Raw genomic sequence first — 115,343 nt, 5'->3', positions numbered from 1 at the left:
GGAGTTATTGCACTATTTAATAGATTAATTAAGAAATCTAAAAGAACATAATGAAAAATACTATTCAACTAACTGATGCATTAGTTGAAAAATGTTAATTAAAAACAATCAGAGAATTATTAGGTATATTCATATAAAGGGGATGATTTAGAATATCACAGCAATGACGAAGAGTAAAAATGAAATTTTGGAAGATATAAAAAAAACTATCGAATTAAGCCTGTAACTGCTATCATCGTAATAATTTTTACCATTTTCATTTTGATGTCGATTATGGGTGGTCTTAAGGAGTTCGGAAAAATTCTAAACTCAGATCATATAAGGGCTTTTATCAATTTGGTCTTCGCATGGAATTTGGGATTTGGACTATATCAAGGAATTTGGCGTTTATCTAACTCTCGAAAAATTAACAAAGTACTTTTCCAAAAACTTGAGCAGTTTATAAATGAAAGTGATGAGAAAAGTTATGATGAAACTGAAACGGAAGTATACGAAATGGTCAAAGTAGCATATGCGGATTACACAGAGAAATATAATAAACTCAATAAAATTTACTGGACAAGTATTAAATTAAGTTTCGTATTGCCATTTATTGCACTCGTTATTTCGCTTGTTTACCATAAGTTTTAGTGAGGATTAGGTGATACAAATTTCATAACACATTTGGCTATATTTTTGGATCGGATAAATATAATTTAGATATCATTCTAAACAATACAATAGGGAATATCGCAATTTTTATACCACTTGGATTTCTTTTACCGATCTTATTAAAAGGCTCTGTTAATATTNNTCGAGACTAATTGAAATGGAAGGTGCGAAGACTCCTATGGGAAATGCGGGAAACTTGAGACCCCTAAAGGCTTCGCCGAGGAGGCTCAAGTCACGCCCCATGGAAAGCGAAGTACCTGGAATGGAAAATCAACATTCTTTTTTAACAGAGCCTATTAAAAAGATATAGTACGTACACAAACATTTTTATAAAAGGATTTGCAGTGACAGCTACAATTGAGATTCTACAATTCTTCCTACAGATAGGTCAGTTTGACATAGATGATATTATTTTGAACTCAATTGGAATAATACTAGGCTACTCTTTTTTATGGTTGCTTATTAATAATCCATTAATGACAAAATGGAAATTTACTAAAAGAAATTTTAATTAGAAAGTCAATAAGTTGGAGATTTCAATGGGTTTACTTGTTTCAACAGTTGGATGAGTAAAAATAGAAAAAATAAAAGAATGATACGAACGCGTGCTTTAGTTGAATTAGAAAAAGCAAAGACCACAAAAATTTTTGTGGTCTTATTTTTTGTTCAAAAATCAACAATTTACTTTAACAGCCTTTAAATTAAGAATTTATTTCAGCTGTATGTACCTGCTCCTGTAATATTTCACCCTTAACCCTTCTTTCTAACGCAGGAGTAATTCGAACAAATATAAGAATACCGATTACACCTAAACTTGTTAAAAAGAATGATGTTGCAAAATTTGATAAATACGCACTTAATGAAACAGTAATAGAGCAGATAAACATCGCTAAATTAAATGTTAAACCTGCGACTGCCATATATGAACTTCTTGTTTCTTCAGCTGGTAAATTAGCCATATAGTTTTGTTGTACTGGTACTCTTAATACTTCCGCAACGGTTGCTACAAACATCGCGATCAATAAAAGTAAAATAGAATTACTATATGAAATTACCGCATACCCAGCAACAAATGCAATACAGCTCCAGATTAACGTTTTTTGATCATCTAATTTGTTTACTATTTTAGTAGCAAAAAGTGCCATTACAACTACAAGTAACGTATTTTCTGTCCGTAGGAAACCATTCATCTCGATTCCACCAAATGTCCAATTAAATAGATGTCTTGTGTGGAAATCATTCGCTAATCGAATACTTATATAATTAGTTAGTTGAAATTCCATTGAAAGAACAAGTAAGCCTGCTAGTACATAAAGAATAAAGAGTTTATCTTGAAAAACGTCTCGATAATTCGAAATCATTTTATAAGCGTGATGACCAATCGTCTTTGTCTCGGACTTTTCAGTTACCAAACTTTCTTCAACAAAGAACGTAATTAAAACCCATGTAATAAACGAGGCAACTGAAAGTGCTAATAATAATTCAAAGAAATATGATTTAAATAAAAATCCTCCCAATACTCCACCAATCGCGATTGATAGGTTGTTTGACCAATACATGATTGAGTACATAAGTTTTCGTTCCTCTGGCTTACTCACATCTATAAGCATTGCTTGATTTGCCGGACCAGCTAATCCCCAACAAATACTATTTAAAGTCATCATTAAGAACGTAATAATCGGAGACGAAAACCAAGGCGAATTACAAAGCATCATTGTAATAAAAGCGAGTAAACGCAACGTCTCAGCAAACACCATCGTCTTCTTTCGACCAAACTGATCTGAAAAATATCCACCAAAAAAGTTCATAATGATTCCGATAAATACATTTACAAGTAAAAGTAGTCCTGCTTGTTTTACTCCAAAATGCTTAGATAAGTAAATCGCCATAAACGGAAAAATCATGCTTCCAATCGACGAACTTAAGAAAGATTCGAGTAATCGAATTTTTATATTTTTGTGAAACCTAAGTATCCCCATGCTGTTTATTCCTCTCTTTATCTATTGAATCCTTTTCTCCTTAACCAGTTAAAAAATACAATTTTTAGTTCTCAAGTCGGGTAAAACAACAAATATTTGCGTGAAAATTCCCCTTTTTAAAATTTTTCACTCATTTAGCATATCAGTAATTTTCGATTATGCCAATATGGATTAACCATACTTTTATCCTATAAAAATATGAAAAATTGGAATGCTTTAAGCAAACCAATTTTTCTCGTTTGTTTTTGAAAACTGTATGCGTATTTTTTTAAGGCACCTATTTCAAATAAAATAACCACCTATTCGTAACATTCCATTTATCAATACTTATCACCTAGTACAGCCCCTTCAAAATTACTTTTTTACTAGTGCAATAATCAACATTCGTTACAAGCTATTCTTTATCTGATCTAAAACATTAAATAAAAATATTTAGTAGATAATAACTAAATTTAACTTCCTATAATGCTACTTATTGATATTTAACCACAATTAGATTATCATCTAATTAGATGAATATAAAAGTAGGTGTTTAATAAGTGCAATTAAGTAAAATTGTAGATTTTCATAAAGCATTAGGTGATCTTACCCGTGTCCGCATTATCGCTTTACTACAGCAAGGTCATTTAAGTGGGCAAGAAATTGCAAGTAAATTAAATCTTAAGCCCCCAACGATTACTCACCATATGACAAAGCTAAGAGAAGTTGGTCTGATTAAAGAACGCCGTGATAAAAATACAATCTATTTCTCACTAAACACAAAAATCTTAGAAATGAGTGCTAAAGCAATTTTCACTGTAGGATCAGGAGGAGATTCAAATATGGAAATGTCAGTAACTGAAAGCGAACGCTCAAGCATTATTACTAATTTCTTTACTACAGAAGGCAAACTTAAAATTTATCCTGCACAACGAAAGAAAAAGCTTGTTGTTTTAGCGCATATGGTGAAAGGGCTAGAATTCGGAAGAGTTTATCAAGAAAAAGAAATAAATGAATATTTAAAGGAATTTCATGAGGATTATGCTACGTTAAGACGTGAGCTTATTATGTGCCAATATATGTATCGAGAAAATAATCAGTATGAATTAAATCCGGTTGAATTATGGTGGCTAAAATAATTGGCAGAGTATAGGAGTGTTAAATTCGACGAAATGGGCCAATAAAAAATAGAAAAAGAGATATCATTAAAATATCTCTTTTTCTATTTAAATTATTTACTTGGCTTCGTAGAAATATATTTCTTAACTACTTCCATTACATAATCCTGACATGCAGCAGCTGTAGTTGGATCATATTTACCGCCATTTGTTTTGTTGTTTGATAATACACGAATTCCTAAGAAAGCTACATTATATGCTTGAGCGATTTGAGCCGCTGCAGCACCTTCCATTTCTTCTACAGAAGTACCATAAGTATTATGGAACCATTTAATACGATCAACTTCATTATTCCAAACGTCTGCAGAGCCGATTGTACCTTCTACAACTTTACCTTTAGTATATTTGTTTTTTACTGCATTTGCAGCCGCTAATAAATCTTTATTACCTTCGTAAAAACGTGGTTTTTCAGCATTTGGATCTTCACCTGCACTACCTTCAGAAGCCATTAAGTCCATTGGTTTCCAAAGAGTTGCTTCAATTCCCTGGTTTTCATCTCTAGATCCTGTTTTTAATGAACCAATATTTGTTGTTTTTTGACCTAATACAATATCAAAAACATTTAAATTAGCATCGTGTCCACCAGATGTACCTTGGTTAATAATTGCGATCGGTTTGTATTTTTCAATTGCGATTGCTGTAGCAGCCGCTGTATTTTCCATACCCTTACCTGTTTTAGCTACGATAACTGGATATTTATCTAAAGTACCTTTGTAAAATACGAAGCTACCTGATTTTTCAATTTTTACATTTTTTAACTTACTTGCAAATTTTTCAGCTTCTATTGGCATTGGACCTTCAATAATAATTGGTCTTAATTCCTTAGTTTTTGCTTCTGCAGTATTTGATTTAAAGCTATTACCTACAGATACAGAGATTAATAGTGCACTAGCAATTCCTACTAAACCGAACTTTTTTAACATGTCTTTTCCCCCTTGATGTATCACACTCGATGCTTTAGCCCAAAAAAATAGTCTAGAAAATGTAGAACAATCTCTACCTTCTAGACCTACGAAAGTTAAAGTATGGATAAGCAATAAATAAAATTTAAATGCTTGTCCTTAATTATTGGTTACATAAAATGAATACCAATACTACTTTAACTCGTAGTCCAGTTCTTTCATTGGGAACTAGGTAGAAACGCTCAAGACCATATTACTGAGCATATACGAGTAATGTTTATGAATGATTACACTGTTAATATATCAAACTAGAAATATATTTTCAATAGTAAATATGAACTTTTTCATAAATTTTTATTACATCGTTCGTATTTTAGTAAAAAACAAACGGTTAAACTAGATAAATAAAGTAAAAAAAACGTTTTTAATTAATTTCACGAAAATTCTGAAATAAAATTTCATATTATTAAAATTCGAATTTTATTGGTCTTAAAAATAATTCCTCTAACGTTTCTTTAGGATTTTTATGTTCAAAAATAATATCATACAATGCGTTGCAGATCGGTAGATCAACATCATATTGATCAGAAAGTTTTTTTAAGGCATTAATTGTTGAAACTCCTTCTGCTAATTTATCAAACGGTTCTCCTTCAACAAATGATTGTCCAAACTTTCGATTGTGACTATGCGCAGAAAATAGTGTTGCCTCATAATCACCTAGATGACTTAAACCGTAAATTGTTACATCATTTCCTCCCATTGCTCTGATTAAACGAGAGATTTCCCTGGTCCCTCTAGCCATCAACGATCCCTTTAAGCTACTATAGTTTAAACCATCAAGCATGCCTGCTGCTATTCCCATGACATTCTTTGTTGCTGCTCCAATTTCATTCCCAATTAAATCTTGACCAAGATAAAAACGAATTAATTCACTATTAAAATCTTTCGCGATCTTTTTTGTTACCTCAATATTTTCCGAACCAATAACCATGCAATTTGGTATATTATTTACAAAATCCTGTACATGGCCAGGTCCTACCCAAACCACTACTTCTGTATTTTCCCCAACTTCTTCCCTAAAAACTCGAGTGAGTCTTTTTCCACTAGTAGATTCTAATCCCTTCATACATAAGATAAATGTTTTACCAAGTATTTCATTATATTGACTTAATCGCTTTGCAAATGCTCTTAACTCTTGGGCACTAATCGATATAATAATGACTTCTGCAAAAGATAATGCACCTTCTAAAGAACTCGTTAACTCAATTCCATCTGGTAGGCTTAAATAGTTATTTTTTCTTGTATGATTTAATCCACTAAAATTTCTAGAGTTTTCTCTTCCCCATAAAATTACATTGTGGCCAATTCGATTAGCGTACCAAGCCAAAAAGGTTCCCCATCGTCCACAGCCTAATACAGATACATTCATATATTACTCTTCCTTCCAAAATTATGATCTAGTAATGGACTTAACATAAAACTCAAATAAGAAGTCTAATTAAGTAACTTATTAGACTTCTTCAGACTGGTGAAAAATTGAGTTCTTCAAATGATCTTTTGAGTAATGATGGTTGTGACTAAAGCCGGTTATGAGTACGTTATTTTTGTTCATGAACCCCTTATGAGTAACCTATTTCCCTATTCTCAATGAATTACTTACTCATGTCTTAAACTTCTTTTTATTTCTAAAAATTCACTTTTCACAAAGTCCAATTAATTAGTAATCCAGCGTGAGTTAATCCACCGCCGAATCCGTAAAGTAAAACCTTATCACCATATTTAAGCTTTCCTTCCTTCGCTCCCTTAGCTAATGATAAAGGAATTGTAGCAGATGATGTATTTCCACAATCAACTAAGCTATTTAACGTTTTATCGATAGGAAATTCACTTCTTTCACAAATTGATTCAATCATTCTTAAATTTGCACTATGAGGAACAAACCAATCAACTTCATTTATTGAAGTTGAGCCATTTTTAAGTACAGTTTGCATACCTTTTGGTACAGTTGTAACAGCCCATTTATATACTTCTCGTCCGTTTTGAACAATATTACTGTTATGAAGAATTTCTTCTCCAAACATTTGATTCGATAAATTTGAGCAATACAAATGCTTTCCTTTTTCCCCTTCTGAGCCTAAATAAGAGGTAATGAAGCTAGGTTGGTCTTCATCATATTCTACTAGAGCTGCTCCAGCACCATCTCCAAATAAAATACAAGTAGTGCGATCTTCGTAGTCAGTTATTTTGGATAATGTTTCTGCGCCGACAACTAAAATTTTTCGATTTAATCCGGATGTAATTAATCCATTAGCCATGTATAAGCCGTAAGTAAAACCTGCACATGCAGCATTTAAATCAATTGCCCCTGCGTTTTTTATTCCGAGCTTTGCCTGAATTATCGAAGCAACACTTGGCGTTTTGTAGTCTGGCGTTAATGTACATACAATTATCATATCTACATCTTCAACTGACTTATTGTATTTTTCCATCAAGTCTTTTACAGCGTTAAAGCTTAAGTCACTTGTGTATTCATTTTCAGTTGCGATTCTTCTCTCTTTTATGCCAGTTCGCTTTACAATCCATTCATCATTTGTTTCGACTATTTTTTCTAAGTCTTTATTTGTTAATACTTTTTCTGGAACATAAGAACCTATTGCAGTGATACGCGCCTTTGAATTGTGCATTATAGTCACCTCAGTCTCATTTAATATTTTCTTTTTAACATTATATCACCAGATATTAGAACTAGGTACTAATTTTATTCAAAAATTTTTTTATTCTTTTAATTTCAAGAAAGCATCCTGAGTTAAGCTTTGGATGGAAATAAAGGCAATTAATAAAAATTATAATTCTAACGTCATAAAAACACTATTCGGATCATCTTTATAATCAGCAAATGGCTGACAATATTTAAATCCAAAATGTTCATATAGTTTTTTTGCTGGCGTAAATGCTTCCATCGAACCTGTTTCCAAACTTAGTTTCTTGTAACCTCTATTTTTTGCCTCTTCAATAATGTGTTGGAGCATTCGTCTTGCCACACCTCTTCTTAAATGGGCTGACGAAGTTCTCATCGATTTTACTTCTCCATGCAAATGGTCAAGTTCTTTTAGCGCTCCACATCCAGCTAACTCACCATTGTCCCATACACTCCAAAACGTAATTTCGGGCTTATTTAATCCTTCAAGGTTTAAAGCATGTATGCTTTCAGCCGGAGAATGTTGCGTCATACCTTGCAGATGCTCACTAATTAGCTTAGCAACTTCAGTCCCCGTTAAGTCATCTACTTTAATTTCCACGTAATTCCCCCCCCCATACCGTTTAATTCTTTTTTTGTGTTGTTTTTATTATACTAAATTACCACTTCTCGCTGATTTTTTTAGTATTAACTCATATACACTTCATAAAAAAGTATTTTATGGAAAAAATAAACAATCTAGAAGATAAATTAGAAGTCAAAAGAAGGAATTTAAATGAATCGTAAAATAAGTATAACTGGCTTTCAATTTTTCAGTATGATTTTTATTTTTGGGGTTGGTACTTCACCACCTGTTGAAATATATTCAAGAGCTAAGCAAGATGGATGGATTAGTTTATTAATAGGGCTATTTGTCGCTTGTTTATTGTTTTCTGTGTATATTAAGTTACATTCATTCTTTCCTGACATCCCCTTAACAAAATATGTTCAGGTTATTTTAGGTAAATATGTAGGGAAAGTAATTGCATTAGTCTATATCATATATTTTATTTATATCTCAGCACGAGCTTTACGTGATTTTGAGGATTTAGTAACGATCACACTATTTAACGCTTCTTCTTTATTCTCAATTGGGATCATCATGATGTTTTTAATTATGTATGCAATGTTTAAAGGGCTTGAAACATTTGCACGAGCAAATGAATTTATATTTATGATGATCATGATACTTGTTTTTATATTTATTGGATTTGAAATCATATCAAATTTAATCAAAATAGATAATTTAAGACCCGTTTTAGAAAATGGATGGAAACCAATTTTTAAAGGAGCATTTCCAATTTCGGTCACAATACCTTTTGGTGAAGTACTGACATTTACAATGATCATGCCACACCTAAATAAGAAAGATAAAGCCATGAAAGTTGGAATCCCAGCCTTGATATTTTCAGGACTAATCTTAACTTTATTCGGAATGTTAAATACTGCAATATTAGGTCCTTCAGTAATCGAAAGAACAACTTATCCACTTCTAACATCGGTTAGCTATATTAATATTGCTGATTTTGTCCAAAGATTGGATACTTTCATTGTTGTTATTGCAGTATGTAATGCTTTCGTAAAAATTTCAATCTACTTTTATTGCGCATTATCAGGTGCTGCAGATTTATTTAATGTAAAGAAGAGCGATCAATTGGTATATCCTCTTGCTATTATTACGATTTTAAGTTCGTTATGGGCTGCATCAAGTCTTCTTGAACACCATAAAGAAGGGGTTGATTTAGTACCATATTTACTGCACATACCACTTCAAACTATTATTCCGGTTAGTTTATTACTAATCCACTTAATTCAAGGGAAACTTAAAAGTAATAAAAACATGAATTACAATTAACGAAATACAAAAAGGCTACAGTTTTCACTGAGCCTTTTTGTATTATTTTTATTTATTGTGTAACCGTTATCGTTTTAGGTGTTGATGAAATTTTAAATCCGTCTTTCGTCAGAATATCTACTGTAACTGAATATGTTCCATTTGGAAGATCTTTATCTGGTGCCCAACTTGTTCTAAATGTATGCTCATTTTCAAAAGTAGATGAGTCTACAAGTTTCCCAGTAGCATCTTTAATATTAATTGTCCAGTCTACTCTGTTGTAACCATAAAGAGAAATTCTCGCAGGCTTAGATTGGTTTACACCAGTAGATGGAGAAATACCCCAAGTTACCATTGCCATACTTTGTTTATTATAACTTTGATCTCCCCATGTTGTCCAAGACATATTTCCTGCATAATCGATTGATCTTAATACCATACCTTTTGGTTCGGTATTAACTGTTAGAGTTGTTACGCCTGGTGGTAATTCATAAAATGTTCCATTTACATAAATATCGACGTAGTTAAAATCAGTTGCATTATCTGTCGCATTAAATGAAATTACATATTTTCCGTCCTTTGGTGTGACCTTAATATCAGAAATTTTTGGTGCAACTGAATCCACAATCATTGGCATTTTCACAGTTTGCGGCTTAGCGTTCGGATAAGCTAATGTTGTTTTAATGACGTAATAGTAAGTACCATCTGGAACAAAATTGCCTGATGTGTCTTTCATATCCCATTGGTATAAGTTGTATCCATAATTTCCATTAAACATCATGTTTTTATTAAATTTCCATGGTTCTCCAGTACCTGTATATTCACTAAAGTCACCTAAGTATCTAAGTTGTTTTCCTTTTGAATTTTCAATAGATACCTCAGCTTTTTCTAAATTTCGTAAGACGGCCATTCCACCAAAAATTCCCTTATCTAGATAGTTTGGTGAGAAAGCAATATGGTTTAAATCAAAGTTTACTCCATTGAATCCTAATGGTGCTCCCCCTTCTGTAGTATCATTCCAAAGTGCTGTATACCCTGCAAATGCATCTTTTTCCCACGCTGGAGCGTCGATATTTCTTGGTTCATCCCATTTCCCATTGAAACCCATATATGGAATGGATAAAGGTACTGCCTTCGTTGAATCCTTAGGTACAAGGCGGACAAAGCCTTCAACAAATGCATTTTTTCTTAACGTTCTAGGTAAGCGAATTTCTACATTTAGGTTCTTCTCTTGTCCTGGTTTAATTTTGAATGTAGCACCATCTGTACCATTTACCTTTTCACCATTTACATAGATTGAGGCACCTTCAATTTGTTTGCTACTTAACGTTAAATAATCTTTTGAATCTAAAGTTCCATCACCATCTAGGTCAAATTGCTTCGTTTGAGTTGCATCTGTTAATAAGTCTACATTAACTGTGTACTCGTACTCCACTTTCGGTTTCTTTGTTTCAAGTGATTGTACATTTAAGTTAAAAATTGCTCGGTCGTTCTTAATTTCTTTTAATGCTACTGCCCCAGCTTGCTCAAGCGGTGTATCTTTTCTTGTTACAATAACTGGCGTATTAATCGCATTTTGAATTTGCATTAAACCAGAACCTTGAACACGGGGTGAATAAGGAACATCACTATTTGTTCTTGGATCCATTTCGATTTTAGATGTATTCATTAAAGCAACTTTTGCTTTTAAGACTGTATCTTCTGAATGCTGTAATCCTTTTTCATAAAGTGATTGTAATACTAAAGCTGAGCCACCTGCAACATGAGGTGTCGCCATTGATGTACCACTCATTACTTGATATTTATTTCCAGGAATTGTTGAATAAATATTACCGCCAGGCGCAGAAATTTCTGGTTTAAAATCTAACGTAGGTGTTGTACCCATCGATGAAAAATAAGACATCGTGCCTTTATCAGGGTTGTCTACCCAATAATCGCCGATATTTTTCATACTTAAATATTGACCACTAGGCATACTGTTCAATTTATTTAGTAAAGCTTCACCAATTGATTTACTTGTTGAAGCCGTTGGGGTTGCAGCACTCGTTACAGGTAGAGTAACATAATCTGGCCAATTTGATGGTGGAATCATAATAATAGCCTTTGCTCCAGCTGACTTCGCAGTAAATTGAATAGATGAAACAGTACTATATGAATTTAATAATTTAACTACTGCAATATAATTCGTTTTACCTTTTGGATAATTTGCAGCGGTTTTGCCTTCACCTACGTATACTAAATCATAGTCTGTATTTGGTAATAGATTAGTAGATACATTAAAAGCTTGTCCATATTGAGAATGATCTTTGAATGGTATCGCTAGACTTCCATCTGAAATTGCATTCATATGAATTTTAGTATTTTCATAGGAAGCAACTGATAATGCGTATGGGCTCACCCCTGGTGAACCAACTGTTCCAATATCTGGATCTTCTGCATATGGTTGTAATGTTGAAGGAACTAGTAAAGCTCTCGAACTGTACGCTGAATTTCCAGCTGCCACTACTACTAGTGTACCTTGTTCCGTCGCCATACGAATTGCTTTTTGTATCGGATCATAATTTTCGTCTACATAACCTGCATCAGAACCTAAGCTCATATTAATAACATCTGCGCCCATTGTAACTGCATGCTCGATTCCTGCGATAATATCATCTTCGTAAGCTCCACCACCATTATCAGAAAATACCTTTTCTGCTAATAGCTGTACGCCAGGTGCAATTCCTTCAACTCCACCCTTCGTATCGTCTCCATTTGCCCCAATCGTTCCAGATACGTGTGAACCGTGTGAGCTACCCTTTTGACCAGGAATAACATCCGTATCGTTATCTGCCCAGTCATATCCTGTTGGAACTTTATCTGAGTACCAAGTTTCGTTTACACTGGTCTCTTCAAACTTTTTAGTAATACTATCTTTCGTCCATTTTTCTTTCGCTTTTGCAGTGTCAGATAGAGTCATATCTTTATGCGTATAATCAATCCCAGAATCTACGACAGCAACTAATAACCCTTCGCCTTTATAACCATATTGTTCCCATACTTTCTGAGCTTGTACTAACTCTTTACTTGCTGCCATATTTTCCTTAAATATTCTAGCAACTTGAACATGTGTAACGCCTGGAAGAGACTCGATATCCTTCAAGTTTTTAAATTTTGTCTCGATACTAAATCCGTTGAACCCTTTAAAATAACGGTGTTTAAGCTTCATTGTTTCATTTGATTTAGCATTTTTTATTTTTGAGATTTTATCGATTACTTTATCTTGCTTTTCTTTAAATAACGTACGTTTATTTTGTTTTGTGATTTCACTATCACTTGGTTGATCAACTTCTACAATTAAATGAACAAGTTCATCTGGTTTATAGTTATTTAATTGCTCGTTCTTTTTAGCAGCATCATATATAGATTCTTTTTGAGTAGATTCTGTTCTCTTGACTAACATTGGTTTAACTTGTTCCACACTATCATGTGATGAATTAGTTTGGGTTGAAAAATGGTTGTTTTCGGCAAATACCGTAAAGGATGTAAAAAGTAATGATGTTAAAGCTGCAGTTGATAAAACTTTAAATGCTTTCAATTTTCCGTTTTTCATTAACAACTCTCCTAAAAATATTCTAGTATTTACAAATCCACTTTGCTTCCAAAGAGATTAATAGCTAAATATAATGACAATTACAATTTACCCATTACGTGGCTATTAAATAAATACTATTCAAATTTTACATCCCTTATAATTGAACGTATATTGGGGGAATTCCAATTAATTCATCCAACGCATTTTTCATCAATTAGTACTTAGAAATGTCAAATAAACTTGATAAGCATGTGGTTTTCGGGAAGAATATAAAGATTTTTGTCGAATTATTTATTTTTTTAACAAAATACAAAACTGAAAATTGGGAAAATTTAAAAGGAATCACGTTAAAGTTATCAATTTTTCTACAACTTTGACGATAAAACAGGACATAACACCCATATAACAGTTAAAAAAATATCGAAAAACTATTCACATGTAAGAACTTACAATACGAAAAAGGTTACATATTTTTGATTGCATAAAAGTATAGAAGTTTTTAAATTACTGTTGTAAATTAAAAAGACATAGGCACCTAATGTAACTCAGTTCCTATGTCATATTCATGCTAAACCTTTTTCCCCAATGAAAACCCTTCAAACAGTCGGCCCCCATAAGGTTGTAAAATATCATTAGCTAATTCGATTATTCGATGTTTGTTACCAATCGTATAAAATAAGTCAAAAGCTTCTACAAAACGATTTGCAAAATCTTCATCATAATGTCTTAATGAACGTACGATCCATTTTGAAGAACCAACCCATTTTTGATTAGTTCTCAAAACGAATTCGCTTACTAATTCGGCAAGAGTATTAGCGATAAATAATCCTTCAGCTCTATTAGAGGTACCTATAAAATCATTCAGTGCATCCGTAATAAAATAACGCTTTAACTTGATCGTTTCCTCTGACCATTTTTCTGGCCCTTTATCTAAAATAGCATTTGCCTCTTTTTTAATATCATTAATTATCCCTTCATCTTTTAATACGATTCCCTCTGAAACCATCCTCGGTAATGATGGCCTGGCTCTCTCATAATCACTTTCAAAAAATTGTTTATAAGATGTTACGTTATGAACAAAAACTTCAATGTTCCAATCAAATTCAATTAACGATTCCCTATAAGATGAAGTAAGATCTTCAACAAAAATTACGATATCCAGATCAGATGTTTCTGTTGCTTCACCTCGAACTACGCTACCTGCCAATAATGCTCCCTGACAGTTTGGAAAGTACTTATTAATAAAATGGTTTGCTGCTTCAATAGGGTTTAACTTATTAAAATGATTCATTTTCATCTCCCTTAATTTAATACTTTTATTTCAAACTATTTTTAACAAGTTTGCCAGATTGTAAAAATGGAATCAATTGTTTTTTACACTGTTTTTACAATGTTCCAATATTTTGACAATAATTGTTCTTTATACTTAAAAAGTAGTTGAAAAGTAAGTTAGGAGAGGATGAAAGTCTTGTTTAAAAAGTCACTTATTCTTGTATTTATTGTAATACTATCAGTAATAACTATGTTCTCGTTCAACAGTCAACCGATTTTTGCAGAAGAAAAAGCTAGTTTTGAAAGAGGAAAACAGTCTAATATTAAAGTCATGTCTTACAATATTCATCATGGAGAAGGATCAGATACAATTTTAGATTTGAAAAGAATTGGAGATGTCATTAAACAATCCGGTGCTGATATTATTGGTTTACAAGAAGTAGATAATCATTTTTCAGAACGAAGTAATTTCAAAGATCAAGCGAAATGGTTGGCAAAATATGTAGGAATGCATTATACATATGCAGCAAACCTCGACTATGAACCTTTGCAGGTAGACCAACATCGTCGTCAATATGGAACGGCAGTACTAAGCAAATATCCAATCCTTTCTGCCAAAAACCATCTGCTCACTAATATCCCGTATCCAGTGAACCCGACAGAACAGCGCGGTCTTTTAGAAACCGTCATTAATGTTAGGGGAAATCATATCCATTTTTACAATACTCATCTTGATAATAAAAGAGCAGAACAAAGAGATCTTCAAGTCAGAGAAATACTTAAAATAGCAAATCATACGAAAGGTTCAAAAATCCTAGTAGGAGACTTCAATGCCACACCTGAAAGTACAGAAATGTTAAAAATGACATCGCAATATAATGATGCGTTTGACGTTCTTGGTCAAAATGAGGATTATACCTATCCAGTAGAAAATCCTAATCATCGCATTGACTATATTTTTACTTCTGACGATATTAAAATTTCCACGGGGGAAGTTTTAAAAACAATTGCATCTGATCATTTACCAATTACTGCTGAGCTAGCACTTACAAAAATGAAAGATAATACTTAGTCACCAAAAACTAATCATTTCTCAAAATATGTTACAAAAAGACACTCTTTAATGGAGTGTCTCAGTGTGTAGACAAAGTCCCAAAAATTTGATTTTCATACTGATTGCAAGCGCTTGTCTTTCNNAACGGTAATGAGCACCGCTTTAGCAGGCGAAGTAACGAAGAAAGCGAGCGTTTGGCGGGCAGTCTGAGACACTCTATAATGGAGTGTCTTCTAAAAGTTATAGGACTTATAAATTCGGATAAGATATTTTATATTTTCTTGACACCTCTATCAACTTCTCAATTTTCTCAGTAGAAAGATGACCCTTAGGCTTTTGGAATCCACTATGAAATAGCACGGATAATTCTTTTACAAATTCGTCAAAACCTGATGGATATGCTGTAACTATGAACTGAGTATCTTTTGAGCGCACTTTAAATGTATGAGGAATCCCTCGAGGAGCAAAAACATAATCCCCAGCCTTTGCCAAAATTGTTTGATCCCCTATAAAAAAAGTAATCTCACCTTCTAGTACATAAAACGTTTCGTCCTCTAATTCATGCATATGAAGAGGAGGGCCACCATCTTTTTTGCCATTGCAATGTAAAACACAAAAAGCCCCATTTGTGTCTTCCCCACTTACTAATATTGAAGTAAAGTCATTTAAAAAGAAATACGTATTTTCTTCAGTAATACTTCGGTGCATAAAGCCTGTAATACTCTTTTGTTCGAAAGCCATTTTTATCCCCTCTTCTGCTTTTTACATTATTACTTTTAATATGAGCGCGAACTTTGATCTCTAATTTAATGCTATTCATAGAAATTAAGCATATTCTTTTTTTGAGAAAGCGTTAATTATTTTCAAAGCTAATTAATAAAATAGATCGGCATTATTTCACGCTATTAAAGTAAAAGAAATCCATTATAAATTTCCGTATTATACTTTTTACTTCATAGAAACCAGATTTTGTCTCTGAACACGAAAAAAAGGCTAGCATCGCTAACCCCTTTTCATTAGGTAATTGATAAAGTTAATTATTAGGATATAGAATCTCATCAATGATTCCATATTCTTTTGCTTCTTCTGCACTCATAAAATAATCTCGATCTGTATCCTTAGCCACTTTTTCGATTGACTGGCCTGTTCGCCCGGCAATAATTTGATTAATATGCTCACGTAATTTTAAGATTCGTCTTGCAGATATTTCGATTTCTGTTGCCTGACCTTTTGCTCCCCCTAATGGTTGATGGATCATGATTTCGCTATTTGGAAGCGCAAATCGTTTACCTTTCGTTCCCGCCAGTAATAGCATTGCACCAAAAGATGCTGCCATTCCTGTACAAATTGTTCTTACATCGGGCTTGATATATTGCATCGTATCATATATGGCAAACCCAGCTGAAGTCGATCCACCAGGGCTATTTATATAAAGTGAAATTTCTTTATCAGGTGCATCTGCCGCCAAAAATAATAATTGTGCAACTACACTGTTTGCTACATGATCATTAATTTCATCACCGATAATAATAATTCGATCCTTTAACAAACGGGAATAAATATCATATGAACGTTCACCACGATCAGATTGTTCAATTACATAAGGAACTGTAGTCATTTAATAATCCTCCTTAAAAGCATTTATTGGCTATGCTGCCATGCAGAGAGTGCTTGAAGGAGTTTGATTACGAGATGGTTGGAAATTACCGTAAAACATTTTAGGACTTTCAACGATGTTACCTAAGGAAGGAATAGCTTGAATTAAGACTGTAGGGTCCTGCACTTCTAAAGCTATATGAAAAACTTCTTCAAGTTTCTCACGTTCTTCCTCATTCCAAAAGTAATCAACAGAAAGTGATTGCTCTTCTTTGTTAGTTTTTTCTATACGCTTTTTTGCTCGATGTAGGCTAGATTTGATGGCTATTTCTGTTGTTCCTAAGATGTCTGCAATTTCCTTAGATTTATATTGAAATGCTTCTTTTAGAAAAAAGATAATCGCTTGTTTTGGAGTAAAATAATTAAGTAAGAGCTCCACACTATTCATTTTATGATCAACGGAATGATGAGTTGCATATTGAGAAAGTTCAAAATCAGGAGTAGTTGCCTCTTCTTTTCTTTTTCGTAAAGTATCGATCCAATGATTGTAAGCTATTTTATTTAATAAAGCCGAGTTTATTTTTTCTTTATTATAGTATTTTACCGCTTTAAAATAGGATTCCTGAGCAATATCGTCACCGTCCCAATCATTTTGGGCTAAAAAACGACAATATCGTTGCAGTTTAGGATAGTACTCTTTCCAATAGAATTCATCAGACCTTTCATCCAGATTTCCTTTTTCTATGCTGCGGGGGCTAAACTTACTAGACATTCATGTTCACTCCTTTATCAACACTCTCTACCCTATAAACGCAAAAGAACTTTAAAAAGATACGGGGGGAAAAAGTTTTTTTATTTAATTTATGTAATTTAATTAAAAACTCTTCTATATTTATCCTTTGTTATGTAATTTTACCGCATTTTATCATTATTACGAAAATCTCAAACAACAAAAAAGCGTGAATTATTTATCCCCGCTTCTGTCTGTATTTAAATTTGAAAGGTAAATTTTACTTAATCGGCTCCGGCAACTTCTTTTATTGACCCGATCACTGAAATAACAGAACCAATTGCTTGGATCCAGCTTCCCGTCGCTACTAATGTTTCGGATTCCGATTGGCCATTACTTTTTTTAAGATAGTCCTCATAATACCCAACATTCTTTTTCCTATTTTCATCTTCTCTAATTTCAACTAGTGCTTCTGACCAACCAAGTGCTTGGATGGTGTTTCCAATCATTTGGGTAATTCCACCTACAATATTTTCAGATTGACCAGAGAATGGCGTCAGCTCAATCGCTTCTCCAACATTTACGCCTAACCCTAGAGCTTGCAGCAAATTACCTGTAATGAATAATTTATAAGTTGCTTCTTTTCGAATGTCAAAAACAAGTCCTGAAATAACAATAACATTCCCGCTTGCTGAAATTTCTTTTCCAACTGCTCTAATTATAGTCCCAGCTGCCTCAGCATCAATACCATTCCCTGTAGCCTGCAATACATTTCCAATCAGTGTTAGATCATCACGAACACTACTTTTTAAATAGTTGGATGGTGTAGAACCAATTGCAGCTGTAATTGTTCCAATCGATACAATTACAGAACCTACAATTGCTTTCGATTCTCCTGTCATTTCAACCACCAGCCCGATAAAAAAGCCTTTATCGTAGTATTATGAGATAATGGTTGATTGTGTGCCAACTTATAAAAACTATATAGTAAGGCAAGAGTTATTCTATTTGGGCATAAACCAAAAAATCGGTAACGATCATAGATCGTCTCCGATTAAATATCGGTAACTTATATCCTATTACTCTAGACCAAGATGTTAAAACATCCTCTAAAGTTTCACCTTTATATTTCTTAACTGCCTTAGGTGAATTGTCATACCATGGATTTTGCATAAAATAGTTATTAATTACATACTGCATGTCTTTCTCATCAACTACACCATCATAGTTGATATCTGCATCGCGTTTATTCGTTTCCCAATATGTTTGGATGTACAGTGCATCTTTCACTTCAATAACATTATCTTTATTAGTATCTCCACCAGGGATATAGTTATAATCTACTGGTTTAGAACCCGCTGTCACTTTACCGTCTTCTTTCAATCCAACAGTAAAGTCTTTCTTAAATTTGAAATGTCCTGGTACGTCAATTGATAATGTAAATGGCTTATCTGTAACCGGTAATCTAGTTGTAAAACCATATGGAGAAGAACGCCACATTCAATCACTTTAAATTGATTTTATAATACTTTAACCAATCTTTTTAATGACCTTCTCGACTCGTTTACGTTTCGTCTCTTTTTCAATATCATCCAACCTTGAAGTAAGTGTCTCAATAAATAACTGTTTATTTTCTTCATTAATAATAGCCATTGATCTTTCCGCATACATCGGTAGCTGGTTTGTTGGACTTTTAACTAATTGATCAATAAGTAACTTAAATGCCTCTTTATAGTATGTCTTAATAGAACATAGTTTAATAAGGATATTTATAACTTGATCTTTCGTAATAACTGAACCTTTATTACCAGCATCTATGATTTTTTCTATTTTAGAAAATATTATTTCAGGGACATCATTTGTCATACTGTTTATTGCGGTCATTGCCCCCCATTGAAGTCTATTATTTTTACTGTTTAAAAGTGAAAAAAATTCATTCGGATAATCAGTTAATAAAGAAGGTTTACGATCACCGATTTCATATAAAACTTTTATACAATCATTCTGGATGCTTTTATTTTTGTTACTAAGATTTTCGATCAGCTCTTTTACGGCATCTTCATCAAGTTGATCCGCAACTTGAACTGCTAATTCGATATTAGGCTCCTCATCTCTTCGGTCTAAAGAACTTGCTAATTTCTCTATTACTGACATTCAAAAGTTCCACCTTTCAAGTTGAAATCTGTCTTTAATTAGTATGTTAATCAGTATGTGCATTGCCAAAAGCCAGTACACTTCTAAAATACTTATTTAATTCCTATCATTTTTTTATGACCAAATCAATTCTAACCTACATACATAATTTCTTTTTAAGAAACCATCCTATTGTCAGGAGGTGGTAATATGGCGGAACCATTACAACCAGGGAATAAAAAACTTCCTGATTTTAATGAATTAAATGATCGGATAATTGCTGAGCATGGTACAACAGGTCCAACATTGGTGATTAAAACGAATTTAGATCCTAAAGATTCGACTGAAGATAATCCTTACTATCGAAACGAAACTCATACACCTAAAAAACCTTTTAAAAATTATTTCGAAGAGTAATACAAAAATGAGCGCGGTTTTGTGAACCGGCTCTTTTTTATTCTCCAAATCATCGTTTGAATGATTTTAGCTCTTACGTACATACTAAGAAATATATGGGAATTTCTAAAGGAAACATATTAATACTTTCAATGTACTAGGAGGAATAGGATTTTGAGTCCAACAAAAAGTATGCTATCGGTCTTCGCATTAGGCGGTATTAATGAAATCGGAAAAAATATGTATGCCATTCAATACTTAAAAGAAATCATTCTAATCGACTGTGGTTCGAAATTTCCGGACGAGAGCTTATTAGGCGTTGATTTAATTATTCCAGATATTACCTATCTAAAAGAAAATCAAGAAAAGATTAAAGGCTTATTTGTTACGCACGGTCATGAAGATCATATCGGTGGAATTCCCTATCTTTTGAAGCAATTAAATATCCCAATCTATGCCTCGAAATTAACGCTTGGATTAATTGAGCTAAAATTAAAGGAGCATGGACTATTAGGAGAAACTGAACTAATTTTAATAGACTCTGATTCGGTCATTAAATTTGAACATTTTTCGATTTCGTTTTTTAAAACAAATCACAGTATACCCGATTGCTTAGGCATCGTATTTGAAACACCTGAAGGAACTGTAGTACATACTGGGGATTTTAAATTTGATTTAACTCCTGTTAATAATCAATATCCAGATATTCATAAAATGGCTGAAATAGGTAGTAAAGGTGTTTTGCTACTTTTATCTGAGAGTACCAACGCGGAACGGCCAGGCTCTACACCATCTGAACGTATAGTTGGGGAGCATATTGTAGATGCCTTTATGAAAGCTAAACAGCGGATCATTATTTCAACATTTGCTTCTAACGTCCATCGTGTGCAGCAAATCGTTGACGCATCGATTATGACTAATCGAAAGTTAGCCCTACTTGGTCGAAGCATGGTTAATGTTGTTCAAGTTGCGATGGAGCAAGGTTACTTATCAGTTCCAGAAGGTATGCTGATTGATACTGATGAAATTAATAACTTTGCACCGGAGTCCATTACTATTCTATGTACAGGTAGTCAGGGAGAACCTCTTGCAGCGCTTGCTCGATTAGCTAGTTCTAGCTTTAGAGGCGTTGATGTTTATCCTGGAGATACTGTCATTTTAGCTGCTTCACCAATACCAGGTAATGAGAGAAGTGTTTCTCGAATTATCGATAATTTTTACAATCTCGGAGCAAATGTTATCTATGGATCAGGAAGCTCAACTGGAATGCATGTTTCTGGACATGCCTATCAAGAGGAGCTAAAGCTCATGCTTACATTAATGAAGCCAAAATACTTTATTCCAATACACGGTGAGTATAGAATGCTTCATCACCATGGTTCTCTTGCTGAATCTGTTGGGGTAGAAAGAAAAAATATATTTATTATTAAAAACGGAGATGTGGTGGATATACTTCAATCAGAAGCAATTCAAAGCCGAAGAATTCCATCAGGAAATATTTATGTAGATGGAATGGGTATTGGTGATGTCGGCAATATCGTCCTAAGAGATCGAAAACAGCTTGCTGAAGATGGCATGCTTGTAATCGTTATTACCATTAATAAAATGGAAAGAAAGATTATCTCTGGTCCCGATACAATCTCAAGAGGTTTTGTTTACGCTCGAGACTCTGAGAGTCTACTTAAGGAAGTAAATCAAATCGTCACATCATCCATAAATGAATTACTTGATGAAAACAAACTCCAGTGGGGTGTCATGAAGCAAAATATTAAAAAGTCTCTTGGACAATTTTTATTTACGAAAACAAAGAGAAAGCCGATGATCTTACCAATTATTATTGAGATTTAATACAAAAACTCCCTATTCACTATAATTAGGGAGTTTTTACTTTGATTGGCTTTCTTTAATGGTAGAAATTAAATTCACTAAAGAAATATTATCTTGTTCAAAATAGTCATCCATTGGACAAGAACTATTTTCTAACCGATTTAAGACAAATGGGATTGTAAACGTTTCAATTTTTAATTCATCATTTACCTCAGCCCAAATAAGAGGAGTTGCAACTGTTGGTTTCTCCTTTCCCCTTGTTGAATATGGGCATATAATTGTTTTTCCTTTTGCATGCTGTACATAATCAATATAAAGACGATTCCCTCGATTTTTTTTTAACCTTTCTATTGTAAAATCATCTGGAAATTTCTCAATTAAATAATGTGCAATAAATGATGTAAATACTCTTGTATCATCATAGGTTAGCGAATTTTCTTTAATCGGAATATGGATTTGAATCCCCTTACTTCCTGAAACTTTTGGATAGCTTTTTATTTGAAAAGAGTCAAAGATTATTTTCAATTCCAAAGCGGCTTTTATAGCTAATGAAAAAGCTTCTGTATTAGGTGGATCTAAATCAAATACGATTTCAATCGGATTCTCTGCTTCATATGTTTGAAATGGAATATGGTATTCAATGGCCAATTGATTTCCTAACCATAGCAATGTTGATAAATCATTACAAATAATAAAATGGTTCCCTTCTAGTTCTTTTGTTTTAATAAAATTTGGAGCATAATCTGGACAATTTTTTTGAAAAAAAGACTCACCTTCTATTCCATTAGGAAAACGAATCGTTGTTAATAAACGATTTTTGAGAAATGGGAGCATATAAGTAGCTATTTGAGCTAAATAAGATAAATAGCTTTCTTTATTTATATACGGACTTTTCCAAATTACTTTTTCTGGACTTGTAAGTGTTAGTTCTTGCTCTAAAGAAAGATTATTCAACAGCAGTCCATCCCAAGTACATTCTTTCCATACTTGCTGTAGTTGAAAAGATAAAAATTTTACATTTTTTAATTGGGCATTTACAATAATTTGAAACTCCAATTCAATACAAATCCCAGGTTCGACAGTGATTAGATTATCATCCATACTTTTTTTATTAGCTTCTATTGCTTGGATCAAAATGCTCTTTTCATCCTCACTAATTCCTTTTGAGAAAGAACCAATATGGACAATATCATTTCCTTTTATTATCCCTACTAAGAATTTCTCAAGCTTTAAATGAAATCCTAAAATAAAGAAAAGACCTTTATAATTTCGATCTCGTTTCGTAAATAGGTAACTATTCATTTCATGCCCTCTAATCTAAAAAAGTACATTCTTTAGGATCTTTATCAACAAATGCTTGGATACTTGGTTGTCTTAATGAATGACCTTCAGTCCATTCGATGAACTGAACTTTAACAGTTAGCAACGGTTGGATCCACTGAATGTCCTTTATTCTTTTTGGCTGATTGCTAAAAGGATTCTTTTCAATTTTAATTGTTTCAATTACTGCTGTAAGGTCCTTCCAATCTGAGTTCGTTAATTTCCCTGTTCCGACATGTCCAATATAAACGAACTCATTCTTTTCATTATATAGCCCTACTAAAACTGAGTTAACAACACCAGAGCGATACGTTACGCCACCGATGATCGCTATAATATCCTTATAATTCTTCACTTTTTGCCATGCATCGTTTTTGCCATTAATAAAGTATTTACTAGTAAGTTTTTTACATACAATTCCTTCTAAACCATGTTGTTTCGCAACTTCAAATAGTGCAACTCCATCTGTATTGCTTGGAACTACTTGTATGTGCTTGTTTGGTTCAATTGCTTCTGATAATAGCTCCTGTCTTTCTTTTAAAGGCAAATCAGTAACCCATTCACCATTGTAAAAAAGAATATCAAATATCATATAGAAGATTGGTACAGCTTCAATCGCTGAATCAATTCTGTCCATGCGTCGAATTCCATCTCTACGCATCACCTCATGAAAAGATGGATTGCCATTTTGATCTAAAGCAATAACTTCCCCATCTAAAATGATTGACTGAGCAGCAGTATAAGATGTTAGATTAGTTAGTTCTGGAAATATGACTGTACGATCATTTAATTTACGATTAAATAATTTAACTTCTTTCCCATCAAAATATGTTAAGATCCTTACTCCATCCCATTTTATTTGTGATATCCATTTGGGACCTGCTGGAACGGAATTAGAGGCAATTGGTTCAAAAGGAAAAATTGGATTTAGCTCCATTGCTGCCTCCTATTTAACTCGTTGCTTTTTTGGGCGCTTTTGTCTTAGGCTTTTTCGGTGGGGTTGCCTGTCCCTTTGTTCGATCAATACTTGCTTGTAATGCTGACATTAAATCAACAACATTTTTTTGTTCCGCTGGTTGCTCTTGTCCTGTTGCGATATAATCATTTTTATTTACTTTTTCAGCGATTAATTGCTCTAACGCCGTACGATATGTATCAGTATAGTTTTCCGGACTAAAAGTTGTTGTTAATTGTTCAACTAGCATCATTCCCGCCTGTAACTCGCGCTCTGCCAATCCAGCTTTTTCCGGAACACCTCCAGGTAAGCTTTCGATTGACCTAATCTCATCTGGAAAATGTAAAGTTTCAAGTATAATTGCATTTTTATAAGGTCGAATAGCAGCTAAATGCTGTTTGCTTCGAATCGTAATTTTTGCAAGACCGATTTTTTTACTTTTCTTTAAAATTTCTGAAAGCAACGCATATGCCTTTGTCCCACCAGAATCTGGACCAATATAATATGTTTTATCGAAATATACAGGATCAATTTCTGCAAGCTTAACAAAGTCAATTATTGATACAGTTTTCAGTTCAAATTCTTCTTTTAATTTATTAATTTCCTCTTCAGTTATCTCTACTACCCGACCATTCGGTGTTTCAAAAACTTTAATAATTTCTTCCTGGGTTACTTCTTCGTCACAACTTGCCACTTTTTTATAAGAAATCGGTGTTTTACAATCCTTATGATATTGACGAAACTTAATATCCTTATCTTCTACTGCAGAAAATAATTTAACAGGAATTGTTACTAATCCCATACTGATTGTTCCCTTCCAAACTGTATGCATACTTTCACTACCTTTATCATTTTTACAAATAGCTTTTGTTAAAAGAAAGGGATTAATTCAACTAATTCCCTTACCTTCAAATAAGAAACCTCCCTTTTTTAACATAGAAGAGAGGGTTAAAACAAGCTTTAGCTTTCTTTCGGTTTAATAAATTTAATCGTCAAAAAAAGACCTATTACTGCTAGTAGCATTGAAAGATAGAACATATAATTGTCTGGTTTTTTCATTAAAAATGCAAAAGTAGGAGGCCCAGAAGCAACTCCGACAAATCGTAACGAGCTATAGATTGAAGTAATTGTCCCTCTTTCTTCTTTTTCAATCCCTTCTGTTACTAATGCATCTAAACTTGGTAAAGACAACCCGAATCCAATACCACTAATCAATAAACTAGCTATAATCACATAAATATTTTTCATAAAAATTGGCATTACAAATGATAGGCTTACTAATATAAATCCAATAACAATACAATGTTTCATTGCACTTTTTTGATTACCGATTTTTTTACCTGTCTTATAGGATGTGTATGATAATGCAGCAAGCGGAATTGCTAACACGCACCCCTTCCCAATACCGATAATTTGATAACGTTTCTCTAATATGGAAGAGAGATAAAAAAGCATACCAAATAAAATAAACATAATAATGGCACCTAAAATAAAGATTGTATAAAGCCATTTACCATTATTTCGAAATATTTTTCGAATTGATCTAATAAACACTTTTAATTTTTTCTTTTTTTTCTGTGACCTTTGTTGTTGTTTCGGAGGTTTAACAAACAGTAAAATCAATATAATTGAAATCAAGCAAAGTAATGGGATCGTTAAAAATGGCAAAAACCAGATGACCATTGCTAATGCAGAGCCAAGTATGGGACTGAGCACTTTTCCAAAAGTATTCGATGTCTCGACCAAATCTAATCCCTTACTAACAATTTTTTCATCCTTAAACATGTCCCCCACACAAGGAATCACGACAGGCATTGCCCCTGCTGAACCAATCCCCTGAATGGCTCTCCCAATAATCAACCAAATGTATGGATTTTCTGATTTCCAACATACCAAACCTGCAATAGTCCCGCCAATTCCAGCGATTATTAGACTTGGAATAATGACCTTTTTTCGTCCAAATAAATCCGACAAATAACCTGCTATAGGAATTAAAATAATTGCAAAAATAGAATAAACAGTAATAATCATTGAAACTTTAAGGCCTGAAATATTTAGTTGTTGTTCTAGTATTGGTAGTACGGGAATCAACATTGAATTACCTAAAGTCATTACTAGAGGTACGATAGATAGAGCCCATAAACTCCATTTTTGTTTTTTATTCATAATACCTCCGAAATTAAGAAGCTAAATACAATCACAATCTACATTTTTCCCAAAGAAACGTTATTGACTTAAATGTAATTTTTACTAATTACGATTTGATAAGTAATTGTAAGGGCAAAATGAAAAATATACCACTTAGAAAGAGGGAACATATTTTTGACTACTGCAGAAAAGACATTAACATCAGGAATTTACTCTCGCTTGAATTTATGGTCTGGCGTATTATTCGGCCTAGGGTTGGTGGCATTTTTTGACGAGACAGTTTTTCATCAACTTCTTCATTGGCATCATTTTTACGATAAGTCTACTACAAGTATTGGACTTATTTCTGATGGACTATTTCATGCTTTTAGTTGGTTTGCAACGATTGGTTCTTTATTTATGTTTGCGAATATAAGGAGAAAGAAATCACTTTATTTTAAAAGGTGGATCGGGGGATTATTTCTTGGAGCAGGAATTTTTCAACTTTATGATGGTACAGTTCAGCATAAACTGATGAGACTTCATCAAATCAGATACAATGTTGATCAACTTCCTTACGACTTAACATGGAATATAACTGCTTCCATTATGATTTTAATAGGTTACATTCTAATGATTAAGACCCGAAATAGAAGTGATCATATTGATGGATAATTTAATAAAACTATTCATTATTTTGACAATACTATTTTTAATCGTTGGTTATTTATTTGCGGCAGCGAATCACAAGAAAACGTCATGGCCCAAATCACGTTCAGTATTATGGATTTCTGGAATGCTTTGTATATTAATTTCTATTATTGGACCAATTGCAAAATTAAGTCATCATCTATTTGTTTTTCATATGATTATGCATTTGTTACTAGGTATGCTTGCACCTTTATTCATAGCTTTAGCTAGACCAATTTCATTATTACTAATTTCGATAAAAACTCAACATGCTCGGCGTGTATCTAACTTTTTAAGAAGTACTCCCGTTCGACTAGTATCACACCCTATTAGTACATTGTTTTTAAATATTGGTGGACTGTGGCTCCTTTATACAACCGAAGTATTTAACTTGTTTCACGAAAACAAATTATTGTTCATTTTAGTCCATATCCATTTATTTTTAGCAGGATATGTTTTTACGATTTCAATTATTGCAATTGAACCATTCTCCCATAAATACAGTTATTTGTTTCGCTCATTCATTATGATTATTGCAATTGCAGGTCATGATATTTTATCAAAGCTTCTTTTTTCAAATACTTTAGACAATTTTACAATCAGCGATGTACAACAGGGTGCCGTTCTAATGTATTATGGAGGGGACTTCATTGATTTAGTTATTATAACTGTACTTTGCTTTAACTGGTATAATTCAACAGCTTCTAATCGAAGTAGAGCTTTTAATTAGATGGACTTTTTTGCCACAAATAATCCCTCCTAAGATGAACACAATAATGTTTAATAGGAGGAGGTAAAAAATGAACAAAATTTATGTAACTTTATGTGCTTTTTCTTTAACATTAGCCATTTCAACAAACGTAAACGCTGCTACAACAGGCTCTGACTCTACGCAGTTAGAATCAAGCTATGAACATAATAATAAACCGATTAATCGCGATTTTGACAATGATTTTTATGATCCAAATCATGTAATTAATGATACAAAAAACGCGGTTAAAGAAGGCTATTATGACACAAAAAATAATATAAAAAATGCAACAAATGATATGTTAAATAACAATGGGGTAAATAATGATGGAAATTATTATCGCCGAAATGTTAATACTACACCTACACCTGTTACGAATACTTTAAATACAACTGATACTGATGATAATGATTTTAATTATGGATGGCTGGGACTTCTTGGTTTATTAGGATTTGCTGGTCTAAGAAGAAAAGAAAGAGTTGAATAAAACAAACAACCTTATTGGATTTCCAATAAGGTTATTTGTTTTATTCGTTTTACTTGCTGCGAATTATTTCTTTATAAGAACTAATTTTTTGCTCTAACATTTTATTCGTTTCTACTAACGTTCTTATCTGATTTTCAATGGACTGTTTATGTTTAACTAATAGTTCTAATCTAGCTAATGATGTATGCTCACCTTCAGTATATAAATGTGCATACTCCTTAATCTTACCTACTGGCATTTGTGTTTCTTTTAACTTTAGTACAAATCTTAACCACTGAACATGTGAGTCAGAATAGATTCTCTCACCATTTGCATTTCGATCTGGAAGAATGATATTTTCTTTTTCATAATAACGTAAAGTATGAGTGCTAATACCTAGCATGTGAGCGACTTCGCCGATTGAATACATAAGTTCCTCCTGTTTTAGTCAAAGTAAAAAACAGTTTGACTTAGAGTTTACTCTAACCAGTATAATGAATCCGTAACGGTTACACAATTAATATTATTTTAGTATAAACCAAATTTGTAGGAGGAATTTAGATGACAAAATATACTGTTATTACAGGGGCAAGTTCAGGAATTGGTTATGAATCAGCTCTTGCGTTTGCAGCACGTGGAAAAAATTTAATTATCATCGCTCGTAGAACGGAAGAACTTGAGAAATTAAAATCGGAAATCGCAAAATTGAATGCTGATCTTGATGTAGTGATTAAAACTACAGATTTATCTGTCATTAAAAATGCTTATGATTTATATGAAGGGCTTAAAGCATATGAGATTGAAACTTGGATTAATAATGCAGGCTTCGGTAATTTCGCTTCAGTTGGGGAACAAAATTTAACTAAGATTGAAAGTATGCTTAACTTAAATATTGAGGCTTTAACGATTTTAACTTCACTATATGTACGAGACTATTCAACAGTTGAAGGGACACAAGTAATCAACGTTTCCTCTGGCGGAGGATATACAATTATAGGAAATGCGGTAACTTATTGTGCAACTAAATTCTATGTTAGTGCTTTTACAGAAGGTCTTGCTCATGAATTAAAAGAAAAAGGTGCAAAAATGCAAGTCAAAGTATTAGCTCCAGCTGCAACTGAAACAGAATTTGCAAAAGTGTCATATGATTTAGAAGAAAACATCAAATTTGAAGGCGTACTACCAAAATATCATACTGCAAAAGAAATGGCTGGTTTCATGCTTGACCTTTATGACAGCGAAAAGGTTGTAGGTAAAGTTGATGGAATAACTTATGAATTCCAATTATTAGATCCACTTTACCCTTATGCTGTAAGATTAGAAAGAGAGAATTAAGAATAAAGGCATCTTCAAGCTTCTCGTAACGCTCACAATATAGCCTTACTTAAAAGAGCAGGAGTTAATCCTGCCCTATTTGTTCTAATACAACATTTAAATGTGGATACTTAGTAGCCCTATATTCGGTAGGGCTACTTTTTTTGTATTTTTAAAGATTCGACTAAAGTAATTGGAATCATGAAATCCTATTCGGTTGGCAATCTCTTGCATCGTTAAATAGTAACAAATTTGAGTAGCATTTCGATTCATCATAAATTCTCCTTTTTTAACTTTTTTGAGTGTCTTAATTGAGTGATTGTTAGTATATTTGTAAGTTAGAATTTTTTTGTAATTTGGTCATTATTTGATATCTAAAAAAACAAAAAACCCGTCTATGGTCTCTCATAAACGGGCTTTATAAGTTTTTATAGTTTTTCGTAAACTGCTTGGTATTTTTGAATATCCCCAGCACCCATAAAAATTAGTACGCTGTTTTTGTGATTTTGTAAATTGCTGATATTGTCATCAGTTAATAGTTCCGCACCTTCAATTTTGCAAGAAAGGTCTTCAATTGTTAAAGTCCCTTTATCTTCTCTGGCAGAACCAAAAATATCACATAAATAAACTTTATCAGCTTTTTCTAATGTACCAGCAAATTCATCTAAAAACTTACTTGTGCGTGTAAATGTATGTGGTTGGAACACTGCTACGATTTCACGATCAGGATATTTTTGACGAGCTGCTTGGATTGTAGCTTGTATTTCAGTTGGGTGATGAGCATAGTCATCAATTAACACTTGATCTCCGAAGCGTTTTTCACTGAAACGACGTTTAACCCCACCATATGTTAATAATCTTGCTTTAATAATATCAACATCGATTTCTTCGTAATGGCAAAGCGCAATTACTGCTAAAGCATTTAAAATACTATGATCACCATATCCTGTAATATCAAATGTAGCGTAATACGTATTACGGACGAATACATCAAATGTTGTACCATTTGTATGCTTTTCAATATTACGAGCTTGGAAATCATTGTCCTCGTTAAATCCATAATACATTACAGGTACTTTTGCATAAATACGTTGAAGATGTTCATCATCTCCACATGCAATAATACCTTTCTTCACTTGATCAGCCATTTGTTGGAAAGCATCGAATACATCATCTACACTTTTATAATAATCTGGATGATCAAAATCAATATTCGTCATGATGCAATAGTCTGGAAAGTATGAAAGAAAGTGACGACGGTATTCACAAGCTTCAAATACGAAGTACTCACTATCCTTTTCACCTTTACCAGTACCATCTCCAATTAGAAAAGAAGTTGGACGCGCACCAGAAACTACATGGGCAAGTAAACCTGTAGTAGAGGTTTTACCATGTGCTCCAGTGATTGCAACGCTAGTAAATTTATTCATATATTCCCCTAGGAATTTATGATAGCGTGCCATCGGAATTCCTTTTTCAATAGCAGCCGCAATTTCTTCATGTGTATCAGGAAATGCATTACCTGCTATTACAAACTGGCCATCTTTAATATTAGCTTTATCAAATGGTAAAATCGTAATATTTTTTTTTCGTAATTCATTTTCAGTGAAAAAGTGCTTTTCATAATCTGATCCCTGAACGGTCAAACCAGAATCATGTAATATTTGTGCTAAAGCACTCATTCCAGTACCTTTAATTCCTACAAAATGGTAAACTGTCATATTAAAAGAACCTCCAAAATCGATCACTAATACAACGGCCTATCTCTTAGACAGTATATGTGTGAATAAAAGAAATGGCATCAATATTTTATAAATTTGATGCGTTGTTACTTTGCCGAGTCTAGTTATTTTTCAAATGATAACTAACTTAAATTTTTACGCAATTAGTATTATATCACTTTAACACTCATAGGACTATTTATTTTAAGTAGCCCATTGAGGAAATAGATGGAAAACTAAATTTTTATATCATTTGTCTATATTTTAAATACTATCAATCTAAGATTAATTTTTTAATCCACTTATACTCTAGAGCTCATTTCTACTCTTTCTAGTCGGGGATTTTCACGAAGCTTTCTTCCAGCTTTTGCTTGCTGCACACCATTTAACTCAACATTATCACCTGTGAAGCCTACATTAACCTTTAATAAGCTTCCACCTACACCATATAAATCCACAGGAACACCTTGTTTCTCGAATGCCAAGATTCTTTCTACTGTAAATCCACCGCTTACTACAATTTGTACATGATGATACCCTTCTTCATCAAGTGCATGTCGTAAAGCGAAAATTAATGGAGGATTAACACCCCTTGGATCGAAACTTCCTAACAATTCTGGATTACCTATAAAATACTGATCAATCATTGTTTTCGAAGTATCTACACGTACAGCCTTTAATTTACTACCAAACTCACGTGCGACTTTTAAAGCATCATTTATGACATCATTATTATAATCTACTAAGACAATTAAATCATCATGTGGATAGACCTCTGTATAAGCACGCGCAGCTTCCACAATATCACCATTATACATTTGAATTAGCGCATGAGGCATTGTCCCCATACCTTCATTGCCCCACCACTCATTCATTGCATGAGTTGCTTGTGCAGTTGCACCACCAATAAATGCTGCATAACCGTCACCTGCTTGAGTCGTGAAATGATCATCACGATCTCCCATGAAAATAATAGGCTTTTTAATGCCTGCCGATTTTGCAGAATGTTTAACATTATATACATTAGTAGCAACAGATGTACGTCTTGCTAATATCCCATCGATTATTCCCTCTAAGTAACCAAAATCAGCATATTTACCTTTTATCGTTAATACAGTCTCAAATGGTTCAATCATATCGCCATCCTTTAATGAGTGAACAATAAGATTTTCTGGATTATCTGCAAAAGTTTGTAAAATAGCTATTGCTTCATCCGTTCCACATAGTACTGCACTTTCTCTTTGGAAAAATTGCATTGTTACTTCAGTATCTGGTTTCTTTTTTCGAATGATTTCTCTAGTTTTTAAAAAGTATACAGCTGAAAACCAGCCTTCACCGATTCTCTCGTCAAATTTAAATGTTTGGTTCGTTAATCGGCTTATTTTACCTTGTAATTTTAAATCTAATTCTTTTTCCATGAATCTTCACCTGCTGATTATATCGTTCTCTTTTTTTCTAGTATGGGTTAAAAAAACATTAACATTCGTTACTTCATTTTTACCGACTTTCTAATTTATCACTAAAGAACGAAATTCCTCTAATGTAATAAGTACATCTCGTGGTTTACTTCCATTTTGATTTGATACAATACCGTGATCAAACATTAGGTCAACTAATCTAGCTGCACGGTTGTATCCAATTCGAAAACGTCGTTGTAGCATTGAAACTGAAGCACCCTTTTGATCAATAACAAACTCTACTGCTTCTTCAAAAAGTTCATCATCAACATCCTGTGCGTCCGCTTTTGCTACAAGTTCTTCTTGGTTAAATAAGTAATTCGGTTTTTGTTGATCTTTAACAATCTCTACAACATGTTCGATTTCATCATCTGATACATAAACTCCTTGTAATCGAATTGCTTGAGATTTTCCATTATCTAAGAATAACATATCTCCTCGTCCAAGTAACTTCTCAGCTCCGCCAATATCAATTATTGTTCTAGAATCTACTTGTGAAGATACTGTAAACGCAATACGTGTCGGTATATTTGATTTAATAATACCTGTAATGACATCAACTGATGGTCTTTGAGTTGCAACTAATAAATGGATTCCACACGCTCGTGCTTTTTGAGCAATACGACAAATATAAGTTTCAACATCTCCAGGCGATACCATCATTAAATCTGCTAACTCATCGATAATAATGACTAAGTAAGGCAACTCGTCGTTATAAGCACCTTTTTTCTTCGCTAAATCATTGAATCGTTTAATATCTCTTGCCCCAGCGTGAGCAAATAAATCATAACGTCGATCCATTTCATCACAAGCCCACTTCAGCGCAGCAGTTGCAGCCCGAGCGTCCGTAATTACTGGTGAAATAAGATGCGGAATATGATTATAAGGTGCAAGCTCAACCATCTTAGGATCTATTAAAATTAATTTCACTTCATGAGGCTTCGCTTTATATAAAATGCTAACTAAAATTGAATTAATACATACGCTCTTTCCTGATCCTGTTGCACCTGCAATTAGTCCATGTGGCATTTTTGCAATATCTGCATAAACAGGATCTCCACCAATATCTAAACCAAGAGCAACAGTTAAAGGTGACTCACTTTGTAAAAACTTTTCCTGACTAACTAATTCTCTTAAATACACAGGCTTGCTCTCTTTATTCGGCACCTCTATTCCAATTGCACTTCTACCAGGAATTGGTGCTTCAATTCGAATATCTCTAGCTGCTAAACTTAATTTAATATCATCTTGTAAGTTCGTTATTTTATTTACTTTTACCCCTGGATCTGGCTGAACTTCGAAACGAGTTACCGTTGGACCTTGAGTTGCAGCAATTACTCTCGCACCAACATTAAAATTATGCAATGTTTCTTGAAGTAACTGCTTTTGCCCTTCAACCCAGTCGCCGTCACTAAATTCCTCAACAGGAGGCTCAACTAATAAATCTAACTCTGGCAACTCATATAATACTGGTGGAATCGTTACCACTTCATCTACTGTACCTTCATTTACTTCAATCTTTACAGTCGCTTCAGTTATGTTCGTTTCTGTTTCACTTCTTTCAGTTTCGAGAACTGGCTGAACTTGAACTTCTTTTGGAGTAATTTCGATTACCTCAGTTAAGTGAACTTTATTTTCTAAAGATATAACTTCACTTTGTTCTGATGAACCTTCATGCCCTTGATTTACAGATGCACAAGTAATGGTCGTTTTGGCTTCACTTCTTTCAGTTTCATAAACTGGTTGAACCTGAGTCTTTTTAGGTGTATCTTCATCATTAGGTTCGATTACTTCAGTTGATTGAACTTTATTTTCTGAAGATAAAACCTCATTTTGTTCTACTGAACTAGCATTCTCCATAAGCTGCTTATTCGATTTCGAATCAACTTCTTCACTTACCTTTTCAATTGTTGCAGCAGACTCTTTTTGCAATTCACGTAGCTGTCTCATAATATTTGCTTTTCTCGAAGCCTCTACATCACTACGAAGCATCATCACATTAAAAGGAAAATGGCGTTTTTTCTGACGTTTCTCAACCGGCTTATGCTCAACTTCCTCTTTATTAGTTTCATTTTCAGACTTTAATTTATCGTTTGAATTTGTAACAGAATCTTTATTCCGTTCAACAGTTTCCTCTACATTCGATTGTACGGTTAAAGTTTCATGCTGTACCGATTCTTCTTTGTGCTCTTTTAAAACTACTTTTGAGTCTTCATTTATTTCAGATTCAATTGCATGCTCTTTTGTATCTTGAATGATTTCATTAATGTAGTTTCCATTAGTTTCATCATCATCAATTTGGACTACTTCCGATTTGATTTCATCTTCTACCACAATTTGAGTAGTTTCAGGTTGTTCCTCTTCATACTTCACTTCATCTTCTAGTTCATTTTGAGGAGCTTCTGGTTGCTCTTCTTCTGTTTTCACTTCTTCTACTTCTTCAATTTGAGAAGCCTCTGGTTGCTCCTCTTCATTCTTCACTTCATCTTTTACTTCAATTTGAGAAGCTTCAGGTTGCTCCTCTTCATTCTTCACTTCATCTTTCACTTCAATTTGAGAAGCTTCTAGTTGTTCTTCTTCAGCTTTCACTTCATCTTCTAATTCAATTTGAATCTCTTCTTTTTCAACTAGATTTAAAGTTTCTAGTTTTCGATCATGGAAACTTACAATAGATGATTCATCGATTGCATCATACTTATTTAAACTATCAAATACGTTATTTGTTTGAACATTTTCTTCAATAATTGGAGAAGTTTCATTTACAGTATCTTGCTCTTCTTTTGTTTGAGGTTTTTGATAACCATAAATTGGTGAAATATATTCACTCGGTCGAAATGGTGTTTTTCTTTTTGGACGAAATACAATATCGACCTTTTCTTCTTTTTCTACTTTTGTTGTATCTTCCTCATTATTGGTAATTTCATTTTTCTCTAGTCGAGTAGATAAATTACTTCGATCATACTGGTTACTTTGAAACTTACTGGTTTGAAAATTATTACTTTGGATTTTACTGCTTTCTAAATTATTACTTTGAAAATCACTGCTTCGAAAAATATTACTCTGGTTATATGTAGGTTGTTTATATTCTTTATTTATTTTATTTGGTGATTTCCCCCAAAAATCATCATGTTTTACTTGTTGAACAACTGGTTCATCTTTAGTTTCCACGATCGTCTTTGACTTTGGTAATTCTTCATCTAATTCAATTGGAAATCTAAACTTTGGACGCTCAAGAATAGCGTTTCTCTTTTTTTCGATAGAGTGTGATTGATATACTTTCTCTTCAACGGGAGTTTCTTCATACTCTTCTTCAATCTCTTTAAGGCTATTTGCCTTAAAAAGGCTTTTTAACCAATTTTTCATTTTTCTCACTCTCTCTATTTCTATTCGTACATTTTATTTTACCATGTGACATAATGACAAAAAACACATTATTATTACAAATTGCGCTATATCAAACATATTTCGATATCAAACATGTCAGACTGTTGACAAACGCCACAAAAATAAAAAAAGCTAGTACCAATTAATGGCCTAGCATGAATTTGTTCATATTATTTAGTTAAAAAAAGCTTTACCAACTTCAGCATCAGCTTCTAATACTAAGATTCCTTTTTCTTGAGGAGCATCAGGTAAATCAAGCTCACGTGCAGAACAAATCATTCCAAATGAGTCAACTCCACGTAAGTTAGCATCTTTAATGACTAAGCCCGATGGCATTACTGCACCAACTTTTGCAACGACAACTTTTTGTCCTTGCTCAACATTTGGTGCGCCACAAACAATTTGTAATGTTTCCGTTCCAACATCTACTTTACAAATGTTTAACTTATCTGCATTTGGATGTTTTTCTTTTTCGGTAACATATCCAATGACAAATTTAGGTGAAAGGTCTAATACTAATGAATCTTCAAACCCTTCTTTTGCAAGTAATTCATTAATTGTATTAACAATGTGCTCAGTAACCGTAACGACACCATTTTCTTGAACATCTACATATGTAGATGCTTCAAACACGTTAATAGCAACAGTTTCATTTGTCACTACACTATATACACGTGCAATATTCCCTTTTCGTTCAACTTGACGATCTTCTGATGGAATTTGTTTTAATGTAATTAAAAGAGTATCGCCAATTCCTTCTTTGTTATAAAAAATATTCACTGATTTCTTCCTCTCTATTGCTTCTTTTGTTTCCCTAAAATAAATACCGGCATTAGCTTGTCATTTTCATAAGCAAATGACAATGATGTAATCGGTACTTTCCCACTTGCAAAGAAACTCATATTCATTTGCGCCATTATATCATAACCTATGTTATTTCGAATGTCAGCAAGGATTAGTACATCCCCGTGAGGAATTCCTAATAATAGTTCGCCTTTTATTTTTGATTGAATTTCTTTAATAAAAGTACTGTTTAATACCCTACTCGCATCATATCCATCATTTGTACGGACAAAATAAAAAATATTATCTGCAACAACATCTTCTTTAACTTGAACAGTCATCTTTCTTAAGTTAAACATAGCAATAGAATGAAGCTGTTCTTTTGTAAAACCTGATTTAGTTAATAACTTTTCATCGATTAATTGATACGTTTTTTCCGAATCAATAGCATAGTAGATTCTTGTTTCTGCAGTATGCTCATTCGTTACAAATAAGTTTCCTTCTTCCTTTTCAGTTGGGAATGAAGTAGCTCGAATAACAGGGCGAATTTGCTCTTCAAGGAAGACGGATTCAGAGTGCATAGCAGAAAGTGCTTCTTTTATATAATAAATTAATTCATTAAATGCCTCTTCACCGTCTGCTTCATACTTTGCTACGGCACTGTTTAAAGAGACACTCATACCTTTATTACTTTCTATCCCTTCAATTCGAAGGTCTTCTTTTTCACGGTCATAGATAAATCGCCACTCTTTATTTCCAAGGCGATTTTCTATCATTTTTTTTATGTCTAGCGTTGTTTTTTTAGCCAATTGTTTTACCTACCTTATTAACCTCTTAATCCTTCAAGAAATTCTTCTACTTGTTCCTTTGTTTTACGATCTTTATTTACATATCGGCCAATTTCTTCGCCCTTATTGAATGCTACAAAGCTTGGTATTCCAAAAATATCTAGGTTTTGGCATACTTCAATAAATTGATCACGGTCAACATAATAAAACGTAAAATCTTTATTTTCATCGATTATTTCTTGAAAGAACATATCTAAAAATCTACAGTCAGGACACCAATTCGCTGAAAATTGGAAGACTACTTTTTCTCCCTGTTTCGCTTGTTCAAATTGTTCAACAGAAGTTATTTTTTCCATTCTTTTTCCCTCGCTTGATTCGTTTTCTTTTATTTTATCTTATTTTCATCGATATGAAAAATGGACGGCTTTTAATTGTTTTTTCCCCTTAATTTCTTGAATTCAAATTGGCCAAAGAGTAGCTCGCAAATATGTTCAAAAATTTGTGTTCTACTTATTCGGCCGTTAGTGAAAATTCCAACTGCTCCTTCTTTACTACGTATATCTTTTTCATTCGTATATCGTTCCATTAACACCGCAAGCTCAGTTCCATTTTGTAAATCATTAATAAATTCGCTAGGCAATAAAATTTTTGCTCCGCTTGCTAAAATTACTTCATTCTCATATACAAGTGCACCCCAGTTACAGAGGAAAAGAAGATCGTTTTCGATAATGACGCCACCTTCTAATCCAATACCTATTTCGGATTCACCTGCCATTCGAGCGTTATGCGCTCTATTTATTGCACCATGCATTGTTTCTTGATCAGTCAAAGGTTGATTTGAAACATTTGATGGAACATCTAGCCCTAAAACTGAAAAATGTTTAAATACATTCTTCACTGCCCCTACCTTAGTAGGATTTAGAGACCCAATCGTTAAGTTCATTATTACTACTCCGTTCATTTGAAATTCACTCTCTTAATGAGTATCGCCTGATTCATTTTTTGCTAATCGATTATTGCTCAAATAGAAAAAAAGCCCCTTTTTTTCGAGGCTTCCTATCTTAATAATTACGTAATGTTTCAACAGTAGTTTTATCAGTCGCTTTAACTAGCTTTACAAGTAATTCCTTTGCAGCTAAATAATCATCAACATGAATAATTGAAGCTGCTGTGTGAATGTAACGAGAGCAAATACCAATTACTGCAGAAGGTACCCCATCATTTGATACATGTACTCGACCTGCATCTGTTCCACCTTGTGAAACAAAGTATTGGTATGGTATTTTATTCGTTTCAGCAGTATCTAAAATAAACTCACGTATACCTTTATGTGTAACCATCGTACGGTCTAAAATTCGTAATAAAACACCTTTACCTAATTGACCAAACTCGGATTTTGAACCTGACATATCATTTGCAGGACTAGCATCAAGTGCGTAAAAGATATCCGGTTTAATCATGTTTGCAGCTGTTTGTGCCCCTCTTAATCCAACTTCTTCTTGAACAGTAGCACCTGAGTATAAAATATTTGGCAATGTATCGTTTTGAACTTCTTTTAATAATTCAATTGCAAGTCCACAACCGTAACGGTTATCCCAGGCTTTTGCCATAATTTTTTTCTCATTAGCCATAGGCGTGAAAGGACATACAGGTACAATTTGTTGACCTGGACGAATTCCAATCTTTAAAGCGTCTTCTTTGTTATCTGCACCAATATCAATCAACATATTTTTTATATCCATTGGTCTAGCTCTTAACTCATCGCTTAATAAATGCGGTGGAATTGAACCAATTACACCAATAACTGGTCCTTGTTCTGTCATAACTTGTACTCTTTGAGCAAGTAATACTTGGCTCCACCAACCACCTAGTGGTTGAAATCTTAGCATACCGTTTTCTGTAATTTGAGTAACCATGAATCCAACTTCATCCATATGACCTGCTACCATAACAGTAGGGCCATCTTCAGCTCCACGTTTCACTCCAAAAATACTTCCTAAGCGATCTTGCACAATTTCATTCGTATATTTCTCAAGTTCTTTTCTCATAAAGTGACGTACTTCATGTTCAAATCCTGCTGCACCTTGTAATTCTGTTAAAAATTTAAAAAGTTGTAGAGTATCTTGATTCATATTTTCGTTCCTCTCTGTACAAAACATAACTTCTTTTTTTATTTTATCTAAAAAATACAGATAATACCAATGCTAAACGTTGAAATGTTTACCCTATTTGACTAAGATAAGTAGTAGAATATTTTTTAAAAGCGCATAATACATAAATAGAGGTGGTACAAATGAAACTTAAACGCGTCCTAATCGGCTTAGGTTTAGGTGTTGCTGGTGGTCTATATTTACAAAAAAAATTATCTTCACAATATATTCCAGCAGAAAAAGCATTAAAAACAATTAAACCAGTATTTCTTTCATATGGTAATGTAATTGGAACTTGGATTCATTCAGAACCAAAGTGGGCAGACTTACCTGATTATGAAGGTGATGTTTATGAAGGTGGTTTTACAGTTGTAGAATCAGATAATGATACCACAAACTATTCATTCATCATTAATGCTGTAAATGGCGAGCTAATTTCTGCTCAAATTGTTTAGAAACAATCAGTAAATTATTTGGAGCGTTCGATTGACTGTAATACATGTCCATCTGCGCTCCATTTTATTGCTCTATACACATCATCATGGTAAAACGTAAACCAAGAATTTTTTTGCAAACCAAAATTAACCCATTTTTCTTTTGCATAAATAGATGTCATTGGATAATCGTCATATGCCATAACCCATAGAGGTGATTGATGAGCATGTGTAGGCATTAAATCACCCATATGCAATAATAATTCATCTGCAGTTTCAATTTTAATAATGCTGTGTCCATCGCTATGTCCACCAGTATGGATAATCGTTATTTCATCTGTTAGAGAATATTCATTTTCAAATAATATTACTTGATGCCCAATCGCTTCCCAATTTTCTTTCCAATATGTATTACTTGAACGGATATTCGGTTTTCTCATTTCATCCCATTCAATTTGAGAAGTAATGATCTTGGCATTAGAAAAAACCGGTTTAAATTCTCCATTCTCAAACTGCGTTAATCCACTTGCATGATCGAAATGCAAATGTGTCATAATGACATAGTCGATATCGTCTAATTTTAATCCGTGCTTCGCTAATGAATCTTCAATTGTAGAATCCTCAGTTACACCAAAATTTCTTTTTTGTTGCTCATTTAATTTATTAACACCAATACCACTATCAATGATAATATTTAAACCATTTGTTTGAATAAATACTGGATCAGTACGCAATGGAATTTGGTTTTTCTCATTAACAATATATTTTTTTGACCAAAGCGCTTTTGGAACAACTCCAAACATTGCTCCACCATCTAATTGGGTATTTCCTCCAGTAAGCCACTGAATTGTACAAGTACCAATTTTTAATTGTTCCATACGTATCCCCCTTCTTTTTTACTAGACTTAAATATTATACCACTTTTTCAAATATGCAGAATATTTAATGATCAGGTTTTAGGATATGATAGAAAACGCATGATGGCAGGGAATTCATATGTTTCTTTAATAAGAATTGTAAAATCTCTCTTTTTTTCTTACATAAATTTATTCATTTTAACTCATTACTTCTATGCTATTTTGTTTAATGGAAATTCCCACTTACTGGACATATTGGATACTTATATGAAACTTTAAGGGTTACTTCATAGGGCATACATAAACCCGAAATTTTTATGCTTGTAGATCCATGATAAGATTCCTTCTGAGGTTTTATTTAGTAAGGAGTGAGAGACATGAAAATGTTGGAACAATTCCTTTTATATTTTTCATTAGGATTTTTTATTGTGTGGTATTTTGTTCGACCTATATTGGTACTTATTTTGGGACTATTAGATAAAAAAAAAGAAGACCACTTATCGTTTGATCATGGAGAAGGAGTTAGTGTTGTCATTCCATGCCATAATGAAGAGGAGACTATAGAGGAAACAATACGAAGTGTTTTAAATCAAGTGATGTCCTGTGCAGTTCAAATTATCGTAGTAGAAAATAATTCTACGGATCGTACATTTGATGTGGTGCAAAAGTTAGCTGAAAAATTCTATCAAATTAAACCATATTCACTTACCATATCTCGTTTCAAATATGATGGAACACGCGTAAATCCCATTAGTTATGCATTGAATTTCGGGATTGGAAAAGCGACCTTTCCTATCATCCTTCGTTTAGATGCTGATACTCAACTGGGTGAACCTAATGTTTTAAAAAAAATGGTTCTACCTATCATTCAAAAACAAGCCGTTTTATGTGGATGCAATGTAGGATCAGAAAACGACAAAGAAAATATTTTAACACGCCTGCAAACAATTGAATATTTCCTCGCAATGGAAGTAGACCGTAAAGCCCAACAACTTTTACAAACCTTAGTTTGTGCTTCTGGTGCTATGCAGGCTTTTTGTAAAGAAGCATTTCTAGCAGTTGGAGGATATGAAGACAACATTCATGTCAGTGAAGATATGGATCTGACACTGAAGATGCACCGTATCGGATGTGTACAATTCATTAATGATGCAGTTGTCTATACTGATACACCAAATAATGCCAAGCAGCTATTCAAACAGCGAACTTGGTGGACATATATTGGTATGGTTTGCGCATATCAACATAAAAAAGGACTTTTCAACAGGGAATATGGCAAATTTGGATTGATGGGTTTTATTGGATTACCTTTAAAGATCTACTTATCCTTTCAATCTTTTGTCTCATTAATCATAAGGGTTATTGCTTCAGTGGTCTCTGTGCTTTCAGGTATCACAGTAAACCTAACTGAGACTTTTATTACTATAACTTTGATACATGTTTTACTGGATGCTTTTGCTATACTAATCTGTATCCCTGTCGCCAAAAATAAACAAGTGATTTCGAATTTATGGTTAATTCCTATCTTTTCCTTAATATATGGACCGTTATTGAATCTAGTAAAAGTATACGCTGTATTCAGTGGAATTTATAAAGTTAACAAGGAACGAATAGTGAAATCTAAACAAATTGAAAAAACTTCAAGTGTACAAAGAGCATTATAGCTATTGACTGAGAATTGACTTCTAAAGAGACAAAATGGAAGATACTATACTAATTTTGAGGACAATTATTTTCCAATATTCTTTCACTTTAACCAAGCATAATAAAAAAGAAAAAAGCAGGATGAAGGAAAANNTTTTCCTTCATCCTGCTTTTCCTTATCTCTACATTTACATTCTAAAAGCAGCTTCAACGCGGTAAATGCGATTTCCTTTTGAAGAAAACTTTTCTTCGTATTCAGTCATAATATTTCCTTCAAAATCACTATGATGAAGGTCTAAACTTAAGAAATGCATTGTCATTCCATAGTTTGCCATACTCATAATTGAATACTCAAATAAACCTTGATTATCTGTTTTAAAATGAATTTCTCCATCATTTTTTAAAATTTGTTGATACATATTTAAAAAAGTTTTTGATGTTAATCGACGTTTTTCATGACGTACCTTTGGCCATGGATCAGAGAAGTTTAAATATACTCGGTCAATTTCCCCGTCCTCAAAGAAATCCGTTAAATTTTGAGCATCTACATTTAACAGCTTTAAATTAGGAACATCAGCTTCAATTAATTTATCTAACGCATCAGAAATTACACTTGTATATTTCTCGATGCCAATATAGTTAATATGAGGATTAGCTTTCGCCATACCTACCATAAAACGACCTCTACCAGTACCAACTTCAATATGAATAGGTTGGTCATTTTGGAAAACGTCTTTCCAACTTCCTTTTTGTTCAGTTGGATTTGGTATTACGTAATGAGCATTTTCTTTCACTTGATCTGCCGCACCCGGCTTATGTCTTAATCTCATAAGTTTTTTCTCCCTCTCTAGTTTTGCATTTTGTATCGTTCTCAAACAAAAAACCAAGCACTAAAAAGGCACTCGGTTATTTAGGTATAGTATAAAATCATTTCGTGTAACACAGACTATTTCAAGTGTACTAATAAAAAAAGGATGTGAATTTATGCCTTTAAACCATGAGCATCAGTTAACAATTTTACGTGATATTTTAATGAATCATCAATCTGACTGTTGTGGAACCATATCAGAATGTGAACAATTAGAAAGACTTGTTCAATCCTTATTAACAAACGATCAAATAACAGATGATGTAAAAAGCATGTTAAATGATGTTTATTATTACAGTCAGTCTGGAAAGTATTCATCTGATTTAGATCAGCACATAACGAATCACCAAAATCAACTATCTCAATGGGTAACTGATTTCAATACTTATTCTTAATCTATATGACAATTTCCGAGGAAATTTTTATTTAAAATTTAATATCTTCTCAAGCAGGCTCTCCATCTTTTGAGTCTGCTTTTCATTTTCACGTAAAGTATACCATTTTATCCAAATGATTGTTTGAGCGACTACATACCAAGTCATTCTATTCAATAGTTCTTCAGTCAATTTTATCCCATAATTCCGAAGCCATTTTCCCCAATCATTCTGTTCTACATAGGTAAACAAAAACATTCCTAAATCAAATGCTTTATCAGCAATGATTGCCTCATCCCAATCAATTAAATATAAATTATTTGCCTCAGTAAGTAACCAATTATGATGATTTAAATCACTATGACAAACAACTAAATCCTCTGGATCGAAGGATGGCATGTTTTCTTCTAAATATTCAATACCTTTTACAATAATCTGGCTTTGGGTATACTCCTCAGTTAGATTACCTACAATTGTTTGAAGTAAATCCTGAGGTTCTAGCGGATTAATGCCTAGCTTTGTTAACATATATAACAATTCTTTGGAAGAATGGATACGATATAAAAACTGCGCAACCCCTTTCACAGACAGCTCAGCAGGTTCTAAACTTCGTGCGATCACCCACTCTTGAGCAGTAAGTACATCACCATTTTCTAGTCTTCTAGTCCAAACTAATTTTGGAACAAAACCAGCTGCTGATAGCACTGCTAAAAAAGGAGAAGAATTTCTTTTTAGAAATAATCTCTTATCATTATTTTCAGCTATATACGCTTCACCAGTAAAACCACCGGCTGGCGAGATTGTCCATTCTTTTCCCAGTATTTCTTGTATATGATTATCCATTGTTCTTCCGTTCCTTGTTGTTATATATGTTTTATATGTTTGTATTTTAAATATATTTTATTACAAAAAGAAAGATAGCCTATTACAATTAGCTGTAATAAGCCATCTTTTACAAGTTTACATCGTTTAATTAGAATCTGCAAGTAGTTGCTAGTATTTTACTAATACAACAGTCGAAAGTGATGGTATTGGTAATTTATAACACTCGATTTTAATTCCTTTATCAACATAATGATTCTTTCCATCCCATACATATTCCCATTGATCCTCATTTCCGAGATCAATCGTAATATCATTTAGTCCATTATGGAATAACACCATTATTTCTTTAACACGATCTATCTTTTCTAAATCGCTTATTCGATAACCAATTAAATCTCGATGAAGATTGATAGGCTTTACATATCTTTCAATTTCTTCTTTTAAAGAAAAACGCAAACAATTAAAGCGCTTTCGAATCGTAATAAATTCTTTAACAATATTGATTGAGGAAGCTTCACGTTCCGCTCTTGCCCAATCAATACTATTAATTGTGTCCCCCGAATTGTAACTATTTTCTATGCCTTTTTTTGTTCGGTAAAATTCTTGCCCACTATGAAGAAACGGTACTCCAAATGAAAGTAATACGATACTTGTTCCAAGTAAATGCCTCTTCTTCAGTATTTCCTCGTTCTCTTTTTGATTGGAAAGCTTTAATCGATCCCACATAGTGTGATTATCATGTGATTCAACATAATTTATTGATTGATAAGGCTCTTTAAATAAATTTACTTGATTACTAATTCCAACACTACCTAAAAGTAGGTCGGATATATACTCATTATGAATATTATTACCTTGAATAAACCCAATTTCTTGAAATGAAAAAGTACTTCCTTTTATACCATCTCGAAATTTATCATTAAAAAATCCAACCTTTGAAAGTTGATGACTTTGGTTGATTGTTGCTTTTCGAGAAGATGGACTTAATGCCGTATTCAAATCCCAGCCTTCACCAAATATGATTATTTCTGGTTTTATCATTGTCAGTTCAGTCACAATTTGATTCATTGTATCCGTATCCAAAATACCCATTAAATCAAATCTAAACCCATCAATATCGTATTCCTCAGTCCAATATTTGATAGATTGGAGAATAAAACGCCTAGCCATCAATCTTTCAGATGCAAAATCATTCCCTACACCTGTTCCATTGGATGGTAAGCCACGTTCATCTTGTCTAAAGTAATATCCGGGTACAATTTTTTCAAACTGACTAGTTTGCAATTCGTAAACATGATTGTAAACAACATCCATAATAATCCGCAAACCATGTTCATGATAAACAGAAATAAGTTTTTTTAATTCATTTATTCTTGAGATTGGTTCGTCTGGTTTTAAACTATAACTGCCTTCTGGTGCATTAAAGTTCAATGGATTATAACCCCAATTGTAGCTTTGGAAAGGGTTATTTTCATCTATACCTTCAAAATCAAAAAATGGTAATAATTCAACGTGCGTAACGCCCAGTTTGCATAAATAATCCAAGCCTGTTGAAAATCCGTTGTATACCGTATCTTTTTCATGAAACCCTTCAAACGATCCCTTTTTTCGAACCCCACTTAGTGGATGTGAAGTAAAATCTCTAATACTAACTTCATAAATGATGCAATCAGTATACTTTTTTGGTGGTGGGCTATTTACTTTACTAACTTCACTACTCTTTGATAAATCAATCACTACACTATGTTTACCATTTAAAGTAACCGCTTTAGCATAAGGATCCACAGCTTCACGCCAGATCAGATTAACACAAACCAAATAATTATAAACTAAACCATCACAATCTTGATCAATTACCGCTTTCCAAGTGCCATTTCCATCTCGTTCCATATACTTTTCAGTGAATTTTTCTTCTTCACCATATTTATGATAAATTCTTAATTTAACCTTTGAAGCAGTAGGTGCCCATAGTTTAAATTGTGTAGATTTACGTGTATAAATCGCACCTAAATCCTCGCCATCATAAGCATATTTTTGATCAAAGTCCCTCGAACGAATAACTCCGCCTACTTGCAAATCTGTACGAATTCCAAATTCATCTTCAATCTCATACTTTTTTTCTAACAAAAGGACATTAGGTGTTAAAACAGTATATTTAAAAAATCTATCATACTCAATTCGTGAGACGACAAGAAGCTTAGTTCTCCGACCATCTTCTTCGATTAGTTCAAAATATGAATGCATTGTATGTTTGTTCGATTTGGGAATAATCATTGTTATTTCTTGAAATCCATCTATATAAGCTTCAAAAGCCCTTTTAATATGAAACAACGCTATTCACCATCCAGACTGTATATTTAAACCTTTTCCATTAAAGCTTAAGATTTTCGATATTTATGATATCGTTATGATTAGTATATTCACCAAGAGATAAAATGGATTCAAAACACCTAACTGAGGAAGGTAACTGTTGTTTTTTGTTTTTATTCTTCTTCAGAAAAGTATTCATTAATACCTTTAATTATTTCATTTAATAGGTCTAAATCTTCAATTTAATCGATTCAGCAGGCAAGTAACTTGGCTTATTAGAAGGTTGAATCTTATATAAAACGATTTCATTCACTTTAAAATTTAACGCTTCTTCTTCCCAACGAAGTGGTACTTCAAATTTTTTATCGAGCATATTATTATATTTCTTTGCGATTGTAATATGCGGATTATAAGGACGTTTTTCAATTGAAATTCCAATTTCTTCACAAACATTTCGAATCTTAATTTGTAAATTCATTAATTCATTACTATTCTTTAAACCAAACCACCATACACGTGGCTGTAAGTCACTTCCAAAGATTCCTAACTGCTGAATGGACAAATCAAAACTTTTAAAACCATCAAGTTCTTTTTGTAAGTGATCCATAAGCTCTACACATTTTGTATATGTAACTGGACCTAAAAATGATAAAGTAATATGAAAATCATCTTTGTAAGTCCACTTCTTAAATGGTAATTTTGAATACCATTTTTTTGAATAATCATCTAATAATTCTTTTATATGAATTGGCAATGGAACAGCAAGGAAATAATGTTCACTCAACTCACGCAATCTCCTTTTTATCTTTTATGTTAGAGTCCTTTTTTAAGTATTGCATGATTCCAACTGCAACTATACTCAGCGATCCGAATAAAATATAAATTGCTTTAATTGAAAATGCCTCTGATATAAATCCACTTACAAAAGTACAGAACCATTCTCCCAAACCTAAGCCTAAACCAGAATAAATCGTAACGGCTGTTGCCTTTAAAGAATCTGGTGCTTGTTCTCTTACAAATTGGAGAGCTGCGGGAATAAATAATCCAACTGATAATCCTTGTGTAAGACAAGATAAAAATAAGATAGGCATCGGAGGATTTGTAAAATAAAAATACCATCTTAAAGCCGATACTAAAGCGGTTGCAATTAATATATTATATATCCCAAAACGATTAATTAATCTTTTAGCTACTTGTAAAAACGGCGCTTCGCTTCCTGCAGAAATTAGAAAAGCAATACCAACACCTGTTAATGTTCCACCTAAGGATTGAATATATAAACCGAAGTAAGTATTATTTGCACTAATTGGTCCAAAAACTAAAAAGGCACAAATTAAAAATAGCAAAAATCTTTTATTAGATAGCAAAATTGGTACACCTTTTAAGATTGGCTCCCTTTTGCTAATGGTCGTAGCATTTGGAATAAAGATTGAAATGCCAAACCCAACTAAAACACAAAATGCAAATATGAAAAATATAATTGCTAAACCGAAAACTTCAGCTAATCTTCCCGAAACTAATACAGCAAGAGCAAAACCGATTGAGCCATATAATCGAATAGCTCCGTAATTCCCACCAATTTTTTGGACATAATTCAGTGCAATACTATCTGAAAGAGGAATTAAAGCACTTTGTGTCATTGATAACAAAACGACAACAAATAAAAGCATGCCATACGAAGTAATTGTAGAATAGAAAAGTGCAATTATAATTGTGGAGATTTGCGCTATAAGTAACATTTTTCTAGGATTTAGCGTCATGTCACTAACCATTCCCCATAGAGGCTGTGAAAAAATTGCAACGATCGGCGTAAGAGACATTAATATTCCAATTTGTGGAGTTGACAAATCCAACACATTTTTAAAGTAAGAAGAAAGTAACGGTCCTAATGATCCTATTGCAAAAAATAAACAAAAATAATAGCTCTTAAAAATTAGTAAGATGCTATTTTTACGTGCTTGTAATGTGTTCAAAATAATCTTCAACTCCTAAAAACCTACATAAAAAAGGGGAGGAAATTTTCTCCCCTTACTTTTAATATTTTATTTTACTAATTCGGCAATCGCCTGAGCATAAATTGCAATCGCTTTTAATAAATCATCAATTTCAGCATATTCATCTTTTTGATGAGCTACTTCTGGTTTACCTAAGAATAATGGTCCGAAAGCTACGCCTGCACTTAATGAGCGTGCATATGTACCTCCACCGATTGTTAATAATGTCGCTTCTTCACCTGTTTGCTCTTCATATACTTTTTGTAAAGTTTGAATTAAAGGATGATCCTTTGGTACATGGTGAGGCTTCGAATTTTTAATTTCATTATACTCAAAGCTAAACTTATTTCCACGTTCTGTAAGTGTTGAAATAACAAAGTCAATATCAGTTGTCACTGGGTAACGTAAAGTTAAACCAAATGTACCACCTTTATTTTCTTCGTATTGCATAATCCCTAAATTAATTGTTAAATCTCCTGTAATATCATCATTAAACGCAACACCCATGTTTTTACCACGAGAATCACCTTTGAAGTTTTCAACAATAAAGCGTAGGAAACGATCAGCATTACCATTAAATCCAAATTGGCTTAAGAAGCTTGCTAATGCAATCCCAGCATTTTTACCTTTATCTGGCTCCATGCCATGAACTGAAACGCCTTCTACAACTAAAACTTGGTTGCCGTTTTCTTCAGATATTTGAGCTTTACAACCTAATTCACTAATGTGCTTTGTAAAAGCTTCATGATCAAAACTTGGTCCTGAAACGATTGCTTTTGCATGATCAGGTACCATATTTACTCTTCTACCTGAAGAGAATGACACTAATTTATATTCACTCTCATTGTCTTCAGTTAATTGTACTTGTTTGAAGTTAATATCTAATATTCCCTTTTCAGCGTAAATAATTGGGAAATCTGCATCTGGAGCAAAGCCCATTGTTGGCATTTCTTCTTTTTCAAAGTAGTGGTCTACACAACGCCATTGGCTTTCTTCATCTGTTCCAAGAATCATACGAACACGTTTATTAATAGGCAATCCTAGTTCTTTAACAATCTTCATAGCATAATAAGCAGCCATAGTAGGACCCTTATCATCGATTGCGCCTCGTGCGTATATATTTCCGTCTCTAATAATTGCATCAAACGGATCATGAGACCAGCCATCACCAGCAGGTACCACATCTAAGTGACAAAGAATCCCTACAAGTTCTTCACCGCTTCCCATTTCTAAATGGCCAGCATATCCATCAACATTTTTTGGAATAAAACCGTCTTTTTCACCTAAATTTAACATGTATGTAAGTGCTTCATTAATCCCTTTACCCATAGGGGCTTCTTTAGAAATTGTTGATTCATCATAAACGCTTTCAATATTTAAAAGTTCAATCGTTTGCTTTAAATAGTCTTCTTTACGTTTTAAAACTTCTTCCATCCAATTAATCTGTGTCATAGAAATACCTCCTTTAATATAAATAGTTTATCATCTTTTAAAATTTAAACATAATTTATTCATAAATGGAACGAAAAAAGAAGGAATATGACATTCTTTGTAGAATATATTATCTTAAACTTACAAAATGATTACGTTTGCGCAAATTTTCATTAAATTTTTGTATTTTTTTCATAAATTTCGTTATGAAACTACTGAAAAAGAGTAAAATGAAAATATAAGCTTTCTAGTAAAATACTTAACTAACCTGTTATGAAACAATGCGGTAGGTAAAGGAGTGGTTTTTTGAATTCTGGAACTTCTCGAATGCTGACTCGAATTAAAGCCATTTACATGTATATTAGTGAAAATGGCACCGTATCTACAAAAGACCTAGTGGAGGAGTTTGGTATTACACCTAGAACAATCCAACGAGATTTAAACATTTTAGAGTTTAATAATCTAGTTTATAGTCCAAGTAGGGGAAAATGGGCCGTAACAGGGAAAAAAGTAAAAGCTTCTTCTTAAAAAGAAAAACAAAAACCCTNNAGGGTTTTTGTTTTTCTTTTGGCTCTTCGTTAAATTAATTCTTATGCACAAGATCAAGGAAATGCAATAATCAAAGCGCATTCCCTGCACCTATTATTTTTCTTCGTTAACAGACTTTAACAAGTCAATCTCTTCATCAGTTAATTCTCTATACTCACCTAACTCTAAATCCTCATCTAATTTCAAAGGACCCATCTCAAGTCTTTTTAAATAAGTAACATTCTTTCCTACTGCTTCAAACATTCTTTTTACTTGATGAAACTTACCTTCCATAATAACTAATTCTATTTCTGATTCTTCGCCCGATTCAAGAATTGTTAAATATCCAGGTTTCGTTAAATAACCATCTTCTAAAGTTACACCTTTTTCAAATGATTTAATATCTTCTTCCGTTACTTTTCCATCAATCGTTGCGTAATACTTCTTTGGAACGTGTTTTTTGGGAGAAAGTAATTGGTGAGCTAAATGACCATCATTCGTTATTAATAATAATCCTTCTGTATCCTTATCCAAACGTCCAACTGGAAATGGTTCGAAAATGATATCTTCATATTCTAATAAACCGATGACTGTTTCGTGCTCAGAATCTTCAGTAGCAGATATAACACCTGGAGGCTTGTTCATCATTAAATAAACAAATTCTTTATACTCTACTACTTCACCATTCACCGTTACAACTTGTTGTTCAATATCTACATGTTCTTTTGGGCTTTTGACAATATTGTCCCCTACTTTTACAACGCCTTGTTTTAGTAATGCCTTAACTTCTTTCCTACTTCCATATCCCATATTGGCTAAAATTTTATCAATTCTCATAAATAACACCTTTTCTTTTTAATTTAAAAGTTAAAAAAAGGCGAACCACTACGAAAGAAGGTTCACCATATATTTTTATCCTCTTTTTCCAAACTTAAAACGATTCTTTAAACGAGCTCCTAAAATAATTTCAAATAAGTTGAATTTGTAAGCAATACCTAGATAAACAAGTGCTCCGACAATTGCCCCAATAATGACAAGGAACATTGAAATGATTCGCCCATCTTTATATGTCCATTGGAAACCTAATAAATATTCTACAGCATAAACCACACCAGCCATTACGCCAGTCAAGATTATCATAAAGAATATTCTTCTAAACACTTTATCGAAAGAGAACTGCGCATTTTTACGAATATAGTAGAAATTGTATACGATTGAAAATAAATATCCTAATGCGGTCGCTAATACTGCACCATATGTTTTAAATAAATAAATTAATGGTACATTTAATACAATTTTTATGATGACTCCACCGATTAAACCAATAATTGCATATTTTTGTTTATCTAACCCTTGTAAAATGGCCACGTTTACTGTGAATAACGAATACAATAATGCTACTGGCGCATAGAAGCCTAGAATTCTTCCACCTAGTGTACTTTCTTGATAGAAAGCACTATAAATCGGTTCAGCTAATACCGAAATACCAACTACAGCAGGAAGTGTTAGGAAAAATACAACTTGGTAGGTTTGTGTAATCTGGCTTTGTAGTTTTTTATGATTTTTATTTACAAATGCTTCAGTAATAGCAGGTACAAGTGTTAAACCAAATGCCGTTGCTAATGAAACTGGAATCATTACTAGTTTGTGACTGGTGAATGAAAACATTACATAAGTATTCTCTGCTATATCCTTTAATCCAATAGATTCCATCGCTCTATTGTATGTAAACTGATCAACTAACTGATATAACGGGATTGCAAGCCCAACAAATACATATGGAATGGAATAAGAAAATAATTCTTTAAACATTTCTAGTTTAGTAGGATGGATTAAACCTTTTGATTTTGGAATAAGTTCATCCAAATGAGCCTTTCGTTTTCTCCAATACCAAAGTAAGTTTAATATACCACCTACTGCACCAATTGTAGCTGCAAATGTTGACAATCCAACAGCTTGGGTAATTGTTCCACCAAATACTTTTAAAATTAAATAACTACCAACTAAAGTAAATACAATACGAACAATTTGTTCAATTAGCTGTGAAACAGTAGTTGGGCCTGTTGATTGATGCCCCTGGAAAAAACCTCGATATAAACTTTGAGAAGGTACTAATATCAACGCGGTACTAACTATACGCATAACTGCTACTACATCCTCAACAGTATTACCCTTTGCATCCTTTGGTAACATAAGAGGTGCAATATAAGGTGCAATAATATATAGCGTTAAAAACGAAAAAATACCGGTACATATCAAAAGCAGCTGACTTGCATGAAACAGCCTTCTACTTGTTTCATATTCTTCAATCGCATTGTACTTCGAAACGAATTTTGCTACAGCTAACGGAACACCAGCAGTAGCAATACTAATAAATAATGTATATGGAACGTAACCGTAATTATATAATGCAGATCCTTTAGATCCAACTAACGCATAAAAAGGAAATGTATAAATCATTCCTAGAAATTTTATTAAAAACGTACCAGCAGTTAATATGAAGGTACCTCGTAGCAACTTTGAATCTGACATAAACTGCCCCCTACTAATTCTCGATCAAACTAACTAATCTATCTTACCATATCATATAAAAAGAAAAAATTAAAAAATGATAAGAAGTTGGAGCTTACATGAAATAATGGTAAACTTACTAAAAGAAATTTGTAACGAAAGTAGTGAAATAATGGTTTATGACGTGATTGTAATTGGTGGCGGAACTTCCGGTCTAATGGCCGCAATTAGCGCGGCTGAAAACAAAGCTAAAGTACTATTACTTGAAAAAGGAACGAAATTAGGACAAAAATTACTTATATCAGGTGGTGGTCGTTGTAATGTAACGAATCGCTTACCCGTGGAAGAAGTGATTAAACATATTCCAGGGAACGGCCGTTTTTTATATAGCGCATTCTCTATTTATAATAACGAAGACATCATACAGTTTTTTGAAAAAATGGGAGTCGCATTAAAAGAAGAGGATCACGGAAGAATGTTTCCTGTTTCAAATGATTCAAAATCAGTATTAAATGCATTACTTCAAAAACTAAAAAAACATCATGTAGATATTCAAACAAATAGAAGAGTTAAAGATGTACTCTATGAAGATGGTAAAGTAGTAGGAATCGAATTGGATGATCGAACAGTCATTCACTCAAAAAGTGTCGTGCTTGCGGTAGGCGGCAAATCAGTACCTCATACAGGTTCAACTGGTGATGGTTATGCATGGGCAAAAAAGGCTGGTCATACAATTACTGAATTATTTCCGACAGAAGTACCGATTACTTCAAATGAGGAATTTATCCAAAATAAGTCACTACAAGGGCTTGCTTTAAGAGATATTGAATTAAGTGTATTAAATCCAAAAGGTAAAAAAGTAATCACCCATAAAATGGACATGCTCTTTACTCATTTCGGAATTTCTGGACCTGCTGCTTTACGTTGTAGCCAATTTGTCTATAAAGTACAACAAAAGTTTAAAACAAAAAATGTAATGATGGCAATCGATTGTTTCCCAGACCAAAACGAGGAATCACTATTTCAGGATGTGAACAGTATCCTAAAAGAAGAACCAAAAAAAGCCGTTAAGAACGTACTTAAAGGTTACGTTCCTGAAAGATATTTATTATTTCTATTATCAAAATCTGGTATTGAAGAATCAACTCCATGTAATGAAATTGCAACTTTGAAATTAAGAGAGCTTGTCCAATCATTTAAGAGCTTTACTTTTGTAGTAAACGGAACTCTTTCAATTGAAAAAGCGTTTGTTACTGGCGGTGGTGTCTCAACAAAGGAAGTCCATCCAAAAGAAATGTCATCAAAAATAATGAATGGCCTTTATTTTTGTGGGGAAATATTAGATATTCACGGTTATACTGGTGGCTATAACATAACCGCTGCTTTTGTAACTGGTAGATTAGCAGGAGTATCTGCTGCAGACTACTCACAAACTAGTTTCTAAATAAACAAAGGACCGAACGAATTCATGTTTTCGCTAGGTCCTATAATATTTACATATAGAAAAGCATAAGATATTATTCATAGTACTCTTTTTAAATGGAAAACTTTTATTTTTCAAACTGATCGTCATATTTGAATTCGAGGATTTGACAAACTTTTTTTCTAAATTTAACTTATGCTTTTCAATTATTATATTTTTCTTTGGCACAAATCCACCGTCCCTAATTTAAGGTCAAAGGCGAGCATTCGATTGTTCGTGTTGCAAGTTCACTAATAAATAGAATCGTCCATCCTCTTCAACATATCCATCCGCCAATTGGAAAGATTGTTTCAAATCTTTAAAGAAAAACTTACCAATTAAATACTTTGAAGAATACAATTCCATATGCCCATCTTTAAATTTACCAATTACCTTATCGGTAATATCAATTTTTAGTGTTTTAGGCAAATCAACCCCCTCCTTTCTAACAAGCAAGACCTCAATGAAAAAATATATGAGGTTCTACTTTAATATATGTCACAACTCCATGGTTAATATACCTTCCCCTAAAAAACATTAGCCCAATTTAAGCTCGGATAATAAAAAAATCCAACGAAAACGTTGGATTTTAGTGATTAGACAAAATATTGAAAAAAATTGATTTTAATCGAATTATTATTCTATTTCGCCTTCCCAGGCCATCATGCCACCTTCCATATTGATCGCCTTATAACCTTGCTCATTTAAATATTCACAAACATTTTCACTACGTACGCCTGCCTTGCAAATAAAAATGTATTCAAACTCTTTATTAAAAACATCTAATTTGCTAGGAATTTGTCCCATCGGAATATGCACTGCTTCCGGAATTTTACCGTACTCAACCTCATAATCTTCACGCACATCTACTAAAAATAGCGTTTCACCTGCTTCTAAACGCTCTTTAACTTCATTTGCAGAAATCGAATTCATACTTATTCATCCTCCCTATATAGAAACATCTTATCAACTTATTATTTTCTATGCAAAAAGTACGTTTCATTGGATGAAACTGTAAAAAAATACACATCAGGAAGTTCTCCACCATCTTCATCGAAAATAAGGTCTGAGTCACAAATAAATCTTAAATTAATGCAAATAAGGAGTCTATTTGTGCCAAATCATATGAAAAGTATAAAGGTGAAACGTACCTGTTGCAATAAGTACATTCGGATAACGGCTGCTGTTGCATGCGGCTGTCTGTTCTTGAGTATCTGCAATTTGTACTTTAACTTCAATCATTAGTTTCTTTGTTTCTTACATCCCTCTAATTTATTCCATCACAATTTTATCTCTTTATTCTGCACGATCCAATTTCTTGGCCATACCGTTTAATTGGTCTTGAATATCTTTTAATATGTCCGCAAAGCTAGTTAACATAAAGATTCTTAACGGAAGTTGACAAAAAGCCAATCCCTTGTGCGGAAAGGGAGGCTTTTTAGTTTTTTCTCACAATATACAGTTTTTTATACATTGTTGATGTACAAGGCTTTTTGGGAAGGTCTTGTTCACCTAGTATTCTCTTTTTCTGTATAAAATCCTGCATAGTATTTTTCTTCAAGTTTTATTAAAAGAATGACATTAGAGATCTAAAAGTATTTATAAAATATGTATGCTACTATAATGACCTTTTTTAATTTCCTATCTCTTCCACCCCTCTCCCCTGCCTGAAATTAGGTGAACGAGTGAATCATCAGTGTTGTACTTTCAAATATTGAATTTCCTTAGCGAAAGAAAATGCTTTGAAAACACTAAAAGAAAAGGAGGGAGAAAAAAAAAGGAAAATAAGTTCTGAATGAATTTTTTTTTAAAATAATAGTGTACTAGCTTTATAAATTGAATCACTGGTTCACCTGGGAGGAGATAAAATGAGTATAATAAAAAATCGTTCGGAAGTTCAAAAAGAAAAATGCTTAGATGGGAAAAGATGTGTAAGATTCAGTATTTCAATTAATAATGAATATATAATAAACTTTCTATGTTAGCAGCATCTTGTGATATGACTAAATCAGGAATGCCTGATCCCCTCTTAAGAATTGAGCTTGATTCTCCTAGCGTAATTGGTGGATTCAATCCAAAGAATCTCAAATAGAATTAAAAATTCCCCATACCCATTCAGGCATTATGAGCTAAAAATTGTACAAAAGTATATCCTTTCAAACTTACGCTAGTTCATTCATGGTCGAATAAAAATCTGCTAATGATCTTTAAGAAAGAACGATAAAATCAAAAAAACCCTGAAATACCTCATCTATTATGCAATAAAAAAAGGGGAACTCATACGCCAGTTTTTCTGACCTATGAGACAGCCCCTTCTTAAAAAATATTAGTTAGCAACAATATTTACTAATTTACCCGGTACGGCAATAACTTTTCGAACAGTTTTTCCTTCAACTTGTTCCTTAACTGCATCGTCTGATAATGCAATTTGCTCCATTTGCTCACGAGAAGCATCTTTTGCAACAAGTAATTTTGCTTTTACTTTACCATTAATTTGTACTACGATTTCAATTTCATCCTCTACAAGCTTAGCTTCATCGTATGCTGGCCATGTAGCATATGCAATTGAATCATTATGACCTAATTTACTCCAAAGTTCTTCACCGATATGTGGAGCTACTGGTGCTAATAGTTTTGCGAAACCTTCAACCATTTCTTTTGGTAATTGGTCAGCTTTATAAGCTTCATTGATAAACACCATCATTTGAGAAATCGCAGTATTAAAGCGTAGCCCCTCAAAGTCCTCTGTTACTTTCTTCACTGTTTGGTGGTATGTTTTATCAAGACTGCTAGAAGCAACACCTTCAACTATTTTATCTGATAGCTCTTCGTTATCAGTAATAAATAAACGCCATACTCGGTCTAAGAAACGACGAGAACCATCTAATCCATTTTCTGACCAAGCGATTGATGCATCCAATGGACCCATAAACATTTCATATAAACGTAATGTATCTGCACCATGGCTTTCAACGATATCATCAGGGTTTACAACATTCCCTTTTGATTTAGACATTTTTTCATTATTTTCCCCTAGAATCATTCCTTGGTTGAAAAGCTTTTGGAATGGCTCTTTTGTAGGAACTACACCTAAATCGTAAAGGAATTTATGCCAGAAACGAGCGTATAGTAAGTGAAGAACTGCATGCTCTGCTCCACCAATATACACATCAACTGGTAACCAATGCTTTAGTAATTCAGTATCTGCGATTGCTTCGTTATTAGTTGGATCAATATAACGTAAGTAATACCAGCAGCTTCCACCCCATTGTGGCATTGTATTTGTTTCACGTCTTCCTTTTTTACCTGTAACTGGATCAACTACATTAACCCAATCAGCAATATTTGCTAATGGTGACTCACCAGTACCACTTGGACGGATGTCTTCTGTTTTCGGAAGAATTAAAGGCAACTCCTCATCAGGGACAACTGTCATAGTACCGTCTTCCCAGAAAATTACTGGAATTGGTTCTCCCCAATATCTTTGACGAGAGAATAACCAATCACGTAGACGATACGTAACTTTTTTCTCTCCTGCTTTTGAAGACTCTAACCATTCGATCACTTTTGTTAGTGCTTCTTCTTTATTTAACCCATTTAAGAAATCGGAGTTAACATGTTTGCCATCACCAGCGTAAGCTTCTTTTTGAACGTCTCCACCTTCAACAACTTCAAAGATAGGTAATTTAAATTTTACTGCGAATTCGTGATCGCGCTCGTCATGTGCAGGTACTGCCATAACTGCACCAGTTCCATAGCTTGCAAGTACATAATCAGCAATCCAAATAGGAAGCTTTTCGTTATTTATAGGATTAACTGCATAAGCTCCTGTGAAAACACCTGATTTATCTTTCGCTAAATCAGTTCTTTCTAAATCACTTTTCGATTTAACTGAATCGATATATGCTTCAACAGCTTCTTTTTGCTCTGCTGTAGTAATTTTACTTACTAAATCATGTTCTGGAGCCAATACAACATAAGTTGCACCGAATAATGTATCAGGACGTGTAGTAAATACAGTTACTTTTTCATCGAAACCATCAACATTAAAGTAAACTTCAGCACCTTCTGAACGTCCAATCCAGTTACGTTGCATTTCTTTTAAGCTTTCAGGCCAATCTAACTCTTCTAGATCTTCTAATAAACGATCAGCATATGCTGTGATTTTTAAGATCCATTGTTTCATCGGACGACGCTCAACCGGATGTCCTCCACGCTCACTTTTACCATTGATTACTTCTTCGTTAGCTAAAACTGTACCTAGTGCTGGGCACCAGTTAACTGGAATTTCATCAACGTAAGCTAAACCTTTTTCAACCATTCTTAGGAAAATCCATTGAGTCCATTTGTAATAGTTTGGATCAGTTGTATTAATTTCACGATCCCAATCATATGAGAATCCTAGTGCCTGAATTTGGTTACGGAAAGTATTAATATTCTTTTCAGTAAACTCAGCTGGATCATTACCTGTATCTAAAGCGTATTGTTCTGCAGGTAGACCAAACGCATCCCAACCCATTGGATGAAGTACATTATAGCCTTGCATTCTTTTCATTCTTGAAAGAATATCTGTAGCTGTATATCCTTCAGGGTGACCAACATGTAATCCCGCTCCAGATGGATAAGGGAACATATCAAGTGCATAAAATTTCGGCTTGCTTGTATCGTCAGTTGTTTTAAACGTTTTATTTTCTAACCAATACGATTGCCATTTTTGTTCAATAGAACGATGATTAAAACTCATAATATAGCCTCCTTAATTCATGTATAAATGGCTCGGCTGTGGCTTTTCGCTTTTCAAATAAAAAAATCCCCCCATCCCAAAAGGGACGAGAGGATTTCCCGCGGTACCACCCAAATTAATGTAAAATTACATTCACTTGTTTCCGTAACGTGGAACACGACATTTATTACTTGGTAATAACCGTTCACAAATGTGGCTTATGGGTGAGTTCATGAATAGAATGGATTGACTTTCACCAGCCGTCAACTCTCTAAACCTCTTCACATTCACTACTATTCCCAATCATTGCCGATCATTTAGATTTAATTTATACCATTTTATTATAACCAAAGAAAAAGGTCAATTATACATTGCCTATTTTTAAGAAGCAAAAGTTTGATTTTCAGTTTTTACTACTTTTTTTGCTAATCTTTCATATAACACTGAGAAGAGCATGCTTATTACTAAAAAGACAACTAAAACAATAAATAATACTCTCATATTAAATGTATCTACAACTGCTCCTCCAATAACAGGTCCAAGCATTCTACCTACAGTTGCTGCACTATTCACGATTCCTTGATACATTCCTATACGATCTTTTGGCGCAAGCATATTTGCAATAGTTGGTACTGCAGGCCATACGAACATTTCGCCAATTGTTAATATAATCATACCTGTCATAAACATTGAAAATTGCTCAGCAGTGCTAACAAAAATTGTGGAAGCAATAAAGAATCCAATTCCAAATAACATTTGCTTTCTCATGCTTAAAGCATATTTACGAATAGCAGATGAGACAATTGGTTGAGCCAATACAATAAGTGCACCATTTATCGTCCATAATAGACTATATTTTTTCAATCCTATGTGAAGATTTTGCATTTCTGAAGCAATTGTAGTTTGCCATTGAACATATACTAACCAACATAAAACGTACGCACAGCAAACAATCATCAGAGCCTTCATTGAAGGAGTAAATGAAAATTTTTGTTTTCCGGACTTTTCGACTTGAGTTTCATTTACTACTTTAGGCACTCCAATATCTCTAAATCCTAATAAAGCTACTAGGAAGAAAATAATATATAATAGCAAATTAGCGGAGAAAATATAATTAATATTGAAATCAGCAACAATTCCACCTAAAGCCGTTCCAATTGCAACACCTAGATTTTGCGCTACATAGATTGCATTAAAAGCTTTACGACCACCCTCAGGCCAAGCCGCTCCAACCATCGCATACATTGATGGAAATACAATACCAACTCCAAACCCTAATATTACAAAAAAACAACTGTAAAATGCCCAAGAATGATTAATAACCAAACCTAAGATCGACAAAAATGTAATACTAATACCAGTTAGGATTGACTTATATCCCCCAAATTTATCAAAAAGCCAGCCACCGAGCATATTCCCAAATACACCAGCCAATGAATTAAACATTAAAATAAGCCCTGCAACAGACAAGGACTTTCCTAAATAAGTATGAATATATACCGTATTGAATGGCCATAAAAAAGAATTACCTGTTACATTTAAAATCATACCGATTAACAAAAACCATAGTTTTTTTGGCATCCCGTACTCCCCTCAAAGCTGTCCCTTTTTATCTATTTTTATCTCTTTAACTCATTAATTGTAGAGGAGAATCTTCCTATATTCAAGAGGTTTGCATCAAGTACAGAGCATTGGAAAAGCAAGAAAACCAGGAATGGAAAAGAAATGCACCTTAAAAATCCTTAAATTACCAAGTAGAATAGATAAAAAGGAAGGCAAATGCCTTCCTTTTATTGCTCTTCCTATTCCCTTTCCCTGCGATAAAAATTACTTCCCTTGTTTTGATCTCTGTGGTTGGCCATTTTTAGCGTTGTTTATTTTCACTTGGTCTACAGCTGAAAGTTCACCTGAGAACTCTGTAATTGTTTTATTTTTCGTTTTTTGTTCAGGGTTATTACTTTTTGATTTCTTTTTTACCACTTGTGGTTTCCTCCCTAGAAGAGTATATTCTTGAACGAATTCTTGCATTTTTTTGATCTCCTTTAGTGCGGAGTGATGATCATTTGATGTTGTAGTTGTGTTAATTGTCTACGTAAACGATAGAACTCATCCTTATTTTCCGCATTTGCAAGGTTTGCAACTTTTTCTAGCTCAATTAGCGCTGCTTCAACCCCTGCCTGTGCTTGTGAGTATTCAATATCATTGTAGTGCTCTTGTCTCATACCAATTTCTAATTGTTCTACTGCGTAATCATATGCTTCTTTTGCTTTTTTTACTTGTTCTTGTCCGAATGCGCGATCTGTTATTCCCAAGAAAATACCTCCTTCAGACTTTAATGAAGTATCCGTTATGTAGGTTACCTCAAGGATAGTATTTCCGAACCTTTCAAACAGACTACAATTATTTCTTTACAAATAAGAAAGGTTTTTCCATTTGGTTTTCTTTATAGAGCATGATAAAATCGACAATAGTGACTTAAATTAAGGGAGGGATGAGGAATGACGAAAAACAATCCTTTTCCATATACGATAGATCATAAAAGATATCATTCATGGAATTATCATTTAAGACAACAATTTGGCGGAAAAGTTTTTAAAGTATCCATTGACGCTGGATTTGATTGTCCAAATAGAGATGGCACAGTTGCATTTGGAGGTTGTACTTTTTGCAGCGCATCTGGCTCAGGTGACTTTGCAGGAGATCGAGCTGAAGATGTTGTAACTCAATTCCATAAAATAAAAGATAAAATGCATGAGAAATGGCAAAACGGTAAATATTTAGGATATTTCCAGGCCTATACAAATACTCACGCACCAGTAGAAGTATTAAAACAAAAGTTCGAACCTATTTTAGAGCAAGAAGGTGTTGTAGGTTTATCAATTGCAACAAGACCTGATTGTTTACCAGATGATGTTGTCGAATATCTGGCAGATTTAAATAAACGAACTTACTTATGGGTTGAATTAGGATTACAAACTGTTCATGAAAAAACGGCAAATATCATTAATCGTGCTCATGATTATAAAACTTACGTAGAAGGCGTAGAAAAATTAAGAAAGCACAATATTCGTATTTGTTCACATATTATTAACGGTCTACCACTTGAAACACCGGAAATGATGATGGAAACGGCACAAGAAGTTGCAAAGCTTGATATTCAGGGAATTAAAATTCACTTACTTCACCTTTTAAAAGGTACAGCAATGATGAAGCAATATGAAAAAGGGCTAGTTGAATTTATGGATTTCGACGCTTATATTAACTTAGTCGTTGATCAACTTGAAATCATTCCAAGTGATGTAATCGTACATCGTATCACTGGAGACGGTCCCCCAGACTTATTAATCGGACCGATGTGGAGCTTAAAAAAATGGGAAGTATTGAATGCAATTGACCGTGAATTCGAGCGTAGAAATAGCTGGCAAGGTAAATTCGCAAAAAACCGAGTACAATTAACATGATTCTAGATCGTATTTTACCGTACGCTAGAAAGCTCCTTCAATCAACTGTTAATGAAGGAGATATCACCATCGATGCAACTGTTGGCAATGGTCATGATACAGCTTTTTTAGCAAAATTAGTTGGTGAAACTGGCCAAGTATATGGATTCGATATTCAAGATTTAGCTATTCAAAAAACGACCGAAAAAATAAAGAATGAAAACTTAAGCAAGCAAGTTACACTTTTACAAAAAAGTCATGCCAAAGTAAAAGAAGCAATCCCATCTTCATTACACGGTAAAATAAAAGGAGCCATTTTTAATCTAGGTTATTTACCAGGTAGTGATAAAGAAATCGTAACAGTACCTGAATCAACAATTTCTGCGATTGAACAAATAATCGACATGATGGCTCCTGAAGGAATAATCGTTGTTGTTATTTATCACGGTCACGAAGGCGGAGAAATTGAAAAAGATGCACTACTGAACTATGCTCAAAATCTCCCTCAAGACCTAGCACATGTTTTAACTTACCGTTTTATAAACCAAGCTAATAATCCCCCTTTCATTTTGGCAATTGAAAAAAGGGGTTGAGAAAAAAAGCTGTCTCAAAAGGTTGTTGAATCGCGACATTTTGAGGCAGTTTTTTTGTACTTTTTAAAAATGAGTTAGATATTCTCTTCTTCTTACCTTTTTTCTTACTCATGAACCCTCTATGAGTTAGATAATTATTTCTTATCGCTATTTTTCTAACTCATGGACCAACCATGAGTAAAGAATTATCAATTTCTTGCATTTTGACTTACTCGTGAACCTTTCTTGGTATGTAATCATAATAAATCTATCCATTTTTCAATTTTGACTATGTTATTTTTCATCTACAAACCGAAAAAACTCAGACTGCCCGCCAAACGCTCACTTTCTTCGTTGCTTCACCTGTCTGCGGTGCTCATTACCGTTTAGGGTAACTTCGCGCCTCGAAAGCCTATCCCTTGCAATCAGTCTGAAAAATCAAATTTTCGGGACTTTGTCTATACACACTGAAACCGTCTTTCTTTAGACGTTTTTTTGTGCTCCTGACAATTATTTTTTTGATCTTATAACCATTTTAAACCTTAAAAATTCATTAAAAATTCATTGATGGTAAATTTTTCTTAGAGAATTGGTAAAAATAAGAAAATCAAAAAGAAAAGGAGTTTTCAAAATGAAAAAAGCTATTTTTGCAGGTGCAGTAGTAAGTCTTTTTACACTTAGTACAATTACAGTAAATGCTCAAAATATTGAGGCAGCGAACTATTCTGTTCACCCACATGATGGTGAGCATCATAGACATCACCATGGAAACAAAGCACATAAAAAGATGTTAGAAAACCACAAAAAAGAGGTTATTAAATATATTTCAAAATATTTAAACCAACCTGAAGCAAAAGTAAATAAAGCTGTTAACCAACATAAATTGGAAATGAAGAAATTAATATTTATCGCAGTTGTATCAAAACTAGCAAATAAACCATTAGAAAACATCATCGCTCAAAAAGGTAAAACAAAATCGTTCAAAGAAATATTAGATAATAATAATATTAAACGTGAGCAATTTTTTGAAGAAATGAAGAGAGTTCATCGAGATATATTTGCTCAAATTCAACCAATTAAAAATTAATTTCATAGGAGTGCCTCTGAAGTCATTGTACTTTAGAGGTCTCCTTTTTTTTATTGCTCCTATTCCAATTTAAGTTCCTTAACCATCTCTTCAAATTTCCTGTAAAGAACATAACCTCATCAATTAATTCATAAAAATCTATAAATATTTACAAAAAATTATTAATAATATCTAATTACGGCGTATTCGAGGAAACATTTGAATAGTATGTATAGATATAACCAAGTAATTGAGCTATGCTAATCAAACAAAAAGTAGTTGAAAGATATCAACCAACTCAGGGGCGTGATGAGTTGACTACAAATCGAAACAAAGTGAATAAACTATTTCGTAGTGTATTTCAATTCATTTTACGGAATTCGAATTGGGTAATATTATTAATTGGATTAATTGCTTTCTTCAATTACTGGTCAGTTTTTTACCTTGTTTCATTATATAGAGGATTTCAAACAGAATCTTCACAAGTAAATCAGATGACCTTATGGGTAATTTATGGCTATTTTTACGGTTTCTTTGGGAGTATGATTTTAATCTATCTACATTCTTTCATACTAAAATATATGTTTTGTTTACGAAAAATTAAAAGTGCAATTTCGTTTATACTCCTTCATTTTGCTTATTTTATTTCGCTTTTACTTTTAATTCTATTAAACTAAATTTCTAGTTTAACTTGTTACCAATTTATTACTTAAGCTTGTTTTCGTATTTATTTTTGGTATACTTATAATAATTAAATGCATTGTTCGGAGGAGCCTGTCACGATAGGGATAAGTATGTACATTCTACATACCCTATCGTGGCAGGTTCTTTTTTTATGCGAACAGATTGGAGATGATTTATGTTATATGTGCAACTTGCGATTATATTGATTGCCTCTAAATTTTTTGGAGATTTAAGTACTAAACTTGGTCAACCTGCAGTACTAGGTAAGCTATTAATAGGCATCATACTTGGGCCAGCTGTTCTTGGAATTATTACTGAAACTGAAACATTACATGAAATGAGTGAAATTGGTGTCATCCTACTGATGTTTATTGCTGGTTTAGAAACAGATCTAAATGAATTTAAACGAACTGGGAAAGCATCTTCTTATGTAGGTTTACTCGGAATTATATTCCCATTACTTTCTGGTTATCTATATGGAACTTCCATTAATTTAAGTCAATTTGAAGCTATTTTTTTAGGACTTGTACTTTCTGCAACAAGTGTAAGTATTTCTGTCGCTACATTAAAAGAAATTGGTAAACTAAAAACAAAAGATGGTGCAACGATTTTAGGAGCCGCCGTAATTGATGATATAGTTGTCATAATCGCATTAGCATTTGTAATGAGTTTCAGTGGAAGTGCAGTAAGTTTACCAATGCTTCTATTTAAAAAGTTCATATTCTTTACATTTGCTATATTAATTGGCTGGAAGATTGTACCTTGGTTCCTAAAAAGATTTGTTAAGCTTAACGTTTCAGAATCATTAATCTCTGCTGCATTAATCGTTTGCTTCCTATTCGCAGCCTTTGCAGACCAAACTGGCATCGCTGCAATAATTGGAGCTTATATCGCTGGAATTTCGATCTCTGTTACAAAGTTCAAACAAGAGGTTTTTGAAAAAGTCGAGACAATTGCTTACTCTGTATTTGTGCCTGTATTTTTTGCTTTAATTGGTGTATCCGTTCAATTTACGGGATTAAGTCATTCAATTCCAACGATTATTATGTTAAGTATTATCGCTATTTTAACTAAACTAATTGGTGGAGCGTTAGGGGCAAAGTTAGCAGGCTTTCCAACTAAAAATTCACTAGGAATCGGTTCGGCAATGGTATCACGGGGCGAAGTAGCTCTAATTATGGCATCAACTGGCTTAGCAAATAATCTATTAAATAAAGAAATGTTCGCTATTCTTGTATTAGTTGTACTGATTACAACAGTAGTAACTCCCCCACTTATGAAGTTATTTTTTTCTGAAAAAAGTGAAGTATCTACGCCGTGAGTCGGGATAATTTACGGGTCTACAATCGAATAAAGAACATGAAAGCAGACTGTATATGTACTGCTTATAATCTGATGAGGAAAGTTTGCCACAAGATTAAAGAACAAATCTAACTACACATGTTAAAAAAACCTCAAAAAAAGCCTTTGCTCGAAAATAGAGCAAAGGCTTTTTTGTATATTATGACATTACTTAAACAGATTCTTTTACTCTTTTATTACTCGCTTTTATTTCTTTTAATTTAAAATACAACTTAGCATTACCATAGAAAAAGAATGATGTTAATCCACCGTTTTTAACAATCCCTCTTCTGATTCTCTTCATCTCGTCTGGTCCTGCCATTTTTTTGTCAGCCAAGTAAATACCTAGCAATCCTTGACAAATCATTCGATGGAAACGATAGTCTTTTAAATCTTTTAAGGCCTGATCACTTTTAGTTGAAAAGTACTCAATTCGATTTAACATGACATCTTTAGAAGGGTAATAGCTACAAAAATTTAGATCTCCACCCTCTTCGTCTTCCTTTTGATCAATTACATAATCTAGCAGTATATGAAGTCCTTGAACATATGGAAAATAACTCTTATAAACTTGTTCAAATAACTTCTCAGAAATTACTTCATTAAACGAGTAAGAAACTAAACAAAATATTCCAAGCGTTGAACCCGCACAAGCAGAGAATTCATACCATTCTAGGTCAGATAGGACTGGTTGATATTTTTCAAACCAATTTGTTAACCTAGGAACTCTTTCATCTTTTTTTACATGTTTATGTATTTGTAATTTACAATAATAATCAGCAAGTTGGACTAAATACTCCTTAATTCCTTCATAATGCTTCGACTGCCTTAAACTACTATGACATTTTGAAACTAGTGCTCGTAAATACCCACCATCATCTTGTTCATCTCGAAATCGATAATATAATTGATCAGATGTTTGACATTTCACTGCATCAATCATCGACTCATGTAATGCCTCAAAATCAACTGGATCTAGTGAAGTACTACGATCACATAAATTATCTAAGTAATCACTGATTGTTTGATATGCGACGATAAACTCAATAATTGGTTTTATATTCTTTTCAGAAAGTAATGCTAAAATTGCACCACCTTCACAATGGAATGTTTTTGTATCGATACTCATTAACGCTTGTTTTCTAAGTTCTGGGTCTGGAATTGTCGTTGCAAAATTTCTCCAATAATTTAATTCCTGATGCACAAGAGGGAAAACAGATTTATATACTTTAGGCATTAATTGGATCGGATTTTTAGGTAGTGACATTTTTTCACTCCTCCCTATTTTTGTTTAATTATATATAGATAAAATAAGTTATACTCATATTGAAGTATATATTATGGAGGTGAACGACGTTGCCTGGTTGTTTAGAAAAATTCAACTAAACAATCAATCGTATTTTATATATGCTTGGCAACGGTATAGTATGATATTACCATACAAAGGTATTCAACCCAAAATCGAACCATCAGCTTTTGTCGCTTCAACTGCAACTGTTACCGGTTCTGTCACAATTGGAGCAAATAGTAGTGTATTTTTTGGTGCAGTCATTCGCGGAGACGTAAATGATACAATCATCGGGAATGATGTAAACGTTCAAGACTTATCTGTTCTTCACCAAAGTCCAAAATGTCCTCTAATTTTAGAAGATGGCGTAACAGTCGGACATAGTGTAATTTTACATAGCTGTACAGTTAAAAAAAATGCATTAATTGGAATGGGTTCAATTGTTTTAGACGGTGCAGAAATTGGTGAAGGCGCAATGATTGGTGCAGGTAGCTTAGTACCAGGTGGAAAAGTAATACCACCTAATACATTAGCTTTTGGTAGACCCGCTAAAGTAGTCCGAGAATTAACTGAAGAAGACATTGCTGATATGAACCGAATTCGAAGAGAATATATCGAAAAAGGTCAATACTACAAAAAAGTAGAAGAAGAAAATCTTTCTAAATAATTTCGCAAAAAAGAGAAGATCATTAAAAAATCTTCTCTTTTTTTGTGATTTTACTTTTTTCGTGTTCTCTGAAGCTATTTTCGTTATGAATTCTACTTTCTTTGCCTTTTTTAAAAATTTACATTTCTAAATTATTCATTTACAAAAGCTTCTAATTAAATCCATAAACCCTTTTTATAATGAAGTTACAAATATCATCATAATGGAGGATGAAAAATGAGCGCTATTCTTCAAAAGATTCACACATATGAATGTCAACTGTTTTATCGCGTTAATTCATTGTTCCAGAAGCGTTACTTGAATTTTTTCTTTAGTAAGATTACCCATCTTGGGGGAGCTACTTTTACGATTGCATCAGCATTTATTTTATTACTTTATTCCAAAGGTGATTTACATGAAGCGGCAATTCTATGCTGCTGTACTCTCACTCTTAGTCATATTCCTGTGCATTTTCTTAAACGTTTTTATCCACGTAAAAGACCTTATTTAAAACTTAAAGGTGCTTTTGTTCAAAAAAATCCTTTAAAAGATCATTCTTTCCCTTCTGGTCATACAACAGCTTTTATTTCAGTTACGCTTCCAATTATGATTTATTTACCTATTACAGCATTTATTTTACTCCCTTTACTACTTTGTGTAGCATTCTCTCGAATATATCTTGGTTTACACTATCCTTCAGATGTGTTTTTTGGAATCTTACTTGGCACTTTTACTACATTTATTTCACAATTTTTTATCTATCATTTGTAAGGAGGAGAAGTTATGAGAGTAGCTATTTTTACAGACACCTATATTCCTCAAGTGAATGGTGTTGCCAAAACTTTAAAACGATTTACAAATTATTTAAAAGATCATGGGCACTCATATCATGTATTTGCTCCAAAAGATTTCGGTTTATCTTCAACAGAAGATGTATCTAGATTAAAATCTGTCCCATTTAAAATTTATCCTGAATGCAAAATTTCATTTCCAAACCTTTCTAAAATGAAAAAAACTCTTAAGGAATTTAATCCAGATATTATTCATATTGCTACGCCATTTACAATTGGACTAAGTGGACTCCATATTGCTAAAAAAATGAAAATTCCTTTAGTTGCTTCTTACCATACAAATTTTGATCATTATCTTCAATATTATAACTTAACATTTTTAGAAAATATTTTATGGAAGTATTTAGACTGGTTTCATAAACCTACACAAAAAATATTTGTTCCATCAAAGGATACCTTAAATCACTTAGCTACTAAAGGATTTAACAAACTCTCAATTTGGACCCATGGTGTCGACTGTTCAATTTTTCGTCCGGCTCTTAATCAAAATGAAATTAAACAAAAATATACTATAAACTCAAAATATACGATTTGTTTTGTTGGAAGAATTGCACCCGAAAAAGATTTAGAAACTTTAACGAAAATCATCAGTTATACTAAACAACGTTTTGGAAAAAATTTAACTTGGGTAATCGTAGGAGATGGTCCCAAAAAAGAAGATATGATTAAGAACACTGGTACTGATCATATTATTTACACAGGCTACCTTCAAAAAAAGGAGTTAGTTGAGATATATGGGATTTGTGATCTAATGGTCTTTCCTTCTGATACCGAAACATTTGGAAATGTAGTACTCGAAGCAATGGCTTGTGGTACACCAGTAATAGGTGCAAATGCGGGCGGAGTCAAAAATATCATTAGAAATTATTCAACTGGTATCCTTTGTGAGCCTCAGAATACCTCTTCTTTTTGCCAAGCAATTGAAGACTGCTTCCATGGAAGTGAAATGTTAAAACATATGTCGAAAAAAGCAAGAGATTATGCGTTAACTCAGGATTGGAATAGTATTTTTAATCAATTAGTATTGGAACTTGAACGAATCATTGCACCTCAACCCCCAATCCTTTTTTCAAAGAAGGCCTGAGAACTTTTCAGGCTTTTTTTTCTGAATATTTTAAATAAAAAAATTAAAATACTTTATGTTTAAGTATCTCTTTAATCATCAACTTATGTGAATAATGAATAATTCAAAAACAAACAATACATATTGACTAGTTACAAAAGCGACTATCTGTAAAGTCGCTTTTACTTTTCGTACGTATATTTTCACTTTGTAAAAACTAGGAGGACAATAGATGAATATTTCATCGTCAAATAATTTTCAATTATATGGTTTTAATAACTTAACGAAATCATTAAGTTTTAATATGTATGATATTTGCTTTACAAAAACAAAAGAAGAACGTGAAGCATATATTCAGTATATCGACGACCAGTACAACGCTGACCGTTTAACAAAAATTTTAACTGAAGTTACACATATAATTGGAGCACACATCTTAAATATTGCAAAACAAGATTATGATCCTCAAGGGGCAAGTGTTACCATTCTCGTTTCAGAAGGTCCAGTTGATAATCCGTCCTCTGAAACCTTTTCCGAATCACCTGGTCCATTGCCGGAGTTAGTTGTAGCAGCATTGGATAAAAGTCATATTACTGTCCATACCTACCCAGAATATCATCCAGATGATGGAATTAGTACGTTTAGAGCAGATATTGATGTATCTACATGCGGAGAAATTTCTCCTCTAAAAGCATTAAACTATTTAATTCATCAATTTGATGCTGATATTATGACAATTGATTATCGTGTACGTGGATTTACTCGTGATGTTAGTGGTTATAAATTATTTATTGATCATGATATTAACTCAATCCAAAATTACATTCCTCAAAAAATAAAGGATATGTATCAAATGATTGATGTGAATGTGTTTCAAGAAAATATTTTTCATACGAAATGCAAGTTGAAACAATTTAATTTAGATAACTATCTCTTTGGCTACACAAAAGAAAAATTAGACAAAGATGAAATTAGGGAAATAGAAGAAAAAGTAAAGTATGAAATGGATGAAATCTTTTATGGAAAAAACCTCTGGAATGGTCCTGATGTGGAGGATATTGATGGATGATGGATCACAGTAAAACACCGCTTCTAACTGAATTAGTCCGATATGCTAAGGAAGATATAACGAGTTTTGATGTTCCCGGGCATAAAAGAGGAAATTCACTCGAAGAATTAAGAGAACTTTGGAGTGAAATGGCTCTTAAAATGGATGTTAATTCTTCAAAGCGTGTTGATAACTTATCGCATCCAACTGGTGTAATCCAAGAAGCCGAAACGCTAATAGCAGATGCCTTTCATTCGGATCATGCATATATGTTGGTAAATGGTTCGACTTCTGGTGTTCAATATATGATAATGAGCGCCCTTGAACATGGGGATAAAGTTCTCTTACCGAGGAATGTACATAAATCTGCTATAAATGCGTTAATCTTAGCAGGCGCTAAACCAGTTTTTATCGAACCAGAAATCGATTATGAGTATGGAATCGTAAATGGCGTTTCTGTAAAATCTGTTCTACATGCCTTAGATTTAAATTCAGATGTCAAAGCCATCTTGATAATCAATCCAACTTATTTTGGAGCAACCTCGGATTTAAAACAAATTATCGACATCGGTCACTCACGGGGTATCCCTATTTTAGTAGACCAAGCCCATGGTGCTCACTTTTCGTTCCATCCTGATTTACCAAGTAACGCTGCCCTTCTTGGTGCTGACCTTGTGACCCTTAGTTTGCATAAAACTGGCGGTGCTTTAACACAGGCGTCAGTTCTATTACATAATGACGGAATCATTACAAAAAATAGGGTACGATCTACAATTAATTTATTTCAAACAACTTCTGCCTCCTATCTACTCATGTGTTCAATCGATGTTGCAAGAAAAAAACTAGTTGTAGAAGGTCAGGAGCGGTTTGAAAAATTACTAAATTTAACGAAGAAAGCTAAAGAAGAAATTAACGGCATTAAAGGATTAAAATGCATAACTCGAGATTCATATCGGAATGGTATTGGTGTTTACGATTACGACGAGTTAAAGCTAGTTGTAAAAGTTTCAGATTTAGGACTGTCCGGATTTAAAGTATATGATATGCTTGCCGAGGAATATAAAATTCAAATCGAACTTGCAGAACCTAATGTCATTTTAGCAATAATTTCACTAGGTGATAATGAAGATACGATTCGAACATTAATTAATGCACTAAGAGACATTAGTGACCGACATTACGGTAAGCTGCCTAAGCTTGAGAATGATATTAGTGTTGCATTAAAAAATCCTAAAATGGTTATGACACCAAGGGAAGCGTTCTATCATCCAAAACGGATAATTTCAATTCATGATGCTAGCGGCCTAATAAGTGGTGAATCCATTATGATTTACCCTCCTGGTATCCCTCTATGTATACCCGGTGAACTAATTTCAACCGAATTAATTAAACATTATCTTTATTTAAAGGAAGAAGGTACGATCACTATCAACGATGATGATGATCCTTATGTAATCAAAGTCGTCGACCGAAGTTTGGAGGAAAATTTAATGGATTTATGGTATACAGAGAACCATCAAGAAGATACAAAGTTCTCCATAAAAGTTCAGGAACATATCCATTCTGAAAAAAGCGAATTTCAACAAATCGATTTTTTTCGAAGCGAAACATTTGGAACATTCTTTACACTTGATGGATACATGATGGTTACTGAAAAGGATGAATTTATCTACCATGATATGATTACACATGTATCAATGGCTGTTAATCCACAAATTAAAAAAGTATTAATTATCGGAGGCGGCGACGGCGGTACTGCTCGTGAAGTGTTGCGCTATCCAAATGTGGATGTTGTTGATATGGTCGAAATTGACGAGCGAGTAGTAAGACTATGTCAGCAATACTTACCATTAACGGCTTCAAAATTAGATCAAGATGACCGATTAACCTTATATTTCGAAGACGGTCTTAAGTTCGTCCAAGAAGCTGATGAAGGTTATTATGATCTGATTTTGGTAGACTCAACCGATCCAATTGGACCAGGAGAAGGACTATTTACAGTTGCATTTTATAACAACTGTAAACGTGTATTAAGTGAAGAAGGTATACTAATTAATCAACACGAAAGCCCATACTACGCTAGTTACGCACATGAAATGAAACGAGCTCACTCTAAAATAAAAGAAACATTCCCTATTTCAAGAGTATATCAATTCCATATGCCAACTTACCCATCTGGACATTGGTTATTCGGGTTTGCTTCAAAAAAATACGACCCTATTAAAGACATTAAAGCTGAAGAATGGAATAAGCTTGGCATCCAAACAAAGTATTACAATACAGACTTACATGTTGGATGCTTTATGCTTCCTACATATGTTAAGAAACAATTGGATAACGAAGAGTAAATGAAGAAAACCAGCAAAGAAATTTTTTGCTGGTTTTTTGGGCGAATTAGCTGTTAATTGAGCCAGTTTTATCGATAATTAAGCCACTTTGGCGATAATAAAGCCAAGTTCACAAAGTATTCGTGCTTTTCAATTTTGAGCCAGCATTTTTCAACGTAGAAGCCATTTAAAAATCGATCTAAACAACCTAACGAACAAAGTACACAAAATAACTTATCTAATCAAAAAAAGCTGCCTAAAAGGAGACAGCTACTATCAATTTTAAAGAATTTCCTCATCCTTCGTTCCATTCATAGTAAAGCTTGCCGTAATATTAGCGTTCAATGAATGAGCGACTGAACAATATTTATCCTTAGATAATTTGATTGCTTTTCTAACTTTTTCTGTATCTAATTCTCCACCTAAAATATAGTGCAAATGAATGTCAGTAAATCGTTTAGGATGCTCCTCAGCTCTCTTTCCATCTACCTCAATTTCGAATGAAGTTAGTTTTAATCTCATTTTTTCAAGGATTAATACGATATCAATCGCTGTACATCCTGCAACTGCATTAATTAATAGTTCAACTGGTGTAGGTGCACTATTCTCTCCACCTAATGACTCAGCAGTATCCATTTTGATTTCATGTCCAGATGGTGCAATTCCTGAAAAGGCTAATTTACCGTCCCATTTAATACTTGTTTTCATCAGATACTTCCCCTCCAAAACTTAGATTGTTACATCGATCTTATTTTTTCATTTCTACTACTAAATAATGTGAAAAATCTTTTGATTTAATTTTTATATCTTCTTCAATGATTTTCGCAGCATCACTAGCTTCCAATAGTTCTCCATTCACAACTGCATTTCCTTCTAATAAGACTAAATACGCTTGGCGATCTTTTTTCATTTCAAAAGAAATTTCTTCATTCTCATTTAATGCAAGGGAGTAAATATTTGCATCTTGGTGAATTTTAATTGGGGCATTTCCATCAACTGGAGATACCATATGATACCATTTTCCTTCTCTTTCTTCCCAATCTGACACTAAGTCACCGTAATTTGGAGTATGACCTGCTTTGTCAGGAATAATCCATAATTGAATTAATCGTAGTGAATCCTTACCTAAATTGTGCTCACTGTGATACACACCAGTTCCTGCACTCATGTATTGAACATCACCACGTCCAATTTCATGTTGATTTCCCATACTATCGGCGTGAGTTAATTTCCCTTTTATGACATACGTTATAATTTCCATATCATTATGTGGATGAGTACCAAATCCTCTGTGAGGTTTTATAAAATCATCATTTAATACTCTTAGTACGCCAAAATTCATATTGTTAGGATCATAATAATTTGCAAATGAAAAATGATGAATTGTATTTAACCAGCCGTGATCAGCGAGACCTAATTGTTTACTAATGATTTTTTCGAACATATTTATCGCTCCTTTAATTTTTGGCTCTGTTAAAAAAGAATGTTGATTTTCCATTCCAGGTACTTCCCTTTCCATTTCAATTAGTCTCGAATTTAACTAAAATCAACAATTAATATTAATAGAGCCTAATTTTAAAAAATAAATTAAATATATTATCTTTAATTCGAGATATATAATCAAAAACACACGCGCTTATTTAATCATTTTCTACACTAAACTTGTTATTTGTAAAAATAAGTTAGCCTAACTCTTACTTATATTGTATCAAAAAATATCTTTAATTCAAGATATTTTTCAAAGAAAGTTTAACGAAACTTTCTACTTACCAATTAATCGAAAAAATCCATATGTGGTTTTGTTTGCTTATAATAATTAATTCGATCTTGTAAAGTCCCTGTATGAAATTCAAATTTATGTCCATCAGGATCAGTAAAATAAATTGATTGTTTATCTCGTTGATCTCTTTTTCGACCATTCAATATATTTACCTTAAGTTCTATTAATTTAGCGTACATATTTTCGAAGTCAACTTCATCAATTGTAAAAGCCATATGAGTGTACGATTGATGAATTTCATTTCTAGGTATATTCTTCTCTTCATTTAAAGCAAGCCAGATTCCATTTAAATCAAAATATGCTGTTGTTCTACCTTTCACTAATAGAGTTGCATCAAATACACTCCGATAGAAATCGACCGATCTTTCAAGATTAGATACAGAAAACAACAAATGATTGATTCCTTTAATCTCCATTTCACTACCTCTTTTCATCGTTTTTATTTACTTTCCTACTAAAACCATTTCCCATGGCCTTCGGTTTCTCTCATATAATCCACTAGAATTTTTACATTCATATTTTGCGAATTGCTTACCATGCTGCATCAGCTCATTATTCATATCAATTACCCTTAATATTTTAATTTTTCAAACTTGTAATTCCATAATAAGGTATAATTTGCTTATTGTACTATCATTGTTGATTTTAAATAAAAACTTTGAGGTGATTAATTTGTTGTCCAGACCAAAATCAAACGAATATAACCCACACTTTAAAGGTTATATTGGCCTAGTTCCTGATGGTCACTTACAGAATATTTTACGGAATCAATTAGAGGAATCAATTAGCTTTTTTAAAGCAATCTCTAAAGAAAAATCTGAATATCGTTACGCGGAAGGTAAATGGAGTATTAAAGAAGTACTTGGACATTTAGTAGATACAGAGAGAATCATGTGCTATCGTCTATTGGCAATTGCCAGAGGAGATCAATCTCCTTTACCATCATTTGATGAAAATGCTTATAATGAAAATGCAAATTTTAACCGCCTCGAACTAGAACAAATCTTAATTGAATATGAAACTGTACGTCATGCTACATTATCTTTGTTAGCAAATTTATCTGATGAAACATTAGAACTTGAGGGTACTGTATTAAATCACCCAACAACTCCAAGAGCTATTGCGTATATTATTGCAGGTCATGAATTACATCACTTAAAAATCATCAATGAACGTTATCTTTAAATGATAAAAAGAGCAGGAAACTTGTCATTCCTGCTCTTTAAATATTTTTTTAAGAAAATCTACTTTGTAAACGATTAGCTTCGGCGATTACCTTTTCTTCATCAATTGTTAAACAAATACGATCTTTTACAATTGCCTTTCCATCAATGAAAACATCACATACATCACTACCACGAGCAGCGTATAGTAAGTGTGAATAAGCATTACTTAATGGTTGTAAATGCTCTTTATCAAATGGATAAATTGTAATAAAGTCTGCTTTCTTATTTGCTTCAAGAGAACCAGTATGACCCATTCCGATCACTTCTGCGCCACCGCGAGTAGCCAAAGTTAGGGCAGTTTGTGCTGAGAATTTCGTAGCATCTTTATACATTCCTTTTTGTAGCAATGCAGCAGTTCTTACTTCTTCAAACATATCAAGATTGTTATTTGATGCTGTGCTATCTGTTGCTATACCAACTTTTACTCCTGCTTCTAATAAACTAATAACATCCGCAACTCCAGAACCTAATTTCAAATTACTAATTGGATTATGAGCAACTCGAACATCATATTCTTTTAAGATTGCTCTTTCTTCATCATTAAGTACTACCCCGTGGGCCATGACAGTCGGCTGATCAAATACACCTAATTTACGAAGATGTTCAACAGGACGGTTCGAATAACGAGTTTGGATATCTTGAATTTCATAATCTGTTTCAGATACATGAATGTGCATCATTAAGTCATTTTCCTTTGCAATACGTACACTCTCGATAAGTGCCTCAGGAGTACAAGCGTATGGACTATGCGGTGCAACCATCGTTGTTAAACGGCCATTAGCAAAGTTTTTGTAGTCAATTGAAAATTGCTCAGCACCTTTTAGATTCATTCTTTGCTCTTCTTCTGTTCCAAAGCTAAATATTGAATATGAAAATGCCCCGCGAATTCCCGTTTCACCAATTTTCTCCATTACAATATTTGGATTGATACCATTAGGGTTAAACATATCAGAGAATGTTGTAGTTCCCGACTTTACCATCTCTAAAATACCTAATTGTGCACTTACTGAAGCAATCTCAGTCGTATATTGTCTTTCGATTGGCCATATTTTTGTTTCAAGCCAAGGCTTTAGTAGCATATCATCGCCAATTCCACGTAAAAGTGTCATAAGAATATGAGAATGCGTATTAACAAGACCAGGCATTACCCATTTCCCTTGAAGATTGACTACTTGATCCGCATCCTTCATTAACTCTTCGGAATGGTTTCCAACATAAGTAATTAATTGATTTTGTACAATCATCATACCGTTATCAAAAATTTGATTTTCCTTATCCATTGTAAAAATTGTTGCGTTTATATAGACTGTTTTCATTATTTGTTCCTCCTTAATGATTTTCAAAATTGAGTGAAAATAAAAAAAATCCTGATTACGAAGAAGGATGTAAATACATTACATTCTTTTTCGTAATCAGGATTTTACGGTTCCTGGTAGAGACCCTCATACCATATCAATGAGGTTATACAATTGGATTATGTTTTTATATAAAATGATATTAACCGATTAATTAGTAAAGTTCAAGGATTTCTATAAATTGGTATTTTAAATACAGTTCAAATCCTTTGGTCTTTTTATTAAGCTATTCTTTTAACATGATAAAACTATATGCATGAATTGATTTACCTTTTTTAGTCACTTGAGCCATGATTTCGTTTATTCCTATAATCTCTTGATGTGTTTCTTGTTTTCCTGTTTTGAGATTGTAAACCTCAATTGAAAACCGAAATTAACTCCATTCATTTCGATAATACTCTCTATTCTAATTTCCCAAGTATTCGTATAATCTTGTATATTGAGTAATCTAAATCTAGCAAGTCTTCTTCATCAAGCTGCCCAACCCGTTCGATAAAAATATGATAAAAATCTTCCCAGCGTTTAGAGACAACTTTTTTGCCTTTTTCTGTCAGTATAATTTTTACACTTCGTTTATCATTAGCATCTTGAATTTTAGATACATACTCTTTTTCTTCTAATTTCATAATTAACGGGGTCATTTGCTGTTTAGAAATACTTATATTTTGAGCTAACTCTGTAAGTGAGATTCCTTCAGATGTTTGAAATAATTCCTCAAGTATATGACTTTGCAAATGGGTTAACTCAGTCTGTTTATTCTTTAGTGATTTTTTTAAACCTGGCTTGTTAAATTTAGTAAAAACTAGCGGAAGTAGTTGAATAAACTTCTCCGCAATTTGATGTGGATTTGAATTCATTTTACTTCAAACCTTTCCGTGAAAAAATTCCCAAATTGACATATAGTAAATAAAAGTTTATTATTTATCCGAGTTACAGTTCAATAATAACACATATAATAAATAAATCAAAACGAAAAAGTAAATATTTATTTACTATACAACAAAGGAGAGAATGATAATGAATTCAACTGGATTAACTTTTGGTATCTACCCCCTTAGTGTAGCTGGTACACCTATAGGGTTAGCGATTGGACCTGAAGATAATTATGAAAAAATCTCTTCCGCCATAAAAGAGCTAAAGGGTAATGCAAAACAGCTTTTACCAAGAATGTATGCTGTCTATATGGGACCTGAAACAGAGGAAAAAGTATTTAGTGCTTTAAATCGATATAAGAACGCGGGTTTACTAGGCGATTTAACAATTGGCTGCCTGATGGATCCAAGTTTGTCACTAGATTATTGGTTGAATTTTGTTCGTAAAGTAATTAAAGGATATGGCATTTACCTTGATTCGATTCAGATCACAAATGAGCCTAATTTATCGTTTATGGATGGATCCAAACCATATGTAATAGAAGCGCTTGTACAAGGAGTAATAATTGCACAAGAAGAAATTAAAAAAAGCAATTTAACTATTAAAATTGGGTTTGGGTCGGTTCCTGAGGGAGAAAAAACAATTCCACATTTTTGGGAGAAATTAATGAAAATTGGCGGAGACGAACTAATTCGTTCAATTGATTATGTAGGTCATAATTTTTATGTAGATGTATTTGAAGAACCACTAGAAATAGAGGAAATTGCAGCTTCAGTAGAAAATATACTACGTAAATTTCGAGAGACGTTAAATCGCATTGGTTTTCCTTTCGAACTTCCAATCCACATTACAGAGAATGGATGGCCAACTGGGAAAAATCCATTTATACAAATTGAAAGAACGTATGCTAAGCAAACAGTCGTCCTTGAAAAAGTCATTCGAACGGTCTACAGACTCCGCCAAGAACTAAATATTACACATTATGAATTTTTCGGTTTAAGGGATGCTGATAGCTCAAAAGACGACCTATTCCATCAATTTGGCATTATGAAGGATGATTATACACCTAAGCCTGCTTATTTCACATATCAAAAATTAGTTAATGAATTAGGAAATTAACTATTTCATCTCTTGTATTTTTGAATGAAGTTAGTCAATTCGTTAAGACTAAGTACAATGAAGAATTTCTTCACGTTTCTACTATCTATATGGAGGTCATAATTTGACTAAGCAAAATAAACCCCTCATAAATGAAGAACAAATGAAAATACAAGCGAACCTTAATAATCTCGACCCTGGTCATTCAGTAGATGAACACCGCAAAATTGAAACAGCAAATATGATTTTAGCTGGAGAAGAAATAAGACAACAAAATGAAAATCTATAAAGAAAGCTCTCCAATGGACAAGCTTTAAAGCGAAGACAGTGCCGGAGTTACATTACCTAAAATTTGTAAATTAGTCAATTTTTTCTTCATTAATTACCAATTTATACATTAAACGAAATCCCTCAAAAGCCATTTTTGAGGGATTCTTGTATGATACGCTTATAGCTGATTAGTACCTCTAATATTAATTACAACATTCCCCTTCTTATGTCCTTGTTCTACGTAACGATGTGCTTCAACAATTTGTTCAAGTGGGTACTGCCGATCAATCACAGCTTTTAATTTATCTGCTTCAATAAGTGCTTTTATATAATTCAAATCTTCTTTGTTCATATCTGCCACTCCTAGAATGGCTTTATTATGACTTAATAAATTACTCCAGATTGCTTGAAAACACACTGAAAGCTTCCATACTGCGCTTAATAAGTAGACCCCATCTTTATTAAGTAATCTTTTACAATCTGAAAAAGAACTCTTACCGACCGTATCAAAAATTATGTCATATGTTTTCACTCTATTAGCAACGTCTTCCTTTGTATAATCAATCACTTCTTTTGCTCCTAGCGATCTGACTAGTTCTAAATTTGGTGTACTACATACAGCAGTTACTTCTGTTCCGAAATAATTCGCTAGTTGAATTGCATAGGTTCCCACACTTCCCGATGCACCATAAATAAGGACTCTTTGCCCATTTTGGATAATACTCTTTCTTAAAAAATATAGTGCAGTAATTGCTCCGACAGGCACTGCTGTAGCTTGCTCAAATGTCATATTAATTGGTTTTTTTGTGAGTACTCCTTCCTCATGCAATGTAATATATTCAGCATTAGTACCAAAAGTAAATCCGCTATATCCAAAAACTTGGTCTCCGGTTTTAAATTTTGTTACATTCTTGCCAACTGATACAATTTCCCCTGCTAGCTCACTACCTGGTATTTTATTTCTCGGCTTGGTTAAGCCAAACATTAGTCGAGAGGGTAGCCAATACATAATAGGGAAATCTGAGGCTCTTAGCAATACATCTCCTGCTGTTACAGTTGTTGCGTGTAATTTAATCAACACTTCATCATCGTTTATTGTAGGTTTTTCAACTTCTTTTAGCTGAAGAACTTCTGGTGGACCATATTTTGTACAGATAATTGCTTTCATAGGTTCCTCCATTACAAACTTTGAGTTAGTCATTTAAACCTATGAAAAATGATTTTTAAGTATGCCTACATATAAATGTCTTCTATAGATTGTAACTCTAAATAAACAAAAAAAAGACTGAATACAGCAAATGCTGTATTCAGCCTTAATCTTTTAATTATAGACCTGCTTCAGTTTTTAAAGCTTCAGCTTTATCAGTACGCTCCCAAGGAAGGTCGATATCTGTACGGCCAAAGTGACCATAAGCAGCAGTTTGTTTGTAAATTGGACGACGTAGGTCAAGCATTTTAATAATTCCAGCTGGACGTAGGTCGAAGTTGTTGCGAATTACTTCAACTAATTTTTCTTCTGAAACTTTACCTGTACCAAAAGTATCAATAGCGATTGAAACTGGTTTAGCTACACCAATTGCATATGCTAATTGAACTTCAGCTTTATCAGCTAATCCAGCAGCTACGATGTTTTTCGCAACGTAACGTGCAGCATAAGCAGCAGAACGGTCAACTTTAGTTGCATCTTTACCAGAGAATGCGCCACCACCGTGACGAGCATATCCACCGTAAGTATCAACGATAATTTTACGACCTGTTAAACCTGCATCACCTTGAGGTCCACCGATTACGAAACGACCTGTTGGGTTGATAAAGAATTTTGTATTTTCATCAATTAACTCAGCTGGTACAACTGGTTTAATTACAAGTTCTTTAATATCATTTTCAATTTGATCTTGAGTAGCTTCTGGACCGTGTTGTGTTGATACTACGATTGCATCAATACGAACTGGTTTATTGTTTTCATCATACTCAACTGTTACTTGCGTTTTACCGTCTGGACGTAAGTAAGAAACTGTTTCATTTTTTCTAACTTCAGTTAAACGGCGTGCGATTTTATGAGATAATGAAATTGGAAGTGGCATTAATTCAGGTGTTTCATTTACAGCAAAACCGAACATTAAACCTTGGTCACCTGCTCCGATTGCTTCGATTTCTTCATCTGACATGCTACCTTCACGAGCTTCTAACGCTTGGTCTACACCTAGAGCGATATCTGCTGATTGCTCATCGATAGAAGTTAAAACTGCACATGTATCTGCATCAAATCCGTATTTTGCACGGTCATAACCGATTTCACGGATTGTTTCGCGAACGATTTTTGGAATATCTACATAAGTAGAAGTTGTAATTTCACCTGCAACAAGTACTAAACCTGTTGTAACTGAAGTTTCCGCTGCTACACGAGCATTCGGATCATTTGCTAAAATTGCATCAAGAATTGAATCTGAGATTTGGTCACAGATTTTATCTGGATGTCCTTCTGTAACTGATTCTGAAGTAAATAAACGACGTTGTGACATTGAGTCCCCTCCTAAATTGAATTGACGGATCTCTTTTTTCTCAACATAAGAATAAAAAGTTTGTTCCTATTCCTATGTTTCCCATTTAAGATAAAGATAACTCAGTGTAAATTACGAAATTGCCACTGTATTTAAGTTTTGAGCAAAAAAAAAGCCTTCCTCTTATCAAATATTACATGAGGAAAGGGTTCTTGGTTATTTGCCTTTCGCTCTTATCGTCCAAGACATAAAAAAAATGTCTTGCATCAGGTTCAGCACCTTTCACTAAAAGTGAGGTTGCTGGGCTTCGTAGGGCCTGTATCCCTCCACCTACTCGGGATAAGAGAGTATCCGTATGAAAAGTATCATATTAAAATTTCACTTTCTTGTCAACAATTTTCATCATAACTTAGACATAATTCTACAATAACTTTATCTCTACATTCATTTCTATTTAATGGGAAATTACTAATTATTATCCTTACCTTTATAAAACTTACTTCATTTTATAAGTAAATTTTACTCAAATTTATTTTTTAATCAAATTCATAACACATTTTGCTAACTAATAGTATACACTATTAAAATAAATGTGTTATACTATTTATCGAGATACCTACACGGCAGACAAATTATATTTAAAGGATGGTATTAGTATATGAAGACAGTTGATGTAAACTTTGAATTAAACGAATTACTTACTAGTAATCAAATGTATAACCAACTTAGCGTTTCTGAGTTAGTTGAAAAAGTCCTAACAAGACAAGAAGGAATTTTAACGTCAACAGGAGCAGTTAGCGTTTCAACAGGAAAATATACTGGACGTTCACCTAAGGATAAATTTATTGTTCAAGAGGCATCTGTTGAAAATTTAATCGATTGGGGTTCAGTAAACCGACCAATCTCTGCTGACGTATTTGAAAAATTGTATAGCAAAGTACTTAACTACTTAAAAGATCGTAACGAATTATTCTTATTTAAAGGATTTGCAGGTGCTGATACTGAGTATCGTTTACCAATCCAAGTAATTAACGAATTTGCATGGCACAACTTATTTGCTCACCAATTATTTATTCGCCCAACTGAGCAAGAACTTCAAACTCATGAAGCAGAATTTACAATTGTTTCTGCTCCTACATTTAAAGCAGATCCAGTAGTAGATGGAACAAATTCAGAGGCATTTGTAATTATATCATTTGAAAAGAAAATAATCTTAATTGGTGGTACGGAATACGCTGGTGAAATGAAAAAATCTATTTTCTCAATCATGAATTTCCTATTACCACAAAATAATGTTTTACCAATGCACTGTTCTGCTAACGTTGGTAGCGAAGGCGATGTGGCATTATTCTTTGGATTATCAGGAACTGGTAAAACAACATTATCTGCAGATGCAGACCGTAAGCTAATCGGTGATGACGAGCATGGCTGGTCAGATAATGGTGTATTCAATATTGAAGGCGGTTGCTACGCTAAATGTATCAATTTAACATTTGAAAAAGAGCCACAAATTTTCTCTGCAATTAAATTTGGTACTGTTTTAGAAAATGTAGTGGTTAAATCTGATAGCCGTTTAGCTGACTATGATGATACAACTTTAACAGAAAATACTCGTGCTGCATACCCAATGCAAGCAATTCAAAATATCATTGAACCAAGCGTTGCTGGACATCCACATGCAATTATCTTTTTAACTGCTGATGCATTTGGAGTATTACCTCCAATCAGTAAATTAACAAAAGAGCAAGCAATGTACCACTTCTTAAGTGGATTTACTAGTAAATTAGCAGGTACTGAGCGTGGTGTTACTTCTCCACAAGTAACATTCTCTACATGTTTCGGATCACCATTCTTACCGCTTCCAGCTGTAGAATATGCAAAAATGCTTGGTGAAAAAATTGAAAAGCATAATGTAAATGTATTCTTAGTAAACACTGGTTGGACTGGTGGAGAATATGGTGTAGGTAAACGTATGAATCTATCTTACACAAGAGCAATGGTTCACGCTGCACTTGAAGGGGATTTAAACAACATTGACACTACACAAGATGAGTTTTTCGGTTTAGCAATTCCAACTCATGTACCTGGTGTACCTGATAGCGTATTAGTTCCTTCAACAACGTGGGAAGATAAATCAGCTTATGACCAAAAAGCTCTTGAATTAGTAACGAAATTCAAAGAAAACTTCAAAAAGTTTGAAGGCTTTGATGCTCAATTAGCTGAGCTTGGTGGACCTTTAAAATAATTTAATCAATAAAAATGTAAGGGCTGTCCAAAAGTCAGAATGAATGACTTTTGAGCAGCCCCTTTTTTGATCGTTTTAAAAAAAACCAAAGATTCCCTATCAACCTAATGCTTAAATGAAAGAGCTTTTTTTAATCTCTCCTGCTCTATTGCAACCTCACATCTAACAAGTCATCAAATCATTATAAATTAAAGCATCCAATTCATTTGGATGCTTTTTCTATAACAAAGGCAATTATTTTACAGTTGGCGTATTCCCCATTGAAATAGAGATTCTATTCCAACTGTTAATTTGATTTATTATGAACACAAGATTTATATAATCTTTTTCGCTAAAGTGTTTACTAATGCGATTATAAAGTTCAGCAGGCACACCTTTATTCGGGATTAATGTAATATGCTCTGTTAACTCTAATGCTGCTTTTTCTGCATCTGTGTAAAATGTACACTCTTTCCACGTACTAAGACAATATATACGTTGTTCCGTTTCTCCTATTTCTCTTGCTTCAGAGGTATGCATGTCAATGCAGTATGCACAACCATTAATTTGTGAAGCACGAATTTTAATAAGTTCTCTAAGTTTATGGTCTATACCTGTTGCTTTAGTATACTTTTCCATTTCCATCATGATTTTTATTGCTTCTGGTGCTAACTTATAATAATTAATTTGTTGTTTCATTTTATTTCCCCCTTAAAAAGTTAATTATAAAAATAATTGATTTACTATAGAAATGCAAAAATCAATTAGCGACTCATTTAATCGCCGATTGATATAATCTATAATAAATCGTTTATTTTATTCTGTCAAACTTCTTTTACCTGCTAATTGCTACTAAAATTAAATGTTTGACAAAGAAATAAAACATTTCTAAGATTAATTTTAATAATCTCTTTTATGAAGAAGGTGTTTGAATGCAGTATAGCGTTGGAGTTGAGTATGCACTTCACTGCCTAGTTTATTTAATTGATAATCCTGAAGATTCTCCAATTGGAATAAAGGAACTATCCTTCTTTCAAGGTGTTTCGGATACATATCTTTCAAAGATTTTTAGTAAATTATCTAAAGCTGGTATTGTAAGTTCGGTTCCAGGAGTTAAAGGTGGTTTTAAACTTGCTAAATCTCCAGAAGAAATTTCCTTTTGGGATGTAATTGAGGCAGTTGAAGGTTCTAAACCTATATTTCAATGTAAAAATATTAAAGATAATGGTTATCTATATAGAGAAAAAGGTTGTACGCCAAGTGCCACCTGTACGATCAATTTAGTCATGCTCTCTGCAGAAGAAAAAATGCATGAATATTTACGTAGTAAAACACTTTCGTGGTTAAACAAAGAATTAGCAACTGTTTTACCTAACGAAATACGTGAAGATACTCGGAAATATTTTTCGAAGAGCAATATATAAAAACCTCTCTACTTTCCTAAAAAAGGAATAAAGAGAGGTTTTTTCTTTGCTCAAATAACATTTATTTTTTTAAAATTCTTAACTGGTCAGAAGTATCCAAGCATTTCATGCAGACAGAACTCCGCATTCACCCATTTTCTCCTATTGCATAGGCTAATTGTATATTTTCGATTAGGAGGGATTAAATGAAAATCAAATGGTTCGTTGTTTTATTTTTATTAGTTGCTTCTATTTTAGGCGCTTGTTCGAAAGATAAATCCAAAGATGGCAATACAAAGGTGAGAGTGGCAGAAGTAACACATTCACTATTTTATGCGCCTCAATATGTTGCTGTTAGTGAAGGAATCTTCAAAAAGCATGGATTAGATGTTGAAATAACGACTACTGCAGGTGGAGACAAAACAATGACTGCTGTATTGTCAAACGGTGCGGATATTGGATTAGTTGGTCCTGAAACAACTATTTATGTATATGCGCAAGGAGCAAATGATCCAGTAAAAAGCTTTGCCCAATTGACTCAAACAGATGGAACATTCCTTGTAGCAAGAAATCAAACTGAATCATTTAATTGGGATCAACTAAAAGGCAAAACATTTTTAGGTCAAAGAAAAGGTGGCATGCCACAAATGGTTGGCGAGTACGTCCTAAGTAAACATGGGATAGATCCACATAAAGATTTGAATCTAATTCAAAATATTGACTTCGCAAATATAGCGAATGCATATGCTTCAGGTACTGGAGAGTATGTTCAATTGTTCGAGCCTACAGCAAGTATTATGGAAAAAGAAGGAAGAGGTAAAATCGTTGCTTCATTCGGTTTGGAATCTGGAAAAGTTCCTTATACAGCTTTCATCGCAAAGGAAAGTTATTTGAAGAAGAACCCAGAAACAGCTCAAAAATTTACAGATGCTATTTATGAAGCAGAGCAATGGGTGGACACTCATACTGCTGAAGAAATTGCAAAAAGTGTTGCACCATTTTTTAAAGATACACCTTTAGACATTTCAATAAAAGTGATTGATCGTTATAAGTCTCAAAACTCTTATTCAACAAATCCAATATTAGAAGAAGATGAGTGGAATAATCTTCAAACTATCATGAAAAACTCTGGTGTATTGCCAAAAGAAGTTCCACATTCAATTTTAGTTGATACAAAATTCGCTGAAAAATCTACGGAGAAGTAGTAGGTAATTAAAATGAGTTATCTTACCGTTAAGGATATTTCTCATATATTTTTATCGAAAGAAAAAGCAATTAAAATATTGGATGGCTTAACGTTTGAAGTTGAAAAGGGTGAATTTGTATCTGTATTAGGTCCGAGTGGCTGTGGAAAAAGCACACTTTTATCTATTATTTCTTCATTGCTTACACCATATGACGGTTCAGTTATGTTTAAAGGTAAGCCTTATGATATAAAATCGGGCGAAATTGGTTATATGCTTCAACATGACTATTTGTTCCCTTGGAAAACAATTAGAGAAAATATCTTTCTTGGTCTTCAGATTTTAGATAAGGATACAGAAGAAAATAAAAATCGAACACTTGAATTGTTAAACGAAGTTGGATTAAAGGATTATGAAAATGCATATCCAAGAGAACTATCTGGTGGCATGAGACAACGCGTTGCATTAGTGAGAACTCTTTCTACTAGTCCTTCAATTGTATTATTAGATGAACCATTTTCAGCCTTAGATTATCAAAATAAAGTAAAACTTGAAGAATTAGTTTTCAACTTATTTAAGAAGTTAGATACAACTGCTATTTTAGTAACTCACGATATCGAAGAAGCTGTAGCAATGTGTGATCGGGTCATTACGCTAACGAATGTACCTACAAAAATATCAAAAGTTTTTAATCTACCAGAAGAATTGCGTATTCACTCCCCATTTGAAGCAAGACACCAATCACTTTTTTCTACTTATGTTTCTTCGATTTGGAAGGAGTTGGAGAAACGTGGATAAAGTCGCTGATGAACTAAAATCCTATCATGCTAAAATCGCCAAAAAAAACCGCAGAAAAAAACGATTCGTATTTTTCTTCCAACTTTTAATTGTTATCGTATTTTTTATAGCCTGGGAGCTTTTAAGTCATCAAAGAATAATCGATCCCCTATTGTTTAGCTCACCTTCAAAAATTTACGATTTACTCAGTGCGAAACTTATTGATGGGTCTATTTACCACGATGCGATGACTACAATCACTGAAACGCTCGTTGGCTTTATTATTGGAACAATTATTGGTGTGATTCTGGCCATCTTTCTATGGTGGTATCCATTTGCCTCCAAGGTACTTGATCCATTTTTAGTAGTCTTTAACGCAATGCCAAAGGTTGCGCTTGGTCCAATCATCATTGTCATTTTTGGACCTTCATATTCCTCAATAATTGCCATGGGAATCATCATAAGTTTTGTCATAACAGCTCTAGTTATTTATCAAGCCTTTTTACAAGTAGATGAAAATTACGTGAAAGTCATAAAAAGTTTTGGAGCTACAAAAACTCAAATCTTTAAAAATGTCATCTTTCCTGCTAGTATACCAACCGTCATTTCAACATTAAAAGTAAATGTCGGATTAGCTTGGGTAGGAGTGATTGTCGGAGAGTTCTTAGTTTCTAAAAACGGACTTGGTTATCTAATCGTATATGGTTTCCAAGTATTTAACTTCACTCTTGTATTAATGAGTGTATTAATCATCAGTGTATGCGCTGGTTTGATGTATATTATCGTTGAATATATAGAAAGAAAAATGCTAAAAAAATAATGTGTTAGTTTGCCTATTTATTAGTATTTTCTCTAAAAAGCTCACATAAGTGAGCTTTTTATGGTTTTTACAAGATATTAGTTACGTACACTAATCTAAACATTTGATGTGAAAGATGAGATTTATTGATTTTGATCTAAATGGTTTATATGATAATTTTTTAAAAATATTATCCATTGACCTACAGTCTTCTGATTTATCACTTATATCTTTTTCAGATTTTAAAATATTCAAGATGTTAATCATTAGAAGGCTACATTCAAATTATTTGTTTATTAGAAAAGGAAGCTGTATGAAGTTGATTTCCACTACAGGTTGCTCGCTTTCCATGGGGCGAGACCTGAGCCTCCTCGGCGCGCCTGCGGGGTCTCAGGCTTCCCGCATTTCCCATAGGAGTCGAGCACCCTTTCGTTCCAACCAACCTCTTCTAGAATAAAAGTGTATGATAAAATACTTTTTTAGTACCCTATACTTAGAGAAAAAAAATTGAAAAATATTATTACAAGGTCTTTTTTCACGAAAATGCAAAAAGGCTCACTTATAAAAGTGAACCTTTTTTATTATTTAAATAACTCAAGCTTTGTGAAAATACTTCGTCACGCATGATAAAGCTAAAACGTCGATCTTTTTTTATGTTTGGAGGAAATTCATCTAATAATACAGGGCCATTTGTTTCAAAATAATGTTTTTGTGTTAACAGTTCTCCTATTTCGGCAAAATATATATTTTTAATAATGATTTTGTCCTTACCTGTAACACGGTATTGCCCTAAGTAATTAATTTTAGATACAATTCCACCTGTTTCTTCTAAAACCTCACGTTTTGCTGCTTCTTCAGGTGACTCGCCTTCCTCGACTTTCCCACCTGGGAATTCGTATCCTCTTCTTTGATGGTCTGTTAGTAACCATTGGCCATTGTATTTACTAATAACCCAAACATGCTTCGGATTTAGAGAAAATGGAAGCTTCTCAAACGATAATTCAACTGTATTATGGTAAAAATCTTTAAATATGTACATTTTAACCTTCCTACATTCATACTTGTTTATCCATTGTACTATGTCTATTAAAATGTTTCATCATTATTGAAATAATATTCCTAAACTTTATGAAAATATTTGATTGCCTTGCAAAATGGACAGTATACTATATCATAGTAGTATAACGATTTAGGAGGATTTTAGTATGACTGGAGTATTTATCGTTAGTGGAATTATTATCGTTGTTATTTTCGGTGCATTTGTACTTACTGTGAATAAAGGCTACGGCGTACAGCATAAAGTTGATAAGCTAGAAGACGTAAAAATGAAAAACAACCATGACAAAAAATAATTCTCAGCAGACGAAGGGTTTGTATATGAATAAAATATTAATTGGAATCATTCGATTTTATCAAAAATGGATTTCACCTGCAACGCCACCAACATGTAGATTTTATCCGACTTGCTCTCACTATGGATTAGAGGCACTTCAAACTCATGGTGCGCTTAAGGGTTCGTATTTAACGACTAAAAGAATTCTTAAGTGTCATCCGTTTCATCCAGGTGGATTTGATCCAGTACCTGAGAAAATAATTAAGGGAACAAAAAAAGATACGGTCAAAGAAACTTGAAACGAATAACAAGTTTAATTTGATCGTATTTTTTTCTTTTTCAAGTAAATCGATAAATCTTTTTAGAAAGGCTTCGGACCCTCTCTTCATCCACTTCTACCCCTAAACCAGGTCCTTCTGGAACTTTAACTTTTCCATTTAATAATGCTACCTCTGGATAAATAATATCGTGCTCCCAATGTCTAGATGAGGCCGATATATCTCCAGGAATTGTAAATCCTGGAAGAGAGGCTAATGCAACGTTTTGAATTCTAGAAATTCCTGTTTCAATCATACCTCCAACCCAAATTGGAATATTCTTATCAACACAATAACGATGAATTTCGATTGAATTCGTTAATCCTCCGACTCTACCAGGTTTTACAGTAATGATTTTACAAGCTTCTAATTCGAGGGCAATTTGTACATCCTCTATTGAACAAATACTTTCATCCAAACAAACGGGTGTAGAAATTTCCTTTTGAAGAATGGCATGTTCAATAAATTGACGTTCTCCAAAAGGCTGTTCAATCATTAGTAGATCAAATTTATCTAATTTTTTTAGTTTTTGAATATCTTCAATCGAATAATCTGAATTCGCATCAATCATTAGAGGGATTGTCGGATAGCTATTTCGTATAGTTGAAACAATTTCGTAATCATTTTCCCTTGAAACTTTTATTTTAAACCGTTCATATCCCTCTGCTAAATAGTCACCAATTTGTTTTAACATTTTTCCTGGCTCGTCTATACTAATAACGACCCCAACTGGTATCTCAGCTTTATTGCCCCCTAAGGCTTGCGCTAATGTAATTGAATGTTGTTTACTATACAAATCCCAATATGCACCTTCAAGCCCTGCTTTAGCCATTTGATTCCCTTTAAATTGATTGAACTGCGATGCTATTTCACTAGGATGATTAAATTGCTTATTTAATAATTTTGGGATTAAGAAATCTTGTAAAACATGAAGAGCTGAATGAATCGTTTCTTCCGTATACCACGGTTCAGAAAAAGCAACAACCTCTCCATAACCACTTAATCCATCTACTTCTAAAATTTTAACAATAATACTTTCACGTTTTTCATAAGTACCATAGCTTGTTTTAAAAGGTATCTTTAAAGGTTGTTCAATTAAAAACAATTCAATTTGCTGAATTAACATGTTTATATCCCCTTATAAAAACTTTAATAACTCTCTCCTTACTAGCTTGTTTGTTGCATTTCTTGGTAAGTTTTCTACATAAATTATTTCTTTTGGAATTTTATATCCCGCTATTTTATCTCGGCAATACTCGATTAGTTCTTCTTGTGATGGAGGATTAGGTGATTTACTAATAACAAACCCAACAGGTACCTTCCCCCAAGTTGGATCTTCTTTTCCGGTTACTCCTGCTTCAATAATGTCTGGGTGCGATAATAATACTGATTCGATCTCGGCAGGATAGATATTCTCTCCCCCTGAAATAATTAAATCACTTCGACGGTCAACTACAAATAAAAAACCATCCTCATCTACATAGCCTAAGTCTCCAGTAAATAAATAATCAGATGAATCTGAGAACTGAGGTAGTTTATAATATCCTTTACTCACATTTGGTCCTTGAACTACAATTTCTCCCACTTCTCCAGGTAAACAAGTTCGTCCATCTTCTTTTATTTCAAGTGTACAACCGAATAAAGCTTTACCAGCAGAACCAAGTTTTGAAAGCATGTATTCAGGAGAAAGAGTAGCAATCTGTGAACATGTTTCAGTCATTCCATATGTTTGATATACTGGCACATTTAAAGAATTTGCCTTTTGTAACAGAGGAAGTGGTGCCGGACCTCCACCAAGTAAAGCTGCCCTTACGCTTTGTAAATCATTTGTTCCTTCAACAAGTGTTAAGAGGTCATTTAATACTTTTGTAACGACAGATAGAATGGTTACATTATGCTTAAGGACACAGTCTTTAATTGTATGTGCATCAGCTTTATTTGTTAATACGATTTTCATTCCATAAATTGCACTTTTATAAACAGTTGATAAACCACCTACATGGAACATTGGTAAACAAACTAGCCATACATCCTGCTGCTCTAATCCTAAATTTAAGACTGAAGCAACTGCACTGCTCCAATGATTTCGATAAGTTTGTAAAACTGCTTTTGGGAAACCTGTTGTACCGGATGTATACATCATTGTAGCAATTTTATCCTCATCAAAAGTATACTGGATCGGAAAATCCTTCGATTCAACCTGTTCCATCTCATTTATATTTAACAATTTAATATTTTCAGGTATTCTCATCGTATCGGAGTTCGCTACGATTAAATACTCAGAATCACTATTTTCTAATTGGTATCCGATTTCATCATCACTCAATCTTATATTCAGTAAAATTAATGTAGCCCCAATATAATGAAGAGCGTGTACAACTACTATAAACTCAACGGAATTATTCATTAAAACAGACACATGGGTCCCGTCTTTTATACCTAATTGGTGAAATGTATATGCTAGTTTTATAACCCGGTTATGTAATTCCTTAAACGTAATTTCCTCTACGTCAGTTGCAATAGCTACTCGATCAGGAGTTAATCTGACTCTTTCAAGTAAAAAATTCGGAATTTGGTTCATTAAAACACTTCCTTACGTAATGAAAATTAATTCAAAAAAGCTTGATGATTGCTCATCAAGCTTTCAGACTGCCCGCCAAACGCTCGCTTTCTTCGTTACTTCGTCTGTCTACGGTACTCATTACCGGTTAGGGTAACTCCGCTCCTCATCAGGCTTCGTGCCTCGAAAGACAAACGTTTTCAATCAGTCTGAAAATCAAATTTTTAGGACTTTACCTATAAACTGAAAAGCTTGATGATTGCTCATCAAGCTTTTATCTTCTTTCGAATCAAGGAAAACGTGGGAATTTATCGAAATCTGGTGTACGTTTTTCTTTAAATGCATCGCGGCCTTCTTTTGCTTCCTCTGTTGTATAGTAAAGAAGTGTTGCATCTCCAGCTAGCTGTTGAAGACCAGCTAAACCGTCAGTGTCTGCATTCATTGCTGCTTTTAAGAAGCGAAGTGCAGTTGGACTCTTTTCAAGCATTTCCTCAGCCCATTTAACTGTTTCAGCTTCTAATTCTTCTAAAGGTACTACTTTATTTACTAAGCCCATATCTAATGCTTCTTGTGCATTATATTGACGGCATAAGTACCAAATTTCACGAGCTTTTTTGTGACCTACAATACGAGCTAAATAGCCTGAGCCATAACCAGCATCGAAGCTACCTACTTTAGGACCAGTTTGTCCAAATTTAGCGTTTTCAGCAGCGATTGTTAAGTCACATACTACGTTTAATACATTTCCTCCACCGATTGCATAACCGGCTACCATTGCAATTACTGGCTTCGGAATAACGCGAATTAAACGTTGTAAATCTAGAACATTTAAGCGAGGAATGCGGTCTTGTCCAACATAACCTCCGTGTCCACGAACACTTTGGTCTCCACCTGAACAGAATGCTTTTCCACCTTCACCTGTTAAAATAATAACACCAATTTTTTCGTCGTCTCTTGCATAAGCAAAAGCATCAATCATTTCTGAAACTGTTAATGGTGTAAATGCGTTATGTACGTGTGGACGATTGATTGAAATTTTAGCGATTCCATTATATGTAGAATATAAAATTTCTTCATACTTTCTTTCTTGTACCCATTCAATTGTCATGAAATTTCCTCCTTTTCTCGTTTCAATAAAAACCCACTTACTATTGTAGCAAATTTTTCCGATTGTTCCACATGAATTGCATGGCCGGCATCTGGAATTTTGATAATTTCGCTATTTTTTAACTTCTCGTTCATTTTCCCCATTATTAGGCAAAACTTTTCATCATATTCGCCACAAACTAATAAAGTAGGGTTTTTTATTTGATTCAAATGATCCCACAGTGAAGGCTGAATACCTGTCCCCATCCCTTTTAGGCTATTACTCAGCCCAATCGGCGACTGATTTAATCTTCCTTGCTTGATCTTTACTTGTGACTCTGAAGGTAGTTTCTTTTGCGTAGAAAACAACGGAATATTTTCCCAATAATTAACAAATGCTTCAATACCTTCATTTAAGATTTTCGATGATAAATGATTGTCTTGTTCAATTCGAGCATATCTTTCCTGTTCAGATTGAAGACCAGCAGTGCAGCTCTCTAAAATAAGTGACCTAATTTTTGCTGGATATGCTAAAGCGAAATAGAGGGCTAGCCTACCACCCATTGAATAGCCTAATAGATGTACAGAATCAATTTGTCTCTTAATTAAAAAATCGTATAAATCTTTAGCAGCTAGCTCCATTTTATACCGCTCTTCATGAATAGGACTATCTGTCTTGCCATGTCCTAATAAATCAATTGCGATTACATGAAAATTTTGTTCTAGCTTATTTATTAAATTTTCCCATGTTTTTGTTGAACCTGTGAATCCATGCAATAATAGTATTGTTTGTCCTCGACCAGATTCAGTGTATGAATATGTGACCTCATTTATTTTAATTTCCATAATCAAGAACACCTAACTTCATTTCTCGTATTCGGATTTTACAATGCTCCAAACCTTTTGATGAAGATCATAATTTTGTTTACGATTTGTCTGAATTTCAATCACATGTAATCCATCGTTCTTTTTAGATAACACATCTTCCAATTCGAACCAATTATGAACTTTTGTATGAGCTCCACCGAAAAGTGCTGTAGCATGTTCGAATTCCAATCCTAACGGAGTTCCGAATAACGCTTCGAAATGCTTCTCTTCTTTTGATTGAGGTAAAAATGAAAAGATTCCGCCACCATCGTTATTAACAAGAATAACCCTTAAAGGTAAATGGTGGAGTTTAGAAAGTACTAAACTATTTAAATCATGGTAGAAAGATAAATCTCCAATTAATAATGTTACACTCTCTCCTGCAGCTGCCATTCCTAAAGCAGTCGCTATTGTTCCATCTATCCCGTTTACCCCTCGATTACATGCAATCTTTAACTTTTTTGATTGGTTATGTAAAAACGTATCTACATCACGAATAGGCATACTGTTAGAAACAAATAACGTACTTTCTTCAGTTAAATTTTTTGCTAAAACTTGAACAATTTTTCCTTCAAAAAATTCTTCAAACTGTTCAGCTTGTTGAAGCCCATATTTTGTTTTTTCATTAATAGTTTTCCATTTATTCAACCAATCTAATTCTAGACTAGTTTTTTCCTGGAAAGCATCAATGATTGCATGACAAAATTCAATATCATCACAAGAAATCATTTGCGTTGCTTTTAATGTGGGATCCCTCCATAAGTCTCCTTCATCAATTACAATTAGCTCGCAATCTTTTTGCTTTTGTATATATTGATTAAACGTTTTAGATACTGGCATTGCCCCAAATCGAACGATAATTTCAGATTCAAGGGAATCAACAATTTCATCAAATCGAAGAAATGTATCATATGTATCAATTACATTTGAATCATCATTATTGATTGTTCTACCATTCGAAAGAGGATCACAAAGAACTGGATAGTCTAATAAACTACCTAAAGCAATGATACTTTTTAAAGCTTCGTCCGAAACATATGGTCCACAAACTAATAAGCCTTTTCTTTTTAATTGAAAAAGCTCGATGATTTCATTTCTTGTTTCCTTTGAAATTGTCGCAAGAGTTTCAGTAAGTATTGTATGAGCAGAATTTTTACGTTTCCCTGCGGAAAATAAATCTTCAATCGCAAAATTTGGAACTAAGGGTTCTCGTAATGGCACATTCATATGTACGGGTCCCATTGGAGCAGTTACACAAGAACGGTAAAGACGATTAATACTTGAACGGGCATATTGATACATTGCTTCCGAAGCCTCTGGTAAGGCTAGCTCAATGAAATTTTTTACAAACGAACCATATAAGCCAATTTGATTCATAGCTTGCGGTGCACCAATATCTCGAAGCTCATGAGGTCGATCGGCTGTTAAAACGATTAAAGGAATTCTAGATTCCCTTGCTTCGGATATAGCAGGTAAATAGTTAGAAGCTGCCGTTCCAGAAGTACAGATTAATACTGTAGGCTGTCTCGTACTTTTAGCGATACCTAAAGCAAAAAATGCTGCGCCTCTTTCATCAACTGCAATATAAGACTTTAATTTTGGATGCTCTTTTACTAGCATCGATATTGGAGTAGAACGTGAGCCAGGACTTATAACAACGTTTTGAATATTTAATGCACTTATTTCATCTACAAGAGCACCAATATATTTTGTTAGTGCTTCATTATCTTTCATTTCGTAAACCTCCTAATGCATTTAGCATTGGCAGAAACTTTACACCAGTTTCAAAAAATTCTTCCTCTGGTTTTGAATCTTGTACAACACCACAACCGGCATATAATTTTGCTTTGTTTCCATTAACTAGTGCACTACGTATTCCTACAGCAAAATCGCCATTCCCATTTAAATCAATCCATCCAATCGGTGCACCGTACCATCCTCGATCTACAGGTTCAAGTTCACGAATTAACGTACATGCCTCTTCCTTAGGAAATCCTCCAAGTGCAGGAGTAGGATGTAATGCCTGAATTAATTCAAATAAAGACACATGATTATATAATTTACCTTCAACAGGCGTAAATAAATGCAATAGGCTTTTTGTCGCCATTATTCTTGGAGTCGAAGGGATAGACAATTCGTTACAATATGTTTTTAGCGTTTCTCGTATATAGTTTACAACAAAAGCATGTTCACCATTATTTTTTTTACTATTTAATAGCCAATCGGCGGCTTCTGTGTTTTCTTCCTTAGTTTTTCCTTTTGCTGCAGAGCCTGCAAGACACATCGAAGAAACTGTATTATTTTTCTTAGAAATTAATCTTTCTGGAGTAGCACTAATAAATACAGTGTCTTTTAATTGATAGGATATAACATAGTTAACATTTCTTGTCGCTTCGAGTTCATAAATTACTTTTGTTGAATTTACATCTGAAGAAAATGTAGCATTTAGCGTTCGATTTAAAACAACCTTTTCTAATTCTTCGCTTTTCATTTGTTGAATTGCTTCTTTTACACTTTGAATCCATTCATTCGGTTCAAATTCGTCTTTGTTAATGCATTCTGATTGTGTAAAACTTGGTTGTTTCATTCCAAATTTTTCTAAAAAGTCATCATATTCTTTATATTGAAGCAATAAATCCTCTACTGAAGTTTGTTCATTAATTTCATAATTAGAGGTTATGAATGTCCCTTCACTTGTAACCGTCACCATTAATTTAGGTACATAGAAATGAGAGGTACCAAAATTCTTCCAATCTTGATCATTTTTATAATTATCAAAAAAAGAGAAACCCCCAAGAGCTATAGGTCCTGTACCAAAGCAATTTTCTTGCTCGATATACACTTGCTCTCCAAAGCGTTTCCATTCTTTTTCTATTGCAGAATACTGTTCTTCTGTACTATGATGAAAAGGAACTAAAGTACCAATTCCTGTGAGAATTAACGAGTTTTCTTGGTTTGACCAATAAAAGCGTTCAGTAAAACCCAATTCATGATAAAAATGGTAAACACTTAGGGGATGGATATTCATTATTTTTTCCACTTTACAAATAAAGTGTTTTGAACAAGCTTTTGCCTTCTGAAGAGAGTGCTCAAAGAATGCAATCGATTCCAGTTGACCTGTTCTAAGCATAATAGTTCCCCCTAGCTTAAATATACGTTAAATACATGATATAACTAAAGATACAACGATGAATGTAGACTGTCAATTTTATGAAGTTCGTCCATACTTTTTTAAAGTAAAATGACCTACATTTTCAAATAATATTAAAAAGGAGGATGGTAAAATGCAACCAACCGTTCAATCTCCAACTTCCTCAACAGGTTTTAGAACATGGTGGAATTTATTAAGACCACATACATTAACTGCAGCGTTCATTCCTGTTGCAATTGGAACAATGTTAGCACATATAGATCACTCATTTCATTTACTTTTATTTCTTTCAATGCTTATTGCAAGTTTACTGATCCAAGCTGCTGCAAATATGATTAATGAATATTATGACTATAAAAGAGGACTAGATCATGAAGGTTCAGTCGGAATCGGAGGAGCAATCGTAAGAGATGGCATTAAACCTTCAACCGTCTTAAATCTTGCTTTTACATTTTTCGGTATTGCACTTCTATTAGGCATATACATTTGTATTCAAAGTAGTTGGTGGATAGCAGTTATTGGACTTATTTGTATGGCAGCAGCTTATTTTTATACTGGAGGACCACTTCCGATCGCTTATACTCCATTTGGTGAGTTAGTAGCGGGCTTTTTTATGGGAGTTGTCATTATTGGAATTACTTATTATATACAAGCTGGAAATTTACCAACAAATGTAATCTTACTTTCAATCCCTACTTCAATTACAATTGGAGCTATTTTAACAGCAAACAATATACGAGACCTAGATAATGACAAGGAAAATGGACGTAAAACACTTGTTATTTTATTAGGTAAAAAGAACTCAATTATCTTTATTGGTTCATTATTTGCAGTTGCATATGCTTTAGTTATTTTATTTGTTATCATGAATTTAATTACACCATTTTCACTTATTTCTTTAGCAAGTATCCCAGTTGCAATTAAAGCAACTAAAGGATTTATTGGTAAAACTCAACCTATAGAAATGATGCCAGCCATGGCAGCGACAGCTAAAACAAATACTATAATGGGATTCCTTCTTGTTATAGGCTTAATAATTGGAAATATTTTTTCCTAATTAAGACAATTCAATTCCTCAAAAAACTTAATTCATGTTTTCCCCCTTTTTGAACAAAATATGGTTAGTCATATTCATTTATTGAAAAGGGGGAGCATGATGCTTTCACAATCACAAATCCAAACATTTAAAAACGAATTACTAAAACAAAAAGAACATATAGAAGAAAGATTAAATGATCCAGCCTTTACACCCTATTCACTAAGAGATTCAGTTGATGAGCTTTCACTTGCAGACAACCACCCAGGCGATTTAGGTACTGAATTATATGAACGAGAAAAGGATATTTCTCTTCATGAGCATTTAAGAAACGAACTAACTGATGTAAACATTGCGTTACAAAAAATTGAAAATGGAACATATGGTATATGTGAAGTGAGTGGCGAAGAAATACCATTTGAACGATTACAAGCTCTTCCTACAGCAAAAGCAATGATCGAGCATACTCACGATCAACATATTTCAAGTTCTTCTATAAGATACGATCGTCCTGTTGAGGAAGAAGTTCTAAATCCACCATTTAGTAGAGATCCAAAAGACCGATCAATGATGTATGACCCTGAAGACGCTTTACAGGATGTCGAAAGGTATGGAAATTCTCAAACACCTTCTGACTTTGAATTTAATAATATTGAGGAGTATGAAAACACTTATACTGAGAGCTATGAAAATGTAGGATATGTTGAAGAATTTGAGAACTTTATTGGCACTGATATTTACGGTAAGGAACGAACAGTCTACCCTTCTAAAAAGCATGAACAGTATGAACAAGATCTTGATGACTATGAAGAACAAGCTTTAAATGGGGAACTATCTGAAATTGATGTAAAGGACATTGAGAAGTACTAATGAATTAAACTTTCAATAAAAAACGATTACTTCATTGTGATCGTTTTTTTTATATTTTTAAATTTAAAACATATACTTAATTACGACGACTTATTTAAGGAGGTTTTATGAACATCAAGTTAGTTGTATTATTTTTCTCCTTATACTGCTTATTTTTTGTAGCTTCTGTTTTATTTCCCGTCGATTATGATTGGTATAGCAATCTACATAAACCTAGCTATACTCCTTCAGGAAAAACAATCGGAATCATTTGGGCATTCTTGTATTCTTTCATTTCTATAAGTGTATGCATAATCATTTCTTTAGAAGAATCCTTTAAAAAGGCAAAATGGTTTTATATTATTTTGATTATTAATTACTTATTGAACCAATCGTTTAGTTATTTTCAATTCAAACAAAAAGATTTACTCTTGGCTACAATAGACTGTGGCTTTGTCGCTATAACAGCAATTCTTTTAGCACTCATCGCTTATAAACCCTCGAAAACAGCTTTCATTTTACTCATTCCATATTCAATTTGGTCAGTGTTCGCAACTTACTTAAACTATACTATATACGTACTAAATAGCTAGATTTCTAGATTAAAATAAAAAGGCATCCTATAAAAGGATGCCTTGAACATAACAAAAATTATTTTTTGTTTACGTTAGCAGCTTGTGGTCCGCGGTTTCCTTCGATAATTTCGAATTCAACTTCTTGACCTTCTTCTAAAGTTTTGAAACCTTCGCCTTGAATTGCAGAGAAGTGTACGAATACGTCGTTTCCACCTTCAGTTTGGATGAATCCAAAACCTTTTTCGCTGTTAAACCATTTAACTTTACCGAATTCCATCGATAATACCTCCTAGAAATACATATATACACTATTAATGCGTGCATAAAAGAGGGGTAAAGAAAAAGAACGTCATTGTCCAATCAGTTTTAGATTGCTACAACATTGAAAGTGGTCAAAACTTCTTTTCAAGACAAAGAAAAATGAGCGTTACTAAACATTTTGTAGTGCAAATGGATCGTTAATTTCTTACCTTCAAGTAAATATGCAGTTAATAGTAACTTAAATATATCATATCTCAAAAAGAGCGTCAATGACACGAAGGCTTAATTGAGGGAATTTTTTTAATATTTATCTTTTATACATTTAGACCTAGTTACCCCCCCATAAAAACGGTATATTTTCTCATTAATTTGCCAAAATAATTGAAGATTGTGTAATAATTTATCAAATTTTTTTTAATTAAAAAACTAGATTTTAGTATTACAATATTTGTATAGTTAAACTAAAAGGAGGAATAAACATGAAAAATTCACATGAAGTTACATATAAAATTCATGGACATGATATGCAGTTTGTACAAGTTGAGCTTGATCCAAAGGAAACAGTTGTTGCTGAAGCCGGGGCTATGATGATGATGGATGATGGAATTGAACTTGAAACAATTTTTGGAGACGGTTCTTCCCAATCTGGAGGATTATTTGGAAAATTAGTTGGAGCTGGTAAACGCCTTGTAACAGGTGAAAGTTTATTTATGACTAGCTTTACGAACAGATCAAACTCTTTAAAAACTGTCAGTTTCTCTGCTCCATATCCTGGATCAATTATACCGTTAGATTTACATGAATATGGTAATAAAATTATTTGTCAAAAGGACTCATTCTTAGCTGCGGCAAAAGGAGTTTCAGTTGGAATCGAGTTCAGAAAGAAATTAAGTACTGGTCTATTCGGTGGTGAAGGCTTCATCATGCAAAAAGTTGAAGGTGATGGTATGGCTTTCTTACATGCTGGTGGTTCAATTTACCAAAAAACACTTCAACCTGGTGAAAAAGTGAAGATTGATACTGGATGTATTGTAGGCTTCACTGGTGATGTAAATTATGAAATTGAGTACGTTGGAAATGTAAAAACGGCGCTTTTTGGGGGCGAAGGTCTCTTCTTCGCTACACTACAAGGTCCAGGTACAATTTGGGTTCAATCACTAACTTTAGCAAGACTAGCATCTCGAATTGGTCAATACTTACCAAATTCATCTAAAGAAGAAGGAAGTATTCTAGGTGGCCTAGGGAACCTATTAGATGGTAATGATTAATTCAGACTATTGAATAATGGTACATACAAAAAAACTAGTCTAACTTTGACTAGTTTTTTTACGTACAATTAGATAACTACCTCTTCCACGGGATCCACTTCACGCATTTTATAAGTAAAGGTTGGGGTATAATCATAATCCAACTTCATCTTTTTAACACCTTCAATATAAGTCGATAGATCGTGACTACCCCTAATAGACCCTTTATTTAGTGCAAAAGTGATTGGATGTTTCACTTGAACGTATTCTAGATAAATTTTTAATGGCTTCAATTCTATTTTAAAGGGTGGGCTTAAAGGGACCATATCATATAAATTTACAAACCTTAAACTATGCCTAATATTTTCGTCATAGTTTTCTTTAAACTTTGTATTTCCTACTTTTGGAGAGCCAAATGAATAAACATTCGGGTTACAAATTCCAGTCATTGCGATTTCATATCCTAATAACATGGCCAATGAACCACCTAAACTATGCCCCGTTATGAATATTTTTTTTGAAAGAGCCTTTTCCTTCACAATTACTAAAAGCATTTCTCGACAAGATTGATAAATTGATAGAAACCCAGAATGAACATTCCCACCGTTCATCACATATGGGAACAAGTCTTGATCAATTTTCAGATCAGCTAACCAATCTAAATCTGATATCGTTCCTCGAAACACAATAATCACAGATTCATCATTTTCAATTATATAGCCAAACCATTCTAGTTCTCTAATTGCACGTGCTTTAATTGTATCTACTAATGTATATCTTGCTGGGATTATAAATTTTCCATCATTATCAAACTGAACATATGCCTGTTCAATGCAAAGTAATAATTCTAAGGCCTTATCATAGTCAACCGAAAGGAATTTCAACGTATCTCTCCTTTCTTCAAACTTTCATCAATAAATGAAAAACCTCCTAATAATCTAAGAGGAGGTTAAGAATGGTGTAAGGTTCTTTGATGAATATTCCATATTTCTGATGCGTATTGACGAATCGTACGATCACTCGTAAAAAATCCTGATTTTGCAACATTATGAAGGCTTTTTAAAGCCCAGTCACTCTTATTTTGATAAGTTTGATTAATACTTTCATGAGCTTTTACATAAGAAGAGAAATCTCTAAGCAAGAAATACTCATCATTATAAGACATGAGCGAATCAAAAATCGGTTCAAATTCTTCTCTTGGTAACGGGAATAGGCCGTGAAGCAATTGGTCTAACACCTTTTTTAGTCGAAGATCATGATGATAATAATCGCTACTTTTATATCCACCGTATTGGTAATAATTTAAAACCTCGTCAGCTGTAAGTCCGAATGTAAAAATATTCTCTTCGCCAACTTCTCTTAAAATTTCAATATTTGCACCGTCAAGTGTACCAAGTGTTAAGGCACCATTCATCATAAATTTCATATTCCCAGTACCTGAAGCTTCTTTACTTGCAGTCGAAATTTGTTCACTGACGTCCGCTGCTGGAAAAATAATTTCACCTAATGAAACTCGATAATTTTCGATAAAGATCACTTTAATAAATTGACTGATATAGCGATCATTATTAATAATATCGGCAACTGAATGAATTAATTTAATAATTTTTTTAGCAAAGTAGTAACCTGGAGATGCCTTCGCTCCAAAAATAAAAGTTCTTGGATGCATTTTAAAATGTGAATCTTCCTTCAAACGATTATATAAATACATGATATGTAAAACATTTAATAGTTGACGTTTATATGCATGCATCCGTTTTACTTGAATATCAAATATTGAATCAGTATCTAATGCAATCCCATTTGTATAATGAACATAATGTTCGAGAACTTCTTTTCTCTTTTTCTTAACATTCATGAAATCCGTTAAGAATGCGTCGTCATCTTGATATTTTAATAGATTCTCAAGATGTGTTGGTTCCTGAACCCAATCGTTCCCAATCGAATCATTTATTAAGCTACTAAGCTCTGGATTACATTGCAGTAACCATCTTCTATGAGTAATTCCATTTGTTTTATTATTAAACTTAAATGGTTCATGCTCATAAAAAAGCTTCATTTCTCGTTGTTTTAATATTTCAGTATGAATTTCTGCAACACCATTAACACTCTTACTACCTACTATTGCTAGGTGAGCCATTTTAACGACTCCATGAGCAATAATAGCCATTTGTTCAATTCGATCCCAATCACCTGGGTATTTGTTCCAAAGCTCTTTACAATATCTTTCATTTATTTCTTCTACAATCATATAAATCCTTGGTAATAAAGGCTTAAATAAATCAACTCTCCATTTTTCAAGTGCTTCAGATAGTGTTGTATGATTTGTATATGAAATCGTTTGAGTTGTAATTTCCCAAGCTTCTTCCCAAGATAGCTTTTCAACATCAATTAATATTCGCATCAACTCTGGAATCGCTAAAACCGGATGTGTATCATTAACATGAATAGCAATTTCTTCATGGAGCTTACGGATATTACCATACTGCTCTTTATATGAATCTACTATTCTTTGAATACTTGCAGATACTAAAAAATATTGCTGTTTTAGGCGTAAAATCTTTCCTTCATCATGTGTATCATCTGGATATAAGAATTCTGAAACAGCTTCTGCTTCTCGTTTATATTTCATCAGTGACTTATTTGAGGAATGCGCAGATGCTTCAGCACTCCATAGTCTCAATGTATTTACTGTGTTTGTATGGTATCCAATAATCGGTAAATCATATGGTACCGCTGTGATTGCTTCTGCACCATGAAGTCTAAATTCTAATCGATTTTTATTATTAAATGCCTCTACTTCTCCGCCAAAAAATACTTCTATCGCTTCATCATCTCTTCTAACTTCCCAAACATTTCCGTATTTCAGCCATTGCTCAGGTAACTCTACTTGATACCCATCAACAATTTTTTGGTCGAATAGGCCATGTTTGTAGCGGATGCCACATCCATGACCTGGCAAATCTTGTGAAGCTAAAGAATCTAGAAAGCACGATGCCAGTCGTCCTAGTCCACCATTTCCAAGACCTGCATCGCTTTCAAACTCCTCAAGAGCACTTAATGAAATTCCTAATTTCTTAAGGCCGGATTCACATAACTCTCTAAGTCCTAGATGAATTAAATTACTTTTCAAAAGCTTTCCTAATAAGAATTCAATTGATAAATAATAAACTTGCTTCTTTCGTTCTAAACGGTATTGTTCGCTTGTTCCTAACCAATTACCGCTTATATGTTCACGAATCATCGTTCCGAGTGTTTGAAACTGCTCTTGAGTAGTACTTTCTGCAATATTCTTTCCATGCATACTTTCTAGTTTCTCTTTAAAACACCACTCAAACTCCTCCACACTAGAAAACATGGAATCACCTCATCCTAAAAGATTTTTACTTTGAAGATTGCATATATAATTTTGCATATTCTTTAGCTGATTTTAGCCAACTTGAGTCCCTAGTAATCGCATTTTTTCTGACTGATTTCCAATGGTTTTTATTCTCGTAAATACTTAATGCACGTTCAATTGTATGAAGCATATCGTGGGCATTATAGTTAGTAAATGTAAATCCGTTCCCACTCTTCTTCTGTTCATTATATGACTGGACAGTGTCATTTAGCCCCCCAGTCTCTCTTACAATCGGAACACAACCGTACTTCATTGCAATCAGTTGACCTAATCCACACGGCTCAAATAGTGAAGGCATAAGGAATAAATCGGCACCTGCATAAATCTGATGCGCAAAACTTTCGTCAAATCCAATATAACCTCTTACTTTATCATAGTAATTATGTTCCATTGCTTTAAAGAAGTTCTCAAATTCTTCATCACCAGTACCTAATATGACAACCTGTACATCATGATCCATAAGTTGTGGGAATACGTGTTGAATGAGATCAATACCTTTTTGACCTGTTAAACGAGAAACCATCGCAATAACTGGTATGTTTTTGTCTACTTTTAAAGCAAGTGATTCCTGCAATCTCAATTTATTTTCTGTCTTATTCTCGATTGTAAATTCATCATAATTAGCATAAATCTTTTGGTCAGTTGCCGGATTATAAATTGTTTCATCAATTCCATTTACAATTCCAAACAGTTTGTGATCTTGCTCACGTAATAGTCCATCTAATTGCTCTCCAAAAAACTCATGCTTAATTTCTTCTTTATAAGTTGGACTAACAGTTGTTACGATATCGCTTGAAATGATTCCAGCTTTCATAAAATTGATACAATCGTAAAATTTTAAATAGCCATTGTGAAAATATTTCTCATCAATTCCTAACATATCATCCATTACAACCTTTGGAAATACACCTTGGAATTGAAGGTTATGAATAGTAAAAACAGATTTCATTTTTGGATTAATATCTTTTAAAGCACCATACTCTTTCATGAAAAATGGGATCATTGCCGTATGCCAATCATGACAGTGGATCACATCTGGTTTAAAGTCTAATTCCTTAATACACTCAATTGCTGCAAGAGAGAAGAATGCAAAACGCTCCCCATCATCAAAATGACCATACAGCTTATCACGATTGAAATAGTATTCGTTATCGATAAAATAATAAGTTGTTCCTTCTACCTTCAACTCAAATAATCCACAATACTGTTTTCTCCAGCCTAGATTTATAGAAAGCTCTTTTACTAGCTTAGCTTCTTCTCTATATTTAGCAGGAATTAACGAGTAAAATGGAAGCATTACTCTTACATTCATACTTAGTTTATTTAAATACTTAGGGAGAGCGCCTGCAACATCTGCAAGCCCTCCCGATTTAACAAATGGTACACACTCAGAAACAATATATAAAACATTTACCACTGAATCAACGCTCCTTGAACTGAACCTTTTCGAAGCACTACCGGCTCACTTAAGCTTCCTTTTATTTCAACACCATCTTCTATTCGGACATCTTTATCTAATATAACTCCATCTAATATACAATTATCCCCAATGTTTGATTTTTGCATAACAACACAATTACGAATAATCGTATTTTTTCCAATTTTCACTGCCCTTGAAATAATACTATTTTCAACTGTTCCTTCAATTTCGCATCCATTTGCTACAATTGAATTTTTAACAATTGCTTCTTTTGAATATTTTGTTGGTGGCTCATCCTTAACCTTAGTAAATACTGGGTAAGATTTTAAGAATAATTGATTCCATATTTCGGGATTCAATAATTTCATACTTTGCTCGAAATAGTCCTCAATTGTTTGAATAATTGCAACTTGTTGAGGAATTTCATATGCACTTAGTTCGACCTCATTATTTTGATCGCGCACAACGTCCATAATTGTTTCATAGCCCTTTTCATGGAAGTTTTCAAAAAGCTTCAACAATAACTCTTTTTCAAGTATATAGATATTTAAAGATTTACCAAATTGTTTTAACTCAGTAATATGTGAACTTGTTTCGACATGTCTCTTTAAAATTGGTCTAAAATCCACAGAGCAAATCGTATAAGTGTTTGCTACTACTACATACTTTTGAGTAGAGCGTTGTAAAAATTGAATATGCTTTTCGATGAAATCGAATGTACCAAAAGCTCCATCAGTCGGCTCTGGCGTAAAAATGAATAGTCCATCCTTTTTACGATTTAGATCCCAATGTTTACCGGAGCCTAAGTGATCAATAATTGATCGATAAGGTTTATCTGGAAATACAGCGACACTCGTAATACCAGAGTTCACCATATTACTTAACATAAAATCGATTAAACGATATCGACCTGCATAAGGAAGTGTTGCTAATGGTCGATGCTGTGTTAACGGCTTTAAAGATTCAAAATGTGTTGACGCCTCAATTATTCCTAGCATAGTATGTTTCATCAAATAACCCTCTCAATCTATTTTTCTATTTGAGGAATGAGCCACCTCTTATTCTTCGCTCGTAACTAAAATTACCTCTTCATAATCTTTCTCAGGACCTAATAAGCTGCCATCAGGAATAACCATTCCAGGGGCTACTACTGCATTTTCAATTCGAACGTCTCTTCCAATTACACTACCTGGCATAATAACGGAGTCTTTAATCATACTACCCTCTCCAACTGTTACACCTTGGAATAAAACTGAATGAGATATAAACCCTTCAACAACACACCCCTCATTAATTAGCGAGTCTTCAACAATTGCTGTAGGTGCAATGTATTGCGGTGGTTGATTTGGATTCACTGAATATATGCGCCAGTCACGGTCATATATATTTAGTTCACTATCTTCATTTAACAAATCCATATTTGCTTCCCATAAGCTTTTTACTGTACCAACATCTTTCCAATAGCCTTTGAAAGGATAAGCAACTACTTTTTTCTTTTCTTCTAGTAAAAGTGGAATAACGTCTTTACCAAAATCATTACTTGATTCTGGATTACGATCATCCATTTCTAAAAACTCTTTTAAAACATTCCATTTAAAAATATAAATTCCCATAGATGCTAAATTACTCTTAGGATTTTGAGGTTTTTCTTCAAATTCAACAATATCCATCTCTTTGTTAGTATTCATAATTCCGAAACGGCTAGCTTCTTCAAAAGGAACCTCGATCACTGAAATTGAAACATCAGCTTCTTTTTCAATGTGATATTCTAACATTTTACTATAATCCATTTTATAAATATGATCACCTGAAAGAATCAACACATATTCAGGTTGGTATTGTTTTATATAATTTAAATTTTGATAAATTGCACTTGCAGTACCTGTATACCATTTAACACCAGATGCTTCTGAATAAGGTGGTAAAACTGTTACCCCACCATTTAAACGATCTAAATCCCATGCACTTCCTATACCAATATATGAGTTTAGGACAAGTGGCTGGTATTGAGTTAACACTCCAACAGTATCAATTCCTGAATTTGTGCAATTACTTAAAGTAAAATCTATAATTCGATATTTACCTCCGAAAGCTACGGCTGGTTTTGCTAGTTCTTTCGTTAAAGAACTTAACCTACTTCCTTTTCCCCCTGCTAGTAACATTGCTACGCATTTCTTCTGAACCATTGCTGCTAATCCCCTTTCGTATTTTGACTGGACGTATGATTGTAAAACTAAAAGCGGGTAGTGCTATTTCAATACTGTATGGTAAACCATGGAATGGTATTTCTTCTGCTTCAATGGATGAACGATTGATTTTACTATCGCCACCAAATTGGACATAATCGCTTGAAAGTAATTCTTTAAATCGGTGCTTTGCAGGTACTCCAATTCGATATGAGTCATAAGAAATCTCTCTAAAATTACAAATTACTATGACATAATCTTCTTTGTTTTTCCCTTTGCGAATAAATGAAAATACACTTTGCTCTGAATTATTTGCATCAATCCAAGAAAATCCATCCCAATGGTTATCTACTTCATAAAGTGATTTATTTTTTTTATAAATAGATAATAGTTCTTTGAAATATTTGTTCATCTTGGTATGAGATTCATAATCTTTTATCATCCAATCAACTTGCTCTAAATCCTTCCATTCATCGAACTGACCAAATTCACTCCCCATAAATAAGAGCTTCTTACCTGGATGAGCTAAATAATAACCAAATAATGTCCTTAATTGAGCAAACTTTTCCTCATATGAACCTGGCATTTTATTTAGTAAGGATTTTTTACCATGTACTACCTCATCATGGGAAAAAGGTAAGATGAAATTTTCTGAGAAGGCATATAAAAACGAGAAAGTCATCCGATTATGATGATGCTTTCTTTCCGTTGGGTGAGTCTCCATATAAGTCAAAACGTCATTCATCCAACCCATATTCCATTTAAAATTAAAGCCTAATCCACCTTCGTATGTAGGTGCAGTAACCAGTGGCCAATCTGTAGAATCTTCTGCAATCATTAATACTTGGGGATCATGTTCAAATACCGCTTCATTTAATCTACTTAAAAAAGAAACTGCAAAAGGATTTTCTTCATTCCTATTTTTCCAATACAAAATATTGGCAACTGCGTCTACTCGGAAACCATCAATATGAAAGTACTCCATCCAATATAAAGCATTTGAAATAAGAAATGATTTTACTTCTGGTTTCGATAAATCAAAGTTCACTGTACCCCATACTTCATTCTCTCTAGCATCATAACCTTCATATTCATATGTCGGTTCCCCATCAAACATGTATAACCCATGTGAATCCTTACAAAAATGACCAGGTACCCAGTCCATAATGACTCCTATTCCGTGCTGGTGGCATTCATCAATAAAGCCCATTAATTCATGTGGGTTTCCATATCGACTAGTAGTAGAAAAATATCCTACACCTTGATATCCCCAAGAGCGATCATACGGATGCTCAACTAAAGGTAATATTTCAATATGTGTAAAACCATGCTCCTTAACATAAGGAATCAATTCTGTTGCTAGTTCTGCATATGTGTAGAAGTCACCGTTTTTCTTCTTTTTCCAAGACCCTAAATGAACTTCATAAATTAAAACTGCTTCTTCATAAACAGACTTTTTAAATTTCTGTTTTCGATATTTCGCATCTTTCCACTTATAACCTGAAAGATCATAAACAATCGAAGCAGTATTTGGTCGAAGTTCACTATAAAAAGCGTAAGGATCACTTTTTAATAAAATATCGCCTTGTCTAGTTGAAACTTCATACTTGTATACAGTCCCATGACCAATTTCGGGGATATATATCGTCCAAATCCCTTGATCGTTCAACTTTTCCATTTTGTGTTCAGAACCATTCCACTTGTTAAAGTCCCCAACAACTGAGACACCCTTTGCATGTGGTGCCCACACTGTAAAAGTAGTTCCAACTTTATTCCCCTTTTTTACTACATGTGCCCCAAAGCATTCATGGCTATGGAATAAACTTCCTTCATGGAATAAATGCACATCAAATTCAGTTGGCCGTGTCAAAAGCAACATCCTCACCTCATTACAATCTCTTAAATTCTTCTATCTCTTAATATTCTACAAATATATATATTCCCCTTGTTTTTATGCAAAAAAAATTCAAAAACATTTTTTGGAAAATGAACAACCATTCATGAAACCGTTGTCATTATTGCGTTTGTCGTAAAAATGTCGAATTTGTCGAATGAATATTAATGAATATTTATTCGTTTTATTCTAAAAATTCCTTGTAATAATTTGTAAAAATTTGATTTATGATAAAATTTCATACATATTTCATAGTTTTAATACATTTAAACTTTGTATTTAAAAAGTATTGTAGAATATTGTCGATTCAACAAAGAGAGCTAATTTTTTTAAAAAATAATAAAGTAATCCCAAATTATTTGGAAATTCAGATGCAAAAGTTGAAACGAAATGAAAATCTAGTTCACTTTATTGGTTAATTTGAAGATTGAATTTTATGCTGGCTTCTTCCTTGCTCTACTAATTTTATACAAACTACTCAAAATGATCGTAATAAAAATAGGATCTTCGCCTATTTTCGAAGATCCCTAAATGCTTGTAATACTTGCATTCGCTTTTTTGATGTTAACAAACCTAAACTAATTTCTGAGATTAGAAAAACACTACATAAAATAACAATAAAACCAAGCAGCATACCTAATGTAATATGCTCTTTCAAAATAAGAACTCCCCAGATCATCCCAAACACAGGAATTAAAAATGTTACACTTAATGTTTTAGTTGGCCCAACACTTTCAATAAGATAAAAATACAATAAATATGCGATGGCTGTGCAAAATAGTGCTAATGCGAGAACTGCTAAAATCGCAACTACCGAAACTTTATGTGTGATTGTCGGTAAATTCAGTAATGTAAAAGGTAAAAGTAAGATAGCTGCACCAATTTGTTGTCCAGTAGCAAGTGATAACGCTGGAACTCCTACAAATGCTTTCTTAGCATAAACACCTGCTATACCATATGAAATAGTCGACAAAACAGCGAGTCCGATTGCAATTTTAACATTGTAAGTAAACGGAATAGAACTCCAGCCTACTAGTAAGATCACTCCAAGGACTCCTACCATTATTCCAAGCCACTTTCGTATTCCCAACTTTTCATTCGACCAAAACCAGACAACCAATGCCGTAAATATTGGTGTTAAAGAATTTAGAATTGATGAAATTGAAGCTGTCAGATGTAAAGCTGATGTAGCAATTAATGTAAATGGAATAGCTGCATTTAATACCCCTATTATTAGGTATTGTCTCCATCTCTTTATAAAATGTAATGACCCTTTAGTAATGACTAAATATAACACCAAGGCGAACGCAGCAAATGTAACTCTTCCTTGAATAGTTAGAAATGGTCCAAAAACAGGTGAAGAGATTCGAATAAATAAAAATGAAGCTCCCCATAGTGCAGCTAAACCAAATAATGCCATTCCATCTTTAAACTTCACTTATTTAACCCCTTCCTAAATGTTGTTGGGGTATAATTTAGCTGTTGCCGAAATAAACTCGCGAAATGTGCTGAACTTTTAAAACCAAGACCATATGCTATTTCAGTTATAGTATCATCAGTCACTTGAAGCAATCTCGTCGCTTCTTTCATTTTTAACTTAGTAGCATATTCTAATGGCGATATACCTGTAGACTTTTTAAATAATCTCTGTAAATGAAATTTACTTACCCCTACTTCAATTGCTAAACGATCTAAAGTTAAGTTACTTCGATACTCTTTTTCAATAAAACGTTTGGCTGATAAAATAATATCCTCTTCATTTGAATGAAGTAAGTCAGGACGACATCTCTTACATGGGCGGTATCCATCATCAATTGCCAAAGAAAATGACGAATAAAACGATACATTTTCTTTTAATGGTGTTCTTGACTTACAAGAAGGTTTACAACAGATACCAGTAGACTGAACTGCATAAATAAAAACACCATCATAGTTCTCATCACATTTTTCAACTGCGGTCCACATAACTTGATTATTTAATCCGTCCATCCAATCACCTCATCTTTGCTATTCACATTTTAGCACTGTGATACTTAATTTACTTTCAATTTCTTGCTCTCTAATTTCTTAAGGGCAAGACAGTAAATATTAGAAGTTTATCCCCTAATAACTCTCCCAAGTTTAAAATCATTTCTATCTTTCCGTTTAAGTATTTTGGATATTGATATTTTACATTAACAAATATTAGAAGTTAAAACAGAATGTTGAATGATACACTATAGTAATATTATTTATTAATATTGATGAGAGTGTAATTAAGAGCGAGGATAAAATAAGTAAATAGGCTATTAGTTTTGAAAATGAGGATTATGTAACCCGAATGAAGCAATGGGAAAAGGAAGGGCGAGACCCCGGAGAGCTACGACTTAAATGTGCTGTTTCCGTTACGATATTTGTAAAAGAGACTGAAAATATACTACATCTACGTGGGAATATTTATTGCGATGCAACTTATCCAAAAGCACACTTTATTTTTACTGATGGCAGTTTGATTGATTTTATTAAAGATCAAAGGTAAGAATACGATGAGTTCAAAGAATACTGGAGTCGTGTGAAGCGATTAGCAACAAATGTCTTTTCAGATGATGAAATTAAAGCATATCAAAAAAGATGAGTAAATGATCAGGTTATTTTATAAAGTGAATAAATTTTTTTAGGATTAACAATTAGGTCAGTCCGTTTTTTTATTCAAAAGAAATTTTTTTCGATACCTTCATTAAAATATTATTCCCTATTTACGAGAATTACATTTAAGCATTACCTTATCAGATATTATACTGCCAATAATAAAAACCTTTCTAGGGCCTACCTTCTATTTGTCCAGATCACAATCCAAATGTCATACTGATAGCAATACTTTGAAACGATTAACATGCTAAATACATTAAACGAGCGATGTCTTCACTCTTACAATAAGCTGGAAGAATTCTTGCGCAAATGATTGTTTAAGTACCTTTTTAAGACAAATAAAAAACTCAGTTACCTGTGTTATCACAAATAACTGAGCTTTAGTTATGACCCGTACGGGACTCGAACCCGTGTTACCGCCGTGAAAGGGCGGTGTCTTAACCGCTTGACCAACGGGCCAAAAAAAATATGGCAGAGAAGAAGGGATTCGAACCCTCGCACCGGTTACCCGATCTACACCCTTAGCAGGGGCGCCCCTTGAGCCACTTGGGTACTTCTCTATCATAATGGCTCCGCAGGTAGGATTCGAACCTACGACCACTCGGTTAACAGCCGAGTGCTCTACCACTGAGCTACTGCGGAAAAATAATTATAAATTTAATGGTGGGCCTAAATGGACTCGAACCATCGACCTCACGCTTATCAGGCGTGCGCTCTAACCAGCTGAGCTATAGGCCCATTAAATTTTACAAAAAGCGGGTGATGGGAATCGAACCCACGACCGAAGCTTGGAAGGCTTCTATTTTACCATTAAACTACACCCGCGTAATATGGGGCGACCGATGGGAATCGAACCCACGAGTGTCGGAACCACAATCCGATGCGTTAACCACTTCGCCACGACCGCCATAAAGAGTGCCGACTAGAGGACTTGAACCCCCAACCTACTGATTACAAGTCAGTTGCTCTACCAATTGAGCTAAGTCGGCATAATTAAATTATATCACT

General features: G+C 33.4%; 105 protein-coding genes, 7 tRNA genes, 1 pseudogene, 3 riboswitches and 1 other annotated feature. Of the genes and pseudogenes, 39 read left to right on the top strand and 74 right to left on the bottom strand.

Annotated elements, in window-relative coordinates; all coding sequences use genetic code 11:
• The first annotated feature begins 336 nt into the window (after nt 1–336).
• Together COC46_RS01380 and COC46_RS23065 are read left to right on the top strand one after the other, a co-directional pair.
• Complete coding sequence (locus COC46_RS01380) at nt 337–630, top strand: hypothetical protein (protein WP_141550861.1); 294 nt, start codon at nt 337–339, stop codon at nt 628–630.
• A 326-nt stretch (nt 631–956) separates the two neighbouring features.
• Nucleotides 957–1,166: pseudogene (locus COC46_RS23065) on the top strand (VanZ family protein); the annotation flags it as partial.
• 186 nt (nt 1,167–1,352) lie between these two features.
• Here the strand turns inward: COC46_RS23065 and COC46_RS01365 are convergent.
• On the bottom strand, nt 1,353–2,630 hold the full coding sequence (locus tag COC46_RS01365) for an MDR family MFS transporter (RefSeq protein ID WP_098807975.1): 1,278 nt from the start codon (nt 2,628–2,630) through the stop codon (nt 1,353–1,355).
• Nucleotides 2,631–3,169: 539 nt separating this feature from the next.
• Here COC46_RS01365 and COC46_RS01360 point away from each other — a divergent pair.
• A complete protein-coding gene (locus COC46_RS01360) occupies nt 3,170–3,748 on the top strand; it encodes a DUF2087 domain-containing protein (protein WP_098807974.1) in 579 nt (192 codons plus the stop codon).
• Nucleotides 3,749–3,840: 92 nt separating this feature from the next.
• On the opposite strand, the gene COC46_RS01355 is transcribed toward COC46_RS01360, so the two are convergent.
• The 4 genes from COC46_RS01355 to COC46_RS01340 all read right to left on the bottom strand — a co-directional run bounded on the left by COC46_RS01355 (nt 3,841) and on the right by COC46_RS01340 (nt 7,988).
• Entirely contained in the window at nt 3,841–4,710 is an 870-nt protein-coding gene (locus COC46_RS01355; RefSeq protein WP_098807973.1) for a 5'-methylthioadenosine/S-adenosylhomocysteine nucleosidase, read from the bottom strand.
• A gap of 164 nt (nt 4,711–4,874) precedes the next feature.
• A riboswitch (purine riboswitch) is annotated at nt 4,875–4,979 on the bottom strand.
• Nucleotides 4,980–5,155: 176 nt separating this feature from the next.
• Nucleotides 5,156–6,118, bottom strand: a complete 963-nt coding sequence (locus COC46_RS01350; protein WP_098807972.1) for an NAD(P)H-dependent glycerol-3-phosphate dehydrogenase — start codon at nt 6,116–6,118, stop codon at nt 5,156–5,158.
• Between the two features lie 271 nt (nt 6,119–6,389).
• Nucleotides 6,390–7,373, bottom strand: a complete 984-nt coding sequence (locus COC46_RS01345) for a ketoacyl-ACP synthase III (protein WP_176545018.1) — start codon at nt 7,371–7,373, stop codon at nt 6,390–6,392.
• Between the two features lie 159 nt (nt 7,374–7,532).
• Complete coding sequence (locus tag COC46_RS01340; protein WP_098807971.1) at nt 7,533–7,988, bottom strand: GNAT family N-acetyltransferase; 456 nt, start codon at nt 7,986–7,988, stop codon at nt 7,533–7,535.
• A gap of 174 nt (nt 7,989–8,162) precedes the next feature.
• Between COC46_RS01340 and COC46_RS01335 the strand changes: the two genes are divergently transcribed.
• Complete coding sequence (locus tag COC46_RS01335) at nt 8,163–9,281, top strand: GerAB/ArcD/ProY family transporter (protein ID WP_098807970.1); 1,119 nt, start codon at nt 8,163–8,165, stop codon at nt 9,279–9,281.
• A gap of 52 nt (nt 9,282–9,333) precedes the next feature.
• Here COC46_RS01335 and COC46_RS22990 read toward each other — a convergent pair whose 3' ends face one another.
• Both COC46_RS22990 and COC46_RS01325 read right to left on the bottom strand, forming a co-directional pair.
• Nucleotides 9,334–12,852: a S8 family serine peptidase gene (locus tag COC46_RS22990; RefSeq protein ID WP_098807969.1), complete on the bottom strand. Its 3,519-nt coding sequence runs from the start codon at nt 12,850–12,852 to the stop codon at nt 9,334–9,336.
• A 550-nt stretch (nt 12,853–13,402) separates the two neighbouring features.
• Nucleotides 13,403–14,125 (bottom strand): nucleotidyltransferase domain-containing protein, encoded by a 723-nt coding sequence (locus tag COC46_RS01325; RefSeq protein ID WP_098807968.1) that lies wholly within the window; start codon nt 14,123–14,125, stop codon nt 13,403–13,405.
• Nucleotides 14,126–14,302: 177 nt separating this feature from the next.
• On the opposite strand from COC46_RS01325, the gene COC46_RS01320 reads away from it, so the two are divergent.
• A complete protein-coding gene (locus COC46_RS01320; protein WP_176545017.1) occupies nt 14,303–15,178 on the top strand; it encodes an endonuclease/exonuclease/phosphatase family protein in 876 nt (291 codons plus the stop codon).
• 231 nt (nt 15,179–15,409) lie between these two features.
• On the opposite strand, the gene COC46_RS01315 is transcribed toward COC46_RS01320, so the two are convergent.
• The 6 genes from COC46_RS01315 to COC46_RS01290 all read right to left on the bottom strand — a co-directional run bounded on the left by COC46_RS01315 (nt 15,410) and on the right by COC46_RS01290 (nt 19,640).
• On the bottom strand, nt 15,410–15,901 hold the full coding sequence (locus tag COC46_RS01315) for a quercetin 2,3-dioxygenase (RefSeq protein WP_098807966.1): 492 nt from the start codon (nt 15,899–15,901) through the stop codon (nt 15,410–15,412).
• Between the two features lie 292 nt (nt 15,902–16,193).
• Complete coding sequence (clpP, locus tag COC46_RS01310) at nt 16,194–16,778, bottom strand: ATP-dependent Clp endopeptidase proteolytic subunit ClpP (RefSeq protein WP_098807965.1); 585 nt, start codon at nt 16,776–16,778, stop codon at nt 16,194–16,196.
• 30 nt (nt 16,779–16,808) lie between these two features.
• On the bottom strand, nt 16,809–17,528 hold the full coding sequence (locus COC46_RS01305) for a sigma-70 family RNA polymerase sigma factor (protein ID WP_098807964.1): 720 nt from the start codon (nt 17,526–17,528) through the stop codon (nt 16,809–16,811).
• A gap of 242 nt (nt 17,529–17,770) precedes the next feature.
• Nucleotides 17,771–18,388: a DUF6944 family repetitive protein gene (locus tag COC46_RS01300; protein WP_098807963.1), complete on the bottom strand. Its 618-nt coding sequence runs from the start codon at nt 18,386–18,388 to the stop codon at nt 17,771–17,773.
• Between the two features lie 97 nt (nt 18,389–18,485).
• The gene (locus COC46_RS01295; protein ID WP_098807962.1) at nt 18,486–18,986 is read right to left on the bottom strand and encodes a dockerin type I domain-containing protein; all 501 of its coding nucleotides are present in this window, start codon (nt 18,984–18,986) and stop codon (nt 18,486–18,488) included.
• 30 nt (nt 18,987–19,016) lie between these two features.
• A complete protein-coding gene (locus COC46_RS01290; RefSeq protein ID WP_098807961.1) occupies nt 19,017–19,640 on the bottom strand; it encodes a HEAT repeat domain-containing protein in 624 nt (207 codons plus the stop codon).
• A gap of 189 nt (nt 19,641–19,829) precedes the next feature.
• On the opposite strand from COC46_RS01290, the gene COC46_RS01285 reads away from it, so the two are divergent.
• Both COC46_RS01285 and COC46_RS01280 read left to right on the top strand, forming a co-directional pair.
• Nucleotides 19,830–20,036, top strand: a complete 207-nt coding sequence (locus COC46_RS01285; RefSeq protein ID WP_098807960.1) for a hypothetical protein — start codon at nt 19,830–19,832, stop codon at nt 20,034–20,036.
• A 153-nt stretch (nt 20,037–20,189) separates the two neighbouring features.
• A complete protein-coding gene (locus tag COC46_RS01280) occupies nt 20,190–21,863 on the top strand; it encodes a ribonuclease J (protein WP_141550860.1) in 1,674 nt (557 codons plus the stop codon).
• A gap of 36 nt (nt 21,864–21,899) precedes the next feature.
• Here the strand turns inward: COC46_RS01280 and ligD (COC46_RS01275) are convergent, their stop codons facing one another.
• The 4 genes from ligD (COC46_RS01275) to COC46_RS01260 form a co-directional block, all read right to left on the bottom strand.
• Nucleotides 21,900–23,144 (bottom strand): DNA ligase D, encoded by a 1,245-nt coding sequence (ligD, locus tag COC46_RS01275; protein WP_098807959.1) that lies wholly within the window; start codon nt 23,142–23,144, stop codon nt 21,900–21,902.
• A gap of 10 nt (nt 23,145–23,154) precedes the next feature.
• A complete protein-coding gene (gene ligD / locus COC46_RS01270) occupies nt 23,155–24,099 on the bottom strand; it encodes a non-homologous end-joining DNA ligase (RefSeq protein WP_098807958.1) in 945 nt (314 codons plus the stop codon).
• A gap of 13 nt (nt 24,100–24,112) precedes the next feature.
• A complete protein-coding gene (ku, locus tag COC46_RS01265; protein ID WP_098807957.1) occupies nt 24,113–24,949 on the bottom strand; it encodes a non-homologous end joining protein Ku in 837 nt (278 codons plus the stop codon).
• A gap of 128 nt (nt 24,950–25,077) precedes the next feature.
• Entirely contained in the window at nt 25,078–26,283 is a 1,206-nt protein-coding gene (locus COC46_RS01260) for an MFS transporter (protein WP_098807956.1), read from the bottom strand.
• Between the two features lie 156 nt (nt 26,284–26,439).
• On the opposite strand from COC46_RS01260, the gene COC46_RS01255 reads away from it, so the two are divergent.
• The 3 genes from COC46_RS01255 to COC46_RS22500 all read left to right on the top strand — a co-directional run bounded on the left by COC46_RS01255 (nt 26,440) and on the right by COC46_RS22500 (nt 28,172).
• Nucleotides 26,440–26,919: a DUF2243 domain-containing protein gene (locus COC46_RS01255; protein ID WP_255294779.1), complete on the top strand. Its 480-nt coding sequence runs from the start codon at nt 26,440–26,442 to the stop codon at nt 26,917–26,919.
• Nucleotides 26,912–27,664: a cytochrome c oxidase assembly protein gene (locus COC46_RS01250; protein WP_098807954.1), complete on the top strand. Its 753-nt coding sequence runs from the start codon at nt 26,912–26,914 to the stop codon at nt 27,662–27,664. The genes COC46_RS01255 and COC46_RS01250 overlap by 8 nt, the downstream gene beginning before the upstream one ends.
• A gap of 70 nt (nt 27,665–27,734) precedes the next feature.
• Nucleotides 27,735–28,172: a WGxxGxxG family protein gene (locus COC46_RS22500; protein WP_098807953.1), complete on the top strand. Its 438-nt coding sequence runs from the start codon at nt 27,735–27,737 to the stop codon at nt 28,170–28,172.
• 49 nt (nt 28,173–28,221) lie between these two features.
• Here COC46_RS22500 and COC46_RS01240 read toward each other — a convergent pair whose 3' ends face one another.
• On the bottom strand, nt 28,222–28,581 hold the full coding sequence (locus COC46_RS01240; protein WP_098807952.1) for a MerR family transcriptional regulator: 360 nt from the start codon (nt 28,579–28,581) through the stop codon (nt 28,222–28,224).
• Nucleotides 28,582–28,712: 131 nt separating this feature from the next.
• Between COC46_RS01240 and COC46_RS01235 the strand changes: the two genes are divergently transcribed.
• Complete coding sequence (locus COC46_RS01235; RefSeq protein WP_098807951.1) at nt 28,713–29,486, top strand: SDR family NAD(P)-dependent oxidoreductase; 774 nt, start codon at nt 28,713–28,715, stop codon at nt 29,484–29,486.
• Between the two features lie 96 nt (nt 29,487–29,582).
• Here COC46_RS01235 and COC46_RS21860 read toward each other — a convergent pair whose 3' ends face one another.
• From COC46_RS21860 to COC46_RS01195, 9 genes are all read right to left on the bottom strand, one after another.
• A complete protein-coding gene (locus COC46_RS21860; RefSeq protein ID WP_176545016.1) occupies nt 29,583–29,738 on the bottom strand; it encodes a helix-turn-helix transcriptional regulator in 156 nt (51 codons plus the stop codon).
• Between the two features lie 155 nt (nt 29,739–29,893).
• Entirely contained in the window at nt 29,894–31,186 is a 1,293-nt protein-coding gene (gene murC / locus COC46_RS01230; RefSeq protein ID WP_098807950.1) for a UDP-N-acetylmuramate--L-alanine ligase, read from the bottom strand.
• Nucleotides 31,187–31,488: 302 nt separating this feature from the next.
• A complete protein-coding gene (locus COC46_RS01225) occupies nt 31,489–32,604 on the bottom strand; it encodes a nicotinate phosphoribosyltransferase (RefSeq protein WP_098807949.1) in 1,116 nt (371 codons plus the stop codon).
• Nucleotides 32,605–32,694: 90 nt separating this feature from the next.
• Complete coding sequence (locus COC46_RS22495; RefSeq protein ID WP_098807948.1) at nt 32,695–36,006, bottom strand: DNA translocase FtsK; 3,312 nt, start codon at nt 36,004–36,006, stop codon at nt 32,695–32,697.
• Between the two features lie 195 nt (nt 36,007–36,201).
• Nucleotides 36,202–36,807 carry a YtpR family tRNA-binding protein gene (ytpR, locus tag COC46_RS01215; protein WP_098807947.1) on the bottom strand — a complete coding sequence of 202 codons (606 nt, stop codon included), beginning with the start codon at nt 36,805–36,807 and terminating at the stop codon, nt 36,202–36,204.
• A 14-nt stretch (nt 36,808–36,821) separates the two neighbouring features.
• Complete coding sequence (locus COC46_RS01210) at nt 36,822–37,619, bottom strand: DUF1444 family protein (protein WP_255294778.1); 798 nt, start codon at nt 37,617–37,619, stop codon at nt 36,822–36,824.
• A 17-nt stretch (nt 37,620–37,636) separates the two neighbouring features.
• The gene (locus tag COC46_RS01205) at nt 37,637–37,954 is read right to left on the bottom strand and encodes a thioredoxin family protein (RefSeq protein ID WP_098119528.1); all 318 of its coding nucleotides are present in this window, start codon (nt 37,952–37,954) and stop codon (nt 37,637–37,639) included.
• A gap of 71 nt (nt 37,955–38,025) precedes the next feature.
• Complete coding sequence (locus tag COC46_RS01200) at nt 38,026–38,541, bottom strand: DUF84 family protein (protein ID WP_098807946.1); 516 nt, start codon at nt 38,539–38,541, stop codon at nt 38,026–38,028.
• Between the two features lie 118 nt (nt 38,542–38,659).
• Nucleotides 38,660–39,730: a M42 family metallopeptidase gene (locus COC46_RS01195; RefSeq protein ID WP_098807945.1), complete on the bottom strand. Its 1,071-nt coding sequence runs from the start codon at nt 39,728–39,730 to the stop codon at nt 38,660–38,662.
• Nucleotides 39,731–39,891: 161 nt separating this feature from the next.
• On the opposite strand from COC46_RS01195, the gene COC46_RS01190 reads away from it, so the two are divergent.
• Nucleotides 39,892–40,203 carry a PepSY domain-containing protein gene (locus COC46_RS01190; protein ID WP_098807944.1) on the top strand — a complete coding sequence of 104 codons (312 nt, stop codon included), beginning with the start codon at nt 39,892–39,894 and terminating at the stop codon, nt 40,201–40,203.
• A 14-nt stretch (nt 40,204–40,217) separates the two neighbouring features.
• Here the strand turns inward: COC46_RS01190 and COC46_RS01185 are convergent, their stop codons facing one another.
• Nucleotides 40,218–41,060: a YtnP family quorum-quenching lactonase gene (locus COC46_RS01185; RefSeq protein WP_098807943.1), complete on the bottom strand. Its 843-nt coding sequence runs from the start codon at nt 41,058–41,060 to the stop codon at nt 40,218–40,220.
• Nucleotides 41,061–41,416: 356 nt separating this feature from the next.
• Between COC46_RS01185 and COC46_RS01180 the strand changes: the two genes are divergently transcribed.
• Nucleotides 41,417–42,703 (top strand): glycosyltransferase family 2 protein, encoded by a 1,287-nt coding sequence (locus COC46_RS01180; protein WP_098807942.1) that lies wholly within the window; start codon nt 41,417–41,419, stop codon nt 42,701–42,703.
• Nucleotides 42,704–42,871: 168 nt separating this feature from the next.
• On the opposite strand, the gene trmB is transcribed toward COC46_RS01180, so the two are convergent.
• On the bottom strand, nt 42,872–43,513 hold the full coding sequence (gene trmB / locus COC46_RS01175; protein WP_098807941.1) for a tRNA (guanosine(46)-N7)-methyltransferase TrmB: 642 nt from the start codon (nt 43,511–43,513) through the stop codon (nt 42,872–42,874).
• Nucleotides 43,514–43,667: 154 nt separating this feature from the next.
• Between trmB and COC46_RS01170 the strand changes: the two genes are divergently transcribed.
• Entirely contained in the window at nt 43,668–43,946 is a 279-nt protein-coding gene (locus tag COC46_RS01170; RefSeq protein ID WP_098807940.1) for a YtzH-like family protein, read from the top strand.
• Nucleotides 43,947–43,973: 27 nt separating this feature from the next.
• Here COC46_RS01170 and COC46_RS01165 read toward each other — a convergent pair whose 3' ends face one another.
• From COC46_RS01165 to pepV, 5 genes are all read right to left on the bottom strand, one after another.
• Complete coding sequence (locus COC46_RS01165) at nt 43,974–44,768, bottom strand: phosphotransferase family protein (protein WP_176545015.1); 795 nt, start codon at nt 44,766–44,768, stop codon at nt 43,974–43,976.
• A 150-nt stretch (nt 44,769–44,918) separates the two neighbouring features.
• Nucleotides 44,919–47,081 carry a type I pullulanase gene (gene pulA, locus COC46_RS01160; RefSeq protein WP_098807939.1) on the bottom strand — a complete coding sequence of 721 codons (2,163 nt, stop codon included), beginning with the start codon at nt 47,079–47,081 and terminating at the stop codon, nt 44,919–44,921.
• A 208-nt stretch (nt 47,082–47,289) separates the two neighbouring features.
• Entirely contained in the window at nt 47,290–47,844 is a 555-nt protein-coding gene (thpR, locus tag COC46_RS01155) for an RNA 2',3'-cyclic phosphodiesterase (RefSeq protein ID WP_176545014.1), read from the bottom strand.
• A gap of 1 nt (nt 47,845) precedes the next feature.
• Nucleotides 47,846–49,033, bottom strand: a complete 1,188-nt coding sequence (locus COC46_RS01150; protein WP_176545013.1) for an MFS transporter — start codon at nt 49,031–49,033, stop codon at nt 47,846–47,848.
• Between the two features lie 69 nt (nt 49,034–49,102).
• A complete protein-coding gene (gene pepV, locus COC46_RS01145) occupies nt 49,103–50,506 on the bottom strand; it encodes a dipeptidase PepV (RefSeq protein WP_098807936.1) in 1,404 nt (467 codons plus the stop codon).
• A gap of 306 nt (nt 50,507–50,812) precedes the next feature.
• Between pepV and COC46_RS01140 the strand changes: the two genes are divergently transcribed.
• Nucleotides 50,813–51,013, top strand: coding sequence for a DeoR family transcriptional regulator (locus COC46_RS01140; protein ID WP_056473526.1), 201 nt, complete (start codon nt 50,813–50,815; stop codon nt 51,011–51,013).
• Nucleotides 51,014–51,127: 114 nt separating this feature from the next.
• Here the strand turns inward: COC46_RS01140 and COC46_RS01135 are convergent, their stop codons facing one another.
• Complete coding sequence (locus tag COC46_RS01135) at nt 51,128–51,850, bottom strand: pseudouridine synthase (protein ID WP_098807935.1); 723 nt, start codon at nt 51,848–51,850, stop codon at nt 51,128–51,130.
• 75 nt (nt 51,851–51,925) lie between these two features.
• The gene (locus COC46_RS01130) at nt 51,926–53,545 is read right to left on the bottom strand and encodes a putative polysaccharide biosynthesis protein (RefSeq protein ID WP_098807934.1); all 1,620 of its coding nucleotides are present in this window, start codon (nt 53,543–53,545) and stop codon (nt 51,926–51,928) included.
• A 151-nt stretch (nt 53,546–53,696) separates the two neighbouring features.
• Here COC46_RS01130 and COC46_RS01125 point away from each other — a divergent pair, with 151 nt between their 5' ends.
• Nucleotides 53,697–54,968 (top strand): BaiN/RdsA family NAD(P)/FAD-dependent oxidoreductase, encoded by a 1,272-nt coding sequence (locus COC46_RS01125; protein WP_098808014.1) that lies wholly within the window; start codon nt 53,697–53,699, stop codon nt 54,966–54,968.
• 231 nt (nt 54,969–55,199) lie between these two features.
• On the opposite strand, the gene COC46_RS01120 is transcribed toward COC46_RS01125, so the two are convergent.
• The 6 genes from COC46_RS01120 to COC46_RS01095 form a co-directional block, all read right to left on the bottom strand.
• On the bottom strand, nt 55,200–55,415 hold the full coding sequence (locus COC46_RS01120; protein WP_176545012.1) for a DUF2553 family protein: 216 nt from the start codon (nt 55,413–55,415) through the stop codon (nt 55,200–55,202).
• A gap of 207 nt (nt 55,416–55,622) precedes the next feature.
• Nucleotides 55,623–55,919 (bottom strand): rhodanese-like domain-containing protein, encoded by a 297-nt coding sequence (locus tag COC46_RS01115; RefSeq protein WP_098807932.1) that lies wholly within the window; start codon nt 55,917–55,919, stop codon nt 55,623–55,625.
• A gap of 1,393 nt (nt 55,920–57,312) precedes the next feature.
• Nucleotides 57,313–59,730 carry a leucine--tRNA ligase gene (leuS, locus tag COC46_RS01110; RefSeq protein WP_098807931.1) on the bottom strand — a complete coding sequence of 806 codons (2,418 nt, stop codon included), beginning with the start codon at nt 59,728–59,730 and terminating at the stop codon, nt 57,313–57,315.
• 78 nt (nt 59,731–59,808) lie between these two features.
• Nucleotides 59,809–60,025: a binding site (T-box leader), on the bottom strand.
• Nucleotides 60,026–60,090: 65 nt separating this feature from the next.
• Nucleotides 60,091–61,290: an MDR family MFS transporter gene (locus COC46_RS01105; RefSeq protein ID WP_098807930.1), complete on the bottom strand. Its 1,200-nt coding sequence runs from the start codon at nt 61,288–61,290 to the stop codon at nt 60,091–60,093.
• Between the two features lie 246 nt (nt 61,291–61,536).
• A complete protein-coding gene (locus COC46_RS01100) occupies nt 61,537–61,737 on the bottom strand; it encodes a glycogen biosynthesis protein GlgD (RefSeq protein ID WP_098807929.1) in 201 nt (66 codons plus the stop codon).
• Between the two features lie 14 nt (nt 61,738–61,751).
• Nucleotides 61,752–62,015 carry a DUF2524 family protein gene (locus tag COC46_RS01095; protein WP_098808013.1) on the bottom strand — a complete coding sequence of 88 codons (264 nt, stop codon included), beginning with the start codon at nt 62,013–62,015 and terminating at the stop codon, nt 61,752–61,754.
• Nucleotides 62,016–62,207: 192 nt separating this feature from the next.
• On the opposite strand from COC46_RS01095, the gene mnmL reads away from it, so the two are divergent.
• The 4 genes from mnmL to COC46_RS01070 all read left to right on the top strand — a co-directional run bounded on the left by mnmL (nt 62,208) and on the right by COC46_RS01070 (nt 66,792).
• Nucleotides 62,208–63,170, top strand: coding sequence for a tRNA modification radical SAM protein MnmL/YtqA (mnmL, locus tag COC46_RS01090; protein WP_098807928.1), 963 nt, complete (start codon nt 62,208–62,210; stop codon nt 63,168–63,170).
• Entirely contained in the window at nt 63,167–63,742 is a 576-nt protein-coding gene (mnmM, locus tag COC46_RS01085; RefSeq protein WP_098807927.1) for a tRNA 5-(aminomethyl)-2-thiouridylate-methyltransferase MnmM, read from the top strand. Before mnmL ends, mnmM begins: the two co-directional genes overlap by 4 nt.
• 610 nt (nt 63,743–64,352) lie before the next feature.
• Complete coding sequence (locus COC46_RS01080; protein WP_098807926.1) at nt 64,353–64,808, top strand: hypothetical protein; 456 nt, start codon at nt 64,353–64,355, stop codon at nt 64,806–64,808.
• Between the two features lie 838 nt (nt 64,809–65,646).
• On the top strand, nt 65,647–66,792 hold the full coding sequence (locus tag COC46_RS01070) for a cation:proton antiporter (protein WP_098807924.1): 1,146 nt from the start codon (nt 65,647–65,649) through the stop codon (nt 66,790–66,792).
• A 192-nt stretch (nt 66,793–66,984) separates the two neighbouring features.
• Here COC46_RS01070 and COC46_RS01065 read toward each other — a convergent pair whose 3' ends face one another.
• Nucleotides 66,985–68,079 (bottom strand): tetraprenyl-beta-curcumene synthase family protein, encoded by a 1,095-nt coding sequence (locus COC46_RS01065; RefSeq protein WP_098807923.1) that lies wholly within the window; start codon nt 68,077–68,079, stop codon nt 66,985–66,987.
• Nucleotides 68,080–68,239: 160 nt separating this feature from the next.
• On the opposite strand from COC46_RS01065, the gene COC46_RS01060 reads away from it, so the two are divergent.
• The 5 genes from COC46_RS01060 to speE all read left to right on the top strand — a co-directional run bounded on the left by COC46_RS01060 (nt 68,240) and on the right by speE (nt 74,056).
• Nucleotides 68,240–68,767, top strand: a complete 528-nt coding sequence (locus tag COC46_RS01060) for a gamma carbonic anhydrase (RefSeq protein WP_098808012.1) — start codon at nt 68,240–68,242, stop codon at nt 68,765–68,767.
• Nucleotides 68,768–68,983: 216 nt separating this feature from the next.
• Nucleotides 68,984–69,517, top strand: a complete 534-nt coding sequence (locus COC46_RS01055) for a phosphatase PAP2 family protein (RefSeq protein ID WP_098807922.1) — start codon at nt 68,984–68,986, stop codon at nt 69,515–69,517.
• A gap of 12 nt (nt 69,518–69,529) precedes the next feature.
• The gene (locus COC46_RS01050) at nt 69,530–70,681 is read left to right on the top strand and encodes a glycosyltransferase family 4 protein (RefSeq protein WP_098807921.1); all 1,152 of its coding nucleotides are present in this window, start codon (nt 69,530–69,532) and stop codon (nt 70,679–70,681) included.
• Between the two features lie 211 nt (nt 70,682–70,892).
• Nucleotides 70,893–71,729, top strand: coding sequence for an adenosylmethionine decarboxylase (speD, locus tag COC46_RS01045; protein ID WP_098807920.1), 837 nt, complete (start codon nt 70,893–70,895; stop codon nt 71,727–71,729).
• Entirely contained in the window at nt 71,726–74,056 is a 2,331-nt protein-coding gene (gene speE, locus COC46_RS22435; protein ID WP_218012439.1) for a polyamine aminopropyltransferase, read from the top strand. Before speD ends, speE begins: the two co-directional genes overlap by 4 nt.
• Nucleotides 74,057–74,317: 261 nt before the next feature.
• Here the strand turns inward: speE and COC46_RS01030 are convergent, their stop codons facing one another.
• The 3 genes from COC46_RS01030 to fosM form a co-directional block, all read right to left on the bottom strand.
• Entirely contained in the window at nt 74,318–74,743 is a 426-nt protein-coding gene (locus COC46_RS01030; RefSeq protein ID WP_098807919.1) for an OsmC family protein, read from the bottom strand.
• 40 nt (nt 74,744–74,783) lie between these two features.
• The gene (locus COC46_RS01025; protein ID WP_098808010.1) at nt 74,784–75,479 is read right to left on the bottom strand and encodes a pirin family protein; all 696 of its coding nucleotides are present in this window, start codon (nt 75,477–75,479) and stop codon (nt 74,784–74,786) included.
• A gap of 329 nt (nt 75,480–75,808) precedes the next feature.
• Nucleotides 75,809–76,231 (bottom strand): FosM family fosfomycin resistance protein, encoded by a 423-nt coding sequence (gene fosM / locus COC46_RS01020; RefSeq protein ID WP_098807918.1) that lies wholly within the window; start codon nt 76,229–76,231, stop codon nt 75,809–75,811.
• Nucleotides 76,232–76,490: 259 nt separating this feature from the next.
• Here fosM and COC46_RS01015 point away from each other — a divergent pair, with 259 nt between their 5' ends.
• Nucleotides 76,491–77,000, top strand: coding sequence for a DinB family protein (locus tag COC46_RS01015; protein ID WP_255294777.1), 510 nt, complete (start codon nt 76,491–76,493; stop codon nt 76,998–77,000).
• Nucleotides 77,001–77,049: 49 nt separating this feature from the next.
• Here COC46_RS01015 and COC46_RS01010 read toward each other — a convergent pair whose 3' ends face one another.
• Complete coding sequence (locus tag COC46_RS01010; RefSeq protein ID WP_176545020.1) at nt 77,050–78,375, bottom strand: amidohydrolase family protein; 1,326 nt, start codon at nt 78,373–78,375, stop codon at nt 77,050–77,052.
• 55 nt (nt 78,376–78,430) lie between these two features.
• A riboswitch (purine riboswitch) is annotated at nt 78,431–78,530 on the bottom strand.
• 267 nt (nt 78,531–78,797) lie between these two features.
• Nucleotides 78,798–79,253, bottom strand: a complete 456-nt coding sequence (locus COC46_RS01005; RefSeq protein ID WP_098807915.1) for a MarR family winged helix-turn-helix transcriptional regulator — start codon at nt 79,251–79,253, stop codon at nt 78,798–78,800.
• 160 nt (nt 79,254–79,413) lie between these two features.
• On the opposite strand from COC46_RS01005, the gene COC46_RS01000 reads away from it, so the two are divergent.
• Both COC46_RS01000 and COC46_RS22035 read left to right on the top strand, forming a co-directional pair.
• Complete coding sequence (locus COC46_RS01000) at nt 79,414–80,388, top strand: glycoside hydrolase family protein (RefSeq protein WP_098807914.1); 975 nt, start codon at nt 79,414–79,416, stop codon at nt 80,386–80,388.
• Nucleotides 80,389–80,491: 103 nt separating this feature from the next.
• Complete coding sequence (locus COC46_RS22035) at nt 80,492–80,656, top strand: hypothetical protein (RefSeq protein WP_176545010.1); 165 nt, start codon at nt 80,492–80,494, stop codon at nt 80,654–80,656.
• 159 nt (nt 80,657–80,815) lie between these two features.
• On the opposite strand, the gene COC46_RS00995 is transcribed toward COC46_RS22035, so the two are convergent.
• On the bottom strand, nt 80,816–81,805 hold the full coding sequence (locus COC46_RS00995) for an NAD(P)-dependent alcohol dehydrogenase (protein ID WP_098807913.1): 990 nt from the start codon (nt 81,803–81,805) through the stop codon (nt 80,816–80,818).
• Nucleotides 81,806–81,962: 157 nt separating this feature from the next.
• Nucleotides 81,963–83,159: a methionine adenosyltransferase gene (metK, locus tag COC46_RS00990; RefSeq protein WP_098807912.1), complete on the bottom strand. Its 1,197-nt coding sequence runs from the start codon at nt 83,157–83,159 to the stop codon at nt 81,963–81,965.
• 209 nt (nt 83,160–83,368) lie between these two features.
• Nucleotides 83,369–83,484: riboswitch (SAM riboswitch) on the bottom strand.
• A gap of 312 nt (nt 83,485–83,796) precedes the next feature.
• Between metK and pckA the strand changes: the two genes are divergently transcribed.
• A complete protein-coding gene (gene pckA / locus COC46_RS00985) occupies nt 83,797–85,383 on the top strand; it encodes a phosphoenolpyruvate carboxykinase (ATP) (RefSeq protein WP_098807911.1) in 1,587 nt (528 codons plus the stop codon).
• A 234-nt stretch (nt 85,384–85,617) separates the two neighbouring features.
• On the opposite strand, the gene COC46_RS00980 is transcribed toward pckA, so the two are convergent.
• Nucleotides 85,618–86,061 carry a carboxymuconolactone decarboxylase family protein gene (locus COC46_RS00980; protein WP_098807910.1) on the bottom strand — a complete coding sequence of 148 codons (444 nt, stop codon included), beginning with the start codon at nt 86,059–86,061 and terminating at the stop codon, nt 85,618–85,620.
• A 233-nt stretch (nt 86,062–86,294) separates the two neighbouring features.
• Here COC46_RS00980 and COC46_RS00975 point away from each other — a divergent pair, with 233 nt between their 5' ends.
• The 4 genes from COC46_RS00975 (at nt 86,295) to COC46_RS00960 (ending at nt 89,546) form a co-directional block, all read left to right on the top strand.
• Nucleotides 86,295–86,786, top strand: a complete 492-nt coding sequence (locus COC46_RS00975) for an RrF2 family transcriptional regulator (RefSeq protein ID WP_098807909.1) — start codon at nt 86,295–86,297, stop codon at nt 86,784–86,786.
• Nucleotides 86,787–86,977: 191 nt separating this feature from the next.
• Nucleotides 86,978–87,970: an ABC transporter substrate-binding protein gene (locus COC46_RS00970; protein WP_369700003.1), complete on the top strand. Its 993-nt coding sequence runs from the start codon at nt 86,978–86,980 to the stop codon at nt 87,968–87,970.
• Nucleotides 87,971–87,982: 12 nt separating this feature from the next.
• Nucleotides 87,983–88,747, top strand: coding sequence for an ABC transporter ATP-binding protein (locus COC46_RS00965; protein ID WP_098807907.1), 765 nt, complete (start codon nt 87,983–87,985; stop codon nt 88,745–88,747).
• Complete coding sequence (locus COC46_RS00960; protein ID WP_098807906.1) at nt 88,707–89,546, top strand: ABC transporter permease; 840 nt, start codon at nt 88,707–88,709, stop codon at nt 89,544–89,546. The genes COC46_RS00965 and COC46_RS00960 overlap by 41 nt, the downstream gene beginning before the upstream one ends.
• A 538-nt stretch (nt 89,547–90,084) precedes the next feature.
• On the opposite strand, the gene ytkD is transcribed toward COC46_RS00960, so the two are convergent.
• Entirely contained in the window at nt 90,085–90,564 is a 480-nt protein-coding gene (ytkD, locus tag COC46_RS00955; RefSeq protein ID WP_098807905.1) for an RNA deprotection pyrophosphohydrolase, read from the bottom strand.
• Nucleotides 90,565–90,730: 166 nt separating this feature from the next.
• Here ytkD and ytzI point away from each other — a divergent pair, with 166 nt between their 5' ends.
• Together ytzI and yidD are read left to right on the top strand one after the other, a co-directional pair.
• Complete coding sequence (gene ytzI / locus COC46_RS00950; RefSeq protein ID WP_098807904.1) at nt 90,731–90,877, top strand: YtzI protein; 147 nt, start codon at nt 90,731–90,733, stop codon at nt 90,875–90,877.
• Between the two features lie 25 nt (nt 90,878–90,902).
• On the top strand, nt 90,903–91,157 hold the full coding sequence (gene yidD, locus COC46_RS00945; RefSeq protein WP_218012438.1) for a membrane protein insertion efficiency factor YidD: 255 nt from the start codon (nt 90,903–90,905) through the stop codon (nt 91,155–91,157).
• Nucleotides 91,158–91,197: 40 nt separating this feature from the next.
• Here yidD and menC read toward each other — a convergent pair whose 3' ends face one another.
• The 6 genes from menC to COC46_RS00915 all read right to left on the bottom strand — a co-directional run bounded on the left by menC (nt 91,198) and on the right by COC46_RS00915 (nt 98,818).
• The gene (gene menC, locus COC46_RS00940; RefSeq protein ID WP_098807902.1) at nt 91,198–92,301 is read right to left on the bottom strand and encodes an o-succinylbenzoate synthase; all 1,104 of its coding nucleotides are present in this window, start codon (nt 92,299–92,301) and stop codon (nt 91,198–91,200) included.
• A 12-nt stretch (nt 92,302–92,313) separates the two neighbouring features.
• Complete coding sequence (locus tag COC46_RS00935; protein WP_098807901.1) at nt 92,314–93,756, bottom strand: o-succinylbenzoate--CoA ligase; 1,443 nt, start codon at nt 93,754–93,756, stop codon at nt 92,314–92,316.
• Nucleotides 93,757–94,024: 268 nt separating this feature from the next.
• The gene (gene menB / locus COC46_RS00930) at nt 94,025–94,843 is read right to left on the bottom strand and encodes a 1,4-dihydroxy-2-naphthoyl-CoA synthase (RefSeq protein WP_056473277.1); all 819 of its coding nucleotides are present in this window, start codon (nt 94,841–94,843) and stop codon (nt 94,025–94,027) included.
• Nucleotides 94,840–95,667, bottom strand: coding sequence for a 2-succinyl-6-hydroxy-2,4-cyclohexadiene-1-carboxylate synthase (menH, locus tag COC46_RS00925; RefSeq protein ID WP_176545011.1), 828 nt, complete (start codon nt 95,665–95,667; stop codon nt 94,840–94,842). Before menH ends, menB begins: the two co-directional genes overlap by 4 nt.
• An 18-nt stretch (nt 95,668–95,685) precedes the next feature.
• Complete coding sequence (gene menD / locus COC46_RS00920; protein WP_098807900.1) at nt 95,686–97,422, bottom strand: 2-succinyl-5-enolpyruvyl-6-hydroxy-3-cyclohexene-1-carboxylic-acid synthase; 1,737 nt, start codon at nt 97,420–97,422, stop codon at nt 95,686–95,688.
• On the bottom strand, nt 97,412–98,818 hold the full coding sequence (locus COC46_RS00915) for an isochorismate synthase (protein WP_098807899.1): 1,407 nt from the start codon (nt 98,816–98,818) through the stop codon (nt 97,412–97,414). Before COC46_RS00915 ends, menD begins: the two co-directional genes overlap by 11 nt.
• Before the next feature lie 154 nt (nt 98,819–98,972).
• Here COC46_RS00915 and COC46_RS00910 point away from each other — a divergent pair, with 154 nt between their 5' ends.
• The 3 genes from COC46_RS00910 (at nt 98,973) to COC46_RS00900 (ending at nt 101,317) form a co-directional block, all read left to right on the top strand.
• Nucleotides 98,973–99,896 carry a 1,4-dihydroxy-2-naphthoate polyprenyltransferase gene (locus COC46_RS00910; RefSeq protein WP_098807898.1) on the top strand — a complete coding sequence of 308 codons (924 nt, stop codon included), beginning with the start codon at nt 98,973–98,975 and terminating at the stop codon, nt 99,894–99,896.
• Between the two features lie 99 nt (nt 99,897–99,995).
• Complete coding sequence (locus tag COC46_RS00905; RefSeq protein ID WP_098807897.1) at nt 99,996–100,745, top strand: TraR/DksA C4-type zinc finger protein; 750 nt, start codon at nt 99,996–99,998, stop codon at nt 100,743–100,745.
• A gap of 107 nt (nt 100,746–100,852) precedes the next feature.
• Nucleotides 100,853–101,317: a TspO/MBR family protein gene (locus COC46_RS00900; protein ID WP_098807896.1), complete on the top strand. Its 465-nt coding sequence runs from the start codon at nt 100,853–100,855 to the stop codon at nt 101,315–101,317.
• Nucleotides 101,318–101,375: 58 nt separating this feature from the next.
• Here COC46_RS00900 and COC46_RS00895 read toward each other — a convergent pair whose 3' ends face one another.
• Nucleotides 101,376–101,576 (bottom strand): cold-shock protein, encoded by a 201-nt coding sequence (locus COC46_RS00895; protein WP_088013613.1) that lies wholly within the window; start codon nt 101,574–101,576, stop codon nt 101,376–101,378.
• 463 nt (nt 101,577–102,039) lie between these two features.
• Here COC46_RS00895 and COC46_RS00890 point away from each other — a divergent pair, with 463 nt between their 5' ends.
• The gene (locus COC46_RS00890) at nt 102,040–102,828 is read left to right on the top strand and encodes a TIGR00266 family protein (protein ID WP_098807895.1); all 789 of its coding nucleotides are present in this window, start codon (nt 102,040–102,042) and stop codon (nt 102,826–102,828) included.
• 68 nt (nt 102,829–102,896) lie between these two features.
• Here COC46_RS00890 and COC46_RS00885 read toward each other — a convergent pair whose 3' ends face one another.
• The 15 genes from COC46_RS00885 to COC46_RS00810 all read right to left on the bottom strand — a co-directional run bounded on the left by COC46_RS00885 (nt 102,897) and on the right by COC46_RS00810 (nt 115,324).
• Nucleotides 102,897–103,691 (bottom strand): lipase family protein, encoded by a 795-nt coding sequence (locus COC46_RS00885; RefSeq protein ID WP_098807894.1) that lies wholly within the window; start codon nt 103,689–103,691, stop codon nt 102,897–102,899.
• Nucleotides 103,692–103,756: 65 nt separating this feature from the next.
• Nucleotides 103,757–106,165 carry a glycogen/starch/alpha-glucan phosphorylase gene (locus COC46_RS00880; RefSeq protein ID WP_098807893.1) on the bottom strand — a complete coding sequence of 803 codons (2,409 nt, stop codon included), beginning with the start codon at nt 106,163–106,165 and terminating at the stop codon, nt 103,757–103,759.
• Nucleotides 106,166–106,190: 25 nt separating this feature from the next.
• The gene (gene glgA / locus COC46_RS00875; RefSeq protein ID WP_098807892.1) at nt 106,191–107,624 is read right to left on the bottom strand and encodes a glycogen synthase GlgA; all 1,434 of its coding nucleotides are present in this window, start codon (nt 107,622–107,624) and stop codon (nt 106,191–106,193) included.
• Complete coding sequence (locus COC46_RS00870; protein WP_098807891.1) at nt 107,618–108,637, bottom strand: GlgC family sugar phosphate nucleotidyltransferase; 1,020 nt, start codon at nt 108,635–108,637, stop codon at nt 107,618–107,620. Before COC46_RS00870 ends, glgA begins: the two co-directional genes overlap by 7 nt.
• A 48-nt stretch (nt 108,638–108,685) precedes the next feature.
• Nucleotides 108,686–109,813, bottom strand: coding sequence for a glucose-1-phosphate adenylyltransferase (locus COC46_RS00865; RefSeq protein ID WP_098807890.1), 1,128 nt, complete (start codon nt 109,811–109,813; stop codon nt 108,686–108,688).
• A complete protein-coding gene (gene glgB, locus COC46_RS00860) occupies nt 109,761–111,689 on the bottom strand; it encodes a 1,4-alpha-glucan branching protein GlgB (RefSeq protein WP_098808008.1) in 1,929 nt (642 codons plus the stop codon). The genes COC46_RS00865 and glgB overlap by 53 nt, the downstream gene beginning before the upstream one ends.
• Nucleotides 111,690–112,218: 529 nt before the next feature.
• Complete coding sequence (locus tag COC46_RS00855) at nt 112,219–113,145, bottom strand: DMT family transporter (protein WP_098807889.1); 927 nt, start codon at nt 113,143–113,145, stop codon at nt 112,219–112,221.
• Nucleotides 113,142–113,696, bottom strand: coding sequence for a bifunctional transcriptional activator/DNA repair enzyme AdaA (locus COC46_RS00850; protein WP_098807888.1), 555 nt, complete (start codon nt 113,694–113,696; stop codon nt 113,142–113,144). The genes COC46_RS00855 and COC46_RS00850 overlap by 4 nt, the downstream gene beginning before the upstream one ends.
• Nucleotides 113,697–114,722: 1,026 nt before the next feature.
• Nucleotides 114,723–114,794, bottom strand: a tRNA-Glu gene (locus tag COC46_RS00840).
• A 10-nt stretch (nt 114,795–114,804) separates the two neighbouring features.
• Nucleotides 114,805–114,895 (bottom strand) — tRNA-Ser (locus COC46_RS00835).
• Between the two features lie 7 nt (nt 114,896–114,902).
• Nucleotides 114,903–114,977: transfer RNA gene (locus tag COC46_RS00830), tRNA-Asn, on the bottom strand.
• Between the two features lie 19 nt (nt 114,978–114,996).
• A tRNA-Ile gene (locus tag COC46_RS00825) sits at nt 114,997–115,073 on the bottom strand.
• A 16-nt stretch (nt 115,074–115,089) separates the two neighbouring features.
• A tRNA-Gly gene (locus COC46_RS00820) sits at nt 115,090–115,160 on the bottom strand.
• A gap of 6 nt (nt 115,161–115,166) precedes the next feature.
• A tRNA-His gene (locus COC46_RS00815) sits at nt 115,167–115,242 on the bottom strand.
• A 9-nt stretch (nt 115,243–115,251) separates the two neighbouring features.
• Nucleotides 115,252–115,324, bottom strand: a tRNA-Thr gene (locus tag COC46_RS00810).
• Between the last annotated feature and the right edge of the window lie 19 nt (nt 115,325–115,343).

The sequence above is a fragment of the Bacillus sp. AFS041924 genome, assembly GCF_002577195.1.
In the GTDB taxonomy this organism is placed as follows: domain Bacteria; phylum Bacillota; class Bacilli; order Bacillales; family Bacillaceae_G; genus Gottfriedia.
This window is presented reverse-complemented; position numbering and strand designations above follow the sequence as displayed.

Excerpts from the sequence above, each read along its gene's own strand:
- leuS (WP_098807931.1), bottom strand. The coding sequence starts at position 59,730 with ATGAGTTTTAATCATCGTTCTATTGAACAAAAATGGCAATCGTATTGG.
- speD (WP_098807920.1), top strand. The coding sequence starts at position 70,893 with ATGAATATTTCATCGTCAAATAATTTTCAATTATATGGTTTTAATAAC.
- COC46_RS01115 (WP_098807932.1), bottom strand. The coding sequence starts at position 55,919 with ATGAATTCGATTTCTGCAAATGAAGTTAAAGAGCGTTTAGAAGCAGGT.
- speE (WP_218012439.1), top strand. The coding sequence starts at position 71,726 with ATGATGGATCACAGTAAAACACCGCTTCTAACTGAATTAGTCCGATAT.
- ku (WP_098807957.1), bottom strand. The coding sequence starts at position 24,949 with ATGCATACAGTTTGGAAGGGAACAATCAGTATGGGATTAGTAACAATT.
- COC46_RS00975 (WP_098807909.1), top strand. The coding sequence starts at position 86,295 with ATGCAGTATAGCGTTGGAGTTGAGTATGCACTTCACTGCCTAGTTTAT.
- COC46_RS00915 (WP_098807899.1), bottom strand. The coding sequence starts at position 98,818 with ATGCTTAGAACAGGTCAACTGGAATCGATTGCATTCTTTGAGCACTCT.
- clpP (WP_098807965.1), bottom strand. The coding sequence starts at position 16,778 with ATGACTACAGTTCCTTATGTAATTGAACAATCTGATCGTGGTGAACGT.
- COC46_RS01065 (WP_098807923.1), bottom strand. The coding sequence starts at position 68,079 with ATGTCACTACCTAAAAATCCGATCCAATTAATGCCTAAAGTATATAAA.
- COC46_RS01325 (WP_098807968.1), bottom strand. The coding sequence starts at position 14,125 with ATGAATCATTTTAATAAGTTAAACCCTATTGAAGCAGCAAACCATTTT.
- COC46_RS00895 (WP_088013613.1), bottom strand. The coding sequence starts at position 101,576 with ATGGAATTCGGTAAAGTTAAATGGTTTAACAGCGAAAAAGGTTTTGGA.
- COC46_RS00960 (WP_098807906.1), top strand. The coding sequence starts at position 88,707 with ATGTTTCTTCGATTTGGAAGGAGTTGGAGAAACGTGGATAAAGTCGCT.
- ytkD (WP_098807905.1), bottom strand. The coding sequence starts at position 90,564 with ATGTACATATTTAAAGATTTTTACCATAATACAGTTGAATTATCGTTT.
- yidD (WP_218012438.1), top strand. The coding sequence starts at position 90,903 with ATGAATAAAATATTAATTGGAATCATTCGATTTTATCAAAAATGGATT.
- menC (WP_098807902.1), bottom strand. The coding sequence starts at position 92,301 with ATGTTAATTCAGCAAATTGAATTGTTTTTAATTGAACAACCTTTAAAG.
- COC46_RS01135 (WP_098807935.1), bottom strand. The coding sequence starts at position 51,850 with ATGAGAATTGATAAAATTTTAGCCAATATGGGATATGGAAGTAGGAAA.
- COC46_RS01315 (WP_098807966.1), bottom strand. The coding sequence starts at position 15,901 with ATGGCTTTCGAACAAAAGAGTATTACAGGCTTTATGCACCGAAGTATT.
- COC46_RS01000 (WP_098807914.1), top strand. The coding sequence starts at position 79,414 with ATGAATTCAACTGGATTAACTTTTGGTATCTACCCCCTTAGTGTAGCT.
- COC46_RS00980 (WP_098807910.1), bottom strand. The coding sequence starts at position 86,061 with ATGAAACAACAAATTAATTATTATAAGTTAGCACCAGAAGCAATAAAA.
- COC46_RS01190 (WP_098807944.1), top strand. The coding sequence starts at position 39,892 with ATGAAACTTAAACGCGTCCTAATCGGCTTAGGTTTAGGTGTTGCTGGT.
- COC46_RS00880 (WP_098807893.1), bottom strand. The coding sequence starts at position 106,165 with ATGTTTTCTAGTGTGGAGGAGTTTGAGTGGTGTTTTAAAGAGAAACTA.
- metK (WP_098807912.1), bottom strand. The coding sequence starts at position 83,159 with ATGTCACAACGTCGTTTATTTACTTCAGAATCAGTTACAGAAGGACAT.
- COC46_RS22500 (WP_098807953.1), top strand. The coding sequence starts at position 27,735 with ATGAACAAAATTTATGTAACTTTATGTGCTTTTTCTTTAACATTAGCC.
- pepV (WP_098807936.1), bottom strand. The coding sequence starts at position 50,506 with ATGACACAGATTAATTGGATGGAAGAAGTTTTAAAACGTAAAGAAGAC.
- COC46_RS00890 (WP_098807895.1), top strand. The coding sequence starts at position 102,040 with ATGAAAAATTCACATGAAGTTACATATAAAATTCATGGACATGATATG.
- COC46_RS01295 (WP_098807962.1), bottom strand. The coding sequence starts at position 18,986 with ATGTGGCGTTCTTCTCCATATGGTTTTACAACTAGATTACCGGTTACA.
- COC46_RS01200 (WP_098807946.1), bottom strand. The coding sequence starts at position 38,541 with ATGAACTTAACGATTGGGTCTCTAAATCCTACTAAGGTAGGGGCAGTG.
- COC46_RS00905 (WP_098807897.1), top strand. The coding sequence starts at position 99,996 with ATGCTTTCACAATCACAAATCCAAACATTTAAAAACGAATTACTAAAA.
- menB (WP_056473277.1), bottom strand. The coding sequence starts at position 94,843 with ATGACAATTGAATGGGTACAAGAAAGAAAGTATGAAGAAATTTTATAT.
- menD (WP_098807900.1), bottom strand. The coding sequence starts at position 97,422 with ATGAAAGATAATGAAGCACTAACAAAATATATTGGTGCTCTTGTAGAT.
- COC46_RS00865 (WP_098807890.1), bottom strand. The coding sequence starts at position 109,813 with ATGGTTCAGAAGAAATGCGTAGCAATGTTACTAGCAGGGGGAAAAGGA.
- COC46_RS01235 (WP_098807951.1), top strand. The coding sequence starts at position 28,713 with ATGACAAAATATACTGTTATTACAGGGGCAAGTTCAGGAATTGGTTAT.
- mnmL (WP_098807928.1), top strand. The coding sequence starts at position 62,208 with ATGACGAAAAACAATCCTTTTCCATATACGATAGATCATAAAAGATAT.
- COC46_RS01050 (WP_098807921.1), top strand. The coding sequence starts at position 69,530 with ATGAGAGTAGCTATTTTTACAGACACCTATATTCCTCAAGTGAATGGT.
- COC46_RS01365 (WP_098807975.1), bottom strand. The coding sequence starts at position 2,630 with ATGGGGATACTTAGGTTTCACAAAAATATAAAAATTCGATTACTCGAA.
- COC46_RS01355 (WP_098807973.1), bottom strand. The coding sequence starts at position 4,710 with ATGTTAAAAAAGTTCGGTTTAGTAGGAATTGCTAGTGCACTATTAATC.
- COC46_RS01055 (WP_098807922.1), top strand. The coding sequence starts at position 68,984 with ATGAGCGCTATTCTTCAAAAGATTCACACATATGAATGTCAACTGTTT.
- COC46_RS01305 (WP_098807964.1), bottom strand. The coding sequence starts at position 17,528 with ATGTCTAGTAAGTTTAGCCCCCGCAGCATAGAAAAAGGAAATCTGGAT.
- ligD (WP_098807958.1), bottom strand. The coding sequence starts at position 24,099 with ATGGAGCTAAATCCAATTTTTCCTTTTGAACCAATTGCCTCTAATTCC.
- COC46_RS01185 (WP_098807943.1), bottom strand. The coding sequence starts at position 41,060 with ATGGAACAATTAAAAATTGGTACTTGTACAATTCAGTGGCTTACTGGA.
- COC46_RS01285 (WP_098807960.1), top strand. The coding sequence starts at position 19,830 with ATGGCGGAACCATTACAACCAGGGAATAAAAAACTTCCTGATTTTAAT.
- COC46_RS01030 (WP_098807919.1), bottom strand. The coding sequence starts at position 74,743 with ATGAAAACAAGTATTAAATGGGACGGTAAATTAGCCTTTTCAGGAATT.
- COC46_RS01130 (WP_098807934.1), bottom strand. The coding sequence starts at position 53,545 with ATGTCAGATTCAAAGTTGCTACGAGGTACCTTCATATTAACTGCTGGT.
- COC46_RS01165 (WP_176545015.1), bottom strand. The coding sequence starts at position 44,768 with ATGGATAATCATATACAAGAAATACTGGGAAAAGAATGGACAATCTCG.
- COC46_RS22990 (WP_098807969.1), bottom strand. The coding sequence starts at position 12,852 with ATGAAAAACGGAAAATTGAAAGCATTTAAAGTTTTATCAACTGCAGCT.
- COC46_RS01240 (WP_098807952.1), bottom strand. The coding sequence starts at position 28,581 with ATGTATTCAATCGGCGAAGTCGCTCACATGCTAGGTATTAGCACTCAT.
- COC46_RS00900 (WP_098807896.1), top strand. The coding sequence starts at position 100,853 with ATGAACATCAAGTTAGTTGTATTATTTTTCTCCTTATACTGCTTATTT.
- COC46_RS01080 (WP_098807926.1), top strand. The coding sequence starts at position 64,353 with ATGAAAAAAGCTATTTTTGCAGGTGCAGTAGTAAGTCTTTTTACACTT.
- COC46_RS01195 (WP_098807945.1), bottom strand. The coding sequence starts at position 39,730 with ATGAATCAAGATACTCTACAACTTTTTAAATTTTTAACAGAATTACAA.
- COC46_RS21860 (WP_176545016.1), bottom strand. The coding sequence starts at position 29,738 with ATGAATCGAAATGCTACTCAAATTTGTTACTATTTAACGATGCAAGAG.
- COC46_RS00935 (WP_098807901.1), bottom strand. The coding sequence starts at position 93,756 with ATGAACCAAATTCCGAATTTTTTACTTGAAAGAGTCAGATTAACTCCT.
- COC46_RS01060 (WP_098808012.1), top strand. The coding sequence starts at position 68,240 with ATGATATTACCATACAAAGGTATTCAACCCAAAATCGAACCATCAGCT.
- COC46_RS01005 (WP_098807915.1), bottom strand. The coding sequence starts at position 79,253 with ATGAATTCAAATCCACATCAAATTGCGGAGAAGTTTATTCAACTACTT.
- COC46_RS01260 (WP_098807956.1), bottom strand. The coding sequence starts at position 26,283 with ATGAATAAAAAACAAAAATGGAGTTTATGGGCTCTATCTATCGTACCT.
- COC46_RS00965 (WP_098807907.1), top strand. The coding sequence starts at position 87,983 with ATGAGTTATCTTACCGTTAAGGATATTTCTCATATATTTTTATCGAAA.
- ligD (WP_098807959.1), bottom strand. The coding sequence starts at position 23,144 with ATGAATAGTTACCTATTTACGAAACGAGATCGAAATTATAAAGGTCTT.
- COC46_RS01225 (WP_098807949.1), bottom strand. The coding sequence starts at position 32,604 with ATGGAAAAAGAATTAGATTTAAAATTACAAGGTAAAATAAGCCGATTA.
- COC46_RS01100 (WP_098807929.1), bottom strand. The coding sequence starts at position 61,737 with ATGCAAGAATTCGTTCAAGAATATACTCTTCTAGGGAGGAAACCACAA.
- COC46_RS01025 (WP_098808010.1), bottom strand. The coding sequence starts at position 75,479 with ATGTTCGAAAAAATCATTAGTAAACAATTAGGTCTCGCTGATCACGGC.
- fosM (WP_098807918.1), bottom strand. The coding sequence starts at position 76,231 with ATGGAGATTAAAGGAATCAATCATTTGTTGTTTTCTGTATCTAATCTT.
- COC46_RS01070 (WP_098807924.1), top strand. The coding sequence starts at position 65,647 with ATGTTATATGTGCAACTTGCGATTATATTGATTGCCTCTAAATTTTTT.
- COC46_RS01170 (WP_098807940.1), top strand. The coding sequence starts at position 43,668 with ATGCCTTTAAACCATGAGCATCAGTTAACAATTTTACGTGATATTTTA.
- COC46_RS01250 (WP_098807954.1), top strand. The coding sequence starts at position 26,912 with ATGGATAATTTAATAAAACTATTCATTATTTTGACAATACTATTTTTA.
- COC46_RS01350 (WP_098807972.1), bottom strand. The coding sequence starts at position 6,118 with ATGAATGTATCTGTATTAGGCTGTGGACGATGGGGAACCTTTTTGGCT.
- COC46_RS01105 (WP_098807930.1), bottom strand. The coding sequence starts at position 61,290 with ATGCCAAAAAAACTATGGTTTTTGTTAATCGGTATGATTTTAAATGTA.
- trmB (WP_098807941.1), bottom strand. The coding sequence starts at position 43,513 with ATGAGATTAAGACATAAGCCGGGTGCGGCAGATCAAGTGAAAGAAAAT.
- murC (WP_098807950.1), bottom strand. The coding sequence starts at position 31,186 with ATGACAGTTTACCATTTTGTAGGAATTAAAGGTACTGGAATGAGTGCT.
- COC46_RS01180 (WP_098807942.1), top strand. The coding sequence starts at position 41,417 with ATGAAAATGTTGGAACAATTCCTTTTATATTTTTCATTAGGATTTTTT.
- COC46_RS01140 (WP_056473526.1), top strand. The coding sequence starts at position 50,813 with ATGCTGACTCGAATTAAAGCCATTTACATGTATATTAGTGAAAATGGC.
- COC46_RS01335 (WP_098807970.1), top strand. The coding sequence starts at position 8,163 with ATGAATCGTAAAATAAGTATAACTGGCTTTCAATTTTTCAGTATGATT.
- mnmM (WP_098807927.1), top strand. The coding sequence starts at position 63,167 with ATGATTCTAGATCGTATTTTACCGTACGCTAGAAAGCTCCTTCAATCA.
- COC46_RS01345 (WP_176545018.1), bottom strand. The coding sequence starts at position 7,373 with ATGCACAATTCAAAGGCGCGTATCACTGCAATAGGTTCTTATGTTCCA.
- COC46_RS01300 (WP_098807963.1), bottom strand. The coding sequence starts at position 18,388 with ATGACAGGAGAATCGAAAGCAATTGTAGGTTCTGTAATTGTATCGATT.
- COC46_RS00995 (WP_098807913.1), bottom strand. The coding sequence starts at position 81,805 with ATGAAAGCAATTATCTGTACAAAATATGGTCCACCAGAAGTTCTTCAG.
- COC46_RS00910 (WP_098807898.1), top strand. The coding sequence starts at position 98,973 with ATGCAACCAACCGTTCAATCTCCAACTTCCTCAACAGGTTTTAGAACA.
- COC46_RS01290 (WP_098807961.1), bottom strand. The coding sequence starts at position 19,640 with ATGTCAGTAATAGAGAAATTAGCAAGTTCTTTAGACCGAAGAGATGAG.
- COC46_RS01125 (WP_098808014.1), top strand. The coding sequence starts at position 53,697 with ATGGTTTATGACGTGATTGTAATTGGTGGCGGAACTTCCGGTCTAATG.
- COC46_RS00870 (WP_098807891.1), bottom strand. The coding sequence starts at position 108,637 with ATGAAACATACTATGCTAGGAATAATTGAGGCGTCAACACATTTTGAA.
- COC46_RS01205 (WP_098119528.1), bottom strand. The coding sequence starts at position 37,954 with ATGGAAAAAATAACTTCTGTTGAACAATTTGAACAAGCGAAACAGGGA.
- menH (WP_176545011.1), bottom strand. The coding sequence starts at position 95,667 with ATGGAAATTAAAATAAATGAGGTCACATATTCATACACTGAATCTGGT.
- pckA (WP_098807911.1), top strand. The coding sequence starts at position 83,797 with ATGAAGACAGTTGATGTAAACTTTGAATTAAACGAATTACTTACTAGT.
- COC46_RS22495 (WP_098807948.1), bottom strand. The coding sequence starts at position 36,006 with ATGAAAAATTGGTTAAAAAGCCTTTTTAAGGCAAATAGCCTTAAAGAG.
- COC46_RS00850 (WP_098807888.1), bottom strand. The coding sequence starts at position 113,696 with ATGGACGGATTAAATAATCAAGTTATGTGGACCGCAGTTGAAAAATGT.
- ytzI (WP_098807904.1), top strand. The coding sequence starts at position 90,731 with ATGACTGGAGTATTTATCGTTAGTGGAATTATTATCGTTGTTATTTTC.